Source organism: Bacillus sp. 3a, from assembly GCF_017161885.1.
Taxonomy (GTDB): Bacteria; Bacillota; Bacilli; order Bacillales; family Bacillaceae; genus Bacillus; species Bacillus safensis.
On sequence record NZ_CP067376.1, the window covers coordinates 1,151,414 to 1,266,756 of the forward strand.

Annotated in this window: 119 protein-coding genes and 2 riboswitches (2 of these 121 running past the window's edge); of the genes, 88 read left to right on the forward strand and 31 right to left on the reverse strand. The window is 42.1% G+C overall.

Features of this window, described 5'->3' with window-relative positions; genetic code table 11:
• Both JJ692_RS05610 and JJ692_RS05615 read left to right on the forward strand, forming a co-directional pair.
• On the forward strand, positions 1 to 170 hold the final stretch of the coding sequence (locus JJ692_RS05610; RefSeq protein ID WP_206534313.1) for an ATP-binding protein. It extends 1,147 nt beyond the left edge of the window; 170 of the gene's 1,317 nt are visible here — the last part of the coding sequence; the start codon falls outside the window, past its left edge; the stop codon is at positions 168 to 170.
• Positions 167 to 1,099, forward strand: a complete 933-nt coding sequence (locus JJ692_RS05615) for a response regulator (protein WP_034280916.1) — start codon at positions 167 to 169, stop codon at positions 1,097 to 1,099. The genes JJ692_RS05610 and JJ692_RS05615 overlap by 4 nt, the downstream gene beginning before the upstream one ends.
• A 19-nt stretch (positions 1,100 to 1,118) precedes the next feature.
• On the opposite strand, the gene JJ692_RS05620 is transcribed toward JJ692_RS05615, so the two are convergent.
• The gene (locus tag JJ692_RS05620; protein WP_044331364.1) at positions 1,119 to 1,724 is read right to left on the reverse strand and encodes a TetR/AcrR family transcriptional regulator; all 606 of its coding nucleotides are present in this window, start codon (positions 1,722 to 1,724) and stop codon (positions 1,119 to 1,121) included.
• Positions 1,725 to 1,812: 88 nt separating this feature from the next.
• Here JJ692_RS05620 and JJ692_RS05625 point away from each other — a divergent pair, with 88 nt between their 5' ends.
• Positions 1,813 to 2,361, forward strand: coding sequence for a hypothetical protein (locus JJ692_RS05625; protein WP_073207449.1), 549 nt, complete (start codon positions 1,813 to 1,815; stop codon positions 2,359 to 2,361).
• 37 nt (positions 2,362 to 2,398) lie between these two features.
• Here the strand turns inward: JJ692_RS05625 and JJ692_RS05630 are convergent, their stop codons facing one another.
• Genes JJ692_RS05630 through JJ692_RS05640 form a run of 3 tightly spaced genes read right to left on the reverse strand, consistent with a single transcriptional unit; the run spans position 2,399 to position 4,966 of the window.
• Positions 2,399 to 3,337 (reverse strand): metal ABC transporter substrate-binding protein, encoded by a 939-nt coding sequence (locus JJ692_RS05630; RefSeq protein ID WP_206534314.1) that lies wholly within the window; start codon positions 3,335 to 3,337, stop codon positions 2,399 to 2,401.
• 13 nt (positions 3,338 to 3,350) lie between these two features.
• On the reverse strand, positions 3,351 to 4,223 hold the full coding sequence (locus JJ692_RS05635; RefSeq protein ID WP_024423468.1) for a metal ABC transporter permease: 873 nt from the start codon (positions 4,221 to 4,223) through the stop codon (positions 3,351 to 3,353).
• Entirely contained in the window at positions 4,223 to 4,966 is a 744-nt protein-coding gene (locus JJ692_RS05640; RefSeq protein WP_206534315.1) for a metal ABC transporter ATP-binding protein, read from the reverse strand. The genes JJ692_RS05635 and JJ692_RS05640 overlap by 1 nt, the downstream gene beginning before the upstream one ends.
• 412 nt (positions 4,967 to 5,378) lie before the next feature.
• On the opposite strand from JJ692_RS05640, the gene JJ692_RS05645 reads away from it, so the two are divergent.
• The 7 genes from JJ692_RS05645 to JJ692_RS05675 all read left to right on the forward strand — a co-directional run bounded on the left by JJ692_RS05645 (position 5,379) and on the right by JJ692_RS05675 (position 13,655).
• A complete protein-coding gene (locus tag JJ692_RS05645) occupies positions 5,379 to 7,478 on the forward strand; it encodes a heavy metal translocating P-type ATPase (protein WP_025094106.1) in 2,100 nt (699 codons plus the stop codon).
• 141 nt (positions 7,479 to 7,619) lie between these two features.
• Positions 7,620 to 8,306, forward strand: coding sequence for a DsbA family protein (locus JJ692_RS05650; protein WP_024423465.1), 687 nt, complete (start codon positions 7,620 to 7,622; stop codon positions 8,304 to 8,306).
• Positions 8,303 to 8,716 carry a disulfide oxidoreductase gene (locus JJ692_RS05655; RefSeq protein ID WP_024423464.1) on the forward strand — a complete coding sequence of 138 codons (414 nt, stop codon included), beginning with the start codon at positions 8,303 to 8,305 and terminating at the stop codon, positions 8,714 to 8,716. The genes JJ692_RS05650 and JJ692_RS05655 overlap by 4 nt, the downstream gene beginning before the upstream one ends.
• Before the next feature lie 149 nt (positions 8,717 to 8,865).
• Positions 8,866 to 9,477: a trimeric intracellular cation channel family protein gene (locus JJ692_RS05660; protein ID WP_024423463.1), complete on the forward strand. Its 612-nt coding sequence runs from the start codon at positions 8,866 to 8,868 to the stop codon at positions 9,475 to 9,477.
• Between the two features lie 313 nt (positions 9,478 to 9,790).
• Positions 9,791 to 11,806, forward strand: coding sequence for a Na+/H+ antiporter (locus JJ692_RS05665; protein ID WP_133744570.1), 2,016 nt, complete (start codon positions 9,791 to 9,793; stop codon positions 11,804 to 11,806).
• Between the two features lie 64 nt (positions 11,807 to 11,870).
• A complete protein-coding gene (locus tag JJ692_RS05670; protein ID WP_073208404.1) occupies positions 11,871 to 12,740 on the forward strand; it encodes an ROK family protein in 870 nt (289 codons plus the stop codon).
• Positions 12,741 to 12,809: 69 nt separating this feature from the next.
• The gene (locus tag JJ692_RS05675; RefSeq protein WP_073207440.1) at positions 12,810 to 13,655 is read left to right on the forward strand and encodes an aldo/keto reductase; all 846 of its coding nucleotides are present in this window, start codon (positions 12,810 to 12,812) and stop codon (positions 13,653 to 13,655) included.
• A gap of 39 nt (positions 13,656 to 13,694) precedes the next feature.
• Here JJ692_RS05675 and modB read toward each other — a convergent pair whose 3' ends face one another.
• The 4 genes from modB to JJ692_RS05695 all read right to left on the reverse strand — a co-directional run bounded on the left by modB (position 13,695) and on the right by JJ692_RS05695 (position 17,711).
• On the reverse strand, positions 13,695 to 14,360 hold the full coding sequence (gene modB, locus JJ692_RS05680) for a molybdate ABC transporter permease subunit (RefSeq protein WP_073207437.1): 666 nt from the start codon (positions 14,358 to 14,360) through the stop codon (positions 13,695 to 13,697).
• Positions 14,360 to 15,136, reverse strand: coding sequence for a molybdate ABC transporter substrate-binding protein (modA, locus tag JJ692_RS05685; RefSeq protein ID WP_206534316.1), 777 nt, complete (start codon positions 15,134 to 15,136; stop codon positions 14,360 to 14,362). The genes modB and modA overlap by 1 nt, the downstream gene beginning before the upstream one ends.
• A 114-nt stretch (positions 15,137 to 15,250) precedes the next feature.
• The gene (locus JJ692_RS05690) at positions 15,251 to 17,101 is read right to left on the reverse strand and encodes an LTA synthase family protein (protein ID WP_024423457.1); all 1,851 of its coding nucleotides are present in this window, start codon (positions 17,099 to 17,101) and stop codon (positions 15,251 to 15,253) included.
• A gap of 124 nt (positions 17,102 to 17,225) precedes the next feature.
• Entirely contained in the window at positions 17,226 to 17,711 is a 486-nt protein-coding gene (locus JJ692_RS05695; protein ID WP_024423456.1) for a metal-dependent hydrolase, read from the reverse strand.
• A 171-nt stretch (positions 17,712 to 17,882) separates the two neighbouring features.
• On the opposite strand from JJ692_RS05695, the gene JJ692_RS05700 reads away from it, so the two are divergent.
• The 3 genes from JJ692_RS05700 to JJ692_RS05710 all read left to right on the forward strand — a co-directional run bounded on the left by JJ692_RS05700 (position 17,883) and on the right by JJ692_RS05710 (position 20,434).
• Complete coding sequence (locus JJ692_RS05700) at positions 17,883 to 18,311, forward strand: MarR family winged helix-turn-helix transcriptional regulator (RefSeq protein ID WP_024423455.1); 429 nt, start codon at positions 17,883 to 17,885, stop codon at positions 18,309 to 18,311.
• Positions 18,312 to 18,392: 81 nt separating this feature from the next.
• Positions 18,393 to 18,536 (forward strand): small acid-soluble spore protein SspJ, encoded by a 144-nt coding sequence (gene sspJ, locus JJ692_RS05705; RefSeq protein WP_024423454.1) that lies wholly within the window; start codon positions 18,393 to 18,395, stop codon positions 18,534 to 18,536.
• Positions 18,537 to 18,657: 121 nt separating this feature from the next.
• Positions 18,658 to 18,836, forward strand: a riboswitch (Lysine riboswitch).
• A gap of 191 nt (positions 18,837 to 19,027) precedes the next feature.
• The gene (locus JJ692_RS05710) at positions 19,028 to 20,434 is read left to right on the forward strand and encodes an amino acid permease (protein ID WP_041107769.1); all 1,407 of its coding nucleotides are present in this window, start codon (positions 19,028 to 19,030) and stop codon (positions 20,432 to 20,434) included.
• A 243-nt stretch (positions 20,435 to 20,677) separates the two neighbouring features.
• Here JJ692_RS05710 and JJ692_RS05715 read toward each other — a convergent pair whose 3' ends face one another.
• On the reverse strand, positions 20,678 to 21,616 hold the full coding sequence (locus JJ692_RS05715; RefSeq protein WP_133744575.1) for an iron-hydroxamate ABC transporter substrate-binding protein: 939 nt from the start codon (positions 21,614 to 21,616) through the stop codon (positions 20,678 to 20,680).
• A 259-nt stretch (positions 21,617 to 21,875) separates the two neighbouring features.
• On the opposite strand from JJ692_RS05715, the gene JJ692_RS05720 reads away from it, so the two are divergent.
• The 13 genes from JJ692_RS05720 (at position 21,876) to JJ692_RS05780 (ending at position 37,929) form a co-directional block, all read left to right on the forward strand.
• On the forward strand, positions 21,876 to 22,928 hold the full coding sequence (locus tag JJ692_RS05720) for a FecCD family ABC transporter permease (protein WP_149126290.1): 1,053 nt from the start codon (positions 21,876 to 21,878) through the stop codon (positions 22,926 to 22,928).
• Positions 22,929 to 23,951: a FecCD family ABC transporter permease gene (locus JJ692_RS05725; RefSeq protein ID WP_048237425.1), complete on the forward strand. Its 1,023-nt coding sequence runs from the start codon at positions 22,929 to 22,931 to the stop codon at positions 23,949 to 23,951.
• 20 nt (positions 23,952 to 23,971) lie between these two features.
• Positions 23,972 to 24,787, forward strand: a complete 816-nt coding sequence (locus JJ692_RS05730) for an ABC transporter ATP-binding protein (RefSeq protein ID WP_024423449.1) — start codon at positions 23,972 to 23,974, stop codon at positions 24,785 to 24,787.
• A 174-nt stretch (positions 24,788 to 24,961) separates the two neighbouring features.
• Entirely contained in the window at positions 24,962 to 25,684 is a 723-nt protein-coding gene (locus JJ692_RS05735) for a response regulator transcription factor (protein WP_206534317.1), read from the forward strand.
• A 3-nt stretch (positions 25,685 to 25,687) separates the two neighbouring features.
• The gene (locus JJ692_RS05740; protein ID WP_206534318.1) at positions 25,688 to 27,442 is read left to right on the forward strand and encodes a HAMP domain-containing sensor histidine kinase; all 1,755 of its coding nucleotides are present in this window, start codon (positions 25,688 to 25,690) and stop codon (positions 27,440 to 27,442) included.
• A 135-nt stretch (positions 27,443 to 27,577) separates the two neighbouring features.
• Positions 27,578 to 29,014, forward strand: a complete 1,437-nt coding sequence (gene uxaC / locus JJ692_RS05745) for a glucuronate isomerase (protein ID WP_206534319.1) — start codon at positions 27,578 to 27,580, stop codon at positions 29,012 to 29,014.
• A gap of 57 nt (positions 29,015 to 29,071) precedes the next feature.
• On the forward strand, positions 29,072 to 30,082 hold the full coding sequence (locus tag JJ692_RS05750; protein ID WP_073207414.1) for a LacI family DNA-binding transcriptional regulator: 1,011 nt from the start codon (positions 29,072 to 29,074) through the stop codon (positions 30,080 to 30,082).
• A gap of 58 nt (positions 30,083 to 30,140) precedes the next feature.
• On the forward strand, positions 30,141 to 31,598 hold the full coding sequence (locus tag JJ692_RS05755) for a tagaturonate reductase (RefSeq protein WP_206534320.1): 1,458 nt from the start codon (positions 30,141 to 30,143) through the stop codon (positions 31,596 to 31,598).
• Positions 31,595 to 33,088, forward strand: a complete 1,494-nt coding sequence (locus JJ692_RS05760; protein WP_206534321.1) for a UxaA family hydrolase — start codon at positions 31,595 to 31,597, stop codon at positions 33,086 to 33,088. The genes JJ692_RS05755 and JJ692_RS05760 overlap by 4 nt, the downstream gene beginning before the upstream one ends.
• Positions 33,089 to 33,108: 20 nt before the next feature.
• Positions 33,109 to 34,524: a glycoside hydrolase family 28 protein gene (locus JJ692_RS05765; protein WP_206534322.1), complete on the forward strand. Its 1,416-nt coding sequence runs from the start codon at positions 33,109 to 33,111 to the stop codon at positions 34,522 to 34,524.
• Positions 34,525 to 34,671: 147 nt separating this feature from the next.
• Entirely contained in the window at positions 34,672 to 35,622 is a 951-nt protein-coding gene (locus JJ692_RS05770; RefSeq protein ID WP_024426031.1) for an ABC transporter substrate-binding protein, read from the forward strand.
• Entirely contained in the window at positions 35,588 to 36,646 is a 1,059-nt protein-coding gene (locus JJ692_RS05775; protein WP_024423440.1) for a FecCD family ABC transporter permease, read from the forward strand. Before JJ692_RS05770 ends, JJ692_RS05775 begins: the two co-directional genes overlap by 35 nt.
• On the forward strand, positions 36,643 to 37,929 hold the full coding sequence (locus JJ692_RS05780; RefSeq protein ID WP_206534323.1) for a heme ABC transporter ATP-binding protein: 1,287 nt from the start codon (positions 36,643 to 36,645) through the stop codon (positions 37,927 to 37,929). The genes JJ692_RS05775 and JJ692_RS05780 overlap by 4 nt, the downstream gene beginning before the upstream one ends.
• A 166-nt stretch (positions 37,930 to 38,095) precedes the next feature.
• Here the strand turns inward: JJ692_RS05780 and JJ692_RS05785 are convergent, their stop codons facing one another.
• Entirely contained in the window at positions 38,096 to 38,410 is a 315-nt protein-coding gene (locus JJ692_RS05785) for a putative quinol monooxygenase (RefSeq protein WP_206534324.1), read from the reverse strand.
• Positions 38,411 to 38,703: 293 nt separating this feature from the next.
• On the opposite strand from JJ692_RS05785, the gene dapA reads away from it, so the two are divergent.
• From dapA to pdxA, 7 genes are all read left to right on the forward strand, one after another.
• Positions 38,704 to 39,603: a 4-hydroxy-tetrahydrodipicolinate synthase gene (gene dapA, locus JJ692_RS05790; RefSeq protein ID WP_206534325.1), complete on the forward strand. Its 900-nt coding sequence runs from the start codon at positions 38,704 to 38,706 to the stop codon at positions 39,601 to 39,603.
• A gap of 7 nt (positions 39,604 to 39,610) precedes the next feature.
• Positions 39,611 to 40,783 (forward strand): iron-containing alcohol dehydrogenase, encoded by a 1,173-nt coding sequence (locus JJ692_RS05795; protein WP_206534326.1) that lies wholly within the window; start codon positions 39,611 to 39,613, stop codon positions 40,781 to 40,783.
• Positions 40,784 to 40,847: 64 nt separating this feature from the next.
• On the forward strand, positions 40,848 to 42,254 hold the full coding sequence (locus JJ692_RS05800; RefSeq protein WP_024423435.1) for a sodium:solute symporter family protein: 1,407 nt from the start codon (positions 40,848 to 40,850) through the stop codon (positions 42,252 to 42,254).
• Positions 42,251 to 43,426 carry a sialidase family protein gene (locus JJ692_RS05805; protein WP_098677569.1) on the forward strand — a complete coding sequence of 392 codons (1,176 nt, stop codon included), beginning with the start codon at positions 42,251 to 42,253 and terminating at the stop codon, positions 43,424 to 43,426. Before JJ692_RS05800 ends, JJ692_RS05805 begins: the two co-directional genes overlap by 4 nt.
• A 147-nt stretch (positions 43,427 to 43,573) precedes the next feature.
• Positions 43,574 to 45,355, forward strand: a complete 1,782-nt coding sequence (locus JJ692_RS05810) for a sigma-54-dependent Fis family transcriptional regulator (protein ID WP_206534327.1) — start codon at positions 43,574 to 43,576, stop codon at positions 45,353 to 45,355.
• Positions 45,356 to 45,380: 25 nt separating this feature from the next.
• The gene (locus JJ692_RS05815; RefSeq protein ID WP_206534328.1) at positions 45,381 to 46,724 is read left to right on the forward strand and encodes a four-carbon acid sugar kinase family protein; all 1,344 of its coding nucleotides are present in this window, start codon (positions 45,381 to 45,383) and stop codon (positions 46,722 to 46,724) included.
• Positions 46,700 to 47,713 carry a 4-hydroxythreonine-4-phosphate dehydrogenase PdxA gene (gene pdxA, locus JJ692_RS05820; protein ID WP_206534329.1) on the forward strand — a complete coding sequence of 338 codons (1,014 nt, stop codon included), beginning with the start codon at positions 46,700 to 46,702 and terminating at the stop codon, positions 47,711 to 47,713. The genes JJ692_RS05815 and pdxA overlap by 25 nt, the downstream gene beginning before the upstream one ends.
• A gap of 28 nt (positions 47,714 to 47,741) precedes the next feature.
• On the opposite strand, the gene JJ692_RS05825 is transcribed toward pdxA, so the two are convergent.
• Positions 47,742 to 48,488 carry an SDR family NAD(P)-dependent oxidoreductase gene (locus JJ692_RS05825; protein ID WP_024423430.1) on the reverse strand — a complete coding sequence of 249 codons (747 nt, stop codon included), beginning with the start codon at positions 48,486 to 48,488 and terminating at the stop codon, positions 47,742 to 47,744.
• Positions 48,489 to 48,677: 189 nt separating this feature from the next.
• Here JJ692_RS05825 and JJ692_RS05830 point away from each other — a divergent pair, with 189 nt between their 5' ends.
• The 7 genes from JJ692_RS05830 to liaR all read left to right on the forward strand — a co-directional run bounded on the left by JJ692_RS05830 (position 48,678) and on the right by liaR (position 53,948).
• Positions 48,678 to 49,247, forward strand: coding sequence for a cob(I)yrinic acid a,c-diamide adenosyltransferase (locus JJ692_RS05830; RefSeq protein ID WP_024423429.1), 570 nt, complete (start codon positions 48,678 to 48,680; stop codon positions 49,245 to 49,247).
• 162 nt (positions 49,248 to 49,409) lie between these two features.
• On the forward strand, positions 49,410 to 49,802 hold the full coding sequence (locus tag JJ692_RS05835; RefSeq protein ID WP_024426019.1) for a membrane protein: 393 nt from the start codon (positions 49,410 to 49,412) through the stop codon (positions 49,800 to 49,802).
• 15 nt (positions 49,803 to 49,817) lie between these two features.
• On the forward strand, positions 49,818 to 50,486 hold the full coding sequence (gene liaH / locus JJ692_RS05840) for a stress responsive protein LiaH (protein WP_024423427.1): 669 nt from the start codon (positions 49,818 to 49,820) through the stop codon (positions 50,484 to 50,486).
• A gap of 104 nt (positions 50,487 to 50,590) precedes the next feature.
• Positions 50,591 to 51,460: a LiaG family protein gene (liaG, locus tag JJ692_RS05845; protein ID WP_044331294.1), complete on the forward strand. Its 870-nt coding sequence runs from the start codon at positions 50,591 to 50,593 to the stop codon at positions 51,458 to 51,460.
• Positions 51,461 to 51,463: 3 nt separating this feature from the next.
• The gene (gene liaF, locus JJ692_RS05850) at positions 51,464 to 52,255 is read left to right on the forward strand and encodes a cell wall-active antibiotics response protein LiaF (RefSeq protein WP_200891439.1); all 792 of its coding nucleotides are present in this window, start codon (positions 51,464 to 51,466) and stop codon (positions 52,253 to 52,255) included.
• The gene (gene liaS, locus JJ692_RS05855; protein WP_024426016.1) at positions 52,252 to 53,316 is read left to right on the forward strand and encodes a two-component system sensor histidine kinase LiaS; all 1,065 of its coding nucleotides are present in this window, start codon (positions 52,252 to 52,254) and stop codon (positions 53,314 to 53,316) included. Before liaF ends, liaS begins: the two co-directional genes overlap by 4 nt.
• On the forward strand, positions 53,313 to 53,948 hold the full coding sequence (liaR, locus tag JJ692_RS05860; protein WP_024426015.1) for a two-component system response regulator LiaR: 636 nt from the start codon (positions 53,313 to 53,315) through the stop codon (positions 53,946 to 53,948). Before liaS ends, liaR begins: the two co-directional genes overlap by 4 nt.
• Positions 53,949 to 53,990: 42 nt before the next feature.
• Here liaR and JJ692_RS05865 read toward each other — a convergent pair whose 3' ends face one another.
• The 4 genes from JJ692_RS05865 to JJ692_RS05880 are packed head-to-tail and all read right to left on the reverse strand — an operon-like array spanning position 53,991 to position 58,020.
• Positions 53,991 to 54,359, reverse strand: coding sequence for a hypothetical protein (locus tag JJ692_RS05865; RefSeq protein ID WP_041107739.1), 369 nt, complete (start codon positions 54,357 to 54,359; stop codon positions 53,991 to 53,993).
• A 37-nt stretch (positions 54,360 to 54,396) separates the two neighbouring features.
• Positions 54,397 to 55,518: a Ger(x)C family spore germination protein gene (locus JJ692_RS05870; RefSeq protein WP_044331292.1), complete on the reverse strand. Its 1,122-nt coding sequence runs from the start codon at positions 55,516 to 55,518 to the stop codon at positions 54,397 to 54,399.
• Positions 55,515 to 56,609 (reverse strand): GerAB/ArcD/ProY family transporter, encoded by a 1,095-nt coding sequence (locus JJ692_RS05875; RefSeq protein ID WP_044331290.1) that lies wholly within the window; start codon positions 56,607 to 56,609, stop codon positions 55,515 to 55,517. The genes JJ692_RS05870 and JJ692_RS05875 overlap by 4 nt, the downstream gene beginning before the upstream one ends.
• Positions 56,596 to 58,020: a spore germination protein gene (locus JJ692_RS05880; RefSeq protein ID WP_024423419.1), complete on the reverse strand. Its 1,425-nt coding sequence runs from the start codon at positions 58,018 to 58,020 to the stop codon at positions 56,596 to 56,598. Before JJ692_RS05880 ends, JJ692_RS05875 begins: the two co-directional genes overlap by 14 nt.
• Before the next feature lie 112 nt (positions 58,021 to 58,132).
• On the opposite strand from JJ692_RS05880, the gene JJ692_RS05885 reads away from it, so the two are divergent.
• The 3 genes from JJ692_RS05885 to JJ692_RS05895 all read left to right on the forward strand — a co-directional run bounded on the left by JJ692_RS05885 (position 58,133) and on the right by JJ692_RS05895 (position 60,244).
• Positions 58,133 to 58,300 (forward strand): YvzF family protein, encoded by a 168-nt coding sequence (locus JJ692_RS05885; RefSeq protein WP_122632046.1) that lies wholly within the window; start codon positions 58,133 to 58,135, stop codon positions 58,298 to 58,300.
• Between the two features lie 89 nt (positions 58,301 to 58,389).
• Complete coding sequence (gene fumC / locus JJ692_RS05890; protein WP_024423418.1) at positions 58,390 to 59,784, forward strand: class II fumarate hydratase; 1,395 nt, start codon at positions 58,390 to 58,392, stop codon at positions 59,782 to 59,784.
• Between the two features lie 154 nt (positions 59,785 to 59,938).
• Positions 59,939 to 60,244 (forward strand): hypothetical protein, encoded by a 306-nt coding sequence (locus JJ692_RS05895; protein WP_225315506.1) that lies wholly within the window; start codon positions 59,939 to 59,941, stop codon positions 60,242 to 60,244.
• Positions 60,245 to 60,265: 21 nt separating this feature from the next.
• Here JJ692_RS05895 and JJ692_RS05900 read toward each other — a convergent pair whose 3' ends face one another.
• On the reverse strand, positions 60,266 to 61,144 hold the full coding sequence (locus JJ692_RS05900; RefSeq protein WP_073207361.1) for a TetR/AcrR family transcriptional regulator: 879 nt from the start codon (positions 61,142 to 61,144) through the stop codon (positions 60,266 to 60,268).
• A 192-nt stretch (positions 61,145 to 61,336) separates the two neighbouring features.
• On the opposite strand from JJ692_RS05900, the gene spxO reads away from it, so the two are divergent.
• Entirely contained in the window at positions 61,337 to 61,501 is a 165-nt protein-coding gene (spxO, locus tag JJ692_RS05905; RefSeq protein WP_003212782.1) for an anti-adapter protein SpxO, read from the forward strand.
• A 20-nt stretch (positions 61,502 to 61,521) separates the two neighbouring features.
• Here the strand turns inward: spxO and JJ692_RS05910 are convergent, their stop codons facing one another.
• Positions 61,522 to 62,853, reverse strand: a complete 1,332-nt coding sequence (locus JJ692_RS05910) for a HAMP domain-containing sensor histidine kinase (protein WP_044331283.1) — start codon at positions 62,851 to 62,853, stop codon at positions 61,522 to 61,524.
• Complete coding sequence (locus JJ692_RS05915; RefSeq protein WP_044331281.1) at positions 62,850 to 63,527, reverse strand: response regulator transcription factor; 678 nt, start codon at positions 63,525 to 63,527, stop codon at positions 62,850 to 62,852. The genes JJ692_RS05910 and JJ692_RS05915 overlap by 4 nt, the downstream gene beginning before the upstream one ends.
• Positions 63,528 to 63,853: 326 nt before the next feature.
• On the opposite strand from JJ692_RS05915, the gene JJ692_RS05920 reads away from it, so the two are divergent.
• Entirely contained in the window at positions 63,854 to 65,254 is a 1,401-nt protein-coding gene (locus JJ692_RS05920; protein WP_044331279.1) for a S1C family serine protease, read from the forward strand.
• Positions 65,255 to 65,300: 46 nt separating this feature from the next.
• Here the strand turns inward: JJ692_RS05920 and JJ692_RS05925 are convergent, their stop codons facing one another.
• Entirely contained in the window at positions 65,301 to 66,140 is an 840-nt protein-coding gene (locus tag JJ692_RS05925) for an oxidoreductase (RefSeq protein ID WP_080780789.1), read from the reverse strand.
• Positions 66,141 to 66,253: 113 nt separating this feature from the next.
• Between JJ692_RS05925 and JJ692_RS05930 the strand changes: the two genes are divergently transcribed.
• The 3 genes from JJ692_RS05930 to JJ692_RS05940 all read left to right on the forward strand — a co-directional run bounded on the left by JJ692_RS05930 (position 66,254) and on the right by JJ692_RS05940 (position 68,000).
• Positions 66,254 to 66,700, forward strand: a complete 447-nt coding sequence (locus tag JJ692_RS05930) for a YusW family protein (RefSeq protein WP_171464862.1) — start codon at positions 66,254 to 66,256, stop codon at positions 66,698 to 66,700.
• A 146-nt stretch (positions 66,701 to 66,846) separates the two neighbouring features.
• Positions 66,847 to 67,677 carry an ABC transporter ATP-binding protein gene (locus tag JJ692_RS05935; RefSeq protein ID WP_008347057.1) on the forward strand — a complete coding sequence of 277 codons (831 nt, stop codon included), beginning with the start codon at positions 66,847 to 66,849 and terminating at the stop codon, positions 67,675 to 67,677.
• 71 nt (positions 67,678 to 67,748) lie between these two features.
• Positions 67,749 to 68,000 carry a YusU family protein gene (locus JJ692_RS05940; RefSeq protein ID WP_122632051.1) on the forward strand — a complete coding sequence of 84 codons (252 nt, stop codon included), beginning with the start codon at positions 67,749 to 67,751 and terminating at the stop codon, positions 67,998 to 68,000.
• A gap of 215 nt (positions 68,001 to 68,215) precedes the next feature.
• Here the strand turns inward: JJ692_RS05940 and JJ692_RS05945 are convergent, their stop codons facing one another.
• The 3 genes from JJ692_RS05945 to JJ692_RS05955 are packed head-to-tail and all read right to left on the reverse strand — an operon-like array spanning position 68,216 to position 68,990.
• Positions 68,216 to 68,563 carry a spore coat protein gene (locus tag JJ692_RS05945; RefSeq protein WP_024423410.1) on the reverse strand — a complete coding sequence of 116 codons (348 nt, stop codon included), beginning with the start codon at positions 68,561 to 68,563 and terminating at the stop codon, positions 68,216 to 68,218.
• An 11-nt stretch (positions 68,564 to 68,574) separates the two neighbouring features.
• The gene (locus JJ692_RS05950) at positions 68,575 to 68,808 is read right to left on the reverse strand and encodes a hypothetical protein (RefSeq protein ID WP_224426662.1); all 234 of its coding nucleotides are present in this window, start codon (positions 68,806 to 68,808) and stop codon (positions 68,575 to 68,577) included.
• A 44-nt stretch (positions 68,809 to 68,852) separates the two neighbouring features.
• Positions 68,853 to 68,990: a YuzL family protein gene (locus JJ692_RS05955; protein WP_003212904.1), complete on the reverse strand. Its 138-nt coding sequence runs from the start codon at positions 68,988 to 68,990 to the stop codon at positions 68,853 to 68,855.
• A gap of 199 nt (positions 68,991 to 69,189) precedes the next feature.
• On the opposite strand from JJ692_RS05955, the gene JJ692_RS05960 reads away from it, so the two are divergent.
• From JJ692_RS05960 to JJ692_RS06055, 21 genes are all read left to right on the forward strand, one after another.
• Positions 69,190 to 71,577, forward strand: a complete 2,388-nt coding sequence (locus JJ692_RS05960) for a 3-hydroxyacyl-CoA dehydrogenase/enoyl-CoA hydratase family protein (RefSeq protein ID WP_122632052.1) — start codon at positions 69,190 to 69,192, stop codon at positions 71,575 to 71,577.
• A 12-nt stretch (positions 71,578 to 71,589) separates the two neighbouring features.
• A complete protein-coding gene (locus tag JJ692_RS05965; protein WP_024426007.1) occupies positions 71,590 to 72,765 on the forward strand; it encodes an acetyl-CoA C-acetyltransferase in 1,176 nt (391 codons plus the stop codon).
• Between the two features lie 14 nt (positions 72,766 to 72,779).
• Positions 72,780 to 74,561 (forward strand): acyl-CoA dehydrogenase family protein, encoded by a 1,782-nt coding sequence (locus JJ692_RS05970; RefSeq protein WP_025094137.1) that lies wholly within the window; start codon positions 72,780 to 72,782, stop codon positions 74,559 to 74,561.
• 287 nt (positions 74,562 to 74,848) lie between these two features.
• The gene (locus JJ692_RS05975) at positions 74,849 to 75,205 is read left to right on the forward strand and encodes an arsenate reductase family protein (RefSeq protein ID WP_024423406.1); all 357 of its coding nucleotides are present in this window, start codon (positions 74,849 to 74,851) and stop codon (positions 75,203 to 75,205) included.
• Between the two features lie 66 nt (positions 75,206 to 75,271).
• Positions 75,272 to 75,655, forward strand: coding sequence for a glycine cleavage system protein GcvH (gcvH, locus tag JJ692_RS05980; protein ID WP_008347039.1), 384 nt, complete (start codon positions 75,272 to 75,274; stop codon positions 75,653 to 75,655).
• A gap of 44 nt (positions 75,656 to 75,699) precedes the next feature.
• Complete coding sequence (locus JJ692_RS05985) at positions 75,700 to 75,936, forward strand: YusG family protein (protein WP_024423405.1); 237 nt, start codon at positions 75,700 to 75,702, stop codon at positions 75,934 to 75,936.
• A gap of 131 nt (positions 75,937 to 76,067) precedes the next feature.
• On the forward strand, positions 76,068 to 76,412 hold the full coding sequence (locus JJ692_RS05990) for a toprim domain-containing protein (RefSeq protein ID WP_024423404.1): 345 nt from the start codon (positions 76,068 to 76,070) through the stop codon (positions 76,410 to 76,412).
• 12 nt (positions 76,413 to 76,424) lie between these two features.
• Positions 76,425 to 76,727, forward strand: coding sequence for a thioredoxin family protein (locus tag JJ692_RS05995; RefSeq protein ID WP_041088351.1), 303 nt, complete (start codon positions 76,425 to 76,427; stop codon positions 76,725 to 76,727).
• 120 nt (positions 76,728 to 76,847) lie between these two features.
• Positions 76,848 to 77,189 (forward strand): SCP2 sterol-binding domain-containing protein, encoded by a 342-nt coding sequence (locus JJ692_RS06000; RefSeq protein WP_024423403.1) that lies wholly within the window; start codon positions 76,848 to 76,850, stop codon positions 77,187 to 77,189.
• Positions 77,190 to 77,291: 102 nt separating this feature from the next.
• Positions 77,292 to 77,400: riboswitch (SAM riboswitch) on the forward strand.
• Between the two features lie 154 nt (positions 77,401 to 77,554).
• Positions 77,555 to 78,580 (forward strand): methionine ABC transporter ATP-binding protein, encoded by a 1,026-nt coding sequence (locus JJ692_RS06005; RefSeq protein WP_024423402.1) that lies wholly within the window; start codon positions 77,555 to 77,557, stop codon positions 78,578 to 78,580.
• A complete protein-coding gene (locus tag JJ692_RS06010; protein ID WP_142945142.1) occupies positions 78,573 to 79,241 on the forward strand; it encodes a methionine ABC transporter permease in 669 nt (222 codons plus the stop codon). The genes JJ692_RS06005 and JJ692_RS06010 overlap by 8 nt, the downstream gene beginning before the upstream one ends.
• Before the next feature lie 14 nt (positions 79,242 to 79,255).
• Positions 79,256 to 80,077, forward strand: a complete 822-nt coding sequence (metQ, locus tag JJ692_RS06015; RefSeq protein ID WP_024423400.1) for a methionine ABC transporter substrate-binding lipoprotein MetQ — start codon at positions 79,256 to 79,258, stop codon at positions 80,075 to 80,077.
• A 103-nt stretch (positions 80,078 to 80,180) separates the two neighbouring features.
• Positions 80,181 to 80,549: a carboxymuconolactone decarboxylase family protein gene (locus JJ692_RS06020; RefSeq protein ID WP_003212803.1), complete on the forward strand. Its 369-nt coding sequence runs from the start codon at positions 80,181 to 80,183 to the stop codon at positions 80,547 to 80,549.
• Between the two features lie 215 nt (positions 80,550 to 80,764).
• Complete coding sequence (locus JJ692_RS19115; RefSeq protein WP_254965641.1) at positions 80,765 to 80,899, forward strand: YuzK family famiily protein; 135 nt, start codon at positions 80,765 to 80,767, stop codon at positions 80,897 to 80,899.
• 213 nt (positions 80,900 to 81,112) lie between these two features.
• Positions 81,113 to 81,898, forward strand: coding sequence for a Fe-S cluster assembly ATPase SufC (gene sufC, locus JJ692_RS06025; protein ID WP_007500355.1), 786 nt, complete (start codon positions 81,113 to 81,115; stop codon positions 81,896 to 81,898).
• 18 nt (positions 81,899 to 81,916) lie between these two features.
• Positions 81,917 to 83,230, forward strand: a complete 1,314-nt coding sequence (sufD, locus tag JJ692_RS06030; RefSeq protein ID WP_024423399.1) for a Fe-S cluster assembly protein SufD — start codon at positions 81,917 to 81,919, stop codon at positions 83,228 to 83,230.
• Positions 83,230 to 84,450: a cysteine desulfurase gene (locus tag JJ692_RS06035; protein WP_025094139.1), complete on the forward strand. Its 1,221-nt coding sequence runs from the start codon at positions 83,230 to 83,232 to the stop codon at positions 84,448 to 84,450. The genes sufD and JJ692_RS06035 overlap by 1 nt, the downstream gene beginning before the upstream one ends.
• On the forward strand, positions 84,440 to 84,886 hold the full coding sequence (gene sufU / locus JJ692_RS06040) for a Fe-S cluster assembly sulfur transfer protein SufU (protein ID WP_039181277.1): 447 nt from the start codon (positions 84,440 to 84,442) through the stop codon (positions 84,884 to 84,886). The genes JJ692_RS06035 and sufU overlap by 11 nt, the downstream gene beginning before the upstream one ends.
• A 17-nt stretch (positions 84,887 to 84,903) precedes the next feature.
• Positions 84,904 to 86,301, forward strand: a complete 1,398-nt coding sequence (gene sufB / locus JJ692_RS06045) for a Fe-S cluster assembly protein SufB (RefSeq protein WP_007500362.1) — start codon at positions 84,904 to 84,906, stop codon at positions 86,299 to 86,301.
• Positions 86,302 to 86,646: 345 nt separating this feature from the next.
• Positions 86,647 to 87,213 carry a TetR/AcrR family transcriptional regulator gene (locus JJ692_RS06050; RefSeq protein WP_041115746.1) on the forward strand — a complete coding sequence of 189 codons (567 nt, stop codon included), beginning with the start codon at positions 86,647 to 86,649 and terminating at the stop codon, positions 87,211 to 87,213.
• Positions 87,214 to 87,270: 57 nt separating this feature from the next.
• Entirely contained in the window at positions 87,271 to 89,127 is a 1,857-nt protein-coding gene (locus JJ692_RS06055) for an alpha/beta fold hydrolase (protein ID WP_122632055.1), read from the forward strand.
• Positions 89,128 to 89,294: 167 nt separating this feature from the next.
• On the opposite strand, the gene JJ692_RS06060 is transcribed toward JJ692_RS06055, so the two are convergent.
• Entirely contained in the window at positions 89,295 to 89,939 is a 645-nt protein-coding gene (locus JJ692_RS06060) for an FMN-dependent NADH-azoreductase (RefSeq protein WP_206534330.1), read from the reverse strand.
• Between the two features lie 83 nt (positions 89,940 to 90,022).
• Between JJ692_RS06060 and JJ692_RS06065 the strand changes: the two genes are divergently transcribed.
• Positions 90,023 to 90,955, forward strand: coding sequence for a helix-turn-helix transcriptional regulator (locus JJ692_RS06065; RefSeq protein WP_206534331.1), 933 nt, complete (start codon positions 90,023 to 90,025; stop codon positions 90,953 to 90,955).
• Positions 90,956 to 91,037: 82 nt separating this feature from the next.
• On the opposite strand, the gene JJ692_RS06070 is transcribed toward JJ692_RS06065, so the two are convergent.
• Positions 91,038 to 92,243: a DUF418 domain-containing protein gene (locus tag JJ692_RS06070; protein ID WP_206534332.1), complete on the reverse strand. Its 1,206-nt coding sequence runs from the start codon at positions 92,241 to 92,243 to the stop codon at positions 91,038 to 91,040.
• Positions 92,244 to 92,492: 249 nt separating this feature from the next.
• On the opposite strand from JJ692_RS06070, the gene JJ692_RS06075 reads away from it, so the two are divergent.
• Genes JJ692_RS06075 through psiE form a run of 3 tightly spaced genes read left to right on the forward strand, consistent with a single transcriptional unit; the run spans position 92,493 to position 94,954 of the window.
• Complete coding sequence (locus JJ692_RS06075; RefSeq protein ID WP_025094146.1) at positions 92,493 to 93,194, forward strand: response regulator transcription factor; 702 nt, start codon at positions 92,493 to 92,495, stop codon at positions 93,192 to 93,194.
• Positions 93,175 to 94,488, forward strand: a complete 1,314-nt coding sequence (locus JJ692_RS06080) for a HAMP domain-containing sensor histidine kinase (RefSeq protein ID WP_206534333.1) — start codon at positions 93,175 to 93,177, stop codon at positions 94,486 to 94,488. Before JJ692_RS06075 ends, JJ692_RS06080 begins: the two co-directional genes overlap by 20 nt.
• 16 nt (positions 94,489 to 94,504) lie before the next feature.
• The gene (gene psiE, locus JJ692_RS06085; RefSeq protein WP_206534334.1) at positions 94,505 to 94,954 is read left to right on the forward strand and encodes a phosphate-starvation-inducible protein PsiE; all 450 of its coding nucleotides are present in this window, start codon (positions 94,505 to 94,507) and stop codon (positions 94,952 to 94,954) included.
• Between the two features lie 267 nt (positions 94,955 to 95,221).
• On the opposite strand, the gene JJ692_RS06090 is transcribed toward psiE, so the two are convergent.
• A complete protein-coding gene (locus JJ692_RS06090) occupies positions 95,222 to 95,524 on the reverse strand; it encodes an LCI fold-containing protein (RefSeq protein ID WP_206534335.1) in 303 nt (100 codons plus the stop codon).
• 243 nt (positions 95,525 to 95,767) lie between these two features.
• On the opposite strand from JJ692_RS06090, the gene JJ692_RS06095 reads away from it, so the two are divergent.
• From JJ692_RS06095 to JJ692_RS06110, 4 genes are all read left to right on the forward strand, one after another.
• Positions 95,768 to 96,721 (forward strand): ABC transporter substrate-binding protein, encoded by a 954-nt coding sequence (locus JJ692_RS06095; protein WP_024423382.1) that lies wholly within the window; start codon positions 95,768 to 95,770, stop codon positions 96,719 to 96,721.
• Positions 96,722 to 96,794: 73 nt separating this feature from the next.
• Positions 96,795 to 97,811 (forward strand): FecCD family ABC transporter permease, encoded by a 1,017-nt coding sequence (locus JJ692_RS06100; RefSeq protein ID WP_024423381.1) that lies wholly within the window; start codon positions 96,795 to 96,797, stop codon positions 97,809 to 97,811.
• Entirely contained in the window at positions 97,804 to 98,841 is a 1,038-nt protein-coding gene (locus tag JJ692_RS06105; protein ID WP_024425988.1) for a FecCD family ABC transporter permease, read from the forward strand. The genes JJ692_RS06100 and JJ692_RS06105 overlap by 8 nt, the downstream gene beginning before the upstream one ends.
• 21 nt (positions 98,842 to 98,862) lie before the next feature.
• Positions 98,863 to 99,606, forward strand: a complete 744-nt coding sequence (locus JJ692_RS06110; RefSeq protein WP_103131580.1) for an IucA/IucC family C-terminal-domain containing protein — start codon at positions 98,863 to 98,865, stop codon at positions 99,604 to 99,606.
• 13 nt (positions 99,607 to 99,619) lie between these two features.
• Here JJ692_RS06110 and JJ692_RS06115 read toward each other — a convergent pair whose 3' ends face one another.
• Entirely contained in the window at positions 99,620 to 100,498 is an 879-nt protein-coding gene (locus JJ692_RS06115) for an endonuclease I family protein (RefSeq protein ID WP_206534336.1), read from the reverse strand.
• Between the two features lie 171 nt (positions 100,499 to 100,669).
• Between JJ692_RS06115 and JJ692_RS06120 the strand changes: the two genes are divergently transcribed.
• Positions 100,670 to 101,905, forward strand: coding sequence for a pyridoxal-phosphate-dependent aminotransferase family protein (locus tag JJ692_RS06120; protein WP_206534337.1), 1,236 nt, complete (start codon positions 100,670 to 100,672; stop codon positions 101,903 to 101,905).
• 158 nt (positions 101,906 to 102,063) lie between these two features.
• The gene (locus tag JJ692_RS06125; protein WP_206534338.1) at positions 102,064 to 103,254 is read left to right on the forward strand and encodes an MFS transporter; all 1,191 of its coding nucleotides are present in this window, start codon (positions 102,064 to 102,066) and stop codon (positions 103,252 to 103,254) included.
• 55 nt (positions 103,255 to 103,309) lie between these two features.
• Here JJ692_RS06125 and JJ692_RS06130 read toward each other — a convergent pair whose 3' ends face one another.
• Both JJ692_RS06130 and JJ692_RS06135 read right to left on the reverse strand, forming a co-directional pair.
• Positions 103,310 to 104,467, reverse strand: coding sequence for an oxalate decarboxylase family bicupin (locus JJ692_RS06130; protein WP_206534339.1), 1,158 nt, complete (start codon positions 104,465 to 104,467; stop codon positions 103,310 to 103,312).
• A 64-nt stretch (positions 104,468 to 104,531) separates the two neighbouring features.
• Positions 104,532 to 105,701 carry a PucR family transcriptional regulator gene (locus JJ692_RS06135; protein ID WP_206534340.1) on the reverse strand — a complete coding sequence of 390 codons (1,170 nt, stop codon included), beginning with the start codon at positions 105,699 to 105,701 and terminating at the stop codon, positions 104,532 to 104,534.
• Positions 105,702 to 106,006: 305 nt separating this feature from the next.
• Between JJ692_RS06135 and JJ692_RS06140 the strand changes: the two genes are divergently transcribed.
• The 4 genes from JJ692_RS06140 to yunB all read left to right on the forward strand — a co-directional run bounded on the left by JJ692_RS06140 (position 106,007) and on the right by yunB (position 109,511).
• A complete protein-coding gene (locus tag JJ692_RS06140; RefSeq protein WP_044331225.1) occupies positions 106,007 to 106,858 on the forward strand; it encodes a DUF72 domain-containing protein in 852 nt (283 codons plus the stop codon).
• A 66-nt stretch (positions 106,859 to 106,924) separates the two neighbouring features.
• The gene (locus JJ692_RS06145; RefSeq protein ID WP_206534341.1) at positions 106,925 to 108,298 is read left to right on the forward strand and encodes a bifunctional metallophosphatase/5'-nucleotidase; all 1,374 of its coding nucleotides are present in this window, start codon (positions 106,925 to 106,927) and stop codon (positions 108,296 to 108,298) included.
• 67 nt (positions 108,299 to 108,365) lie between these two features.
• Positions 108,366 to 108,671 carry a YunC family protein gene (locus JJ692_RS06150; protein WP_024425980.1) on the forward strand — a complete coding sequence of 102 codons (306 nt, stop codon included), beginning with the start codon at positions 108,366 to 108,368 and terminating at the stop codon, positions 108,669 to 108,671.
• Between the two features lie 69 nt (positions 108,672 to 108,740).
• Positions 108,741 to 109,511 carry a sporulation protein YunB gene (yunB, locus tag JJ692_RS06155; protein ID WP_024423371.1) on the forward strand — a complete coding sequence of 257 codons (771 nt, stop codon included), beginning with the start codon at positions 108,741 to 108,743 and terminating at the stop codon, positions 109,509 to 109,511.
• A 26-nt stretch (positions 109,512 to 109,537) separates the two neighbouring features.
• On the opposite strand, the gene JJ692_RS06160 is transcribed toward yunB, so the two are convergent.
• Entirely contained in the window at positions 109,538 to 110,482 is a 945-nt protein-coding gene (locus tag JJ692_RS06160) for a M23 family metallopeptidase (protein WP_224426661.1), read from the reverse strand.
• Positions 110,483 to 110,808: 326 nt separating this feature from the next.
• Here JJ692_RS06160 and lipA point away from each other — a divergent pair, with 326 nt between their 5' ends.
• Positions 110,809 to 111,705, forward strand: coding sequence for a lipoyl synthase (lipA, locus tag JJ692_RS06165; protein ID WP_008360456.1), 897 nt, complete (start codon positions 110,809 to 110,811; stop codon positions 111,703 to 111,705).
• 39 nt (positions 111,706 to 111,744) lie between these two features.
• On the opposite strand, the gene JJ692_RS06170 is transcribed toward lipA, so the two are convergent.
• Complete coding sequence (locus tag JJ692_RS06170) at positions 111,745 to 112,380, reverse strand: YhcN/YlaJ family sporulation lipoprotein (RefSeq protein ID WP_206534342.1); 636 nt, start codon at positions 112,378 to 112,380, stop codon at positions 111,745 to 111,747.
• A gap of 120 nt (positions 112,381 to 112,500) precedes the next feature.
• Here JJ692_RS06170 and JJ692_RS06175 point away from each other — a divergent pair, with 120 nt between their 5' ends.
• The 3 genes from JJ692_RS06175 to JJ692_RS06185 are packed head-to-tail and all read left to right on the forward strand — an operon-like array spanning position 112,501 to position 114,022.
• Positions 112,501 to 112,776 (forward strand): YutD family protein, encoded by a 276-nt coding sequence (locus JJ692_RS06175; protein ID WP_024423368.1) that lies wholly within the window; start codon positions 112,501 to 112,503, stop codon positions 112,774 to 112,776.
• Between the two features lie 19 nt (positions 112,777 to 112,795).
• Entirely contained in the window at positions 112,796 to 113,230 is a 435-nt protein-coding gene (locus JJ692_RS06180; protein WP_073207287.1) for a DUF86 domain-containing protein, read from the forward strand.
• An 18-nt stretch (positions 113,231 to 113,248) separates the two neighbouring features.
• Positions 113,249 to 114,022 (forward strand): TIGR01457 family HAD-type hydrolase, encoded by a 774-nt coding sequence (locus JJ692_RS06185; RefSeq protein ID WP_095410049.1) that lies wholly within the window; start codon positions 113,249 to 113,251, stop codon positions 114,020 to 114,022.
• Between the two features lie 38 nt (positions 114,023 to 114,060).
• On the opposite strand, the gene JJ692_RS06190 is transcribed toward JJ692_RS06185, so the two are convergent.
• Positions 114,061 to 114,561: a phosphatidylglycerophosphatase A family protein gene (locus JJ692_RS06190; protein ID WP_024423365.1), complete on the reverse strand. Its 501-nt coding sequence runs from the start codon at positions 114,559 to 114,561 to the stop codon at positions 114,061 to 114,063.
• 131 nt (positions 114,562 to 114,692) lie between these two features.
• Between JJ692_RS06190 and yutH the strand changes: the two genes are divergently transcribed.
• A protein-coding gene (yutH, locus tag JJ692_RS06195) for a spore coat putative kinase YutH (protein ID WP_073207282.1) crosses the window boundary here: on the forward strand, positions 114,693 to 115,343 show its 5' portion. Its footprint extends 372 nt past the window's final position; only the first 651 of its 1,023 coding nucleotides appear in the window; it begins with the start codon at positions 114,693 to 114,695; its stop codon lies off the right edge, out of view.

Sequence of the window (115,343 nt, forward strand, 5' to 3'; positions counted from 1 at the left end):
ACGATCAGGCTGGGAATCCATCGAGCGGTATCGGGCTTGCCTATGTAAAGGATACAGCGGAGAAGCTTGGCGGAAGTGTTGAGATGAAGAGTATCCCAAATGAACAAACGATTTTCACATTAACGATACCAGTAGATCAAGTCAGTAGAAAAGAGGGGATTGGGAGATGAGATTTTTTATTGTTGATGATGATGAAGCCGTTCGTTCTTCACTGGCTCAGCTCATTGAAGATGAAGAGCTTGGCATTGTGGCCGGGGAAGCAGAGGATGGCGCAGAGTTAACAGCCAGCTACTTAAATGATTTGCACATTGATATCTTATGTATTGATCTATTGATGCCGGAAAGGGACGGGCTTGAAACGATTCGAGCGATCAAGGATGAGTTTCATGGGAAATACTTAATGCTGTCACAGGTTGAAACAAAGGAATTAATCGGACAGGCGTATACGCTTGGCGTCGAATATTATGTGACAAAGCCGATCAATCGTGTAGAGGTCTTAAGTGTCCTCCATCTCATGATTGAACGTCTTCATTTAGAGCATTCAATTGAAAATATTCAGCACTCACTCAAATCGGTCATGCAATTTCAGCAGCGCGGTCAGACGAAAACGAAGCAGCGGGGGAAAAGTCTTGCAGAGGCGGGGCAGTTTTTGCTGGCGGAGCTTGGTATTGTGGGGGAGAAGGGGTCTAAAGATTTATTAGATATGATTCTGTTTACAGACCAGTATTTAGCGCTGCATGCTGATCATCATGATTCCTTTCCTTCTTTAAAGATCATTTTCACTGGGATTACAGAGGATAAGTTAAGTGAGCCCTACACATCGGCAGACATCGCAAGAGAAGCAAAGGCAGCCGAACAACGGGTAAGACGTGCGATCAACCAATCATTAAAGCACATCGCATCACTTGGGCTAACCGATTTTTCTCATCCAACGTTTGAAAATTACGCATCTAAATTTTTCGATTTCACCATCGTACGAAAGAAAATGAGTGAATTGACAAAAGAGATGAGCGGAAGAGAAGAACACACCCGCATCAATGTGAAGAAATTTGTGCAGGTGCTTTACTACGAAGCGAAACGTATTTTTATGGAAGATTAAAAAAAGACATGCTCTCCAATTAAGGAGACATGTCTTTTTTTGTGATGGATTGCAGGTGCATCTGCAGTACGGAGCGTATGAGCTGAGGCGGTATACGTTCGGGCTGCACGATTCCATTCAATGCAAGCCCATTGATGACCGCATAAAGCCGCTCAGTTTCTAATAAAAGATCGATATCAGTTAGCAGAAGCCCATCCTCTTTCAATTTCATTAAACAATATTGCACCGTTTGGAAAAGCTCGTCATACATCTTTGCATTGAGCGGCTGTAGATCTGGTTCAGTCAGCGCCTTGACTGTAAAAGCCTGCCACACCTCCATTTCAAATTTTCGTTCTTCATCAAGTGGAAGAAGCTGCTCCAATAAAGTGAGGACATTTTCCTCCGTTGAACCGTTTAATGAAAGCCCTGTAATCCGCTCCTTGACTCTTTCCTGAATTAAATGCATAGAGAAGAGAAATAACTCTTGCTGTGTGGAAAAATAATGACGCATAGAGCCGGCTGAAATTCCAGCTTCGACTGCTATTTTTCGTACAGAAGCGTTTTCCAATCCCTCTTGTTTAATCACTCTCATTGCAGCTTGAGCGACCTTTTGTTTTTGTTTATGGTGATCGACGATTTTTGGCATACATTGATTTTAGCATAGCTGTTGTTTTTTTAACACAGTTGTGTTATTTTTTATTTAATACAATTGTGTTAAAAAGGATGTGGGGAAATTGGTCGGGTTATTGATTGTGGCATGTGAAATTGGTTTTTGGCTGTTTATTCTAATGGGCTTAACGCTTCGTTATGTGTTTAAACAGAAAAAGTGGGGTGCTTTTTTTCTTGTCTGTACGCCAGTTTTAGATCTCATCCTTCTTGCGGCTACTTATATAGATTTAAGGCAAGGGGCTGTGGCGAGTGTCATCCACGGGCTTGCGGCTGTTTATATCGGTGTAAGTCTGGCATTTGGACATCAAATGGTGAAATGGGCAGATGTCCGGTTTGCCTATCGATTTGCAGGAGGCCCGAAGCCAAAGGGAAAACCAAAGTATGGTAAGGAGCGGTCTATGTATGAAATGGTCGGCTGGGTGCGGCATGTCATTTCTTATGTCATCGGAGCGGGGCTGTTATATGGTTTGACCTATCTCATCCAAGCACCTGAACGGACGGAAGCGCTGATGCAGCTTGTCAATACATGGGGAATGATCCTAGCCATTGATTTTGTCATTAGCATCAGCTACGTCATTTGGCCGAAAAAACATCCAGAAAATATAACAGGCTGACAAAAAAGACAGGTAGATTCACTCCACCTGTCTTTTCTTATGATGACAGCCCTTTGTAAATGGTGTCTATATTCCATTTCATCATCTTATAGTAGCTGTCTCCATCTTCACCTTTTTTTCCAATAGAGTCCGTGAAGACTTTTCCTTTGATTGGAACCCCAGTTTCCTCAGAGAGGCTTTCAAGACTACGTTTATCAACACTTGTTTCAAGAAAGAGAGCAGGAACTTGATGATCTTTAACAAAATGAATGATGCGCTTCATTTGTCCAGGTGTTCCTTCACTTTCTGTGTTGATCTCCCAAATGTAACCGGCTTTCAGACCATACGCCTCTGCAAAATACTTGAATGCTCCTTCACTCGTCACTAGGAGCTTTTTGTCTTTTGGCAGCTGATCAAACTTGTCTTTTGCTTCATCGTGAAGCGCTTGAAGCTTTTTGATATAGGCTTCTGCATTTTTTTCGTAATCCTCTTTATGTTCAGGGTCCGCTTGAATAAGCGCATCTCGGGCATTTTGGGCATAAAGGATCCCATTCTCAACATTCAGCCATGCGTGAGGGTCCTGCTGGCTTTCAAGGCCTTTTGAGGACAAATGCTTCACTTTGACGCCTTTACTCAGCTCGGCTACAGGTGCATCATCCCCGTCCTTGCCGCTCGATTCAAGCAGCTTTTGAAACCAGCCGTTCCCTGTTTCAAGGTTCAAGCCATTATATAGAACAAGGTCTGCATCCGTCGTATACTGAACATCCTTTGGCAGTGGGTCAAATTCGTGTGGATCTGTACCAATGGGAACAATGCTGTGAATAGAAACATGCTGCCCGCCTACTTCCTTCACAATGTCATAAAGAATGGAGTAGGTCGTGACAACTTTTAATGTGCCGTCATCTTTACCGGAATTACTTTGCTTGGTCGAACAGCCTGCGATGATCATAAGGGCAATGAATACTGCGGTCAAACGGATAGCAAATACCTTCTTCATATATGTCCTCCTTTTACATAGACGCTTCCTTTTTTAAGTGCGTTCGTTTTCGTTTAGATTTTAATGATCTCCATAGAATGCCTTGCTTTGGTGAAAAGATAAAGGCACTGCCGAATAAAATGGTCGCGACCAGCACGATGGAAGCGCCAGATGACAAGTTATACGTAAAACTAAGCCCAAGACCTACGACAGCAGAAACAGCACCGAAAAAAGCAGATAAATAAATCATGATCCATAGCCGGTCCGTTAAGAGATAAGCGGTGGCTGCCGGCGTGATCAGCATGGCAACGACAAGAATAATCCCAACGGTTTGCAGTGATGCAACGGTCACAAGGGTCAATAAGGTCATGAGAAAATAATGAATCATACGATTCGGCAAACCGTAAACCGAAGAAATGACCGGATCAAATGAACTAATGAGCAGTTCCTTGTAGAAAACAATGACGGCTAGCAAAATAAAAATACCGATTCCCAGTGTAATCCACATATCAGATGATCGAACAGCTAGAACGTTTCCAAATAGAATATGATATAGATCACTTGAACTTTTCAAAAATGTGATCAAAATAATTCCGATTGAGAAAAAGGCTGTAAAGACAATGCCGATGGCAGAATCATTTTTTATGCGGCTGTTTTGACTCACATAACCGATCCCAATCGCTGTTAACACGCCAGTTAAAACGGCCCCGAAGAAAAAGTTAATTCCAAGCATATAAGAGATGGCGACCCCTGGCAGTACGGCGTGAGAAATGGCGTCTCCCATCAGGGCCATGCCGCGTAAAATGATAAAGCAGCCGATAACGCCGCAAATGATGCCTACCATGACGGATGTAAATAGCGCTTTTTGTAAAAAAGCATATTCAAAGAGTCCGGTTAAAAATTCCATTACACGTCTCCTCCTGCTGATTTTAAGAATGGCAGCTGTGTTTCATATGCTTCCAGCATGATCTCTGGGCGAAGGATGTCGTGTACAGGCCCTGCTTTGATGAGCTTTTTATTTAACAGAACAAGATGGCTGAAATAATCATCTGCCTTACTCAAATCATGATGGACAATCAAAATGGTTTTCCCTTCATCTCGTAATTCCTTCAAAATGCGAACCATTGTTTCTTCACTTGCCATATCAATCCCGACAAATGGTTCATCCAAACAGAAGAGCTGTGCGTTTTGAGCGAGTGCCCTTGCAAGGAAGACACGCTGCTGCTGTCCGCCGGATAACTCACCGATTTGTCTTTTGGCAAAGTCCTGCATCCCGACTTTTTCTAAACAGTGATACGCATATGCCCGGTCTTCTTTTTTTGGACGTTTGATTAGTCCGAGCTTCGGATATGTTCCAAGTAGTACAGTATCCAGTACATGAATCGGAAACGTCCAATCTAAATCATTTCTCTGCGGTACATAGGCGATCTGTTTTCTGACGTGTTTAAAGGGCTGTTCAAAAAAACGAATATCCCCTTGGTCTTTTTCAATGAGATCCAAACATGCCTTGAGTAACGTCGATTTACCAGCACCATTTGGACCGATGATTCCTGTCATTGTCCCTTCCTGTATGGAAAGAGAGACATTCTCTAATGCATCCTGTCCGTGATATGAGACATGAAGACGGTCGATTGTTAAAGCATTTGACATCTCTTGCGGCCCCTTTCAATCATCATTGCACTTCCTAAAGATATATGCATACATTAAATAATTTTGACTAAAGGATGAAATGATTCTCTAACGCTAATTTGTTTCCTTAAGGAAACTTTTATTTTATTCTAAGCGTCTGTCCTTCTTTTGTAAAGAGAAAAACTGCAAACGATCGTTTTTATGTTATGCGGGGGGTGGGGGACATGAGCTTGGTTTATTGAAAATCCGTGTGACAGAATTGAACACAAAAAACCAATGATTTCTTCAGAAATGATTGACAGAAGACAAGAACTCCTCATATAATAAAGGTAATCCAATATATGAATATATGCTCATATATAAAGTTTTTGATTTTTAATAGGTTTCATCGATCCAGGGAACGTTACTTATCATATAGAAAAAAGGTGAGAACATGAAAAAAATGAAGGATGAATACGTATTAAGCGGTCTTGATTGTGGAAACTGTGCACGTAAAATTGAAACAGGTGTCAGCAAAATGGATGGCGTTGAAGCTTGTTCCGTTAATTTTGCGACAGGGACATTAACTGTCACACATGCAGATAAGCAAGAAACGATGTCAAAACGTATTGAAAAAACGGTTCAGTCCATCGAACCTCATGTGAGTGTATCACCAAAAGAAGAAGGACATCACCACGATCATGATCATGGGACAAAAAATTTAAAAGCGATTGTGCTCAAATTAATTGGCGGTGCAGTCATTGGAACAGCAGCTTATTTTATACCAGAAGATGGCTTACTGAAATTTATTACGTTTTTCGCAGCGTATTTACTAGTCGGGGGCGATGTGGTTTTTAAAGCGCTGAAAAATATCGTGCGCGGCCAAGTATTTGATGAAAACTTCTTAATGACCATTGCAACAGCTGGCGCTTTTGTCATTCAGCAATATCCAGAGGCACTGGCAGTGATGCTGTTTTACCAAATTGGAGAGCTGTTCCAAGGAGCAGCAGTGAATCGTTCAAGACGATCCATTAGTGAACTAATGAATATTCGCCCTGAATATGCGAATCTCAAAGTAGGAAATGAAACGAAAAAAGTGAAGCCGGAAGAAGTAAAAGTCGGTGACCGTATCGTCGTAAAACCGGGCGAAAAAATTCCACTTGATGGTCTCGTCATTGAAGGCTTTTCACTCGTGGATACCTCTGCATTAACAGGTGAGTCTGTGCCGCGGGATGTAGAAGCAGGGAAAGAAGTTCTTGCAGGATTTGTGAATCAAAACGGTATTCTTGAAATTGAAGTGCAAAAAGGGCTAAGCGAATCGGCAGTGACGAAAATTTTAGATTTGGTTGAAAATGCGAGCAGCCGAAAAGCACAGACAGAAAACTTTATCACAAAGTTTGCAAAATACTATACACCGGCTGTCGTAGTATTGGCATTGCTGCTTGCCTTTGTGCCGCCGCTTCTCATTCCATCAGCTCAATTGTCTGACTGGGTTTACCGGGCACTCGTTTTCCTTGTGATTTCTTGTCCTTGTGCGCTTGTCGTGTCCATCCCATTAGGGTTCTTCGGGGGAATTGGGGCAGCTTCTAAACGAGGTATCCTTGTAAAAGGCAGTAACTATCTAGAAGCACTAAACTCTGTGAGCTATGCTGTATTTGATAAGACGGGCACACTCACAAAAGGAAACTTTACAGTGACCAATATCGTGACAACGAGCGACAAGTGGTCAGAAGAAGAGCTGCTTTCTTTTGCAGCTTTAGCAGAAGCCCACTCCTCACATCCGATTGCTGAATCAATTAAAGCGGCATATGGTTCGCCGCTTGATGAAAGCAAGATCGAAGCATATGAAGATATTGCGGGACATGGAATTAAAGCAACCATCAGTGGTTCCCAAGTGTTAGCGGGTAATCATCGCTTGATGGAACGAGAAGGCATTTCATATGAAAAAGAAAAACGAAGCGGAACGGTTGTGTACATGGCCATTAACGGTGAGTTTGCCGGATCGATCTTGATTGCAGATGAATTAAAGGATGATGCAATTGAAGCCGTCTCAGCTCTAAAAGCATCTGGCATTCAAACAGTCATGCTGACTGGTGATGCCAAGCAAGTTGGAACAGCGGTCGCCCAGCAAATTGGCATTGATGAAGTACATGCCGAATTATTACCGCAGGATAAAGTAACGAAATTAGAAGAAATTGATCAGAAAAAAGCGCCTCAAGAAAAATTATTATTTGTTGGGGACGGCATTAATGATACACCGGTATTAGCAAGAGCAGACATAGGAATTGCGATGGGCGGACTTGGTTCAGATGCAGCGGTAGAAGCGGCTGATATCGTCATTATGACAGACCAGCCGTCAAAAGTAGCAGAAGCCATCGCTGTCGCTAAACGAACAAGAAGAATTGTATGGCAGAATATTGCTTTTGCTCTTGGGGTTAAAGGGGTTTTCCTATTACTCGGAGCATTTGGAATTGCGACCATGTGGGAAGCCGTCTTCTCGGATGTCGGTGTGACTGTACTCGCTGTTTTAAATGCCATGAGGGTAATGAAATAAAATTGTTAGGAAAAATTCATGAATACCATCTTTCATAATGAATCCCCTCTTGTTAAAATAGAAGAAGTTGGATAATGGCATTATTCTAAGCTATTATCCTTTTTCTTTTGAAGGAATGAAAAAGATAAGGTAGGTGCTTATGTGAGTAAAAAAAATAATCAATCATCATCCATTAAATTTGCTGTCATTTTAACCATTATCGCAGCTCTTCTCATCGGAATATTCGTCGTCATTGGAAATAACAACAGCAAAGAAGCACAAACGGTTGACAGTAAGCCTTCTATTAAAGGACAGCCTGTCATGGGAGATAAAAACGCAGCCGTACAAATTGTCGAGTTTGGGGATTATAAATGTCCATCATGTAAATCATTTGAAACAGACATTTTCCCAAAGCTGAAAGCGGACTACATAGATAAAGGCGATGTATCATTTTCGTTTATTAACTTGCCACTTCCTGTTCATGGAGATGGCGCAGTGCTGGCAGCACTAGCTTCTGAAGAAGTGTGGAAAGAAGATCCGAAAAACTTTTGGGCATTTCATGAAGCTGTCTATCAAGCACAGCCAGATAGTGAAGCAGAATGGGTCACGCCTGCTAAGCTGACAGAGCTAGCGAAAAAGACAACAAAAATAGATACGGACAAGCTTAAAGATAACCTATCAAAGAAAACATATCAGCCGCAGCTGAACACAGACGATCAGCTTGTGAACCAATATAAAGTGAATGCAACACCAACTCTTTTCATTAACAATAAACAAGTTGAAAACTTTTATGACTATGATGAAATCAAAGAATTAATTGATCAAGAGCTCAAAGGGAAAAAATCATGAAGAATAAGCTTGTTTACTTATACAGTGCTTGGATCGTTTCTATCGTTGCGACGATGAGCAGCCTGTATTTAAGTGAAGTAAAGAAGTTTATCCCATGCGATATGTGCTGGTTTCAGCGCATTTTCATGTACCCGCTCGTGCTTTTACTTGGAATTGCGACATTCAGAGGCGATGTGAAAGTGAAATATTACGTTCTGCCTTTGGCTGTGATTGGCGCTTGTTTTTCTATCTATCATTATATGGAACAAAAGATACCTGGCTTTGCATCGATTCGCCCTTGCCTGAGCGGTATTCCTTGTTCCGTTGATTATTTGAACTGGTTTGGTTTTATCACCATTCCACTGCTAGCCCTTATTGCATTTATTCTCATCATCATTAGTATGCTGCTGTTAAATGCAAAAGAAGATTGAAAGAGATAGCCTGCTTATAAGCGGGTTATTTTTTATTTTTGCAAAAAGATAAAATTTAAAGAAAATTTGTATTGCTTTTCACCTGTGTCAGATATACATTAAGGGAGTAGTGTTAGATGATCAGATAAAGGTAAGGAGATAAGCGGAAAATGGCATGGGAAGTCTTAAGTATCATTGGCATTGTCGCATTCGCTATTAGTGGCGCGATTGTGGCAATGGAGGAAGAGTACGATATTCTTGGTGTGTACATTTTAGGGATTGTGACAGCATTTGGCGGTGGAGCGATTCGGAATCTATTAATTGGTCTGCCGGTGTCTGCTTTATGGTCACAGGGCAAAATGTTTACGATTGCCCTTGTATCCATTACGATTGTGTTTCTTTTTCCAAAGCTTTTGCTCAAGCATTGGAGCACATGGGGGAATTTCTCAGATGCGATCGGTTTAGCAGCGTTTGCGATTCAAGGCGCATTATTTGCTGTGCAAAGAGAACTCCCGCTCAGTGCAGTTATTGTGGCAGCCATTTTGACTGGAAGCGGCGGCGGAATTGTGCGTGATTTATTAGCAGGGCGGAAGCCGCTTGTGCTAAAAGCAGAGATTTACGCCGTATGGGCAGCCCTTGGCGGCTTATTCGTCGGACTCGGCTTAGCGCAAGGAGAGCTTGCTTTATATCTGCTGTTTGTCATCCTCGTCGTATGCAGGGTTTGTTCCTACTTATTCAAATGGCGTCTTCCCGCCAGATCTTATTTTTTAAATAAAGGGTAAAACGAAAAAAGGGCGATTCCGCTCTTTTTTTGTGTTTAATAAGAGCTGAATATCAGCAGATGATGGAGTTTTCGTGTAAAATAAAAGCAGGGTCTTTTGTTCATCATTTGAACAATACATATGATGAAAATTTTGTCAGCTGGCTGAATATCTAGATTCAGCCTTTTTTTGCCTAGATGGATTGTTATGTGTTGGTTTCACTTTTTGCGGAATACTAAAGAAGCACTTCTGAGCGGACGGATGGATGAAATGAACACATCTTTGCATGTAAGCAAAACTTGACGAAAAATATACATAGGAGGGACATGTACTAGTGGAGATTTTTTTGGCAGTGCTCGTACTACTGGCACTCATTGCAGTATCTAATATTATCAATCGTTTTGTCCCCTTTATTCCCGTTCCGTTAATTCAAGTGGGCTTAGGAATATTGGTGGCAGCTTTTCCTTCAGGTTTACATATTTCTTTAAATCCTGAACTTTTCTTCGTTCTATTTATTGCGCCGCTGTTATTTAATGACGGGAAGCGTACCCCAAGGGATGAGCTATGGAAATTAAGAGCACCGATTCTTCTTTTAGCGCTTGGGTTAGTGTTTGCGACCGTCATTGTAGCGGGATATACCATTCATTGGATGATTCCAAGCATACCGCTTCCAGCCGCATTTGCGCTTGCAGCAATTTTATCACCGACAGATGTGGTGGCAGTAAGTGCTTTATCCAGCCGTGTGAATATGCCAAAGGGCATCATGAGACTGCTGGAAGGCGAAGGGTTGATGAACGATGCATCAGGACTTGTCGCCTTTAAATTTGCCATTGCCGCAACGGTGACGGGAGCATTTTCAATTGCTCAGGCATCCTTTAGTTTTGTACTGATTGCAGCAGGCGGGTTATTGACTGGATTTATTCTATCCTTTTTTATCATTCGTTTTCGCTATTTTCTCCGCCGTTTAGGAATGGACGATGTCACAATGCATATCATCCTGCAAATCCTTACACCATTTGTGATTTATTTAGCAGCGGAAGAAATCGGTGTATCCGGAATTTTAGCCGTTGTGGCTGGCGGTGTGACACATGCTATTGAGCAAGACCGAATGGAAGCGAATTTAGCCAAACTGCAAATTGCTTCATCAAACACATGGAATATTATTTTATTTATTTTAAACGGACTTGTTTTCGTCATACTTGGATTGCAGATTCCAGATGTATCTACAGTTATTTTCCAAGATGAATCCTTTAACAACATGCAGGTCATTAGCTACATCTTAATTATTACGCTATGTCTCATGGTGCTGCGGTTCTTATGGGTATGGCTGTTCTGGGCAGGAAAATGGAGTGCAACTAAAAAGCAGAATGTGAAAAAGCCGAAGTTTCGCGCCTCGATGCTCATGACATTCTCTGGTGTCCGCGGGGCTGTGACATTAGCCGGTGCCTTCTCTATCCCATTTACGCTCGCGGACGGATCACCATTTCCAGAGCGGCATTTGATTATCTTCCTCGCAGCAGGCGTCATCTTATGTACACTCATTTTAGCCAGTGTGTTACTGCCTCTTTTATCTGAGAAAAAAGACAAACAAGTCGACGTGGACTTGGATACAAAGATTCAGCATGCGAAACGGAAGCTGCTGAGAAGCGCTATTAAAACGTTAAAAGAAGGGATGAATGAGGACAATAGGGAAGTATCCCTTGCACTCATCAATGATTACCGAATGAAGCTGAGAAATATCCAGCGTGAACCATACCAATTCGGGATGAGAAAACAAGAGCGAAAAATCAGACTGCACGGCATCAAAGCAGAACAGATGAAACTTCAACAATTAATTGATGAAGAGAAAATTGACAAGGAAGAAGCCTATGAGCTACAAGAGAGATTTCATGAGCTGGAAATGCTGTACTCAAACTCCTTCAAAATTCGTTTTTCAAAGGTGAAGTTTCTCCGCTTGCTTCAATGGCTACAATTATGGCGGCCGAATCAGCACATTTCAAGCGGTATTTTAGAAAAAGAGGACGCGTACAAACAAATCCGTAAGAAAACGGCTGAGGCTGCGGTAGACTCGATCAAACAGCATATGACAGATGAAAACCAGCAAACGTGCCACCAAGTGATTGGTTTTTACAATCAAGTGATTTACCGCTGTGAACACGGTCCAAGCTTCTTCCAGCAAAAAGACCGTTCATTTGATCGGAAGAAAAAAGAGCTTAACTTCCAAGCTGTACAGTCGATTCGAAATGAAATTCAAACCTTATATGAAGATGGTGAGATCAACCGTGATATTGCCCATCATTTAAGGGAGTATATCAATGACATGGAAGCTGTTCTGCTCACCAATACGTGATGTTGTCATCTTCTCCCTCGTGTTTTATGATGAAGAAAGAGAACGAACAGAGGGGAGATCAATGATGGCCTATTATGGAGCAATTGAAGCTGGAGGTACAAAATTTTGTTGTGCAATCGGCAATGAGCGTGGAGACATCTTAGAGGAAATGACGATTCCAACAGAGCACCCAGAGAAAACAATACAGCAGCTTATTCCATTTTTTAAGCAGCATGACATTTTAGCATTAGGGGTTGGCTCCTTTGGACCCATTTGTGTTCAAAAGGATGATCCTTCATACGGTTATATCATGAACACGCCGAAAGTGGAGTGGAAGCATTATCCGTTCATTCCTGAGCTTGAGAAGCAATTAGGTGTTCCAGTATCCTTTACAACAGATGTCAATGCCGCAGCACTAGGTGAATTAACAAAAGGGGCAGCCAAAGGGCTAAGCAGCTGTTTGTATATCACGGTCGGTACAGGCATTGGTGCGGGAGCTGTCGTGAAAAATGAGCTTCTACACGGCCATTCACATCCTGAGATGGGACATATCCTTATCAGACAGGATGAATCAGATCCGTTTGCAGGTGTCTGTCCGGCACATGGAAATTGCTTAGAAGGGCTGGCAGCTGGACCAGCGATTGAGAAAAGGTGGGGAAAACCCGCCAAAGAGCTTACGCAGGAAGAAGCGGTTTGGGCACTTGAAGCGGATTATTTAGCGCAGGCGCTTATGCAGTACTCACTCATTTTAAGCCCAGAGCGCATCATCATGGGCGGAGGCGTCATGAAGCAAAAGCAGCTATTCCCACTCATTCGAGAGAAGCTGGCTGCTTATGTCAATGATTATGTGGATCTGCCGCCGCTTGATACATACATTGTCTCCCCCGGGCTTGAGGACAAGGCTGGCATGACAGGTGCACTGCTCTTAGCCGTCGAAGCGAAGAGAAACGCCTGATAATAGAGTTTTGAAACACAACATGAGATAATGAAAGAGATGGAATCTATAAAAAAGGTGGTTGTTAAAATGGTCAAAAGCTTGAATGATACCGTAACATTGAATAACGGAGTCGAAATGCCTTGGTTTGGTTTAGGTGTATTCAAAGTGGAGGACGGCAATCAAGTGGTAGATGCCGTAAAAGCAGCCATACTAAACGGATATCGCAGCATTGATACGGCAGCTGTTTATAAAAATGAGACAGGCGTAGGAAAAGCGATTAAAGAATCTGGCGTGAAACGAGAAGACTTATTTATCACATCTAAAGTATGGAACACAGATCAAGGCTATGAAAAAGCGCTTGAAGCGTTTGACGCAAGCTTAAACCGATTAGGTCTTGATTACTTAGACCTCTATTTGATTCATTGGCCTGGACCAAATGCAGATACATTTAAAGACACATGGCGTGCACTTGAGAAGCTTTATAAAGATGGGAAAGTCAGAGCCATTGGAGTCAGCAACTTCTACATTCAGCATTTAGAAGAGCTGTTAAAAGATGCTGAGGTTGTTCCAGCTGTGAACCAAGTTGAATTTCATCCGAAACTGACACTTGTTGAACTGCGTCAATATGCAAAGGAAAAAGGCATTCAGATTGAGGCATGGTCTCCGCTGATGCAAGGGAAGCTATTAGATCATGACGTATTGAAAGACATTGCTGCACGCTACAACAAATCTGTTGCTCAAGTCATCTTGCGCTGGGATCTGCAAAGCGGTGTCGTGACAATTCCAAAATCAATCAATGAAGAACGCATTAAACAAAATGCAGACATCTTTGACTTCGAGCTTTCCAAAGAAGACATGGAAAAAATCGATGCATTAAACAATAACGAACGCGTCGGCTCAAATCCAGAGACGATGACGGTTGGGTTTGAATAAATAATAAAATCCTCTTTCTTATATGAGAAAGAGGATTTTTTACGTACTGCTTCGGCGCACAGCCAAGAGCATGATAAAAGATAGGATCACAATACAAATCGTCCAAGCCCAAGCAAGCTCCATTCGTCCAGAATCAATTGCCACATAGATAGCGGTTGGGAGTGTTTGCGTTTTTCCTGGGATGTTGCCGGCAAACATTAAGGTCGCCCCGAATTCTCCAAGGGCTCTAGCAAAGCTGAGGATGCTGCCTGACAAGAGGGAAGGCAGGGCAAGTGGTACAGTAATATAAGCAAAGACTTGGAATGAATGAGCACCATCTACTTTTGCAGCCCCTTCAATATCTGACTCAATGGTTGAAAATCCGGCTTTTGCTGATTGATACATAAGCGGGAATGCCACAACCGTTGATGCAATTACCGCCGCCCACCATGTAAAAATGACAGGTTGGTGGAAGATCCATTCAATCACGTCTCCTATCATGCTATGCCTTCCGAATATGACGAGCAATAAAAACCCTACAACCGTTGGCGGAAGGACAAGCGGCATCATCAAGAACGTTTCTACGATCATTTTCCCTTTAAATGATGTTCGCGCCATCCAATAACCAATCAATGTACCAAAAACAGTTGCCAGCAGTCCGCTCACAACGGCAACTTGCACAGACAGCCAAATGGGAGATAGGAATTCTTCAGTGAGCATGGGCATTATGTTACTTGAAAGCCGTATTTTTTAAAAATGGATTTGGCTGCTTTTGATTGAAGAAATTCAAAAAAGGACTTGGCTTCCTCTAAATGTTCTGTCCCTTTTATGATCCCTACTGGGTAAATGATCGGGGAGTGCATGTCCTGATTGGCTTCAGCTGCAATCTTTACTTTTTTGGAAACGAGGGCATCTGTCTTATACACAAGACCTGCTTCCACATTTCCTGTTTCTACGTAGCTTAAAACCTGCCGCACATCCTTGCCGTACACAGCATTCTTTTTCACTTGATCCCAGATGTTCAGCTTTGTGAAAATCTCTTTGCCGTATGTACCAGCAGGAACGGATTCAGGTGTGCCAAGAGCAACCTTTCCTTTTATGTGCTGGACGTCTTGAAAGCTTTTAATAGAGGAAGAGTGATCTTTTGGCACAATGAGTACAAGCTCATTTTGGATAGCATCCTTGATAAAATGTTGATCGATGTCTCCAGATTTCACAAGCTCATCAAAGGGCGCTTCAGCTGCTGAGAAAAAGAGATCCGCCTTTGCCCCTTGCGCAATTTGCTGCTTCAATGCGCCGGATGACCCGAAATTATTTGTTAATGTCACATTCGGATGCTCATCATTATAAGTGGATTCAATTTCCTTTAGTGCATCCTGAAGACTTGCCGCAGCTGAAATGACAAGCTCAGTTTTTTTTGTTGTATCCGATGACTTCATCTCTGTTTGACACCCGCTCAGGAGCAAACAGATGGCGATGAAGGCGAAGAACGCATACTTCATGTTCACACCTCTTATTATTCAATATCATCTGTATCCTTTATTATAAGCAAACTTATTTGACCATTCATAGGCTTTCAGTAAAAAGAGAAAAGAAAAGCCGCCAGAAGGCGACTTTTAATGCTGATAAAAACGGAGCAAATTCCCATTGATCACTTTGTCTGATAAGGAAAGCTCTTTATTGGCTTTTTCGATATAAGGCTGACACACCTCATCCTGTTCAACAGGCTCTTTTGTTTTTTGATCATAGCAGGTGTTCTTTGTATAGAGATAATCATTTGTAATAAAGTTTCCGTTTCTCAAAACAGCAAAAGGCGTCCGTTCGTTTGAAAATAAGTCATTGCCAAATTGAATGGCATCCTTCGTTTCAATACCGAGTAAGTGCAGGAGTGTCGGCTTCACGTCGATTTGCCCAGCTGTTTCAGAAATTGTCTGCGGTGCTTGGTCTGTGACTCCCGGAATGTAAATCAAAAAGGGAACCCGCTGCAATTTCACAGCATCAAACGGTGTGATTTCATCTTTATTGAGCAGCTCTGCCATTGCCTGATGATGTGCCTCGGAGATGCCATAGTGATCCCCCATGAGAACAAACATTGTATTGTCATACAGTCCTTCTTCTTTCATACGTTCAAAAAATGTCTTAATGGCTTCATCCTGATAGCGGACGGTCGTCACATAGCGGTTTAAAATGGCGCTGGACGAATCATATTCATCAATCAATTGATCGTTTGGATCGATTTCAAATGGAAAGTGATTGGTCAAGGTAATGAACGTGCTGTAATAAGGTGCCTTCAACTTTTTTAAATAATCAATGGATTGGTCAAAGAAGTCGATATCCTTTAAGCCCCAGCCAGTTGAATTCTGTTCATTGACTTGATACGAATCGACATCATAAAAGCGGTCAATCCCAAACGATTCATACATCACATCACGATTCCAAAACGTTTTATTATTCGCATGAAATTGGACGGATTGATAGTTCTTTTTTTTCAGCTGCTTGTATAACGTGTCGTATTCGTTGTCACTCGCTGTGAAAAAGACAGCGCCGCTGCTAGATGGATAGAGGGAATTTGCGACAATAAACTCTGAATCCGACGTCTTTCCTTGCTCAGTCTGCTGATAAAATTCATCAAAATAAAAACTCTTTTTAGCGAGTTGATTTAAAAAGGGGGTGATGTATTGTCCATTCACCTTTTGATCAACGACAAATTGCTGGGTTGATTCGAGTGAAATGAACACAACGTTCTTGCCTTTAGCAAGTCCAAAGTACTCTTCGTTTGGTGCACTGTAATCAGCCTTTGTGTAGTTAGCTACGGTTGAAAGTGTATCTTCATCTGCAAAGGCTTTTTGTCCAATTCGCGCTGTTTGGGCAGCACCGTCATACAGGTGGAACTGGAACAACCCAAGGTTTCGTACAATCACTTCTCGATCATAAGAGCTTGTCAGAAAACGAGGGTGATCCATCATGGCTGAACTGACATGAAACAATAGAAAGCTGCAGCACACGGCATAATATGTTTTGATCGTCTTGAAGGAGGCTTTTGGTGCTAAAGGTTTACGCTTTAACAGCCATGCCAGTACCACGAAATCAATGAGCATCAGTAAAAACAGCGGGTGGAACAATTCTGTCATACTGCTGCCCATATCCCCCATGTTTTTCGCTTGGAATAATACAGGGATCGTAATGAAATCAATATAAAATCCATAAAAGATCGTATTCGCTATGAGAATCGCCGTCAAAATAAAATTTGCGGTCAATAAAAAAATCTTTTGCTTCTTTTCATTTAAAAAAAGAGCAATCCCAAACAAAGGGAGCAAAAAGCTAAGTGGATTGATCAAAAGCAGCCATTCATGAAACAGATTGGCCGTTCTTATGTGAAATCCGAATTGATATATGATGTATGTTTTCATCCACATGAAGAGGATGGAATACACTAAAAACCAGTGATTTTTGAAGAACGCTTTCATTTATGTAGCTCCTCATCATTCTGTATTCAGCTGCAAGGCAAAAACACTTATCTTAAACCTACTAAAAAAATGAGGAATGATCAATTCATATCCTGTGTTTTTCGGAAAAACTCTTTTTAATTCATTAGAATGGGATGGATATGCCGCAGATGACGGCGATGTAATAGCAGGTAACGACGGTAAGAGCAGCTAGTACGACTTGTTCTCCTGTGCTGCCTGTTTTGACATAGAAGGGAAGACGCACTTTAATGGAAGCTGGAAATAAAAATTTAATCCCGTTCACTGTTCCTGCATCTAGGATGAGATGACTTGCCATCCCGACTAGTAAACCGATACTTAGGCTGTCATTTGGAATGTATGTTGTCGCTAGAAAATAAATGATCAGCAAAAATAATAAACTGTGTGTAAACGTGCGATGACCGAATACACTGCTGATCAGTGCCGAGAGCAGCGGGAATTTTCTGCCGATTTTACTTTTTGTATGGCAAAGATCAGGGATCAGGGCACCAACTGATCCAGCAGCAGCCATCGTCACTGGGTCTAATCCATAATAGTAGGCAACGGCTGTAGAGGCGGCAACTCCGCCCATGATGTGTGTTTTTCCTGTCATGATGCGTACTCCTGTTCTATCTTTAGTTCAAGTACTCACTATATCAAGGGTGGATTCATTCAGCAAGGCTTATTTCTAAAGAAAAAGAGGCCAAAATGGTTGGCTGAATGGAAAAACATTCTATAATAAGGGAGAAGTCATGTTGATACTAACGATAAGGATGCGATTCGGATGGGTAATGCAGACATTTTAAAAGAAATTGTTCTTGTACATTATGAAGTCAGCCGTAAATTAAACCGCAAGTTACTTGAGTTAGAGAAAGACATCACGCCCCCGCAGATATATGCTCTTTCTATTTTGATACAAGGCAAAGTATCACATGCCGAAGAGCTGAAGCAAAGACTTTCTTTAAACCCTGGTGCAGCCTCTATTGCACTCAATAAATTATGTGAGCAGGGTTATATTCAAAGAGAACGGGACAAGGACGATTCATCACTTGTTCGTTTAGAAGTCACGGAAAAAGGGATGGCGATTTATGAAAAGCATACACGTCTTTTCGGAAAAGTGATTCAGCATATGATGTCAGACTTCACAAAGGATGATTTAAAAACCTTTCTGTCGTACTTGCAAAAAATGAGACAGACCTTTCATGATGATTGAGCCTCTTCCCTTGTATAATGCTGAGTGCTGTAGCGCAAATTAAACAGGCAACCGCATTTTATGAAAAGGGAGGAAACAGCGATGTCATTTTTCCAAAAGGATAAAAAGGCGAAAAGTGAGAAAAACCATCAGCAGGTAGATCAGCTGTTAGAGGAAGCAAGTAAAGAGCTAGCAGGCGATCCGCTTCAGGAAGCTGTACAAAAGAAGAAAAACAACCAACAATAAGCAGGTAAAGGGCAGAGAAACCGTTCTCTGCCTTTTTTCTATGTTTTTCCCTTTGACAGATGTGAGAATGTTTGATAACCTTCGTGTAGTAAAAATGAATAGAAATCCTCACGCTATGTCTCAGTGAGGTAGAGGTTGCGCGGATGATGAGTCACTCATAGGAGAGATGGAATCGTAGATCATGAGAAAAAAGGCATCAGCGCCGAAGTGTAAAGAGAGCTCCAACTTTCTTTATGCTGGGTCTGCATTGAATAAATGCAGGACTGCCACGTCTTTGAAGCGTGGAGGGCTATCCGGAGATCAAGGTGTATGTTTTGAAAAGCATGGACTTTTGTTCAGGCTTTTTTTTATGTTCTGAGTAACAAAAATAAGGGTATGCTGTGAATAAGTAATCCATGATGAACATAAAGAATGCAAGTCATTGCTTCACAAATATATCAATGAAGATACTGCCGGGTCTGGTCCAAAGTGAATAAAACGGAGGTACGGAAATGGAACAGACAAAAAAATGGGGTTTTTGGTTATTGACGGCTTTTGTCGTCGGAAATATGGTAGGTTCAGGCATCTTTATGCTGCCAAGTACGCTTGCCCAGCACGCCAGTCCTTTAGGTGTGACGATGGCATGGCTTGTCACAGGCGGCGGTGTGCTGATGATTGCGCTTGTATTTGGGCATTTGTCCATTCATAAGCCGCAGCTGACGGCTGGACCACAGAGTTATGCAAGAGCGCTTTTTAAAGATCCGAAAAAAGGGAAAGCGGCCGGTTTTACAATGGTTTGGGGATATTGGGTGGCAAGCTGGATTAGTAATGTCGCAATTATTACAAGCCTTGCTGGTTATTTGACGACTTTTTTCCCTATTCTCACCGTGAAGACTGAAGTTTTTACCTTTGGAAAAGAAGCGGTCACACTTGGCCAGCTCATGACGTTTATCGTATGTACCCTTCTTCTATGGGGAACACATACCATTTTAATCACTAGCTTAAGTGCTGCAAGTAAATTGAATTTTATTACGACCTTTTCGAAGGTGCTTGGATTCGTCCTTTTTATTGTAGCGGGATTATTTGCATTTCAAACGGCATTATTTGAACATTATTACTTTCCGGTTGAAACAGGCGGAGAAGGAGTGCTCGGACTTGGTGGCCAAATTCATCATGCGGCTATTTCCACACTATGGGCATTTATTGGGATTGAATCAGCTGTCATTTTATCAGGAAGAGCATCCTCACAGCGTGATGTGAAACGTGCGACGATTACAGGTCTTTTAATCGCACTTTCGATCTACATGATTATCACATTGATTACAATGGGAGTTCTGCCGCATGATCAATTGCAAGGCTCTGACAAACCATTCGTGGATGTGCTTCAGCTTATTATTGGGCCAGCTGGCGGAATTGTCATGGCACTGCTGGCGATTATTTGTTTGTTTGGTTCGATGCTTGGCTGGATTTTACTTGGTTCAGAAGTACCGTATCAAGCAGCAAAGGCTGGTGATTTTCCGGCAGTATTTGCAAAAACAAACAAAAAAGGAAGCCCTGCTTTCGCTTTGACAGTTACAAATATTATGTCACAGCTGTTTATCTTCTCTGTGATGTCACGTACGATTAATGAAGCTTTTACCTTTTTAACCACATCAGCGACACTTGCGTATCTTATTCCGTATATTGTGTCTTCCATCTACAGCTTTAAGGTCATCATGCAAGGTGACACATATGAGCTTCAAAAAGGAAATCGAACAAGAGACGGTATTATTGCACTTGTTGCGATGGGATATTCAGCTTGGGTCATTATTTCAGGAACAGCCGACTTGAAAACTTTTGGTCTTGGAATCGGTCTATTCTTAGTGGGTATTTTGCTTTATCCACTTATGTCAAAAGGATTTGCCAAAGAAACGGTATAAGATAAGGAAGACGTTTCTCCATCTCTGGAGAAACGTTCAGCGTGTAGACAAACCCTCGCATTCGTTGTCAGGTCTGCGCTTCGGTGCTCACGAATGTTCAATTCGCTCCGCTCCGGTACTCGTCCTTCCTAGACTGCAAAGGTTTTCTATCACGCTGAAAAGAAGACAAAGGGATAAAATAAAGCTCATTTTATCCCTTTGTCAATAATTTGGACGTTTCTCCATCTCTGGAGAAACGTTTTTTTATGATGCAGATGTCAATCGGTCTACAATGAACTCTAGCTGACCTTCTAGTGACACTGGGTCATTAAAGAAGTAACCGACGGGATCTATTTCAAATACACGTTTATTTTTGACGGCAGGAAGTGATGTCCAAATGCTGCTTTGATACACTTGGTCACCATTACTTTTTGAGCCGCTCCATGGACCTGTGAAAATATAGTCGCCTGCGAATTCTGGCAGCTTCTCAAGAGAAATGTTTGCATAGCCGACACCGCTGTCGATCGCTTCTTTTTTGACGTCCTTCGGTGCTTTTAATTTCAGCTCGTCATAAATGATTTCGCCCCCGCGGCCGAAGGTGTTTCCAAAAATATAAATACCTTTATCAAATGGCGATACGATCGAAACCGTTTTGTTGCCGACCGCTTTTGTTACCTTTGGTTTCACCTCAGCAATTTTGGTATCCCATTTCGTGATCCATTCTGTTGCTCTTTTTGGTGTACCTGTCATTTTACCGAATTCTTTTAGCTGGTCTTTGAAGGAATATTGGTTGTATTTAACCGCTACAGTTGGGGCGATTTTTTTGTATTGATCAAACTTCTCGTCTTCTCCCCATGCAATAATCATATCTGGCTTCAAAGCGGCTACCTTTTCGACTGATGGGGTCCTTCCGAGATTTTCCACTCCATCTGTTTTCCCTTTATAAAAAGGGTTTTTAAAGATGGGGGATGTTGTAGCAACCGGCGTCTTGCCGAGCGTGACGAGGTCCCCGTAATAGCTTTCTGCAAGAAGCACTATTCGTTTCGGATTTTTCGGTAGCTTCACTTCACCTTTGGCATCCTGATAGGTGATCATGTCATTCTTTTTCTCTGCAGATTGTTTATTTGAAGTGCTGCCGCAAGCGGCTGTAAAGATCATAAGGATGGATAAAGAAATCAAAAGAAATCCAGTTCGTTTTTTCACAAAAGTTCTCTCCTATTCACTTTCCTTTGATAATGATTCTCATTTTCAATTTTATCGTAACATGGTAGGAACAAAAATGCATCGGCTAATTTAGAACCAAAAGAAAAATGATGAAATTCTCACAGTTTTTTGCCGAAAATAAAGAAATTTATCAGAACAGTGATTTCAAAAAGAAAAGAAAGTGATATACTAGACTTCGAGATTGATAATCATTATCACTAATAGAGAATAGACATGAACGGAAAGGAAGAGACTGGTTTTGGGCTCACAATCGAATAAACAGCTGCCAGCCAGCGATGATACGATCGATATTGTCACGAAGCCTTTTGGAACAGCAGCTGTTATCATCATAGGAATAATCGCTTTAGCATTTGGTCTTTTTTTATCAGTATCATTAGGAGCGGCAAACATTCATCTACAGACTGTATGGGAAGCCGTTTTTCATTTTGATCCACATCAAACTTCACATCAAATCATTCGGGAATTGAGGCTGCCGCGTACAGTTGGAGCTGCCCTCGTCGGTGCCTTTTTAGCCGTATCAGGTGCCATTATGCAAGGAATGACAAGAAACGCGCTTGCGTCACCTGAGATTATGGGTGTGACAAATGGCTCCGCATTTGCGATTGCCATTGCATTAGCATTTTTCCCTGGCCAATCTTCTTTTACATTAATTCTTTGGTCATTTGTTGGAGCCGCACTCGGTGCCTCTATTGTATTTGGTGTCGGTACTATGTCAAAAGGGGGGCTGACTCCTGTAAAGCTCGCACTAGCTGGTACAGCGGTTGGAGCACTTTTGAGCTCCATCTCCTCAGCCATTGCCATTCGTTTTGACGTCGCTCAAGATATGAGCTTTTGGTATGCTGGCGGAGTGGCAGGTGTGAATTGGAGTAACATTCATATCATCATTCCAGTTGCCATTGCAGGACTAATCATTGCAATGATCCTTGCCCGTTCGATCACGGTTTTGAGCTTAGGTGAAGAACTGGCGAAAGGACTTGGACAGTATACAAAAACGGTCAAGGTGCTTGGTATATTGGTTGTTATTCTTTTAACGGGTGCTGCCGTGTCGGTAGCAGGCTCTATTGGTTTTATTGGGCTTGTGATCCCTCATGTCACTCGATTCTTGGTTGGAGTGGACTACCGCTGGATTATCCCATGCTCCGCTATTTTAGGAGCCACTTTGTTAATTTATGCAGACATTGCTGCAAGGCTGGTCAACGCTCCGTTTGAAACGCCAGTCGGTGCCATTACTGCGATTATAGGCGTTCCTTTCTTCTTATACTTAGCTAGACGTGAAAGGAGCGGGATTTAAATGGAAATGGTGCAGCAAGCAAAGAAAAAGAAATATCAACGAACGATGCTCATGATCTTTTTCGCGATCGTAGCTGTGTTTCTCATTAGTTTAAATACCGGAGAAATTCGAATATCTCCGATGGATACATTGAAAACACTTTTTGGATTCGGAAGTGAAATGGATGAACTCGTATTATTCGAGTTCAGGCTTCCAAGAATGGTCATCGCTTTACTTGTCGGCGCTTCTATCGCTGTATCAGGAGCGATTTGGCAAGGTGTTTCTCAAAATGGTTTAGCTGACCCGGGTATTCTCGGTGTCAATGCCGGTGCTGGTTTTGCCGTTGTGCTATTTATCTTTGCATTTCAAGGCACGATGACAAATTTAGGTGATTTTACGATTTTTGTACTGCCGCTTTTCGCGTTCGTAGGTGCAGGCTTTGCTGCATTTCTCATCTATGTGTTAGCGTGGAAAAAAGGCATCACACCTGTTCGATTGATTTTAACTGGTATTGGTGTGAATGCTGCGTTTTCAGCAGCAATTGTGGTCATCCAGTTGAAAATGAGCCCAAATGATTTTAACCAAGCCATCGTGTGGTTATCTGGAAGCATTTATGGCTCGAGCTGGACGTACGTCTTATCTGTTCTGCCATGGATGCTGATTTTCCTAATATTAGCGCTTGTCAGATCACGCTACTTAAACATTATGAATTTAGGTGATCAGCTGTCCTATGGATTGGGCATTTCTGTTCATAAAGAAAGAAGCCTTCTCATGCTGATTGCCGTTGCATTAGCAGGTGCGAGTGTTGCTGTTGCAGGAAGTATCTCTTTCCTAGGATTAGCCGCACCGCACTTAGCTAGAAAGCTTGTTGGGCCAAAGCATCAAGGAATGATACCGGCCTCCGCGCTGATTGGCGCGCTGTTATTATTACTGGCAGATACAATTGGCCGCGTCATCCTTGCACCATCAGAAGTGCCAGTTGGCCTTGTCGTTTCTGCTTTAGGCGCACCTTACTTCATTTACTTATTGATGAAATCGAACTAATGAGGAAGGAGAGACAACATATGAAATCACTCGAAACAGAAAAGCTTTGTATCGGTTATCAAGACCGTTTGATTGTAGAAGATTTGAATGTCAGTATCCCAAAAGGCAAGGTGACAACACTGATTGGACCGAATGGCTGCGGGAAATCAACCATTTTAAAAACGATGTCTCGTATTATGAAATCCAATCGAGGAGCTGTTTACTTAAATGGCAAGGCTATCCATGAGACGCCGACAAAAGAAATTTCAAAACAAATGGCGATCTTACCGCAAACGCCCGAAGCACCAAGTGGATTGACAGTGTATGAGCTCGTGTCATATGGACGTTTCCCGCATCAAAATGGGTTTGGCCGCTTATCAAATGAAGATAAACGAATCATTAGGTGGGCACTTGAGGAAACGGGAATGATTGCTTTTCATGATCGGCCAATTGAAGCACTTTCCGGCGGACAGCGTCAGCGTGTATGGATTGCGATGGCACTTGCCCAAGAAACAGAGCTGCTCCTATTAGATGAACCTACGACGTATTTGGATCTTGCACATCAGCTCGAGATTCTTCAGCTGTTAGAACGCTTAAATAGGGAGCAGGGCCGAACTGTGTTGATGGTCATCCATGATTTGAATCATGCGGCGCGTTTTTCACATTACATGATTGCCCTCAATCAAGGGAAAGTCATAAAAGATGGTACGCCTCATGAGGTCATGACCAAAGATGTACTCAGTCGGGTATTCCATATTGATGCAGAAATTGTGCTTGATCCTAGAACGAATAAGCCGATCTGTTTAACATATGACTTAATGAATCATGAACGAAAGCTAGAAGCTGTGAATGGATAATAGATGTATAGGAACCCGGTGCAGCTGCCGGGTTTTTTTGCATGTTTAAAACTTCCTGGTCCTGCCATTTTCTCCAGTTGATATTTTTTCGCTTTTATGCAGAAAAGAGGTACTTTTTTACTTTAGACAATGGTAATATACGGTTAGAGATCATGCTAGAAAGGAAAGAGATGCGTGGAAACAGCAAAAATATTGATTGCAGATGACGAAGAAGCAATTGTGAAAATGGTTGAACGCGTATTAAAAAAAGAAGGATTCAAGCATATTTATAAAGCCTACCATGCAGATGAAGCATTAGATATTGTCAAAAACGAGGACATCCACCTCTTACTTCTAGATGTAATGATGCCCGGTAAGTCTGGTTTTGACGTTCTGCCTGAAATCAGAAAGTTAACGAAAGTGCCTATTTTCTATTTAACTGCAAGAACGTCTGATGTCGATAAACTGACGGGCTTTGCACAAGGGGCAGATGATTACATCACGAAGCCATTTAACCCGCTGGAGCTAGTGGCTAGAATTAAGGCTCACCTAAATCGAACATATATCTCCTTACACGAGGAACAAGAAGACACTCAAAGCCAATATCATTATGCCCATTTCTCCTATCATCCTCATGCAGCCGAATTGAAAGTAAGAGGAGAGGTGACGGCATGTTCTGCTCAGCTTCTTTCTTTGCTGAAGTACTTTTGTGACCATCCGAATGTGGTACTCTCAAAAGATCAAATCTATGAGAAAGTATGGGGCGTCCCATCATATGGTGATAACAACACTGTCATGGTTCATATTCGAAAGCTGAGAGAAAAGATTGAATTAGATCCGAGTCAGCCAGAATATATTGTGACGATCCGTGGTATGGGATATAAATTTATACCGCACCCTGCAAAGGTCCTTCAATAATTTATGAATTTACGAGCAAAACTTTTCTTTCACTTTGTCGGACAAATGTTTATTGTGATTGCCATTCTGACGATCGGCAATACGTTCTCTGAGAACTTATATTTAAATAAATACTATGAGAACATGACCGAAACTGGTTTAACAAAAGCTGATGGAGATACACTCATGAGCTGGCTTTATTTTAACGAGGATGGAAAAATGGAAGCCGACGATCAGCTCAAGCAAGCAGTGGAAAAAAGAGACGGCTGGCTGCAAGTGATTGATTCAAAGAAGAATACCGTTTATAGCTATCACCGCCCTAAATCAATTCCAACGTCTTATCAAAAGGATGAAATGATCAAGATCTTTGAAAAAAGACAATTTAAAGATTACAAGATGTACTTCTGGCCAATTGAGATTGATCAAGAAAGTTTTACTGTGTTATATGGGTTCAAAACGAACAGCACGAAGGTAGCCAATTATCTGAAACAGCACGAGAAAAATTTGGCTGCATTATCTCAATATTCGGTTGAAACGAAAGAATTCTTGAAGAGAATGAATGGATCAGTTCATTTGTTCAATGACGAAGGAAAATATTTAAAAGGCATTCGAGCCAACACCGATTTGAAACATAACGTAACAGATGTTGAACTGCTCAAGTATCAATCGAAGCCTTGGGAGTTTAGAAGTGATCTGTCTTATATGAAAGTGAATAAAAACCTGTATATTATTGTTTCGGTACCAAATAAAGTATACAGCCCGGACGAGCTTTACGATAAAGAGAGAGACGCTTTAAATCAATATACAACCATTTTAATTGCAGGTCTTGCACTCACTATTATTATTGTCATGACATTATGGTATTCGTATCGTTATGGGCTGCCAATTTATCACATTATTCGCTGGCTGATTTTCTTATCAAAAAATAAATTGCAGGAACCAACAAATAGAAAGGGAATTCCAGTCAGTAAAAATAAAAAAGGCCGTATTAAGCGGGAATACCGATTATTTGAGGATATCCTAAAAACAATGGAGCAGCTTACACTTACATTAAAAGAGAATGAAGCAAACCGAAGAAAAATTCAAACCACAAGGGAAGAATGGATTGCAGGATTGTCTCATGATTTGAAAACGCCTCTAAGTACGATTTATGGCTATGGACTCATGCTTGAATCCGATCAATATCAATGGTCCAAGGAAGAAGTCATGGAAATGGGACAGGTGATTCGTGAGAAATCAGAATACATGTCGACACTGATTGAGGATTTAAACCTCACGTACCGATTGAAGAATGGTGCCCTGCCTATTAATCGGAAACCGGTTGAACTCAGTGAATTTTTAGCTTCCATTATGGACGAGTTTTCAAGAAGCTCTTCATCTGAGGATTATCCATCCTCCTTTGAAGATCAAACAGATGGTGTCATATTTGAGATCGATAAAGCATGGTTCAGACGAGTGATTGAGAACCTGCTGGCGAATGCAGTGAAGCATAACGAAAAAGGCACACATATTACAGCTGTTTTATCTGAAACAAATGAAGAAGTTCGAATCGAAATGAAAGACAATGGCCGCGGAATGGCACAGGAAACGGTGGATCACCTATTTAACCGCTATTACAGAGGGACAAATACAAACGATCCAACGAACGGAACAGGTCTCGGGCTTGCGATAGCAAAAGAGCTTGTCTTGCTGCATGACGGTGATATTCAAGTTGAAAGTGAACTAGGCACTGGAACAACTATTGCGATTATCCTAAAAAAATCATCACCTGTAAAATAGCCAAAAAACGATTTTCTTTTCTAAAGGAGATCGTTTTTTCCTGTTTTAGGATTGAAATCAAATTTGTAAACGATTACAATAAAATTGTTAACGTGAACAAATTATTTTTATCTATAAGAGAGATGGGGGAGTTTGATGAAAGCCTTTTTAGATGAGCATTTTTTACTCAACAGTCAAACGGCGGAAAAGCTATACCATGAGTTTGCAAAGGACCTTCCAATTATAGATTACCATTGTCATTTAAGCCCCAAAGAAATATATGAGAATAAAACCTTTCATAATATCACCGAAGCATGGCTTTACGGAGATCATTACAAATGGCGTGCCATGAGAGCAAATGGCATACCCGAATCGCACGTCACAGGGGATGCCTCAGACTATGAGAAATTTCTGGCGTGGGCGAAGACCGTTCCCATGACCATTGGAAACCCGCTCTATCACTGGACTCATTTAGAGCTGAGACGATATTTTGGAGTTGAAGAACTTTTAAACGAAAAAACCGCACACATCATCTGGCAAAAAGTAAATGAAAAGCTGCAAGATGAGGGTTTTGGTGCAAGAGACTTTATTGTGAAATCGAACGTTGAAACAGTCGTGACAACAGATGATCCAGTCGATTCGCTTTGCTATCATCAAAAACTGCGGGAAGAAGGATTCATTGTGCAAGTACTGCCCGGATTTCGGCCTGACAAGGCACTCGATATAACGAATCACCTATTTACAGTGTATGTTCACGAACTGGCAGAGGCTTCATCTACTTCAATACAATCCTATCAAGATTTTTTGACAGCTCTCCTCGCAAGAATTGATTTTTTCCATGAACAAGGCTGCTTGATCTCAGATCATGCTATTAACGAAATGACGTTTGAAGAAACGACGGAAGAAGAAGTGGAAGCCATCTTTCATAAAAGAATGTCTGGGCGTTCATTGACGGAAAAAGAGAAGATCCAATTTAAAACACAAACATTCATTCAGCTAGGTCAGGCTTACTATGAGCGGGGCTGGGCGATGCAGCTTCATATCAATGCGTTTAGGAACAACAATACGAAAATGTTTGAGCGGCTTGGGCCAGATACAGGGTATGATGCGATGAATGATGAAGACATTGCCAAGCCGCTTTGCAGAATATTAGACCGTTTAGAACAAGAACAGGCACTGCCAAAAACCATTCTCTATTCCTTGAATCCTCGGGACAATGTTGTGATTTCCACATTGGCTGGAAGCTTTCAAGATGGGACGACACCTGGGAAGATCCAGCACGGCACAGCTTGGTGGTTTAATGATACGAAACAAGGGATGACAGAGCAGATGATGGCTCTATCCAGTATTGGACTGATCAGCCGTTTCATTGGGATGCTGACAGATTCACGAAGCTTTTTGTCATATACAAGGCATGAATATTTTCGAAGACTGCTTTGCGATATCATCGGAGATTGGGTAGAAAAAGGAGAAGCCCCTTATGATCTTGAACTGTTAGGGGGAATCGTGAAAGGAATCAGCTATGAAAATGCCAGACAGTATTTTCAATTTGACCGGGCAAAGCAGCTCAAGCATCCAAACAAAATGACATGAAGAAAATGAAAGCGGTTTTATGATAAGATGGTAAAAAATCATAAAAGGCGGAATAGCATGACAGTCACAATTAAAGACATAGCAAAATTGGCAAACGTCTCTCATACCACGGTATCAAGGGCTTTGAATAACAGTCCTTTTATTAAGGAGAAGACAAAACAAAAGATTTTGTCGATTGCAAAACAGCTGAATTATTCACCGAATGTCCATGCGAGAGGCCTTGTTTCACAAAAATCATTTACAATCGGTCTGTTTTTTACGAGTTTAACAGAAGGGACATCTTCAAGCTTCTTTGTGGATGCGTTAAAAGGTGTCAATAGCGTCATGACAGAGCATTATAATCTTTTTGTAAGAGGAATTGACGACTTTCACGATTACACAACCATTCATAAACAACGCTACGATGGCATTTTGCTTATGAGCCAAAGCGAGCACGATGAAGCGTTTATCCATCATGTAAAGAAACAGGGCATTCCCATCATTGTGCTGAATCGCCGTGTAGAAAGTCATGAAGTCATGAATATATTAGCAGATGATAGTCAAGGAGCTTACCAGGCTGCACACCATTTCATTCAGCAAGGTCATGAACAAATCGCCATCATTGAAGGGAAAGAAGGCTTTAAATCAACTCAAGAAAGAAAAGCTGGTTTCCTGCAAGCGTTAATTGATCACCAAATACCTATGAAGAAAGAATATATGATGAAAGGCGATTATCATATGAAAAGCGGCTATGAATCAATGGAGTCGCTGCTGGCCCTTGATGAACCGCCAACAGCGCTCTTTTGCTCAAACGATGACATGGCGATTGGTGCAATGAATGCATTATTTGCAAAAGGCAAAACGTGTCCAGGTGATATTTCTATTATTGGTTTTGATGATATTGCTTTTTCGTCCTATACTACACCTGCATTGACAACGGTGAAAAAACCGATTGAAAAAATGTGTGCACTTGGAGCAGAAGCTATCCTTTCAGTAATAAACGGTGAAGAGCAAGAAGAGGATCATATGGAAAAAGTGTATGTCCACACAGAGCTGATGATCAGAGATTCAGTTAAAAAGGTGCAGTAATCAGCACCTTCTTAGAAAAATGTTCACGTGTGCATATTTCTTGGAGAGGGGAATCCATTTGAAACGATTATCAAAAGCCATATACCCGGCGGCTGAGTATCCGGAAACGATTTTGCAGATTGGCGAAGGAAATTTTATGCGAGGATTTATCAATTGGCACATCCAGAAGCTGAACGACTGCACAGATTTTAAAGGAAGAGCGGTTGTTGTTCCTCCACGAAAAGGATCGGTAGCAGCCTTAAATGAACAAGATGGCTTGTACACATTATGTATTCAGGGATATCATGACCAGCAAGAAATGAATGAACGTACGATCATCCAATCGATTAGCAGAGGAATTAGTACGTATACGGATTACGAGAAGTTTTTACACGTAGCGGAAAACCCGAATCTTCGCTTTGTCTTCTCAAACACGACAGAGGCAGGACTTGTGTTTAGAAAAGAAGATCGTTTGGAGGATCGGCCGCAAGCCAGTTTTCCAGGAAAGCTGACATCGTTCTTGTATCACCGGTTTAAAGCATTTGCTGGAGATGAGCAGAAAGGACTGATCATTCTGCCTTGTGAATTGGTTGAACAAAATGGTGATCGATTGAAGGAATACGTGATCAGTATGGCAGCTGAGTGGGAACTGCCGCCTGCGTTTATTACATGGATTAAGGAAGCCAACACGTTTTGTAATACACTTGTGGACCGGATTGTCCCTGGATTCTCTAAGGAAGCGGCTGAAATTGTACAAAGGGAGGAAGGGTATATCGACGAATTGCTTGTCACGGCAGAATATTATCATCTTTTTGTCATTGAAGCGCCTCCCTTTGTGCAAAAGGAGCTCCCCTTTCAAGAAGCAGGATTAAATGTACTTTTTGTAGAGGATATTGCGCCTTATCGTATGAGCAAGGTACGAATTTTAAATGGTGCACATACAGCGATGGTGCCGATTGCTTACTCATGCGGTTTAGAAACTGTAAAAGAAGCTGTGGATGATGAGCATGTTGGTCCGTTCGTCCGGCGTATGCTGGAGGAGGAAGTACTTCCAGGGCTTGAACTCCCTGAAGATGAGCTTCTTCTTTATACACAATCCGTTTGGGATCGTTTTTGCAATCCATTTGTCAAGCATCAATTGCTGGATATTGCACTGAATGGGGTATCCAAATTCCGAACCCGTAATCTTCCGTCATTGCTTGATTATGTTGAACGAAAGAAACAGCTGCCAATGAAACTTGTGTTTTCACTTAGCAGTCTCATTTATTTCTACAGAGCACATGCAGGAAGGGTCAAGGATGATGAAACTGTGCTAACGCTCATGAAGGAAGCATGGGAAGAGGAAAACCATTCTAATGAAGGAGTTGCAGCGAAAATTCTTTCATGCGAGTCATTATGGGGCAGAGATTTAACAGATATAAATGGATTGAGTCAAGCTGTAGCTGATCAGCTTACCCTCATACAGACGCATGGGATGAGAGCAGCTGTTCATCGAATGATGCTTCATCAATATGAAAGTCAGGGGGAGAAAGCATGAAAGACTTTATTGTCATCCACCCTTCAGATAATGTCGGTATTGCTTTAAAAGAGCTTGAGCAAGGGGAGGAGCTGCAGCATCAAGGACATACGATTATCTTAAAAGAGGCCGTCGCCAAAGGTCATAAGTTTGCATTGGCTGAAATCAAGCAAAGAGAGAATATTATCAAATATGGCTATCCCATTGGTCATGCAGTGACTGCCATTTCTGCTGGAGAATGGGTGCATACGCATAATATCAAAACCAATCTATCTGGCAAGCTAGAATACGAATACCAGCCTTCATTATCAGAAAACCCCTATGAAAAAACGAATCTTACATTTAAAGGATATAAACGAAAAAATGGCGGAAGCGGAATCCGCAATGAGCTTTGGATTGTTCCTACCGTTGGATGCGTAAATGGTATCGCCGATCAAATGATCAAAATATTCACCGCTGAAATGGGTGGAAACATCCATCCTTTTGAAACAGCCCTCGTATTAAAGCACAATTATGGATGCTCACAGCTTGGGGACGATCATGAAAATACCAAAATCATTTTACAAAATGCGGTGAAGCACCCTAACGCTGGAGGAGTACTCGTTCTTGGACTTGGCTGTGAAAACAATGACATTGAGGATTTTCAGTCCACTTTAGGTGAATATGACCGTACGAGAGTGAAATTTTTAAGAAGCCAAGAAGTAGGAGATGAGATAGAAACGGGAGTCGCTTTACTCAAGGAAATTTATGATGCGGCGAAAGAAGATCATCGTGAAGACATTCCGTTATCTGAGCTGAAAATTGGCTTGAAGTGCGGAGGATCAGATGGATTCTCTGGTATTACCGCAAATCCGCTTTTAGGCAGACTGTCCGATTTTATTGTTGCTCAAGGCGGCACGACAGTGTTAACAGAAGTGCCCGAAATGTTTGGAGCAGAAACAATTTTAATGGAGAGAGCGGAATCAGAAGCGACTTTCGACAATATTGTGCAAATGATCAATGACTTTAAACAATACTTCATGGATCATCGACAGCCGGTATATGAAAATCCTTCCCCGGGAAATAAAGCAGGTGGAATTTCGACATTAGAGGATAAATCTCTTGGCTGTACACAAAAAGCAGGTACTTCTGATATTAAAGATGTATTGAAATATGGAGAGCTGCTGAAACAAAAGGGATTGAACCTATTAAGTGCACCTGGTAATGATTTGGTTGCTTCATCTGCACTGGCTGCTTCTGGTTGTCAAATGGTCTTATTTACAACAGGCCGGGGGACACCATTTGGTACGTTTGTGCCAACAATGAAGATCTCAACCAACACAGCCTTATATGAAACAAAAAAGCACTGGATTGACTTTAATGCTGGTGAACTGCTTGAAGATGTACCGGAAGATGTTGTATTAGAAAAATTCATTTCAACTGTCATTGATGTGGCGAGCGGGAAGCTGTTAAATCATGAAAAAAACAATTTTAGAGAGCTGGCTATTTTCAAAACAGGTGTCACACTTTAAGTCGACTGGGGGATGAGTACGTGTCTAAAAAACGGGATTTGATGTATATCACAGCAGGAACGGTACTAACTGGAGTCGGAATTGCTCGTTTAGCAAAGCAAGGGAAGAAAGATAAAAAAGTAAACGGAATTGATCAAGTGCTAAAGCAGATAAAAGCACCGCAGTTCCCAGATCGTGAATTGAATGTGGTGCATTATGGAGCAGATGCGGAAGGGCAAGAGCTTTCAACAAATGCTATTCAGTCTGCCATTGATGATGCGCACCGGTTGAAAGGGGGGCGGGTGCTGATCCCAGCAGGGACATTTATGACAGGTGCTTTAGAATTGAAAAGCAATGTAGAACTTCATCTGCATGAGAAAGCCTATGTGACATTCAGCCAAGACCCAAGGGATTACTTGCCTCTTGTACTGACAAGATATGAAGGGGTTGAACTTTATAATTATTCACCTCTCATTTATGCACACCATGCAGAAAACATCGCTATAACGGGAGCCGGAACGCTTGATGGCAGAGGGGATGAGCATCATTGGTGGCCTTGGAAGTATGGGACAAATGGCCAGCCCTCTCAGGATCGGGATCGCCAGCTTTTGTTTGAAATGGCGGAAAAGAGAATACCGGTAGAAGAAAGGGTATTTGGAGAAGGTCATTATTTAAGGTCGAGCTTTATTCAGCCATACCAATGTCAGCATGTGCTAATCGAAGGAGTGACAGTGAAGGATTCACCGATGTGGCAAATTCATCCTGTGTTAAGTGATAACGTCATCGTCCGCGGCGTTAAAATCATTGGGCATGGACCAAACACAGATGGTGTCAATCCGGAGTCTTGCCGGAATGTGCTCATTGAAGATTGTTATTTTGATAACGGAGATGATTGTATTGCCATCAAATCGGGCAGAAACGAGGATGGACGGAGAATCGGGATTCCATCTGAAAACATTGTCATTCGTAGAAATGAGATGCGGGATGGACACGGCGGTGTGACGATCGGGAGCGAGATCTCTGGCGGGGTAAAGTATGTTTATGCAGAAAATAATGTCATGGACAGTCCGAACCTTGACCGGGCACTGCGTATTAAAACCAACTCTGTCAGAGGCGGCACCATTGAACATATTTATTTTAAAAACAATACAGTCAAAAGTCTAAAGCATGAAGTGGTCTGTATCGACATGATGTATGAGGAAGGAGATGCTGGTCCGCATCGTCCTGTTGTACGTCATATTGAAGTGGAAGGACTCAAAAGCAGCGGCGGGCGATATGGTGTGAAAATAGCCGCATACGCACATTCTCCTGTGACACATTTTAAAATGAAAGATTGTGTCATAGATGATGTGGCGTATCCCTTATCTTTAGAGCATGCCGTTTCTCCTGCTTTTCAGAAAGTCGTCATCAATGGAGAACAAATCAATTCATTGAAGAGTGAAAAACAGTCTTTTTAGAGGCTGTTTTTTTGTTTTATGAACAGAAAAGACGCTTTTAGAAATCACATATACAACCTATCTGCACTGTAGTATAATATTCCCGAAATTAGAAAAGAATTGACGAAAGAGATTTCGTTAAGCAGTACATAAACAGGGGGTTCACTCATGAAAAAGTTAACAGCTATTTGGCTATCGTTATTGCTTGTGATGGGTGTTTTAGCAGGATGTGCAGGCGCTGAGACAGATCACAAAGCAAAAGGGTCACAAAATAAAGAAACGGCCACTGCGGCTTTTCCAGTATCAATAAAAGATGCAGCTGGCAAAACAGTTGAAATTAAAGAACAGCCTAAACGAATTGTTTCGTTAATTCCAAGTAATACGGAAGTTGCTTATGCACTCGGTCTTGGAGATAAAATGGTTGGACGATCAGACTTTGACAATTATCCAAAGGAAGTCGAAAAGGTAGAGAAGATTGGCGGACTTGAATTCAATGTCGAGAAGGTCATTTCCTTAAAGCCAGATCTTGTCTTAGCACATGCATCTCAGATGGGATCAAAAGATGGATTTAAACAGCTTGAAGATGCAGGGATCCAAGTGCTGACTGTAAATGATGCAACATCCTTTAAGGATGTGTACAAATCAATCAATATGATCGGTGAAGCAGCTGGCGTGAAAGAAGCATCAACAAAGCTTGTAGACGAAATGAAAACAAAGCTGAATGACATCAAGAAACAAGCAGAGGGGATTTCGAAAGACAAGCAAAAAACAGTCTTTGTCGAAGTGTCAGGTGCACCTGAAATCTATACAACTGGTAAAAATACATTTATGGATGAAATGCTTTCTGTTATTCATGCCAAAAATGCTGCAGGCGATCAAACTGGCTGGGTGCAAATGACAGAAGAATCGATCATCAAGCGAAATCCTGATGTTATCGTGACAATTGATGGTTCCAGCTTAGCTGACTTGAAAAAAAGAGACGGCTGGAATGCAATGAAAGCAGTGAAAGAAAAACAAGTCTTTCAATTGAATACGGATCTCGCATCAAGACCGGGACCGCGATTGGTTGAAGGAGTCGAGGCTCTTGCGAAAAACGTCTATCCTGATACGTTCAAATAAATTGACCATCGCATATACACTAAGTGTTTTACTTCTTGTGATGAGCATTGGAATGGGAATCTCCTTTGGAAGCTTAGGGATTCCCATTCCTTCTATTCTTCGAATATTTGTTCACGAACTATTCGGAGTGCAGTTTGGAACCATTGATTCCATCGATCGCAATATTATGATGAACATTCGGCTGCCAAGGGTCATATTAGCGGCATTAGTCGGAGCAGCACTTGCGTTATCTGGTGCAGCTTTTCAAGGTTTATTAAAAAATCCTCTTGCTGACCCTTATACGCTGGGGGTATCTCAAGGGGCATCAGTTGGAGCCGTAGCGACCCTGTTTTTCAGCTTGCAGCTCCCGCTTTTTGGTAGTTTCACACTGCCATTATTCAGTATGACAACAGCGCTTGTGACCCTCTGTCTCGTTCTCTTTTTTGCGCGTCTTGTTCATCGGGGGATGAGCATTTCTTCTTTAATTTTGACAGGAGTGATTTTCAGCTCTTTTTTGGGTGCGCTCATTTCATTGATGATTGCTTTAACAGGTGATGATCTAAAAGAGATCATTCATTGGCTGCTTGGCAGTGTGTCCATGAGGGGCTGGCGTTATATTGTGCTTTTTCTTCCTTTCTTTCTTATTGGAACCTTTGCGTTAATGTTAATGGGGCGGGATTTGAATGTGATGACGTATGGCGAGGAGAAGGCAAAGTTATTAGGTGTACATGTGAAAAGGAGCAAATATATTGTGCTGCTGGCGGGCTCGATCCTGACTGGAAGTGCAGTTGCGGTATCAGGGACGATCGGTTTTGTAGGACTTGTGATTCCGCATTTTATCCGCCTCTTAACTATCACGGACCATCGGCATCTGCTGCCTTTGTCTATGCTGAACGGTGCTTCCTTTCTTGTATTAGCAGATGTGTTATCCCGTACCATCATCGAGCCGACTGAATTACCGATTGGCATCATTACTGCGTTAATTGGTGCACCTGTATTTGGCATCATCCTCATTCGTAAATATAGAGGGGGGACGCACATATGATTCAAGTGAAAGAAATCAGAGGTGGATATGGAGAGAAAGAGGTCATTCGTGGCATTAATCTTGAAGTAAAGCAAGGAGAATTTCTCGGTATACTCGGTCCAAACGGAAGCGGTAAGACGACCCTTCTTAAAATGATGGCAGGGATTTTAGCACCTATGAGCGGTGAAGTACGTCTCGGCGGTCACCTTATTCAATCCTATCAGCCAAAGGCGCTTGCGCAAAAGATGGCAGTTCTGCCGCAGAAAACGGACCAAGCTTTTTCATTTACGGTGGAAGAAACCGTCCAATTTGGTCGTTATCCATATCAAAAAGGGTGGCTGCAATCTGTCACGCAAGAAGATGTGCAGGTCGTCAGCAAAGTCATGGAACAAACGGGTGTTGCACAGTTTAAGAATCAATCCATCCATGAGTTAAGCGGAGGAGAACAGCAGCGGGTGTATTTAGCACAGGCATTGGCGCAGCAGCCTGAATATTTATTGCTGGATGAACCAACGAGTTTCCTTGATTTAGCCTATCAAAAAGATTTGCTTGATTTAATTAAAGAAGAAACTGCTTCCTCTAGGTTAACGGTCATTGGCGTATTCCATGATGTGAACATCGCCAGTTTATATTGTGATCGGCTGCTGCTGCTTCATGAAGGAAAGACTGACATGTTAGGAATGCCGCATCACGTCTTGACCACTGAACGAATCAACCGTGTGTATGAAACAAATGTGACACCGCTCCAGCATCCATTTAGGGCAAACCCTCAGCTGATGGTTGAGCCTGCAGCCCCTTCTAAAGCATCAATTGTAAACATAGCGGATGGTTGGAGGACATATGGTTCAGAAGGAATGACGTTTTCCATTAATCAGCCTCTTCGCATCCTTTCCTCATATAAGAAAAACGGCGGGTTCTTTTGGAAAAGGTCTATTGGAACGGGGACGAAGACGCTTCATGAGCAGCTAGAGTCAGATGAAGATATGCTGTTTTTTGAGCAAGCAAACAGATTAGCACAATTTGCCGCAGAAGACGCTGAAGACGATATGATCCTTTACGGCATGCTTCAGCAGGAAGCGTTGACCATTTGGCTTATCCTAAAACGATCTTTAGCAGATGGCGCAGCTGTTCAGCTCATGGGGCAGCTTATGCACATCATGAAGCAAGAAACAAGTTATCCGATCCATCATCTGTGCATCGCTGCACCCAATACGCAAGAAACGGAAGATGCTGACCATTTACACGAAAGATTAGGACAAAAGGTGCAAGGGCTTCTTCAAACGTTGAATGTCATTCAAAAGTGAATGTACAATTATATTTAGGTTAGTTGAGTAAAACAGTTGAAATAAAAGGACTACACATATCTAAAATGTGTAGTCCTGACAATAGTTCTTAATCTTTGCTTTAAATAAGAAAAAAAGCTGTCACAATGACAGCCAGTTCTAATTTTATGTCTAAGACGGTCGAATTCTAATTAGATGAAATGCCCTTTCCGCCTCGTGTTATTAAAGTATTGATTCTTTCCATACCAGTAATAATTGGTTTCGCACGACTTATTAATGTTTGGGTAGCTTCGAGACCTAGAGACGCTTGATGGGCATCTTCATTTGCCCACACTTCATAAACATAAACAGAACTTGGTTCATTCTCGGAAATATTCACAAGATATATTTCACATTCATGCAAATTCTTCATTGATTCTGCTGCTTCTAACAGAATATCAACCATTTTTTCTTTTTTGCCTTCTTTTACCAAAAACTTGTTAAATAAACTAAATTTACTCATACCATCCTCCTTCATTTTGTCTTAATCATATTTTAGGCATTAAAAACTATATCTTCAATCGCTATTTTATAATGAAATAAAAAGGATGGTACGTTGAATGTCATTCAAAAGTGAACCAAAATGGTTCGCTTTTTTGTTGAAAACATCAACAGCTATATAAGAAAAGGACGGATTATAGTGAAAAATCAAAAAAGTGTTGCTAATTTAATCGAAATCCTTTTATAATAAATAACATGAAAGCGCTTAATTTATAATATGTTTAAAAATGCAACATATAAGAAAGGGAGGATCATTTGAACATTCAAGGAATTATACCAGCTATTTTGACACCGCTTACTGAGAAAGAACATTTTCATCCCGAAGTGGCAACGCAATTAGTGAATCATTTGATCGAGTCAGGTGTACACGGCATCTTTGCTTTAGGCACAAATGGAGAGTTTCACTTGTTTTCAGAGGAAGAAAAGCTTCAAATTGCTGAAACTGTCGTGAATGCTGTTGGCAGACGAGTGCCGGTATTTATTGGAGCAGGTGAAAATAGTACGAAGGCAACCATCAGGTTGTCAAATAAACTGGCAGATCTAGGGGTAGATGTTCTGTCTATCATTACACCTTATTTTGTTGCACCAACCCAAGAAGAGCTGTATGAGCACTTTCGCCACATATCTGAGAATGTGAATATTCCGATTCTGCTTTATAACATTCCATCTAGAACAGGAGTGTCGCTAGCACAAGAGACGGTTGCTCGGCTCAGTGCACTTCCGAATGTGCTAGGTATTAAAGATAGCAGTGGAAACATTGAAAATATCAAGGCATATCTGGATGTCACAAAAGATGAAGATTTTGTTGTTCTTGCAGGTACAGACTCACTCATTTTGGAGACATTGAAACTCGGCGGAGCAGGGGCGGTCGCAGCAACTGCAAATGTACTGCCTGAAACTGTCGTTGGACTCTATGAATCTTTTCAAAAAGGGAAGCTTGACGAAAGTGAGCACTTCCAGAAGCAGCTGCAGCCATTAAGAGCAACATTCGGTTTAGGGACATTACCAGCACCTTTGAAAAAGGCAGCAGAGCTTTATGGAATTCCGGTTGGCCCGCCCAGAAGCCCTGTAAAAGAGCTGTCAGGTGAGGCATTGGAAGCTGTGGCACAAATGGTTGAAGACTATCGCAAACAAGGAAAAGCGGCAAAGGAGTAGTGAAGAGATGACGATCACGCATTATCACTTTCAGACGGCATCACACATTGTATCTGGCGCAGGTTCTTTAGACCTTCTTGGGGAGAAATTAGATAGTTTAGGGCTTAGCGGACTCACATCCATTTTTATATTAACGCAGCCATCTATCGTATCACTTGGTTATGCAGATCACATCAAAAGAGAACTTGCGAAAAAGGGGATAGCAAGTGAGATAAGTACAGAAATCAAACCTGAACCAACAGAAGAAAATATCGAGGGCGTATTCCACACCTTTTTAAAAGGAGAGCATGACGCCATTATTGGCATTGGTGGCGGGAGTGTCCTTGATGCTGCAAAAATTCTAGCTGTTCTTAAGACAAACAATCAGCCGATTTCTGCTCTCGTTGGCACAAACCTTGTGGAAAAAAGGGGAGTGCCGACGATTCTAATTCCGACAACCTCTGGTACGGGATCTGAGGTGACACCAAATGCAATTGTGACTTTTCCAGAAAAGGAACTGAAAATTGGAATGGTTAGTCCGCATCTTTTGCCAGACCTTGTCATCTTAGATCCTGCACTTACACTCAACTTGCCGAAATCTATTACCGCAGCTACAGGTATGGATGCTTTTACGCATGCGCTTGAATCTTATATTTCAAATAAAGCCAATCCATTCAGTGACATGTTTGCCTTGGAATCGATGCGGCTGATTTCAGGAAGTATTCAGGAAGCGTATCATCACGGGGATCATATGAAGGCAAGAGAAAATATGCTTGTTGGTGCTATGTATGGGGGAATGGCGCTTACAAGTGCCGGAACTGCGGCTGTTCACGCCATGGCTTATCCATTAGGGGGGAAATACAAGATTTCTCATGGTGTTGCTAATTCCATGCTGCTTCCGCACGTCACTGCTTTTAATGCAGATCATATCATTGATCGGCTTGAACATGTGGCAAGAGCAATAGGACTAGCGGGAGCTCACACAAAGCAGGAGCTTGCAGAGCGTGTGATTCATCAAATTGAAGAATGGACAGCGGATTTACACATTCCACAGCAGCTCAAAGCTTTTGGCGTGTCGAAGGAGGATGTACCGGCTCTTGCTCAAGCAGCTTCAAAGGTGAAGAGATTAATGGACAACAATCCAAAGCCAATGTCTGTTTCCGAAATTGAACAGGTATACATGAAACTGCTTGACGCTTAATGCTTCATTGGGATGGGACATGAGAAGTTGCTTCACACGGCTTGCACACAAAGGGGGATTTTAAATGAATGTCTTAAGCAGTTCTGTCATCACATTTATTTTGATCGTCATTATTCTCTATATACTATTTACGACTTGGCTGACGATGCGTTTCCGCAGTAAATCCAATTCAGAATTTAACAATGCTGCTAAGTCACTTCCAGCCATTGTAGTCGGTATTTTGCTCATGAGTGAATTCATTGGAACGAAATCCACTGTTGGAACTGCAGAATCTGCCTTTACGCATGGGCTTTCTGCTTCATGGTCTATTGTGACCGTCGCTATCGCCTTTTTTATTTTTTCATTTTTCTTAGTAGGCAAGTTTTATCGAACAGGGCAGTACACCATTTCAGGTATTATCGATCAGAAGTTTGGGAAATCAACGAAGCTAGTTGTTTCTGTTATTATGATTGCTGCATTACTGCTTGTGAATCTAGGAAACTATTTAAGTGGGTCAGCTGCTATTGCATCCATTTTAGGGCTTCCTTTAATGACCTGTGCGATCATTACGGCCGTTGTGAGTACATTTTATTTTACATTCGGAGGAATGAAAGGGGTAGCATGGGTCACGATCCTTCATTCGATCGTGAAGTATGCGGGAATTTTAATTACACTAGGGGTAGCCCTTTATTTAACAAAAGGCTTTGAACCGATGAAACAAACGATGCCTGATCATTTCTTTACATGGGACGGGACAATTGGTTGGGGGACAATTGGAGCTTGGTTTATAGGAAACATGGGCGCCATCTTTGCTACGCAGTTTATTATTCAAGCAATCACCTCGTCGAAAAGTGAGCGTGAGGCAAAGAAATCGACACTTTATGCAGCTCTGCTTTGTTTGCCGCTCGCCGTTGCGATTGGTGTGATCGGTGTAGCTGCACATTATTTGTATCCAGACATTGATCCTATTTATGCCTTCCCTGTCTTTTTACAGCATATGAATCCAATTTTGAGTGCCATTGTGGCAACATCGCTTGTGGCATCCATTTTTGTCGGTGTGTCGACGGTCGCGCTTGCGACGACAACCTTAATTATCGATGATTTTTATGTGCCGAAAATGAATCCAACACCAGAGCAGAGAATGAAAATCACGAGGTATGTGGCTGTACTCGTTGGAATTGTGCCTCTTGTCGGAGTGGCACTTGCGCCGGAGCTGCTGTCCCTTTCCTTTTTTACAAGGGCGCTTCGAACATCGATCGCCGTTGTAGCAGCAATGGGCTTTTACTTGCCATACTTTAATTCAAATAGAGGGGCGACCATTGGCCTTGCTGCTTCAGGTGTTACCACGACGGTTTGGTATTTACTCGATAATCCGTTCGGAATCGATAATATGTATATTGCTATTATCATTCCTTTCCTTGTGCTGGTAATCGATCGACTTATCAGTCCGCCTGCTAAAAAGGATCAATCATTGAAAGGAGAATTGTCATGACAAATGAAGAGACTATGATGAAAATAGATGGAATTTTGCGACAAAATGAACAAGATACAGAGAGAAAAGAAGCCTTTCTGCCAACAGACTGTGTGCAAAATCATGCGGCCAATCTACTTGAGCTGGATAATGGAGATGTATTATGTGTTTGGTTTGGCGGAACGCAGGAGGGAATACCTGATATCTCAATCTATATGTCGAGACTCAAACGGGGAAGTAACAAGTGGACAGAGGCAGTGAAGTTATCTAACGATCCTGCACGCTCTGAACAAAATCCAGTTCTGTTTCAAGAGGGAAATGGCAGACTATGGCTGCTGTATACCGCGCAGCTATCTGGGAATCAAGATACCGCCATCGTGAGATACCGGCTATCAGAGGATAGAGGTGAGACATGGGGTGAGATTGATACTTTGTTTGAACAGCCGGGTACGTTTATACGGCAGCCGATTGTTGTACTGGATAATCAAGATTGGCTGCTGCCCGTCTTCTATTGTAAGACCATTCCAGGCGTCAAATGGACAGGGAACCGGGATGTCAGTGCTGTGAAAATTTCATCCGACCAAGGAAAGACATGGGATGAGGTCATTGTACCAAACAGCACGGGCTGTGTTCATATGAATATTGGAAAGTGTGCAGACGGGTCCCTCATAGCCCTCTTTAGAAGCCGGTTTGCTGATTCGATTTATATCAGCCGTTCCGTCGATCATGGACGGACATGGTCTGAGCCAAAGGCGACGGAGCTGCCCAATAATAATTCATCCATTCAATTTACAGTGCTCCAAAATGGGCATCTTGCCCTAGTCTATAATCATATCAATGCGGATGAGCAAACAGAAAGAAGAGCTTCTTTATACGATGAAATTGAGGATGAAGGCGATACGCGCACGGCGGTTGATACAGAAGCACGTCCAGCGTTTTGGGGAACACCGCGTGCACCAATGACTTTGGCGCTCTCTGAGGATAATGGTCATACATGGCCTATCAGACGTAACCTTGAAGTGGGTGATGGATATGCGATGACAAACAATTCAAAGGATAAACTAAATCGAGAGTATTCTTATCCATCCATCACGGAAGGAAAAGACGGGAAGCTGCATATTGCGTTTACGTATTATCGGCAGGCGATCAAATATGTGTGTGTGACAGAAGAATGGGTCAATCGCACTTCTTAACTGCAAGAGGGCCCTGCTTCTGGTGAATTGTAACCCTCATTTGCTTCATTTATAATTGATGTTTGGAGGGTTGTCCCCATTTTCTATCGGCTGGACTCCCTCAAGGTATGTCTCATGATGAAGAGATAAAAAATGGGGGTCCTTTTCATGAATATCAAAGTGTTAGGTGTTGCGCCGTATAAAGGGTTGGGAGATGTGTTAATCGACCTTGCCAAAGAAGAAAAAAATATCACATTCCAGCTTGTAGTCGGAGATCTTCGGTCTGGGGTTGCTCTCGCAGAACAAGCAGAAGCTCAAGGGATGGATATCATTATGAGCCGGGGCGGAACAGCTGCGCTCATTCAAAAACATGTGAACATCCCAGTAGTGGATATCCCTGTATCAGGGTACGACTTGCTTCGTGCCTTAACGCTGATAAAAGATTATCAAGGTAAAAAAGCGGTCGTGGGTTTTGAAAATATCACTCAAGGTGTCCGCACCATTGGGGAATTATACGGAATTAAAATTGATATTTACACAGTGCAGCAAGAGGAAGAGGTATGGGATCTCTTAAAACAATTACAAGATCAAGGGACACAGGTTGTGCTTGGAGATGTCATTACAGATAAAGCGGCTAAAGAGCTGGGAATGCAGAGTATGCTCATTACATCAGGTCGTGAATCGGTCAAAGAAGCATTTCATCAAGCAAAACAAATGTATCGTTTATATAAAGAGGCGACAGCTGAACAGCGTCTTTTTCGTGAAATGATTGATCAAGAGCCAAAAGGCATGCTGATCGTCGATCCACACAACAAGCTTCATTTTATGAATCAACAAATGAAACAATGGACAGAAAAAGGATTATTTGCACCGTCTGCTTCTCATGCCGATGTGATTACATGGTGTCCAGCACTTGAACCGGCACTAAAGGCGATTCGAGAAGGGAAACAAAATGGTTATTCTCAAATATCTCATCAGCAGCAAGTGTGGCATGTCAAAGGAAGCATGCTATCGAAAGGCGAGTTGCTTGTCACGATTGAAAGGCCTTCGGCTGTGATGAATCAAGAAGGTCATCGTATTTGGACGCTTGCGTCGCCTATTCATTCAGAACATCCATTTGCTCTTTTTACAGAACAGAGCCCGAAAATGAAAGATGTGATCAAAAGGGCAAAAACGTTTAGCCAAACGGAGCGCTCGATTTGCCTTTATGGTGAACAAGGAACTGGTAAATCAAGCCTTGCATTTGCCATCCATCAAATGAGCGAGAGGAAAGATGAGAGCTTTACGACGGTACATTGCAGACGTTTGATAGAACCGGAAGATTTAAAATCAATCCCTCTGCATCAAAAAGGGACGATGTTTCTAAAGGATATTGAGAGCGTTCCAATGGATATACAGCAGCTCATTGCCGAGCAGATGCATCAGCATCAGAATATTCGCTGGATGGCTGCGTCTCAAGTGGATTTGTTCAAATTGATGCAATCTGGAGCGTTTAGTGAGGAATTATATACAGGCTTACAGGAGCTCACGATTCATGTCCCTCCGTTATCTGAACGGCCAGAGGATATTGAGGACATGAGCAGGTTATTTATTGCGGAACTAAATTCTCTTTACGGGACGCAGGTGGTTGGGCTGTCATCAGATGTGATTGAAGCCTTTCAACACCAGAAATTCAGAGAAAATGTCAGGCAGTTCAAGCGGATCATTGAGGAGCTTGTGCTGACGACAAAAAGTGGATATATCACGTTGAATAAGGCAAAGGCAGCAATTGATCAGCTTGCTTTTGAAAATGAAGAAAAACAGCTGTCCAGCTATTTGAATGGAACGCTTGATGAAATTGAAAGACGGATTATCAAAACGGTGCTGGAAGAAGAAAATATGAATCAATCAAAGGCGGCAAAGCGGTTGAATATCAACCGTACGACGCTATGGAGAAAGCTAAAGGAATAATATGTAATGAGGCCGAGGTGTCTAAATGACAAACGATCTATTAAAAAAAGGAGCGAAATTAGAGCAAAAGGTAATCATTGTGGCGGATGATTTGACAGGTGCCAACGATACGGGTGTTCAATTTGTCAAAGCGGGCTTCACAGCCTCTGTCCTGTTTCAGACGTCATTTGAAGGCATTGACAGGTATAAAGAGGATGTGCTGATAGTGGATACCGATTCACGAAGTATGCCTTCAGAGAACGCCTACCATGAGGTCAGCCAAATGGTGCAGCCATTTCTCCAGGATGAATCGCACCTTTTCTTTAAAAAAATAGATTCAACGTTAAGAGGCAATATAGGAATTGAACTGCAAGCACTAATGGATATTGGCCCATTTGATGCGGCGGTTATCGCACCTGCCTACCCAGATGCACAAAGAGCAACCAATAATGGCATACATTATGTGGAAGGAATGCCTGTTCATCTGTCAGAGGCAGCAAAGGATCCGAAAACACCAGTTTTGACATCCAGCATATCAGATTTAATTGAGGAGCAGACGAACGTCAGACCAAAAAACCTTTCTCAACAAACAATCGGCGAAGAGCTAAAAGGAACGAGTGATGAGGTATCATCCTTATTGAAGCATGGTCACCAATGGTTTGTGTGTGATGCAGAAACAAGTGATGATTTAGGGCGGATTGTGGAAGTGTTTATGAAGATGGATAAAAGAATACTATGGGTCGGTTCAGCGGGACTAGCTGGTGCATTATCGGCATATGTCGCTAAACATAGAAATACTTCTCGCCTTAAAAAACAGAGACCTGTCCTCATCGTATCTGGAAGTGCCTCTCAAAAAACAAATGAGCAGTTTGCTTATTTAAGAGAAACTCACGATTGTTTTGAGATAAAAGTGAACCCGCTGAATGTATTAAACGGCCGTGAAGCATGGGAACGAAAATCAGTTCTCGATCAACTGCGTAAGCGTCAGAACGAAGATATTCTCCTTTACACAGATGCACGGCCAGAGATGGTTGAAAAGATGCTGGTTTACGGAGAAAAGAAAGGGCTGTCAAGACAAGAGGTTGGAAGTGCTTTGTCCGTCTTTCTTGGAATGATCACAAAAGACATTGTCACATTATCAGGAATGAGACGACTTTTCCTAACTGGTGGAGATACAGCGCGGGCGATTTGCCAAGAGCTTGGAGCAGGAGGTATTCGGCTGCTGAAAGAAATTGAACCTGGCATCCCGCTCGGTCAGCTCGTTGATACGAATTTATATGCGGTTACGAAAGCAGGAGCTTACGGTCAAAAAAATTCAGTACTCCACGCGGTAGAAGTGCTGAAAAAGATAGAGGGGGAAGTCGAATGTCAAAACCAATCATTGCTGTAACGATGGGAGATGCGGCTGGTGTTGGTCCTGAAATTATTTTAAAAGCTTTTCAGCAAACGCGTTTACATGAAGAAGCCGTTCTATTTGTGATCGGAGATACCAGTATATTAAATAGGGCAAAAGACTTTGTGAATACAGATGTGGAGATTGTAAGTATCAAAGAACCAGAGGAAGCGGAGCAGGTGAAAGCCGGAGCAGTTCCGTGCTTAGACCTTAAGCTCTTAACGAACGAGATTCCAATTGGGGACATATCAAAAGAAGCAGGAAATGCTGCTTTCCGATATCTTGAAAAAGCCATTAGTCTTGCAAATGACCGTAGAATTGACGGCATTTGCACAGCGCCGCTAAACAAAGAAGCACTTCATAAGGCAGGTCATATGTATCCAGGACATACAGAAATTTTAGCTGACCTGACAGGTACAGAAGATTATGCGATGATGCTGGCTGCCCCTAACTTAAAGGTAGTTCATGTCACCACACATATTGGATTAATGGATGCCATTTTAAAGATTAATTCTGAGCGTGTATACACGACGATTAAGCTGGCACATGATACACTCGTCCGTTCTGGGATCTCTGCTCCTAAAATCGCTGTATGCGGGATTAACCCGCATGCTGGGGAGAATGGATTGTTTGGGAACGGAGAAGAAGAGGAGAAGATCATCCCAGCGGTTGAACTAGCGCAGGAAGAAGGGATTCAAGTATTTGGGCCGCTGCCTGCTGATACCTTGTTCTTTAGGGCAGTAAGAGGTGACTTTGATATCGTTGTGGCGATGTATCATGATCAAGGGCACGGACCGATTAAGGTGCTTGGTTTAGAGTCGGGTGTAAACATTACAGTTGGGCTGCCGATTATCCGTACAAGTGTCGATCATGGGACGGCATTTGATATCGCAGGAACAGGAAAAGCTGATGCTGCGAGCATGGAAGAAGCTATTAGACAGGCCATCATGCTTTCTGGTACGAGAGAAAATCAATATGAAAAGTAAAAGAGCCTTTAAGAGAGGCTCTTTTTTTCTAGTTCATATACGTTCCGCCATTCATATTGATGGTTTCTCCTGTGATAAAATCCGACTGGTCAGAAGCTAAAAATGTCACAACATTTGCGACTTGTTCTGGTGTTCCAATCGTTTTCAAAGGAATTCTATCTAAAACCGAACGCCGATATTCATCGCTCCACTGTTTGCTCATGTCTGTTTCAATTGGACCAGGGCAGACAGCATTCACATGAATGTGGTGTTCTGCTAATTCTTTGGCAAGATGCATGGTTAAATAATTGATGCCTGCCTTTGATGCACCGTATGCAGGTGATGCATTGTGATGAGGGGTTTTGCCAGTTGTAGAACTCATATTGATAATCTTTCCGCCTTGTTGTTTGATCATGTCAGGAATGACCGCTTGGCACATGAGGAACGTGCCGGTCAAATTAATATCAATCAATCGTTTCCACTCATCAAGGGATGTCTCGACTGTGGATTTTCGTAAATTGATCCCAGCATTGTTGACCAGCAGATCAATCTGTCCAAAATGTGTTTTCGCTTGCTCCACGAGTGAAGAGGCTGTCTCTGGTAAACTAGCATCACCAGCAACATAAACGGCTCGTTTCTCTTTTTTATTCAGTGAGGAGCAAACCTCTTGCAGCAGCATGTCGTTCGTTCCATTGAGAACGACGCGCACTCCTTCGCAGGCAAGTGCCTCCGCAATGGCGCGGCCAATTCCTCTGCTTGCACCTGTAATGATTGCTACTTTATTTTGTAAACTCACGTACATCCCACCCCATCTCTCATAATTAAAAAGCGCTTTCATTCATTATAAAACGGGATGTTTCATCATTCAACATATATAAGAGGGTTGGAGTGATTTTCAGTAAAAGTGTTTCATAATAAAACAAATACATCTTTTTAACTTCAGGTTATACTAAAGAGACAAAGCAGTAGAAAAGGGGGCAAACCGTTGAAACTTTATACGAAAACCGGGGATCAGGGCCAAACAGGCTTGATTGGCGGAAGAGCCGATAAAGATGATGTGAGAGTAGAGGCGTATGGTACGTTAGATGAGGCGAATAGCTTTATTGGACTCGCGCATGCAAAATTACGGCAGCATGGCGAATTGTTTCCGGACCTTTTGTCAGAGCTGATCGTTATACAGCATGAGCTGTTTGACTGCGGTGGTGATTTGGCAGCAGTCAAACCACGTAAAGAAGGCAAATTAACAGAAGCCTCTGTGACAGTCCTTGAGGAAAGAATGGATGTCTATGTAGAAGAGGCTGAGCCGCTTACTAAGTTTATTTTACCGGGTGGTCAGGAAGGCGCTGCTCTCTTACATGTAGCGCGGACAGTCGTCAGAAGAGCCGAGAGGCATATTGTGACGCTTGCAAAACAGGAGGAGATTCCAGCCGTTGCGCTCACATACGTAAACCGTCTATCCGATTATTTATTTGCAGCCGCTCGAATCGTGAATTATCGGCTTGGTGAAGCTGATGTTGAATATGAACGAAGTGCCGATGTGTTTCGTTCTAAATAAGGAAAGCACTCTTCATAGAAGAGTGCTTTTTTATTAGGTTCTGCCGCTTAGTCTGAGCATTGTTACGACTCTAGTCGCAAACAAAGATCAATCTGTGACACGTTTTGCCGGCTTTCTTTTTTGACTATAGTTAAAGCAAGGAGCAAGAAAGGAGGCATGAAGATGAAAATAACAAGTAAAACCATTATCGGTTCAATTTTATTGTTTGTCGGTTTATCCATCTTCTTTGGTGGTTCATTTGGTGGTCTGATCCCGGTTTTGATTGGTGCAGGGCTCATCTATGTAGGTGTTAAAAAATACGAAAAAGGCAGTAAAACCTTAGGTGTCATTCTAGCAGTCATTGGTGTATTGATCGTCGTGCAATTTCTGCCGTTTATACTCGGCATCGCATTTGCAGGGGTACTTCTTTATTTTGGCTGGTCGATGATCAATGGTGAATCTACCGAAAAATCATCAAGCAGAGCCTATATGGAGCCAAACACGGCACCTAATACGGAAGAACCGATTCATACGTCTTTTGATCAAGAGTGGGAAGACTTTTTAAAGAAAAAATAAAGGGAGGAATATCAAATGGTATTAAGAAGAGTAAGAGATATGTTTGTTGCAACTGTCAATGAAGGTTTAGATAAATTGGAGAATCCGCGTGTCATGCTGAATCAATACGTTCGTGATATGGAGGATGATGTTGCGAAAGCGAAACATGCCATCATCAAACAGCAAACGATTCAGCAAGGCTTCCTGCGAAAAGCAGAAGAGACGGAAGCATTTGCTGAAAAGCGAAAGAAACAGGCCGAGCTGGCATATCATGCGGGAGAAGAGGAGCTTGCACGAAAAGCGCTCACAGAAATGAAGTATTTTGAAGAAAAGCACAACGAATACCAGGAAGCCTACCAGCAATCTGTGAAACAATTGAAAGAGCTGAAAGAGCAATTGCAGCACTTAGAAACAAAGCTGCGTGATATAAAAGACAAGAAGCAGGCCCTGATTGCAAGAGCCAATGCCGCACAGGCAAAGCAGCATATGAATGATTCCATCAATAAAGTAGACAGTGAAAGTGCATATAAAGAGTTTCTTCGAATGGAGAACCGTATTGAAGAAATGGAAACAAAAGCAGGCAGCTATGCACAATTTGCAGATCAAGGGGCATATGCTCATTTAGACTACGCCGATGAGGTTGAAAAAGAATGGCAGAAGCTGAAACTTGAGAAAAAGCCTGAACAGCAGCAAGCAAACGTATAGAGGTCAAATCGGAAGAAAAGCAGGCTTTTTCTTCCGATATTTGATTTCTTTCTGTTTCGCTTTTCCTTATAATGAAAAGGTCAGAAGATAAAGGGATGGTATAAATGAAGCGATTAATCGGTCTAATTTGTATACTTGTAGGTATCTTTTTAATGATTGGCATGCTTTTCAAAAATGAAAATCTCTTTCATTTAAGTTTTTCCCGTGAAAAACCAGTGACAACAGCTTCAGCGAAAAAAGAGGAGATTGATCAATTAGATATTTCTCTTTCTGGGTTTCGCGTGAAGGTAAAACCTGAAAATCGTTCCGATATCTCGGTGACTGCTGTCAATGGAAAAGGGAAAATGTATGCGGAGCAAACAGGCGGTACGTTCAAAATTCGTGCTGAAAATAAAAGCTTCTTGTTTTTTACTCAATTTGAAAAAGGAGAGCTTTTAGTTAAAATTCCAACAGATTATCATAAAAATGTGAAGATTACGGGTGGAAGCGGCGTCAGTGAGATTGACGGAGAAGGAAAGCTGTCCCTTCAAGATGTGATACTTAAATCAACGAGTGGAAATCTTACAGCTGAGAATTTCTCAGCAAAAAATGTAGAAATCAAAGCAACCTCTGGCAGACTGGCAGTGTCGCACATTGATGCGAAGGATAGTGATATTGGGGCAACTTCAGGGCGTGCCGATATTAATGATGTCAAAGGCGAGCTGCAATTGGGCATGACAAGCGGCCGATTGACAGCAAGTTTTGATACAATTGAGTCACCTGTCTCCTTTCATATGACATCAGGGAGCGCGAAATTTAATTTGCCAGATGACGGAGATTTCAACGTTCAGGTGAAAAAAACAAGTGGAAGCGTCGATCACTCGTATGACTTTGATCAAGTGGATAATGAAAGTCGTGGCTTTACAGGTACGCGGGGAAAAGGGACACATGTAGTCGATATTGAAATGACAAGTGGTAACCTCAAGCTGCGGTAATGAATGATAGAAAGGAAGGAGGCGAGTCAACTGCGTTTTACAAGGAATCAAATTTTAGGCATCATTGTTGTGATATTTGGTATTAATTTATTTCTCAAAATTATTGGGATCGGAGCAGATTTGTTTTGGCCTGTGTTTTTTGCGCTGGCGGGTTATTGGCTGCACTCACGATCCAAACGTTGGCTCGGTTCAGTTTCCTATATTTTTGCCGGCTTTCTCTTCTTAAAATTTCTGCTCAATATTACATTTAGTTTAACAGGTTACCTATTTGCGGCCTTTTTGATTTATGCCGGCTATCGCTTATTGAAAAATAAACCTGTTTTTGATGTCGATAAAAAGGAAACATCAGACGAAGGGAAGCCTTCACTGAAAGTCAATCTTGAAAAAAAGAGCGATCAGAAGAAAACAAAAAGCCAGACAAAGCCGCGCAAAGAGCATGACTTTTTTATTGGTGAAGTCAGGCTGATGAAAAAGCCGTTTCAATTAAGTGATTTGACGATTTCAGGTTTTATTGGCGATGTTAAAATCGATTTATCAAAGGCGATCATCGCAGAAGAAGAGAGTACGATCGTGATTAGCGGGCTGATCGGAGATGTGGATATTTACGTACCGCAGGATATTGAAGTATGTGTGAGTGCTTCCGCTGCGATTGGTGATATGAAAATCATAGATGAAAAAAGAAGCGGGTTTGGCAGTAAAGTGTACGTGATGACCAACGATTACGATGAGAGCAAACGAAAAGTGAAAATCTCCATCTCTCTGCTGATCGGAGATGTGGATGTGAGATACTTATGAGGAAATTGCATTTAGGTCTCCAGTGGCAATCTGTTCGTCTTGGCGTCGGTATCTCGCTCGGTGTTGTGACGATGACGACCCTGCCGATGTTTTTTTATTATCAGCTTGATCCAATGATCCTGCTTTCTACCCGCTGGTTTGGCATACCGTTTTTTTGTATTTTACTCATCGTTAGTCTTGCGATTGGGATTTCTGCCGGGAGTGTATTTGGCTATCAGCATAAGAAACGCCTCGATCAGCTTGTTGAGTCGATTTTGAAATTTGAAAATGGAAACTTTGCATACAGACTGCCGTCTCTTGGCGACGATGAAATTGGCTTAGCCGCCGATCAATTAAATGAAATGGCGAAGCGGGTCGAAGGGCAAGTAGCCTCTTTGCAAAAGCTTTCAAATGAACGGGCTGAATGGCAGGTTCAAATGAAGAAATCGGTCGTCTCAGAAGAGCGGCAGCGGCTTGCACGAGAGCTCCATGATGCGGTCAGTCAGCAGTTATTTGCGATTTCAATGATGACTTCAGCTATTCTTGAAGGCATGAAGGAAAAGGACGAAAAGATATTAAAGCAAATGCAGCTTGTCGAACGAATGGCTGGCGATGCACAAAATGAGATGCGTGCTCTTCTGCTTCACCTAAGACCGATCACGCTAGAAGGAAAAGACCTGAAAAAAGGCTTAATTGAGCTGCTAAATGAATTCCAAGCAAAGCAGCCGATTGATATTGATTGGGAAATCGAAGATGATGTTCCGTTATCTAAAGGAGTAGAGGACCACCTCTTCCGAATTGTGCAAGAAGCCCTGTCTAATGTATTTAGGCATGCAAAGGCGACAAAGGTAACTGTGCGCCTGCTCATAAGAAACCGGCAAGTGCAGCTAAAGATTATTGATAATGGTATCGGCTTTCAAACAGATCATGTGAAGACAGCCTCCTACGGACTTGAATCGATTCGAGAGAGAACAAGTGAAGTAGGCGGTGTCGCAGAGATTATGTCATTTGAGGGAAAAGGCACACAAATTGATGTGAAGGTTCCCATTTTTGATGAAGGAAAAGGAGAGAACGTTCGATGATTCGAGTGCTTTTAATCGACGATCACGAAATGGTGAGAATGGGTCTTGCGGCCTTTTTAGAGGCGCAGGCTGATATTGAAGTCATTGGTGAAGCGTCAGATGGACAAAAAGGTGTAGAGCTAGCCGTTGAATTAAGGCCAGATGTAATTTTAATGGATCTTGTCATGGAAGGGATGGATGGCATCGAAGCAACGAAAAGAATTTGTCAGGAAATTGAAGATGCCAAAATCATCGTTCTGACGAGCTTTATTGACGATGATAAAGTCTATCCAGTGATTGAGGCGGGTGCTTTAAGCTATTTATTAAAAACATCCAAGGCAGGAGAAATTGCTGATGCCATCAGATCAGCAAGTATCGGTGAACCAAGACTTGAATCAAAAGTGGCTGGAAAGGTTATGAATAAACTCCGTCATTCATCAAATGGGTCCATCCTTCACGATTCATTAACAGCAAGAGAAATGGAGATCTTGAAGCTGATTGCGGATGGGAAATCGAATAAGGTCATTGCCGAGGAATTATTTATTACAATTAAGACGGTGAAGACCCATATTACCAACATTCTTTCCAAACTTGATGTGGAAGATCGAACGCAAGCGGCTGTGTATGCGCACCGTCATAAGCTGATTCAATAAAAAAACAGCTTTCAAGTGAAAGCTGCTAGAACATGCGTAAAATTAGTCCTTCTGTCCTGTGATCGGACGTTCGGATAGTTGATGGAGCTCAGGAACTGGAAAAGCCTCCTGCTCCTTGGCCGATTTTTCTTCCAGGGTTTTCTTCATTTCGGATAAAAGCTTTACGCTCTCCTTTGCTGCTGCCGCTTTTTTTTCCTGCAAATCAATGATCTGTGAAAGTCCGACGAATAAACCGCCTCCCAACAGAAGGAGCGCAGGGGTTTGTCCATAATAAACCACGATCAAAAATGTGCTTGAAAAGCTGTCGGCTTCAATGAAGAAATCTTCTTTTGATTGCGTGAATACAACGATTAACAGAAGTATCCCTAGAATCAAAAATAGAATGCCGGCCGAAAGTAAAGCTCGTTTCATGATTGACACCCTTTTTTTCTTACCATTTTAACACACTCTATAAAGATTGTGTTGCGCCCTTAGTCCCGAAGTCACGGATTTTCACATTTACCTTGTAACGAATGTCCGATTCACTAAAAATTTCATCCCAATGCTTCGCTTCTTTTCGAAAGTCCTTCGGATACGCAATACTCGCTTTTTGAGAAAACCCGCAAATATCTGCTTTGATCTCATGCTGTAATTCTCCAATGAAATCTTTTACGTTTTTCTCTAATCGACGCTCCACGACACCTTCAATCTCTTGGAGATACTTTTCATTAAATGCATTTTCCCGCTCATTCCAATCCTCAGACAACCTTCCTTCAAGCGCCACTGACACATTAAATTGATATTTTCCGCTCGCTGTTTTATTCGTTTCAATGTTGTGTTTCAGTTTAAAAATCTCAAACGAATAGATGCTGTGATCATATTCAAATTCAATGACTCCGCCTTTTCCGTCCCCAGTCAACAAGTTGTATGACTGCACGGCTAACGGAGAGATGCTGGTGAGAAATCGTCTGTTCTTAATAATAGAGGCTCCATCGAGTATTAATTTCCCTTGATCCACACCGACTTTCGGAACAGCAAAAGATACGTTGTTTTGCATAGCAGAAGAAATATCTCCTAATGAAACGGGCTTGAACATACGTATGGTCGATTTTGTATTCCCAGAAATATCATATAATGTAGAAGAAGCTGGCTGCCCATCGTCATTGATTTTCAGCAAGTCCCCAGGCTTTTCTGAGGTCATAAAGACGAGGCTTCCTCTCCGCGTTTCATTGTCGCGAATAAATTGATTAATGACGAGGTCGAAATTATTCTCATTGATAAGTTCCTCAGAAAATAAATACACCCTCAGCTGCTGGGCGAAAATCCGGTGACTTTTGAGCGTCGTTGTTCGGAATATTTGATGTACGGAATCACCACTCGTTTCTATAATCTTTGTTGGGTCTTTTACGCTGGATTCTTGTTCAATTTTTTGAGGAACAAGGACTTGCATTGATATTTTAAGCTTATGACCGTCATCTCCTTTATCTAAGCCATAACCAATCGCCATGTTGAGTTCCTCAATATTGGTACTATCCCAGCATCCACTTAATAGAACAAGGGTCATTAATGCAAAAACCACTTTCTTTTTCATGCCGCTTTCCGCCTCCTTTTCAAAAATACGATGATAAATAAGAGAAACGGGAGAATGCCGAATAAAAGGAAAAATAAATTGTTCACATAGGTTAAATAATCACGCACTGTATCAACATCCTTTGGGAAAACGGCGGCAAAGTAGATGACAATTCCCATCAACGTGAGTACGACTTTTTTGGGTAATTTTGTTAGTTTGGATACCCCCATTGCAGCAAAAAACGTATATCCTACAAAGCTCGTATAAAGCTGAACAAGCCAAACGATAAGCAAAAAAGATTCAATCCGCTCAATAAAGATCCCCTGTATATCGAACGATTGAAATAAAGCAATCGTCGGCCAAGTCAACGTCGCAGTTTCTTTCACCGTGAACGCACCAACGACAAGAATATAGGTGAATATATAAATGATCGCAGGAATCAAAAAGCCGATTGCGCCATAAGCAAAGGTGTGTTTTTGCGTGTTCATATAGACAGGCATAAACAGCATCATTTCAATACCGACAAACGAAATGGCTGATGCATTAAAGGATTTGAAGACAGGGGAGAAGCCCTCGCCTAAAACAGGCCGGAGGTTATCTAACTTAAACTCTTGAACACTGAGTCCGTAAGCAATAAATAAGATAATCAGGGTGACAATGAGGAAAAAAGGGCACAGTCTGGCAAAATCACCAATCCCGCCGACGACAAGATAAAGACCGACCAAAATAAAGCTGATCATTGTCACCGCTACTGGAGTGTTTTGAAGCAAAAAAAACTTCACCATTTCCGACATAGCCCGCACTTCATAGCTGGCAACGCCGAGAAAATAAATAATAATGAGCAGGTTAGCAAGGGCACCGATCCACTTGCCAAGCCCCTCGTTCGTATAATCATAGTAAGAGGAGAAGGGGACTTTTTTCATCATAAGGACATTCGCAAAAATAAATACAATGTAAATGCCACTCATGAGTAAGAGCGCAATCCAGCCGTCAGGTGTAGCTGCAGCCTGAGCCATTGCTCTTGGCAGAATCATCATACTTGCACCTAATGTTGTATTGGCAATGATGGCACTTGCCTGATAGCTGGTGATCGACTCTTTATGATTGACCATATCGTTCTCCTTTCTTTTGATTTTTTAAAGGCAATCGAATGATGGAATTGTCTTCGTTTTTATAGCTGAACACAAAATCTGGTGAGAAATAAGGCGTCCCAAAACTTTTTTGCCGTGTTAAATGAGTAAGGAGAACGAGCATGAACAGCACAATCCCATATAAACCAAAGGTAGCTGCTGTAAACATGGACACAAACCGGAGCACGCGGAACGACATGCCCATCCCATATTGCGGGACAGTGAATGATGCGAGGGCAATCACACTGACGATAATCACCATGATCGAGCTCACAATATGAGCCTGAACGGCCGCCTGCCCGATGACAACTCCGCCTACAAGTCCAATCGTTTGCCCGAGCGGATTTGGCAGCCTTAAACCGGCTTCCCGCAGCAGCTCAATCGTTATCTCCATGATCAGTGCCTCCACAATAGGCGGAAAGGGGACATTTTCTCTAGTGCTTGAGATTGAAATAGCAAGAGTTGTTGGTAAAAGCCCTTGATGGAAGGACACAAGTGCAATATAAATGGCTGATAAAAATAATGTCAGAAAGATAGAGGTAAACCGCAGCATCCGAATGAGAGAGGCAGCGATCCATCTTTCATAATAATCATCAGGTGATTGCATAATCGTCGCGAGAGAAGCAGGTACAATTAACACAAAAGGAGAATGATCAACAAAAATGGCGACACGTCCATTATTTAAAGCAGAGGCCACTTTATCCGGCCGTTCTGTGTTTTGTATTTGCGGGAAAGGCGAGTACACATTGTCTTCAATCAGTTCCTCAAGAACACCGGAGTCTTGTATATCATCAATGGTGACTTGCTTGAGTCGTTTTTTCACTTCTTTTAAAACAGACGATTGAGCCATACCGTCAATGTACATGATGGTCACTTGGGTGTACTTTTTTTGACCAATCTTCATGTCGACGGTTTTAAGATCGGGGTTTTTCAAGCGCTGTCTTACAAGAGCTAAGTTCGTATCTAAATCTTCAATAAAGCCAATTTTCGGTCCTCTCACAACTGTTTCAGAGGTAGCATCCCCTATACTGCGTTTCTTTGTTCCGTGCGTTTCTAAAATATACGCATGCTGAAATCCGTTAATCAGAACAACACAATGCCCATCAAAAATCGCATCGACCAATTCCTCAGAGGTTTTCACCGAACGTGTGGTCATCATCGATAAATTGGATTCTAACTTCTCTTTTGTGAGAGACGTATGATCTTGGAGAAGCAGCTTTAAAAAGGTTTGAATCTCCATCTTTTCGTTCATTTCTTTTATGTATAAATAGTAAACCACCTGTCCGTGAGGCAGCGTTTTTTTCTCATGGACCAAATCGTCCATTTCCTTTAATTGCGGAAGAATGACGGAGAGATTATCGTATAAGTGCTCTTTTAATGGAGTCTGATTCATTCGGATCACCCGCCTCAAATCTTTTTCTTAGCATTACCTGCTTGAAAAAACAATATTCTGTGTTACATTATTTTGTGGTAAAAGAAAGAATGAGGGTTTTGGAGGAAACAAGATGGCACAGATTCGTTTAGCAGGAACAAAAGAGGAGATCGACCGTATTCTACAGTCGTTTGACAAGCATTATGAGGTGACATATACATCAAAGAATTACGGAAAAACGAACCCAAAATACAAATATTCGAAGGATGTTCGCGTTTATATTGAACTAAAATTAAAATAAAGATAAAATTTTAATTGAAAACGCTTAAAGGATTTTCGTTTTTTGTATAGAATAGAGTTGAGTGATGAGAAGCTATGGAGGGATACATAATGACAGAATTTAGAATCGAAAAAGATACAATGGGCGAAATCAAAGTGCCGAAGGACAAGTTCTGGGGTGCACAAACACAACGAAGCAAAGAAAATTTCAAAATCGGTTCTGAGAAAATGCCAAAGGAAGTTGTGAATGCGTTTGCAATTTTGAAACGTAGCACAGCGATTGCGAACGAGCGTCTTGGCAACCTTGAAAGCGAAAAAGCAGAAGCTATTGCTGCTGTATGTGATGACATCATCAGCGGAAAGTATGACGAGCATTTCCCGCTTGTTGTTTGGCAGACAGGCAGTGGAACACAAAGTAACATGAACATGAACGAAGTCGTTGCAAACAGAGCAACTGCTTATTTGAAAGATAAAAATAGCGAGTTCAGCATTCACCCGAATGATGACGTTAACCGCAGCCAAAGCTCAAATGATACATTCCCAACGGCTATGCACGTGGCAGCTGTTTTAGCTGTGTACAAAAAATTGCTGCCTGCTATTGACCAGTTAAGAACAACTCTTGATGAGAAAGCAAAAGCGTATCAAGAGATTGTGAAAATCGGCCGTACGCACTTGCAGGATGCAACACCGCTGACAGTTGGCCAAGAGATTAGCGGCTGGGTATACATGCTGGACCGTTCAAAAGAAATGATTCTAGAATCAACTGAAAAAATGAGAGAATTGGCCATTGGCGGAACGGCTGTTGGTACAGGCATTAACGCACATCCTGAGTTCGGTCAATATGTTGCTGAGGAAATCAGCCAGCTGACAGGTCAAACATTCAATTCTTCACCAAACAAATTCCATGCGCTGACAAGTCATGATGAAATTACGTATGCACACGGAGCCTTAAAAGCACTTGCAGCTGACTTAATGAAAATTGCCAATGATGTGAGATGGCTTGCAAGTGGTCCTCGCTGCGGAATTGGTGAATTGATCATTCCTGAAAATGAGCCGGGAAGCTCCATTATGCCAGGAAAAGTCAACCCAACCCAAAGTGAAGCTTTAACCATGATTGCAGCACAAATCATGGGGAATGATGCCACAATCGGTTTTGCAGCAAGCCAAGGAAACTTTGAGCTGAATGTATTTAAGCCAGTCATCATTTATAACTTCCTGCAATCAGTTGAACTACTTGCTGACGGCATGAACTCATTCCATGACAAGTGTGCAGTTGGAATCGAACCAAACCTTGAAACGATTGAGAAAAACTTGAACAATTCATTGATGCTTGTGACGGCACTAAACCCGCACATCGGATATGAAAATGCAGCGAAAATTGCGAAGCTTGCGCACAAAGAAGGATTAACACTAAAAGAAGCAGCACTTCAATTAGAGCTGTTAACAGAAGAGCAGTTCGAGCAATTTGTGAAACCAGAGGAAATGGTGACACCGAAAGCAAAATAAGAAACCAGGGGCGGCTGCCCCTGGTTTTTATGTGGGAAGATATTTGAGGTGAATAGTTGTGAGAACATTAAAGACAAGGTTTATTAGATGGTTGCGGACACGCGATGTTGAATTCTTTCAAGTAATGTCCCAAGATACGGAGGAGTCAGCTTTTTTGTTATATATTGATCAAAGACGGCCCGAGGGTGGGAATCATATTGATATATTTTTGATCTCTCATTTTGAGCTGTCAGAAGAGTCGTATGAAGATGTTCTAAGTTTCAATAACGATATGCTTGGCTTTAAACCAACCTGTTCGTATTGTATGGACACTCTGTCGATAGAGGAAGAATTTGAATTTGATTTTCCTTGTGACATGCTTGCTGTTCAAAGATATGTAGATGACTTACTAAATAGAGTTCAAGCCAGCAAACTTCCTGAACTGACACATAAGGATTTTGATTTTTTATCACAACAATAAACCCAGGGCATCCCCTGGGTTTTACAAATGATCCTCTTTCAAAATACGCAAAAGAGATTCGGAGTTGGTTTGAAGCGGTGCGTATAATTTCAATTGGTACAGCATGCCTTTCACGATGACTTGTCTTGGTTTTTGTTTGTTTAATTCATTTTCCAGAATGCCAAGCGCTTCAAATAATTCAGGCTCGTCTTTCACTTCATAGTGTGCTTCAGCCATCTCTCTTAATTCCTGTAAAAGAGATTCTGTGAGCGGATCGAATGACCGTTCATAAATCGGACCAAACCAATCGCTCGCTTGATCTACAGAAATGAGAGGAAGATCTTTTCGCTTCATCATACCGCCCATCAAATCATCGATACGGTGAATCATGGTTGTGGCAAGCTCTTCTGCTTCCAGCTGAAAATCATATAAAATCGCAAGCTCGAAATAAACGTGGCTCATGCCCTCAATCGTCAAACATAAATCAGCCATATAAGGAATGGCAGCGTCTCCATACACTTGTTTAATATTGTCGATATGAAGCTGAATCGTCGCAAGCCTAATTTGTTTTGCGAGCTGCTGCGTTTCTTGAGTCATAGGAAGCGCTCGATCGCTCAGCTGCATTTTAATAAAATCCTTTTGCTGCAAAATATTATCGTAATAGACAGTGAGCTGTTTGCGGTAGGCTTCTTTTGGTGTGCCGCCCTCTGTTTGAACCTCATGAATCCGGGTAAATACCTTATCGTAATAGTAATGAAGGATCGAAATGAGCAATGCTTCCTTTGATTTAAAATAAAGATAAAAAGCACCCTTTGACATGTGGCATTCATCCGCAATTTCCTGAACAGACGTTGTGTTGTAGCCTTTGCTGGCAAATAATTTCATGCCAGCCTCAATGATCATTTTTTCTTTCTTTTTCAATATGAATGTCATCCTTTCTTACCGAGAGACAAATGTCTTAGGAAACGTGCGCAAAGAGATGTGACTTATTGGTCATAAACGACGAAAGTTTTCAAAAATTAATCAGATTGTAACTTGTTTTTTACAGTGTAATTCTTTATATTATAAAGTAAGGTGACCAACTGGTCAAAATATGTGAAAGGATGATGTTCCATGAGAGAAATCGATGATATGATTAGACGCTTGCGAACAAAAGGGATTCAAGTAGAAAAAGTCAAAATGCCGAAAGAGACAACCATTGAAAAGAAATGGATGTATCAAGCTGGCAAAAAGATCAAAGCCACATACCGTGATTTCAATGGGTATTCATTCATTTAAAAAAGACTGCGGTCAAAAACCTACAGTCTCTTCTTTGGAACCATGATTGTATAACGTACACCTAGATCATCATTTTCAATAGATATGGACGCTTGATGCATTGAAAGGATTCTTTTGACAATGCTTAATCCAATACCGAATTCGCCCTTTTTTCCCTTACTAAAAGGTTCGTATAGGTTGGACAGCATATGTTCTTCAATTGGAGGACCGTCATTACGAATGACAATGCGGATTTGATCCTCTTCTTGTTTCATCTGAATATCAATCTTACTTTTTGCGTAGCGAAGTTGATTTTCTAGTACATTCTCAAATAATTTGCTCCATTGTTCTGGATCGCCTTCAAGAGCAGCCTCATCATCTAAGTCCACGTTCCACTGCAATTCATTTTTCGACCAGCGTATTCGGTCGACCACTTCCAGCATCGTATTACTGAGTAGGAAGGAAGAATGTGCGGGATGTTGTTTTGATAAATAATCAAGCTTTGTTAAGTACAGCAGATCCTTGATTTTCTTCTCAAGCTTTTCCGCTTCACCTTCAATGACTTCCACCGTTTGTTCAAGATCTCCCTTAGGAAAAATACCATCTTTAATGGACTGCGTGTAGCCGCGGATGACCATGACAGGTGTTTTTAAGTCATGTGAAATATTCTGCAAAAGTGTCCGTTCTGTTTCATCTTTTTGAATGAGTTTTTGTCTCATTTCTTCAATGGTATGACCAAGTTTGCCAATTTCATCTTGCCGGTCAACGATGACAGGATCGTCCCAGTCCTCTTGGGCAATCCGTTTGACGTGCTTTTCAAACGCAACGATTGGTCGGGATAGATAGCGGGCAAGCCAAATCGATGGAATCCAGCTTAGTAAAATAACAGTGCCTAAGATGAAGATCAGCTGTTTAAACAGCGTAAAGGACAGGTCGTCTCGATAAGAATCTGGTGCATAGGACAGAAGAATATAAGGTGTATTGCCTGATGATACTTTTTTGATGACAAAAAAGATATGCTGGCCGTTCACCTCTTCAGAATACCGTTTCGTTGCGGTTTTTTGTTTTTTCACAAACGATTGGATTTTCTCAATAAAAGCATGCGGAAAAAACTGCGCCATTTGATCTAATTCATCTGACGGGATCAAAATGTGCTGCACGGAGCGGTTTTCCGGTGTCGACTTTGGCGAGCCGTCTCGGTTCAATGGATATTCTGTCAGCACTTGCTGTTCATTTTCGATATTTTTATAAATTTCATTTGTGAAGAAGTCACGTAATGTATTAGAAAATAGAATGATCAGGACAATGGAAATGGTGAGCAAAATGCCAGAGATCACAGCCCAAATTTGAAAAGCGAGCGGTTTGTTCTTCATCCTTTCAGCATCCTATAGCCAAATCCATAGATGGTCTCGACCTTTAAGTCGGGCATTTTTTTGCGCAGCCGTCTAACAAGGTCATCGACTACACGATCTGTCCCAAAATAATCGTGTCCCCAAATCTTGACGAGGATATCTTCACGAGAAAAAGCATGTCCCTGGTGATGTGTAAATAAAAGCAGTAAGTCAAATTCCTTAGACGTTAAGTTAATGAGCTGCCCCTCTTCATAGACCTCTCTTACATCCTCATGAATGACATAAGAAGAAACTGAAGTGACGTTTTGCTGCTGCGGGGTATCGCTGTTTTTATACACAAGCTCCAGCAGCTTTTGAACCCGAATGATCAGCTCACGCGGAAGAAACGGCTTCGCAATATAATCACTGCTTCCCAGCTCTAAACCGAGGACACGGTCGATATCTGCATCACGTGCTGAAATGAAAATGACCGGTACGTCAGGTGATGCGGCTTTAATTTCTTTTATGAGGGTATAGCCGTCTGTATCAGGCAGCATGATATCTAAAATCCATAGATGCGGCGGCTTGTTTATGGCCTCGCGTGCCGCTTCTCCGGTTAAAAAAGAGGAGACATTCCAATCTTCACTCTCTAAATATTTGGTTAACAGTTCATTTAAATTTTGTTCATCTTCAACTAAATATATGGTGTACGACAAAGTCTTCCACATCCTCTCAACGTCATTATAACGGGATACGAAGGCGGCATGTCAACAATCACACGCTTTTTTCACAATTTCACATATTCTTCTCATCATTCTCCCATAATGTTTGATTATGATAAGGTCAAGGGAAAAAAGGGCATAGACAAAAGGCGGATGAATAGGTGCTTTTCATCAATGTGCGCACCTTGCTTTTTTTCTATGAATAAGTATTATATAATTTGACATATTGCCATAAAGTATTTTTCAATGATCTTTCCATTAAGAGGACCTGAGTCCTATCTAGACATATGAATGAAACATGATGTAAAGGAGTGCAAGCGATGGATTTCCGAAGAGAAGATGAAGAGAATAAGATGAATCATCCAGAAAATCAAGACAATGAAATGAATCATCAAAAAGATACCCATCAAGAGAATGAGAAACAAATAGACGCACCAGAAAAAGAGAAGGAACTCGTTTTTCACCAGCATGAAAACGAAGCATCTGCCGCGCAGGAGAGTATGACAAATCATTCTCCTCAAATGGTGGATGACCGTGCGTCAAAAAAGGAGAAAAAGCGGAAGGCGGCATGGCTCAGCCCGATTCTTGGAGGAATTATTGGCGGGGGTCTTGTACTTGGCATTACACCGCTTTTGCCGCAGTCACAGGATACAGCTGCCAACACGCAAACGCAAACCGCATCAAGCGAGCCGGCAGCCTCAGATAATTTCTCGACAAAACAAATCACCAATGCAACAAATGTGGCTGATATGGTAGAAGATTTAGAGCCCACTATTGTAGGGGTCTCAAACTATCAATCTACACAAAATTCGTTTGGCTTGAGCGGTGATCAAACAGAAGCTGAAGCTGGAACAGGCTCTGGTGTCATCTTCAAAAAAGATGGCAAAAAAGCGTACATTATTACAAATAACCACGTTGTCGAAGGGGCCAATAAAATCAAGGTCACCCTTTATGATGGAAAAACAAAAGACGCAAAGCTTGTCGGCAGTGATGTCATGACCGACTTAGCCGTTGTTGAAATGAACGCAGACGGCATTGATAAAGTGGCGAGCTTTGGTGATTCTTCTAAGCTTCGTGCTGGAGATAAAGTCATTGCCATTGGGAATCCGCTCGGTGCACAGTTCTCAGGTACTGTGACAGAAGGAATCATTAGTGGTCTTGATCGTACCGTAGAAGCAAATACGTCATCTGGTACGGTGGAGATGAATGTACTGCAAACAGATGCAGCCATTAACCCAGGAAACAGCGGGGGGCCACTGATCAATACAGATGGTCAAGTCATTGGCATTAACAGCTTGAAAATCAGCGAAAGCGGTGTGGAATCACTCGGATTTGCGATCCCAAGTAACGATGTCAAACCGATTGTAGATGAGCTGTTGAAAAATGGAAAAGTCGAACGTCCATACCTTGGCGTACAAATGATTGACCTTGAGCAAGTGCCTGAGACGTATCAGGAAAATACGCTCGGCTTATTTGATAAACAAATCGGCAAAGGCATTTACGTAAAGGATGTTTCAAAAGGTTCACCTGCTCAAAAAGCAGGCTTGAAATCTGGAGATGTCATCATTAAGTTCAAAGGAAAAGACGTAGTGAACAGCTCTCAGCTGAAAGAAATTCTTTACAAAGAAACAAAAGTCGGCGATAAAACCACAATGACTGTCATCCGTGAAGGAAAGAATAAAAATCTAGATATTACCCTTGGACAGTCAGATAGCGAATAAATGAAAAAACAGGTGGATGTCAACATGTCCACCTGTTTTTTTGTGCTTATTTTTTTGAAAGTGTACGTAGTATGATCTGTTCCCACATGTTCCACGGCAGAAGCTGCTTTGCTATGAATGAAAGTCGTACACCTTTTCCAACAAGATATCTCAGCCGTTTCAGCCGCCTCTTTTCTGCTAAACGTACAACAAGCTCTGCCACTTCACGAGGATCTCCATAGTTGGATTTCTGGGCATCAATATGGGCCATCATCTTTTGATAGAGTTTTGTGTATTTCGAACCTTCTGCTGGCTGAATCATTTGCTCGTTCATGGAAGTGTTCCAAATATTCGTCTGGAAAGAGCCTGGCTCGATCAAGGCCGCCTGTATACCGAACGAAGCCAGTTCAATCCGCAAGCTTTCTGTATAGCCTTCCAACGCAAACTTAGACGATACATATGGAGAAAGTGCAGGCATTCCCATTAATCCACTGATACTGCTCATATTGAAAATCTTTGTGCCACTCGTCATAAACGGCAGCACGGCTTGGGTCATTTCCATCACACCGAAGACATTCACTTCAAATTGTTGGCGGTATGTGTCGACAGGAACCTCCTCTGCAAAACCAGCAAAGGCTGTTCCCGCATTGTTCACAAGCAGGGTAATGGGTGCATAGGTATGAAGCTTCTTCTGAAATGCTTGAATCGACTGCGTATCGGTCACATCTAACGCTTCAATATGTATCATGCCAGATAAAGAGGCTTCCTCGATTTCTTCAGCGAGCTTTTTGGCATTGGTTTCCTGTCTGACGCCGGCAATCACTGTATAGCCCCGCTTTGCGAGACACATCGTGATGAGCTTGCCAAAGCCGCTATTGGCACCAGTTACAATGGCTGTTCTTTTCATCATCCGGTCCTCCTTTTTGTTTCAATTTATCATAGTGGGCTGTTTTATTGAATAACAAAAAGGAGCCTGGAGAAGAATAAAAAGCGATGCTGTGAAATAGGAGGAAACACATGATGTGTTGGAAGAAGGCGGGACGAATAGGAGTGCTGCTCTTTATGCTGTCCGGCTGTCAATCAGTTGAACCGTTACAACAAACACATGAAGCAGAAGCAGAAAGTCTGTCAGCTGTTCAAATGAAGGAATTGCCATTTCAGCATGTGCATCTGCTTGTCCAATATGGACAGAAAAACGAATTATACGAAGCGACCTACCGTCAGGCAAGAGGCAAAGAGGAAGCAATCATTCGTGATCATATGAATGGGGCCCGCTATGAAGGAGAAGAAGCCTTGCGCGAGATGAAGATGAAGCTGAATGATATGTCGATTCCTAGTGCAAAGATGAATGAAGCGTATGTAAATGAACTATTAACTGCTTTTAATTTAGATGATGATTATCAGCGGATTCAGATCGATTTAAAGCTCGAGGATGGGACCAAACGTACATTCCAAAGGAAGAAATAAACGAGACTTTCTCATTTTTTAATTGAAAATGATTTTCAAGATCACTTAAATCTGATACACTAAATTGAGATAAGTGATCTTTTACGTCTGTACATAGACGATATTTCATATAAAAATTTGGATGAGAAAAGGAGCGTTTGAGCGGAATGAGTGCCATTTCTACTGAAGGTTTAAGCTTAGGCTACGGAGAAACAATGATCATCGATGAACTAAATGTATCAATCCCTAAGGGTGAAATCACAGTATTTATTGGCAGTAATGGATGTGGTAAATCCACGCTACTGCGCTCTTTGGCCCGTCTCATGAAGCCAATGGGTGGTTCTGTCCTGCTTGAAGGTCATTCCATTGCAAAATTACCAACAAAAGAAGTAGCGAAACAGCTCGCCATTCTTCCACAAGGACCAGAAGCGCCAGAAGGATTAACCGTGCATCAGTTAGTGAAGCAAGGCAGATATCCTTATCAAAATTGGCTGAAGCAGTGGTCGAAGCAAGATGAAGAAGCTGTGAACCGCGCATTGAAGTCAACAAAGATGGAAGATCTTGCTGATCGGACCGTTGATTCATTATCAGGTGGACAAAGGCAGCGTGCATGGATTGCGATGACGCTGGCCCAAGAGACCGATATTATTTTGTTAGATGAGCCGACGACATATTTAGACATGACGCATCAAATCGAAATTTTGGACCTCCTGTTTGATTTAAATGAGAAAGAGCAGCGCACGATTGTGATGGTTCTTCATGACCTCAATCTTGCATGCAGATATGCTCATCATCTTGTCGCGATTAAAGACAAGTCAATCTATGCAGAAGGTAGACCAGAAACAGTGATTAATTGTGATCTCGTGAAAAATGTCTTTGATATGAATTGCCAAGTGACAACAGATCCTTTATTTGGAACACCATTATGTATTCCGCACGGTAGAGGACGCTGTATTGTGCAGCAAGCGCAAGCTGAAACGTTTCTTGCTGCAAGATAATCGTATGTCAAAAGCCTGACATCTGTGTCTCACAGAGTCAGGCTTTTTTCTGAAAAAGGAGCGGAATATCAATGGGAAATGAATTAGATGAAAAGCTGGAAGGCTTGCTTGATAAATATACAGAGCTGCTGCTCGGTGAATCAACAGACGAGCTGAAACAAGATGTGAAACAATGGGTGATCTACTCCCATATCGCAAAAAGCATGCCGCCGCTAGCAAAGCATTTCAATGAAATGTATCCAGAAGCAAAAGAAGAAATCAAACACACGATTCAACGAATCAAACAGTTGAACGAGGCTCATCGCGCCAATAAAGACCGTTAAAAAACTGCCAGCAGCGTGTAGACAAACCCTCGCATTCTTTGTCAGTCCTGTGCGCTGGTGCTCACGAATGTTCAATTCGCTCCGCGCCAGTGCTCGTCCTTCCTAGACTGCAAAGGTTTTCTATCACGCTGAAAAGAAGACAAAGGGCTAAAATAAAAATCATTTTAGCCCTTTATCAACAATTGACTGCCAGCACTAGACTGGCAGTTTTTTTCTTATGACATTTGTGATGAACCGTACGGGGATTGATCTGTCAGTGTTTGCTGGAATTTTTGGTGTGCCTGCTGGAGCTTTTGCTGATCAGCGGCTTCAACAGAATACCAGCCATATCGGAACATGACATCATATAAATGTCTTTGTGTTTTCTGTGTTTCCAGTGCAATTCGCTGAATATCCTGATAAAGAGATTCATGACTGAATTCATTGAGCGCTGTGTTGTATCCACTTGTCATATATTTTTCAGTCGACAAGAGGTCTGTGACAAAATCACGATCGTTCATGTTGGTTGTTGTGGGAACCGGAGTTTGTGGATTCCCGATTTTTTGTTGGTTTTGCTGTTCCATGTTTTTTCCTCCTATTGCATAAAGCCAGTAGACTGGCCTTGCCCTGAGCTGCCTAAATGCTGAAGAATTTGTGTGTAATGCTGATGATGCATTTGCCCAACTTGATTTAATTCTTGTTTCAATGTTTGGTCCTGGCAATGCTCGGCCATAAAATGAGCCTTTTTCATGGCGATCAAATTCCAGTTGAGCATATCCTCTAAGTACAAGGAATCCTTCACTGAAATGACTTCTGGGGGCATATTCATTTGCTGATTGTTCAACTTGTGTTCCTCCTTACGAATTTGTTTCCTTACTGATTCTTTTTATATTGCTGATTTTGACTGGTTTTTTTCCCGCCTAGGTCTGCTTCCTGTGATGGACCTGCGTTTCCTTTTACACTTGCAGCACTAACGCCTGCTTTCGATGGGTTTTTCTTCAAACGAGACATGTGGACATCACCTCCATTCTTACAATTCCCTCTCATCTTTAATTCATACGCCGCAAAATAAGGCACACGAGAATGTGTAAATTTTTGAAATCTGCTATTGAACTGTTTCGGAAAATCTTTTAAGATAAAGAAAGAGGCATTGCTTTTTTTTGGACAAAAAATGAATGACTGTTCATTCAAAACGTTTAGGGGGATATTTATGGGCAAACATATTCGCAAGGCGGCTGTCATTGGTTCAGGTGTCATGGGCTCAGGCATTGCTGCACATTTAGCCAATATTGGGATACCAGTTACACTGCTAGATATTGTGCCAAATGAACTGACAAAGGAAGAAATGGCGAAAAAGCGGACGCTTGATCACCCTAGTGTTCGGAATCGATTAAGTCAAGAAGCGATGAAAAAATTGTTAAAGCAAAAGCCAGCACCTCTTACTTCAGCAAAAAACCTATCATACATCACACCGGGAAATCTCACAGACCACCTTTCCTTATTACACGATGCTGACTGGATCATTGAAGTCGTCACTGAAAAGCTCAGCATCAAACAACACGTATTCTCTCTCATCGACGAACACCGCAAAGAAGGAAGCATCGTATCAAGCAATACATCCGGTATTTCAGTTGAAAAAATGGCAGAAGGCCGATCAGATGATTTTAAACGCCATTTTTTAGGCACACATTTTTTTAACCCAGCTCGTTATTTAAAGCTCTTAGAAATCATTCCTATTCAAGAAACCGATCCAGAAGTACTGTCATTTATGAAAACATTTGGCGAGGATGTACTCGGCAAAGGTGTGGTTGAAGCAAAGGACACACCGAACTTTATTGCAAACCGCATTGGCACTTATGGACTTCTTGTCACAGTGCGTGAAATGCTTGAGAACAAATACACCATCGGAGAAGTGGATTCTGTCACAGGACCTCTCATTGGAAGACCGAAAAGTGCGACCTTCCGTACACTGGATGTAGTGGGACTCGACACGTTTTCTCATGTGGCACGAAACGTATATGAACAGGTAGAAGGAAAGGAAAAAGAGATTTTTCAGCTGCCTGAGTTTATTGAAAGAATGCTCGAAAAAGGATGGATTGGCAGCAAGGCAGGCCAAGGTTTTTATCAAAAAAATGGGAAGGTCATTTTAGAGCTTGACCCAGTGACGCTCACATATGGAGAACGCACAAAGCTAAATGATCCAGGCATTGAAATGGCGAAACAGCAAAAGGGTGCAAAAGCAAAGTTGAAAGCGCTTATTTATCAGGATGGCCGTGCAGGGCAACTACTTTGGAATATGACAGCTCCCGTACTTCTTTATTCAGCTCATCTAAAAGGTGAAATTGCGGATGATATTCAGTCTATTGATAACGCCATGAAATGGGGATTCGGCTGGCAGCACGGCCCATTTGAGCTGTGGGATGCAATAGGTGTCAAAAAAGCCGCTGAACGCATGGAAGCAGAAGGCCACAGTATTCCAACATGGGTGCAAGACATGCTGTCAGAAGGACACGAGACATTCTATCAAGAGAATGCTGATGGAGAGCGTGCGTTTTATCATAATGGGGCTTATGAACAGGAAAAAGGGAACGACAAACATATATCTTTAGCTAGATTGAAAAAGAAGCACGACGTCATCTTCAAAAATTCTGGTGCGAGCCTGATCGATATTGGTGATGATGTCGCCTTGCTCGAATTTCATTCTAAAAGCAATGCCATTGGACTAGATGTCATTGATATGATCAATCGCGCTGTTGATGAGACGGAAAAGAATTATAAAGGGCTTGTCATCGGAAACCAAGGGAAGAACTTCTGTGTTGGCGCAAACCTTGCCCTGATTTTAATGGAGGCACAGGACGACAATTTCTTTGAAATTGACTTTGTGATCAGACGCTTCCAGCAGGCAATGATGAAGGTGAAATATAGCAATCGCCCAGTCGTAGCCGCACCATTTGGGATGACATTAGGAGGCGGAACAGAAGTTTGTCTGCCGGCAGCAGCTATTCAGGCGTCCAGCGAAACTTACATGGGACTTGTGGAAGCGGGAGTTGGACTGATTCCAGGAGGCGGCGGAAACAAAGAGTTATATCTTCGTCACCTGCAAGGATCAGCGAAGCCGTCGCAGACGGCTATACAGGATGCCACGCTGAAAACATTTGAAACAATTGCAATGGCAAAAGTATCAACTTCAGCTGAGGATGCGCGGGATATGAACATGCTCCGCGTGAGTGACCGGATCAGTATGAACGGGGATCACCTGATCTATGATGCAAAACAACTGGTGCTCTCTCTTGATGAAGCCGGTTATCGTGCGCCGCTCAAGCAAAAGGTGCCGGTCATGGGAGAAACAGGCTATGCAGCGATGATTTTGGCTGCTGAAAATATGAGACTGTCAGGATACATTTCAGAGCATGACATGACCATTGTAAAAAAATTAGCTCATGTCATTTCCGGCGGGAAACTGCCATTTGGAACAGAGGTAGAGGAGCAATACTTATTAGAGCTTGAAAGAGAAGCCTTTTTAAGTCTTGTAGGAGAAGTGAAATCACAGGCACGTATGCAGCACATGCTCGTCAAAGGAAAACCTTTACGTAACTAAGGGGGAGTCAAAATGAGAGAAGCAGTCATTGTCGCTGGCGCAAGAACACCAGTAGGGAAGGCGAAAAAAGGATCGTTAAAACATGTCCGGCCTGATGATATGGGCGCATTATGTGTAAAAGAAACGTTAAAGCGTGCCGGTGAATACGACGGTCAAATAGATGATTTGATCATTGGCTGTGCAACGCCAGAAGCAGAGCAGGGGTTAAATGTGGCCCGGAATATTGGGGCATTAGCAGGATTGCCTTATACGGTACCTGCCATCACCATAAACCGTTACTGCTCGTCTGGACTTCAATCTATAGCTTATGCGGGTGAACGTATTATGCTCGGGCAGGCAGACACGATTTTAGCCGGAGGAGTCGAATCGATGTCACAGGTGCCGATGATGGGGCATTCCATTCGTCCAAATGCTCTCTTGGCAGAGCAAGCACCTGAATACTACATGAGCATGGGGCACACGGCAGAGCAAGTGGCGCAAAAGTATCAGGTCACACGTCAAGATCAGGACGCCTTTGCGGTGAGGAGTCATCAAAAGGCAGCAAAGGCACTTCAAGAAGGAAAATTTTCAGATGAAATTGTGCCTGTTGATGTAACAGAGCGACGGGTAGGTGAGCAATATCAATTAGAAGAGCATCAATTCACGTTCTCACAGGATGAAGGTGTGAGAGCAGGCACAACGGAGGAGATTCTTTCCACTTTGCGTCCGGCTTTCTCAACAAAAGGCACGGTGACCGCAGGGAACTCGTCTCAAACAAGTGACGGGGCTGCGTGTGTGATGATGATGGACCGCGAGAAAGCATCCTCACTTTCTCTTCAGCCGCTCGCTAAATTCAGAGCATTTGCTGTTGGCGGTGTACCGCCTGAAGTGATGGGGATCGGTCCGGTTGAAGCCATTCCGCGTGCGCTGAAAATCGCTGGACTTGAACTGAAGGATATTGGCCTGTTTGAATTAAACGAAGCGTTTGCCTCTCAGGCAATTCAAGTCATTCGTCATTTAGGAATTGATGAAGAAAAGGTAAATGTCAATGGCGGGGCAATTGCGCTCGGACATCCGCTCGGCTGTACAGGAACGAAACTAACGCTGTCACTGATTCATGAAATGAAACGGCGAAACGAGCAATTTGGCATTGTCACAATGTGTATCGGCGGGGGCATGGGAGCAGCAGGCATTTTTGAATTGATCTAAAGGGGGAAATCAGGATGAAAGCATTGGAAGATGTAAAAAAGGGTGGAAGCTTTTTAATTGATGAGACGAATTATGAGCATATTTTTACACCGGAGGATTTCTCTGATGAACATCAAATGATTGGAAAAACAACAGAGGATTATATTTTACAAGATGTGGTTCCGCATATAGATCAAATTGAAAACCATGAGTTCGAGCATTCGGTTAGGCTTCTCAAAAAGGCTGGTGAGCTTGGACTTTTAGGAGCCGATGTGCCTGAGGAATTCGGCGGGCTTGGATTAGATAAAATCAGTTCAGCTATCATTACTGAAAAATTCGCTAGAGCAGGAAGCTTCTCACTTTCCTATGGTGCTCATGTCGGTATTGGTTCTCTGCCGATCGTGCTCTTCGGGAATCAAGCGCAAAAGGAAGCGTACCTGCCTGGACTCGCCTCTGGTGAAACCATTGCGGCGTACGCACTTACTGAGCCTGGATCAGGTTCTGACGCTCTTGGAGCAAAAACAACGGCAGTTCTGAATGAAGCAGGTACCCATTATGTCCTCAATGGAGAAAAGCAGTGGATCACAAACTCCGCATTTGCCGATGTCTTTGTTGTGTATGCGAAGATTGATGGTGAACACTTCTCTGCTTTTATCGTCGAAAAGGATTTTCCAGGTGTCAAAACGGGGCCTGAAGAGAAAAAGATGGGTATTAAAGGATCATCGACAAGAACGTTGATTCTTGAAGATGCCCAAGTACCGAAGGAGAATTTGCTCGGTGAAGCCGGCAGAGGTCATGTGATTGCGTTTAACATTTTGAATATTGGGCGCTATAAGCTGGCAGTCGGCACAATCGGTGCATCCAAGCGCGTCATTCAATTGTCGGCAGAATATGCGAACCAGCGTAAGCAGTTCAAAACACCAATTTCTCGATTCAGCTTAATTGGTGAAAAAGCAGCCAATATGTCAGCAAAGCTCTATGCGATGGAAAGTGCTGTTTACCGTACGGTTGGATTATTTGAACAACGGATGGGGCTCTTAAGTGATGAAGAGCAAAAAGACGGCAAACAAATTGCCCAATCCATTGCGGAATATGCGATTGAATGTTCTCTCTGTAAAGTGCTTGGCTCTGAAACGTTGGATTATATTGTGGATGAAGGCGTGCAGATTCACGGCGGATATGGATTCATGCAAGAATACGAGGTCGAAAGAGCCTATCGCGACTCGCGAATTAACCGGATTTTTGAAGGGACAAACGAAATCAACCGTTTGCTTGTACCAGGTACATTCTTGAAGAAAGCGATGAAAGGAGAGCTTCCGCTGCTTCAAAAAGCGCAAACCTTACAGGAAGAGCTAATGATGATGATGCCGGAAGAGCCAGGCGATCAGCCGCTCGATCAAGAAAAATATTTGCTCGCCCATGCGAAAAAGATCGCCTTAATGGTGGCTGGTATGGCAGCTATGAAATACGGGAAAGCCTTAGACAAAGAGCAAGAAATTCTTGTGAACATAGCCGATATCGTCAATGAAATTTTTGCTGCTGAATCAGCGATTCTGCGTACAGAAAAGGCAATCGCTGCAACAGGGGCAGAAAAGAATGAACAAAAGCTTGCTTACACACAAATTTTCACACAGGAGGCTTTCTTAAAGATTGAAGCCCATGCAAAAGAATCCTTGATTGCGATGGAGGAAGGAGATTCACTCCGCATGAGCCTGTCAGCCCTTCGCAAGCTGACAAGATTTACTCCGATCAATGTCATCGCCAAAAAGCGCGAAGTGGCAAAACGAATCTTTGAAGCAGAGAAATATATCGTATAAGGACGGCGTACCTCAGATTGTTGACAAAGGGCTAAAATGATTTTTATTTTAGCCCTTTGTCTTCTTTTCAGCGTGATAGAAAACCTTTGAATTCTAGGAAGGTTGAGCATCGGAGCGGAGCGAATTTGACATTCGTGAGCACCGAAGCGCAGACCTGACACCGAATGCGAGGGTTTGTCTACACGCTGAGGTGTGGATATCACTCCGCACCTTTTTGTAAGCATACATTTAGGTTTTTAAAATATTTTGTGATAAAATGTTGTCACAATTTGCAGGAGGTGAAAATGGTGGCTTTAGATTTTTACGAATACCCATCTTGCGGTACATGCCGAAAAGCAAAAAAGTGGCTGGAAGCACACAATAAAGACATCAACAGCATACATATCGTCGAAGAGACGCCTGATAAAGAAACATTAAAAGCCCTTTACGAAAAAAGCGGTTTAGAGCTGAAGAAATTCTTTAATACAAGCGGACAAAAATACCGGGAGCTGCAGCTGAAAGATCAACTTCCTGCAATGTCAGAGGACGAGCAGCTAGAATTACTCGCGTCTAACGGAATGCTGATTAAGCGCCCGATTACAACAGACGGAAAACGAGTCACGGTAGGATTTAACGAAGATACATTTAAAAGCGTCTGGAAATGATGTAACTTTCATTCAGATTGTGGTATCTTCAATATAGATTGTAAGAAAAGACTGGAGGGGTATTGAATGAGCACACCAAAAGATTTACGTTATTCAGAAGAACATGAATGGGTCAAAGTAGAAGGAGATAAGGTGCGTATCGGTATTACGCATTTTGCTCAATCTGAGCTGGGCGATATCGTGTTCGTTGAGCTTCCTGAAGTAGGAGACAAAATCACAGCGGACGAGCCTTTCGGAAGTGTAGAATCAGTGAAAACCGTTTCTGAACTTTATGCACCGATCAATGGCACAATCGTTGAAGTGAACGATGAGCTGGATGACAGCCCAGAATTCGTCAACGACTCTCCATACGAAAAAGCATGGATGATCGTGGTAGAACCAGCTGATGCTTCTGAAATTGAGAACTTAATGACGGCTGAGCAATATGAAGAAATGACAAAAGAAGACTAATTCATGAGAAATTGGACACTCTACCTTTATGGGGGGTGTCCAATTTGTCTTTTCAAAAAGAACACGTGGATATAACAGAGCATGTCACTGGACGATTCAAAGAAAGCGGCATGGTGCTTTATCATCAAAATGAAGAGATTGGTACGATGATTAGTGAAAACCAATATGAGCTGAAATCGGGATATTCCTATGATCAAAATCGTTTTTATCGTTTAACGGATACATTGACCGATGGGACAGAAAAATATGTTGACTGTGACGATGAAAATGGCTGGTGCTAATCACAGATGAGACTGCAGTGAACAGAAGCTGCAGTCTTTTTGATGACGAGGCGCTCAATCTTTACAACCTGAATGAAAGATTGTAATCTAAGGAAGAAGTGAATCAACGTCAAAAGGGCCGGGTGATCGTGATGAATGTCGAGATAGAAAAGGTCATCATTGTAGAAGGTAAAACAGACAAACAAAAGCTAAAAGAAGTCATAAGTGAACCTGTTACCATCATTTGCACCAATGGCACGATCAGTACATCGAAGCTGGATCAGCTTGTGGACGATTTAGTGGGGAAAGACGTTTACATATTAGCTGACAGTGACGATGCAGGCGACAAACTGCGGAAGCAATTTCGAAAAGAATTCCCTGAAGCACTTCATCTTTTTGTCGACAGAACGTACCGCGAAGTGGCCGCTTCACCGTCAGCCCACATTGCATCTATCCTATTAGCTGCAAACATTGATGTTCATTCGAAATATTTATGAGGGTGGACGTATATGAAAGAGATTGAAGAACACGAATTCAAGGAGATAGAGGACGATTTATTTCTTTTATACTTATATACACCGTTTTGCGGAACATGCCAGCTGGCAAAGAAAATGCTGGCAGTCGTAGACGCCATGCAGCCGGATGTACCATTTTACGAAAACAATTTAAACTATTCACCAGGCTTTGCGAAAGCATTTGAAATCGAGAGTGTTCCTTGCTTTCTCATGTTTAAAAAAGGTGAATTGGTGCAAAAAGGCTATGCCTTTCACTCAGTTCCATATCTTCATGAAATGATTGAAACCGCTAAATAAAGCGGTTTTTTGTCATATTTCAAGAAATTCATTTGAAAATTTGTCGAGTTATTTATAAAGGACAAGCCGATGTTTGTAGAGAAATGTTATGTATAACCAAATGACAGGGAGGTTATACATGTGGAAAATGTGAAAGCCCATGGTAACACAGGGCAGCGTTTATTATTAAAGCCGCTGCTCTCATCATCATCCTTGAAGATTACATTTGAGGCGGAAACTGACTCTTGTACATTGATTGTGGATGAACGTGGTGAAGTGAAGAAACTACCTGCAATTGAGTTATCGGATCTCATCTTTTATGGTGAGAGGAAAGAGATTCTTCAATTATTAGATGGAGATATGTCCTTACAGCAGTTAATCAGCAGGGGACAAGTCAAAGTGAAAGGGTCATTCCGTGCGCTCCTTAGACTAGAGGCAGTGCTTTGGCTGACGAACGGTTTTTTTCGAAAAATGATAACGTAGTTGTTTACTTGGAAATTAGCGATTTACAGCGTTGACATATCTCGGGTAGCATGATATCCTACGTTAGTAAAAACATGAACATCACATAAAACAACATATTTTCTCTTATTAAGAGAGGTGGAGGGACGTGCCCTATGAAACCCGGCAACCGTCAGCATAGCTGAAATTGGTGCCAATTCACTCAAAGCCGCAGCGCTTTGAAAGATGAGAGAAAGGCGTAATTGACATAAAAGGCCTTTCTGCTTGCGTTGCAGTTAGGTCTTTTTTACTGACCTGGCGCCAGGCTAGAGTCATGACAGAAAGAAGAATAAATAACGTATGTGATGGAAACCTATAGATTCAGCAAGAAAGCAGGTGATCAGACTGTGATCCATTTACAGAATGTATCAAAAACGTATCATTCAAAAAGCGGAAATGTTGATGCCGTGAAAGACGTCAACTTGGATATTGATAAAGGTGAAATATTCGGAATTATCGGGTATAGCGGTGCAGGGAAAAGCTCGCTTATTCGCCTATTAAACGGTCTGGAGCTGCCAACAGAAGGAATTGTTGAAGTGGCAGGCAACCGGATCAATGAAGTATCGAATGCGAAACTTCGGAAAGCAAGACAAGAAATCAGCATGATCTTCCAGCACTTTAATTTACTTTGGTCAAGAACGGTGAGACAAAACATTATGTTCCCGCTTGAGATCGCAGGTGTACCGACATCTAAACGGAGAGAGCGTGCGAATGAACTGATTAAATTGGTCGGTTTAGAAGGAAAAGAAAATGCATACCCGTCTCAGCTAAGTGGCGGGCAAAAACAGCGTGTCGGCATTGCGAGAGCATTAGCGAATGATCCAAAGGTTCTTCTATGTGACGAAGCGACATCTGCGCTAGATCCGCAAACGACTGATTCGATCCTTGAGCTTTTGGCGGATATCAATAAACGGTTAGGGCTCACGATTGTGCTCATTACACACGAAATGCACGTCATTCGCAAAATTTGTCATCGCGTTGCGGTCATGGAAAATGGACGCATTGTCGAAGAAGGCGAAGTATTACGCGTCTTCAGACAGCCAAAGGAAGAAATGACGAAACGATTTGTGAAACAGCTTGCAGAACCAGAGGAAGCGAAAGAAACAATCGAGCACGTCTTAGAACGAGTAAAAGAAGGTCAGGTCGTACGGTTGTCCTTTATTGGAGACTCTGCCGAGCAGCCGCTGATCACTGAAATCATTCGATCCTTTAATGTCGATGTGAACATTCTTCAAGGGAAGATTTCTCAAACGCAGGAAGGCGCGTTTGGAACACTCTTTATCCACATTAATGGAGAAGAGACTGAGGTAGAAAAAGCCATCGCCTATATCCAAAGCAAACAGGTTGAAATCGAGGTGATGACACATGTTTGAGAAATGGTTTCCGAACGTTGATTTAGACGTCATCTGGAGTGCAACAGGTGAAACGGTGTATATGACACTGATTTCATTGGCATTTGCCTTTGCAATCGGGATTATCTTAGGGCTCCTGCTCTTCCTTACAGGAAAAGGCGGTCTTTGGGAAAATAAACCGATTAACACCGTCATTGGGGCAGTCGTCAATATTTTCAGATCGATTCCTTTTATCATTCTAATCATTCTATTATTAGGATTTACAAAACTCATTATGGGCACGATTCTAGGCCCAAATGCAGCACTCCCTGCCCTTGTCATAGGGTCAGCTCCATTCTATGCACGTCTTGTCGAAATTGCACTGCGTGAGGTAGACAAAGGAGTCATTGAAGCAGCAAGATCAATGGGAGCAAAAACGTCGACAATCATTTTCAAAGTATTGCTGCCAGAATCATTGCCAGCCCTTATTTCAGGTATTACCGTAACAGCAATTGCTCTGATTGGCTCTACTGCGATTGCAGGTGCAATTGGAGCAGGCGGACTTGGTGACCTCGCCTATGTGGAAGGGTACCAATCTGGTAATACAGATGTCACACTTGTAGCTACTGTGTTTATTCTCATCATCGTCTTTATTATTCAAATAATCGGTGATTTGATTACAAATAAAATTGATAAACGTTAAGGGAGGATTTATTCATGAAGAAATTGATTTTAAGTGCACTATTTCTAGCATTTGCAGGTATTTTAGCTGCGTGCGGTTCATCTAATAACGCAAGTGAAAGCAAAACCATTACGGTTGCCGCTTCAAAAACGCCGCATGCCGAAATTCTTGAAGAAGCAAAACCACTTCTAAAAGAAAAAGGCTACGATTTAAAAGTGAAAGTGCTTAGTGATTATAAAATGTACAACAAAGCGTTAGCTGAAAAAGAAGTGGATGCAAACTTTTTCCAACATATCCCTTACTTAAACGAAGAAAATAAATCAAACAAAGATTATAACCTAGTGAGTGCTGGTGCGGTTCACCTTGAGCCTTTCGGTATCTACTCTAAGAAATACAAATCCGTAAAGGATATTCCAAACGGCGGCACAATCATCATGACAAACAACGTAGCTGAACAAGGCCGTATGCTTGCCCTACTGCAAAATGCTGGTGTCATCAAGCTTGATCCAAAGGTTGATACAATCAACGCAACAGTAAAGAACATTAAAGAAAACCCAAAGAACCTAAAATTCAAAAAAATCGCGCCTGAATTAACTGCGAAAGCTTATGAAAACAGTGAAGGCGATGCTGTATTTATCAACGTCAACTATGCGATCCAAAATAAATTGAATCCGAAAAAAGATTCAATCGAACTTGAGCAAACAAAGAACAACCCATATGCAAACATCGTTGCGGTTCGCAAAGGTGACGAAAAATCAGATAAGATCAAGGCATTAATGGAAGTTCTTCACTCTGATAAAATCAAAGAATTCATCGACAAAAAATATGACGGTGCAGTATTGCCTGTATCTGAATAACAACATTTCAACCTCGCTTTCCTCAAAGCGAGGTTTTTTGTGTATTTTTTCAAATCTCGCTCATAATAAAAACGTACAAATGACCTGAAGGGATGGAAATAAGATGAATGAACAGCATATGAGCGGATCCATGCAGCAATCACTGACTGATTATAAAACCGCAATGGGTGAATTCCAGAAGAAAATGCCGGTGTTTGGAAAGAAATTCAATGAATTTACGGAGCAGTGCTTCCAAAGCGATTCATTAACGCAAAAGGAAAAACAAATGATTGCCCTCGGTATCAGTATTCATGCGCAGGATGAATACTGCATGATTTATCATACAAAAGGAGCGCTCGATCAAGGGGCGACAGAAGAGAATTTGCTGGAGGTTGTCAGCGTGGCGGCAGCTTTTGGCGGCGGAGCAGCACTAAGCCAAGGAATCACTGTCGTTCAGCAATGTATTGATGAATTTGGAGGACAGACGCATTAAGGGAAGCAAAACACGGTATTTTTCCATCTCAGGGAGTTGAGCGCTTCTCATCCGTTTGTGTGAGAAAATATGCCAGCATAAGGTGTCATATCCCTTTTGAGTGAAGCCGCATACGTTTGCTACAATAAAGCTACACTCAAGGAAGGGAATGGTTTATTATTTCTTCGGACCATAGTACACTAGGATTGGATTATACCGCCGAGATGGAAAAGGCCATGCATCAAGCTCATGGCATGAGCTATGCAGAGTACGAAAGAGACCATGACTTAAGGATGAAAGTGGAATATAAACGAGAGCAGTCCTATCGAGATGAGAAAAGACAGCTCGCAAAAATGAATATACGAGGCTAATAATAGCTGAGGGGCGGGGAGAACAGTTTCCCGCCCTTTCTTTATGAAAACAGTCTTTTCGACATAAATCCTTTTATCTACCTGCTTTTTTTGTTAGAATTTTGAGAGCATCCTCTCACGCTTATCGTGAATGTGTTGTATTCAGTTTTAATTTGTTATAAAATTAGAATGAGAATAAATTGAGAATAATGATTATTTTGGAGGTATCGATATATGACTGCTTCGACATTAACAATTAAGGACTTGCACGTTGAGATTGAAGGGAAAGAAATCTTAAAGGGTGTAAACCTCGAGATAAAAGGTGGAGAATTCCACGCAGTAATGGGACCAAACGGAACAGGTAAATCTACTTTATCTGCTGCCATTATGGGTCACCCTAAATATGAAGTAACAAAAGGCAGCATCTTGCTTGATGGCGAAGATGTCCTTGAAATGGAAGTAGATGAGCGCGCTCAAGCTGGTCTTTTCCTTGCGATGCAATACCCATCTGAAATCAGCGGTGTTACAAATGCTGACTTCCTTCGTTCTGCAATTAACGCACGCAGAGAAGAAGGCGATGAAATCTCTCTTATGAAATTCATCCGCAAAATGGACGAAAACATGGAGTTCCTTGAAATGGACCCAGATATGGCACAGCGCTACTTAAACGAAGGTTTCTCAGGCGGGGAGAAAAAACGCAACGAAATTCTTCAATTAATGATGATTGAACCAAAGATCGCCATCCTTGACGAAATCGATTCTGGTCTTGATATCGATGCCTTGAAAGTTGTTTCTAAAGGAATTAACAAAATGCGCGGCGAAAGCTTCGGCTGCTTAATGATCACTCACTATCAGCGTCTACTGAACTACATCACACCAGATCACGTTCATGTCATGATGCAAGGCCGTATCGTGAAATCTGGCGGACCAGAACTCGCGCAGCGTCTAGAAGCAGAAGGCTATGATTGGATTAAAAAAGAGTTAGGAATTGAAGACGAAACTGTTGGTCAAGAAGCGTAAGCGTTAGGAGGATTATTGATGACATTAGAAACGAAATTATCAGTAGATCAAGATTATGTCAAAAGCTTCTCCGAGAAGCATCAGGAACCGGCATGGATGAGCTCCCTTCGCTTACAGGCTCTTGAAAAAGCAGAAGACCTCCCAATGCCAAAGCCTGACAAAACGAATATTTCAAAATGGAATTTAACGAATTTCAAACAGCATACAGTCGAAAGTGCGCCATTTGGATCATTAGAAGAGCTTCCAGAAGAAGTGAAATCTCTTATTGATTTAGAGGACACAGATAAGACAGTCTACATTCAGCGTGATCAAACGCCGGCCTATTTGTCTCTTTCAGCTGAAGCGAAAGACAAAGGTGTGATCTTTACTGATCTTCATACAGCGATCCGTGAGCATGGAGATTTAGTGAAACAATACTTCATGACAGATGCAGTGAAAGTGGATGAGCATAAACTTACAGCTTTACATGCTGCTTTAGTGAATGGCGGAGCTTTCCTCTATGTACCGAAAAACGTAGAGCTTGAAGCACCAATTCAAGCTGTTTATCTTCATGAAAATGACGAAACGACTTTGTTCAACCATGTCATCGTCGTAGCAGACGATCATAGTGCTGTGACATATGTAGAAAACTACATCAGTACAGCAAAACCGGAAGAAGCGATCTTCAATATCGTTTCTGAAGTGTTCACAGGCGCTAACGCCCGCGTCACATACGGTGCTGTAGATAACCTTGCAGAAGGAGTCACAGTATATGTAAACAGACGCGGTATGGCAAATGGTCGTGACAGTAAAATCGAATGGGCGCTTGGCCTGATGAATGATGGAGACGTCGTATCTGAAAACATCACAAAACTGATGGGCGACGGTACATTCGGTGATACGAAATCAGTTGTTGTCGGCCGAGGAAACCAAACAGAAAACTTCACAACAAGCATCATCCACTTCGGTAAAAACTCTGAAGGGTATATCTTGAAGCATGGTGTGATGAAGGATCAAGCATCTTCTATCTTTAACGGAATTGGTAAAATCGAGCATGGCGCAACAAAGTCAAATGCAGAACAGGAATCACGTGTCCTCATGCTGAGTGAGAAAGCACGCGGTGACGCAAACCCAATTCTTTTAATTGATGAAGATGATGTGACAGCAGGGCACGCCGCTTCTGTTGGACGTGTTGATCCAATTCAATTGTACTACCTCATGAGCCGCGGGATTTCCAAAGAAGATGCAGAAAGACTTGTGATTTATGGCTTCTTAAATCCAGTTGTGAAAGAACTGCCGATTGAAGGAGTTAAAAAGCAGCTGATTTCTGTGATTGAAAGGAAAGTAAAATAATGAATATCAAAGACGTTCGTGAGCAATTTCCAATCCTTCATCAGCAAGTGAACGGACATGATTTGGTGTATTTGGACAGTGCAGCGACTTCTCAAAAACCAAGAGTGGTCATTGATGCAATGAATGAGTATTACCGGTCTTACAACTCGAACGTCCACCGGGGTGTTCATACCCTTGGCACAAAAGCAACGGACGCATACGAGGGTGCGAGAGAGAAAGTTCGTGCATTCATCCGTGCTTCATCTGTCCAGGAGATTATTTTTACTAGAGGTACAACAACTGCACTAAACACAGTGGCGATCAGCTATGCTAGAGCAAACCTCAAAGAAGGCGATGAGATTGTCATTACGCATATGGAGCATCATGCGAATATCATCCCTTGGCAGCAAGCAGCAAAAGCAACTGGCGCCACATTGAAATACATTCCGTTACAGGAAGACGGCACGCTATCGCTTGAAGATGTGAAGCAAACGATCACACATCAAACGAAAATTGTCGCAGTCACACATGTCTCAAACGTATTAGGAACCATCAACCCGATTAAAGAGATCGCCAAAATTGCCCACGATCATGGGGCAATCATTGTCGTCGACGGTGCGCAAAGCACCCCACACATGCAAATTGATGTTCAGGATCTAGATTGTGACTTTTTCGCATTCTCTGGGCATAAAATGTGTGGACCGACTGGCATCGGTGTGCTTTACGGGAAGAAGGACCTTTTGAATAATATGGAGCCTGCTGAGTTTGGCGGTGAAATGATCGACTTTGTGGATCTATATGATTCTACATGGAAAGAGCTGCCGTGGAAATTTGAAGCGGGAACACCGATTATTGCTGGAGCAGTTGGACTAGGAAAAGCAATTGACTTCTTAAATGACATTGGTATGGAGGAAGTCAGCCGTTACGAGCATCAGCTTGCGACTTACGCGCTTGAGCGCTTTAAAGAGCTTGACGGTGCGACTGTTTATGGACCACAGCACCGAGCTGGGCTTGTGACGTTTAACTTAGACGACGTCCATCCGCATGATGCGTCAACTGTTCTGGATACGGAAGGTGTCGCCATTCGTGCTGGACACCACTGTGCACAGCCGCTCATGAAATGGCTTGGTGTATCAGCGACTGCAAGAGCAAGCTTCTATCTGTATAATACAGAAGAAGAGATTGATCTACTCATTGCAGCGCTCCGTAAGACAAAGGAGTATTTTACGAATGTCTTTTAATGTAAACTTAGATACACTGTACAGACAAGTGATTATGGATCATTATAAAAATCCGAGAAACAAAGGTGTACTAAACGACAGCATTGTCGTCGATATGAACAACCCAACGTGTGGTGACCGTATTCGTCTTACGATGAAAATCGAAGACGAAAAAGTCACGGATGCGAAATTTGAAGGAGAAGGATGCTCCATTTCGATGGCATCTGCCTCCATGATGACGCAGGCAATTAAAGGGAAAGATATTGAAACAGCTTTGAAAATGTCTCGGATTTTCTCCGATATGATGCAAGGAAAAGAATACGACGATTCCATTGATCTTGGTGACATTGAAGCGCTGCAGGGAGTTGCAAAATTCCCAGCCCGCATCAAATGTGCAACATTATCCTGGAAGGCGCTTGAAAAAGGCGCATCTGCCGAAGATAACGGCAAATCATAAGATTGGAGTGAAAATGGATGGCTAAAAAAATGCCAGATGTTGGTGAATATAAATACGGCTTTTCTGATAAAGACGTTTCCATTTTCCGTTCAGAGCGCGGACTGACAAAAGAGATCGTTGAAGAAATTTCTCGTATGAAAGAAGAGCCTCAGTGGATGCTCGACTTCCGTTTGAAATCTCTTGAGCACTTTTACAACATGCCGATGCCACAATGGGGCGGAGATTTAAATGCATTAAACTTTGATGAAATTACGTACTACGTAAAGCCATCTGAGCGCTCTGAGCGTTCTTGGGATGAAGTACCAGAAGAAATCAAACAAACCTTTGATAAACTTGGTATCCCAGAAGCAGAGCAAAAATATTTAGCTGGTGTATCTGCTCAGTATGAATCTGAAGTTGTGTATCACAACATGAAGCAAGACCTTGAAGATCTAGGAATTGTGTTTAAAGATACAGACAGCGCATTAAAAGAGAACGAAGACATCTTCCGTGAGCACTGGGCAAAAGTCATTCCTCCGACTGACAACAAATTTGCTGCGCTTAACTCGGCTGTATGGTCTGGTGGTTCATTTATCTACGTACCAAAAGGCGTAAAAGTAGATACTCCACTGCAAGCATACTTCCGTATCAACTCTGAAAACATGGGTCAGTTCGAACGTACACTGATCATCGTTGACGAAGGCGCACATGTGCATTACGTAGAAGGCTGTACAGCTCCAGTTTACACAACAAACTCACTTCACAGTGCGGTAGTTGAAATCATCGTCAAAAAAGGCGGCTACTGCCGTTATACAACGATTCAAAACTGGGCAAACAACGTCTTCAACCTTGTGACAAAACGTACAGTATGTGAAGAAAATGCAACAATGGAATGGATTGATGGAAACATCGGTTCTAAGCTGACAATGAAATATCCAGCGGTCATCCTAAAAGGTGAAGGCGCTCGTGGTATGACATTAAGTATTGCCCTAGCAGGTAAAGGTCAGCACCAAGATGCAGGTGCGAAAATGATTCACCTTGCACCAAACACATCTTCAACGATCGTATCGAAATCGATTTCCAAACAAGGCGGTAAAGTAACATACCGAGGAATCGTTCACTTCGGACGCAAAGCAGAAGGTGCACGCTCAAACATCGAGTGTGACACACTCATCATGGATAACAAATCAACATCTGATACAATCCCTTACAATGAAATCTTAAACGACAACATTTCATTAGAGCACGAAGCAAAAGTATCAAAAGTATCAGAAGAACAGCTATTCTACTTGATGAGCCGCGGAATTTCTGAAGAAGAAGCAACAGAAATGATCGTCATGGGCTTCATCGAGCCATTCACAAAAGAACTGCCAATGGAATACGCCGTTGAAATGAACCGCTTGATTAAGTTTGAGATGGAAGGCTCTATTGGTTAATAAAAAACATTGATACACAACGCTTTTTGAAGGCATTTAATTTCGAGTGATATCGTTATGATACCACTTGTTAATTAAATGCCTTTGTGGCGTTGTTTTTTAGTGAATGGAGAAAAGTATTCAGTGTGAATCCAACAAATGCCTCTTACTCACATGAATGAAGGAATTACAAAAATCTATCCCTCCAATAACATCATAATTATCATGAAAGTCATCTTATTTTTTTGGACTCATTTTCATTTGAGAGAGAATCCTTTAATCAAACTTTTTCTAAACGACGAACATAAATACTTGCAACATTCAAATTAGTACTGTATAGTTCTAATTATGACAAAGGTAAAATTAATGAATCAAAAACGTGTACTTGAAGTAGCTGCAACATTGTTTTTAGAAAAAGGGTTTGCTTATACAAGTATGGATGAATTGGTACGTGTAAGCAAAGTGTCAAAGTCTAATGTGTATTATCACTTTTCTAATAAGGAGGAATTATTAGAAGGGGTCGTTGATTATTGGATTGATATGTATCAAGCTGCAATAGACGACGTAATGTCTCAGACCCAATTTTCAGTTGAAGATCGTATCCAAATGTTTTTAAAGCAATTATCACAAGGCGTTCAGTCGAGAGAGTATCAGGGAGGCTGTCCATTTATTACTCTTTATATTCAAAGTCCTGCACAGGCCACGCAAATAAAAGAAAAAATAGGTTTATTTTTTACAGGATTACAAAAGAAAGTTTCTCTATTACTGAAACAAGGTGTAGAGAACGGGGAATTCAGAGATACGATTCAGATTGATGAGGTGGCATCACTTTTTATTACAAATCTTGAAGGAGCGTTATTTATTTCAGAAACATTGAAGGATGCCACTGTCATCACAAAAACAGCAGATCATTTATTTAACTTGCTTCGATAAAGAAGCATTTTTTTTACATCAAATTAGTACTGTTTAGTACTAAAAAGGAGATTTCATATGAAAACAGTATTTTTAACAGGTGGAACAGGCTTTATTGGAAAGCAATTAGTTGAAGAACTAGTGAAAGAGGATGTGAACATTCTTCTTTTAGTGAGGTCGAAAAGTAAAGCAGCACGTAAGTTTCAAGAAAGAGGCATCTTAAAACAGGAAGTGATGCACTTTGTTGAAGGTGATTTGACGAAAATAGATTTAGGTCTAAGTCCTGAAGATAAAGAGAGGGTATTGAAGACGGATGTGATGATTCACGCAGGAGGCCCTATGGATATTCAAGCGACAAGTAAAGAAGCAGCTTCCGTCTTTTTAAATGGCGCCAAATATATTGGTGAATTGGCTAAAAATATTCATCAATTGAAGGGCTTGCAGCAATTTATTCATGTTGTCGGTTATATGAGCCCCTTTGATGATGAAAATAGCAAGATTGCAATTGATGTGTTTAAAGAAGGAAACGATTATTTGAAAATCAAAAATCCATATGAGAGAACAAAATTTTTAGCAGATCTTTATATCCGTCAACAAGCATCAGCTGTAGGTTATCCGCTGTCTGTCATTAATCCGCCAACTGTGGTCGGCAGTAGTAAAACAGGGAGTACAGAGCAGATAGCAGGATTAGGATTGCTTGTGACAAGTATGCGAAGAGGGCTTATGCCAGTGATTCCTGGAGGTAAAGGATATAGGCTGCCACTGATTTCAAACGATGAGTTTGCGAAGTTTATTGTGCAGGTTTTCAGGATGGAGCAGCCGGCTATTCAAACATATACACTTGTTGAAGACAAAGAGCATGATCAGAACATTGCTGAATTATTAAGTGTGATGTCGGAAAGTATGAATATGAGGGCACCAAAAATCTCTGTCCCAATGCCGTTTATGAAAGCAATGATGAAAAGTGGAGTAAGTAAAATAACAAACATTCCTTCTGATGGACTCAATTTTATGACAAAACGAACATTTTCAAATGCTTCAGTGAAAAAAATGATGGGGGAAGATTGGTTTAAGAAGACGAGTGTCATGAACTTTTTCCCTGCTGTAGTAGCTGATCTGGATTATCGCATGATGGATCAACATGGTGAGCATTATCATGTATTTGAGCGAACATTATGCGATAACAACACCCTTTACCAATTACAAGGAGAAGGGAAACCGTTTATTTTATTACATGGTTTATTGAGTGATGGAGAGGATTTATTCCCTTTAGCACAAGAGCTTCATGAAAAAACGGGTCAGCCTGTATGGATCTTGGATCTTCCAGGTTTGGGGCGTTCCCCATTTAAACGAGAGAAACATCTTCTAGATATCTATTTGAATGTAGTGAAAAAGGTATTGGAGAAAGCGGCTCATGGTGCACATCTCATTGGCCATTCATTCGGTGCGTTTATTCTACTGGAAGCACTGGGACAAGGGTACATAGATAAGAAGTATTCAATCACTTTACTTCAGCCGCCTGTTGCCAAAAAAAATGCTAAATCGCTAAATGTTCCACAATGGATGAACAAATGGGCTTTAAAATTTGCAACTCCTAAAATGATAGAGCGTTATTTATTAAGTAATGGTTTGTTTGAAAGGACGGAGAACATCCCTGAACATTATATTGAAAAAATCAGAAACAGTTTTACGTCTCCTAGAATTTTAAATACGACGGTTCAGCTTAATCAGTTACTATTGAAAAACGATCAAGGGGAATTCAATGACGTAACAAAGAATAAGCTTCATATTATCTGGGGGGAGTATGACAGAGGCTATTCTGCTCCATCGCATCTAGGTAAAGTTGATGTTGTTCCATACGGCCATCATTATCCTCTTAGCCATCCGAGTGAAACGGCAGCTTTGGTTATAAAAAATAGTCTTACTAGCAGTTGAGAATGTGGGATAAATAAAGTATGTCGTAATTGAAATGAAATCGCAGTGCTTGTGATCCCGTCGATGCACACCAACTGAAAGATTTTATAGCACCCTAAAACGAAAAAGGTGATTTTTATTAAAAAAAGCACGATTTTTCGTTTTGGGTCTTTTTGATTAAATAGAAATTAATTAGGTGCATAAAACTCCTCTAAGGTTTTCGTCATATCATCAGATGCAGATTGTAAGATCGCATCTTGTTCTAAAATCGCTGTTCCTTGTGCTCTGACAATATGAAATTGATGAAATCCCATCAAGTTTTGAAATATTTCTTTTAGGTAATGATGTGAAAATTCTAGAGGTGTATATCGATCGTTATTTGTGAAAATTGAGCCGCTTGCTTGAAGTAAAAGTACACGATAATCGTCAGTCATCAGACCAACAGAACCATTTTCTGTATATTTGAACGTTTCTCTCGCAATAAAGATATTATCTATATAATCTTTCATTCGTGAAGTCACATTGAAGTTATGAACAGGTGACACGATCACAATTCGATGATGTGCTTTGAATTGAGCCAATAAAGCAGATGAAGCAGCGGCGATTTTTTCCTCGGCAGCCGTTAATGCTTGTTTGGATGCTTGCTTATCCCAAATCCCTAGCAGCTGTTCTTTTTCGATACGAGGAATTTCAGTTCCATATAAATGTAAAATGGTTGGTTCCTCATGAGGAAACCTTTCTTTAAATTGTGTTAAAAATAGTGTTTGCAGTTTGTTTGAATAACTTTCTCGATGAGTGAAATCTGCGTGCGCGTTAATGATTAATGTTTGCATATACATGCTCCTTTTCTTTTGATAAGCTGAGTATAAATGATAAAGGTGACAAAAGAAGTCACCTTTTTAAGAGGGAAAACAAAATGAAAAAATCAGAACGATTAAACCTAGAACTTATTTTTTTAAGCGATAAACACTCTTTTCAGTTAAAGGACTTACAATCTGAATTTGGCATTTCTAAAAGGACGGCTTTAAGAGATATAGAAGAGTTAGAGTCAATGGGCTTAGCTTTTTACGTTGAAAATGGCAGACACGGAGGATATCGACTGGTGAATCAATCTCCATTGGTTCCTATTTATTTCAATATAGAAGAAGTCCAAGCTATTTTTTTCGCTCTTAAAGCTCTTGACCTGGTGTCAGCCACACCATTTAAAAAATCCTACTCACAAATTCGGCAAAAGTTGTTTGCCACAATGTCCGATGAGAAAAAGCAAATGATTACGGAGACTTTGGATGTGATTCATTACTATAATGTCGCACCAGTTAGTGAACAAAATCATTTGGAATTGATTTTACAGGCAATGATGAAAGATCAAATCGTGAAGATGACGTACACTCAATATGAAAATAAATGGATCAGGCTGCAATTTCTTGAGTTATTTTATCGAAATGGCATTTGGTTTTCTCAAGCATATGATGTTCAAAATAAAAAGTGGGGCATCTACAGATGTGACTTTATGAAGGACATGGTGATTGAAGAAGAAATCAGAGACACATTTACAAAGGAAGAATTAAAAGAACTGCAGCTCGAATATGAAAAAACTTATCATGATATCTCATTTAAATGTCGATTAACGGAACAAGGAAAAGAAAAGTTTTTAAAGCATCATTACCCAAATATGAGATTGGAGATCATTGATCAGATCCCTTATATTGTCGGTGGATACAACCAAGAAGAATTATCGTATATGACTCATTATTTGATGTCATTTGGGAAACATGTGAAAATTGAATACCCAGATGAATTGAAAGAAAGTTATTTGAATCAATTGCGAGAAGTGATTAACAAGTATTGAATCAAAAAAATGAATATACTACAGAAAAGGCGAACCACTAAAGTTCGCCTTTTCCCACTCTTTTTAACTACTATTATTTCAGTTACTTCGCCACATCCATTGTATTTGTTTTCGGTTGATCATCAACCTTCCCATATGTCAGCTGACGCCAAATAAACTCCATCGGGCCATATTTGAACCGCTTTAACCATAATGTACTAAAGAGCACGAGGAAGACATAAACCCCGAGTCCAATCATAAACGTGCCAGCAGGCTGAAGATAATCAGCAAGTCCGGCTCCGTATTTCAGAAATAGCATTGTGCCAATGATGGAGTGAAGCAAATAACAGGTCAGTGACATGCGTCCGACTTTGGTAAAGACCATCAAAGCACCTCGCAGCTGAGGGACGTGAAGAAACAGCATCGCAAGTGTACTCATATAAAACATACTGCCTGTTAATCCGCCGTTTTGTTCAAGGGCAGAGGCTATGTTCATCCACAGTGTATTTTCAAAAGGATTGACCGCTGTTATGATCGTACTGCCTTGGGTGATGAGAAAAGCGATGGCAAAAATGACCCAAATGCGATTCCAAATCGCTTTTTTCGCCTCCATGTTTTTGAAAAACTCCATTTTCACAAAATACACACCGAGTAAAAACATGAAAAACATAGAATAGACAGTAGAAAAAGAGCCGGAAGCCATTGTCACCATATCTGTCCACCGGTCACTAATTGATGCTAAATAAGTCAGACTGTTGTGGCTGGTCAAATCAAAATCTGCAAAATCCGGCTTGCCTGATGATCCTGTACTGATAGTACTTAGCAGCATCGTGAAAAAAGGTGTGAGCAATTGAATCACAAAGAGTGTGATCAACCAGTATCCGATAGTTTTGGCTGTGCGTTTGTAAAAGAAAAGCAATAAAAAGCCAGCGACTGCATAATAGGCCAAAATGTCACCAATCCAAACAAAAGTTAAATGCAGAAGGCCAAATCCTAAGAGAATGGTTAATCTGCGGGCAAACAGCTTGTTCGGACTGTCCACTTTCTGAGCAGCTCGATCCATAAAAATCATAAAACCAACCCCGAATAGAAAGGAGAACAACGTAATGAATTTCCCTGAGGCGAACCAATTCACCACATTGTGAAAGACATCATTTGACAGCATGTCAAATCCCTTGGCCGAATCCACGATCAAAAAGTAATTGACTAGAATAATCCCCATTAAGGCGAACCCTCGTACAATGTCCAAGAAATGAACCCGTTCCCGCAGACTCATCGGTTGTCCGTGTGCTACTTTGTTTGCATTCATATCCATGCTCCTTTTCTTGTTATGATAATGTGATTCGGATCAATTCATCGATCCTTACAATGAATCAATATACGGTCCAATTCTTAACAATTTATGAAGATCCAATTTTTTGAAAATAAATGTGACAAATTGATGGCGTATGATCAAATTCATAAACTGTTAAGGTTTATGCTGTATCTTTTCACATAGCTAGATGATATATAGTAAAGACATAAAAGAAAGAGCAACACATTACATGAGGTGAGAGACATGACCCATCGAATATTAGTCGTAGAAGATGATCAGGATATTGGTGACCTTCTGCAGGAATCCCTTTCACGTGCAGGATATGAGGTGCTAAGAGCGATGAATGGCGAGCAAGCATTGAAGTTTGTGGACGATTCGCTCGATTTGGTGATTTTGGATGTGATGATGCCGGGGCTCTCAGGCATCGAAACGTGCCAGCAGATAAGAGCCTCTTCTAATGTCCCGATTCTATTTCTAACAGCCAAATCAAGTACATTCGATAAAACCGAAGGCTTACTTGCCGGCGGGGATGATTATATGACAAAACCTTTTTCACAAGAGGAGCTTCATGCTAGAGTGATTGCACAATTACGCAGGTATACTGTCTATCAGGAAAAGAAGGAACAGGAAGAGACCTTTCTTGTTGGGGGCAAACTGAAGGTAAGTGAAGAATTTAATGAAGTATGGAAAGAAAACCAGCAAATTAAGCTGTCTGATCTAGAATATCGGATGTTAAAACTGCTTATGAGCAGGCGAAACAAAATCTTTTCAGCCCAAAATATTTATGAAAGCGTGTGGGGACAGCCTTATTTCTATTGTTCCAACAATACGGTGATGGTGCATATTCGAAAGCTGCGTGCCAAAATTGAGGATGATCCTGCGCGTCCTGTATATATCAAAACTGAATGGGGAAGAGGATATCGATTTGGCACATCCACATCGTAAATATACACTGGCCAAAAAGCTTGCACTGCTGATTTTGGTGGCTGCAATTGTGAGTGGTATTGTCTTTTTGACGCTGCAAAAGATCACCAATGATTTGATCGATGGATATTTGAGTTCGGACGAGTATTACGATCAGGAATCAGCCAAGTACATTCAAAAATTCAGCCGCTATGTGTCTGAGAATGAGCTGTCTTCAACGGATCGAAAAGCGTTTGGCGAGTGGGTGAAAAAAGAGAATTACATTAATTTGACCATCTTCAAGGATCAAGTGCTGCAATATGACTCTATTTATTCCGCTGCCGATGAATCGGCGTACGGAAAAGAAAAGGTGACCCAGTACGCTGAGCAACATTCGTTTCCTGTTCAGTTTAGCGACGGTGAAGGTCGGGTCATGGTGGATGGTTTCTATTCGTCTCGTTACCACGATCTTGCGTTTACACTCGAGCTGCTCGGAGCAACGCTTATTTTTCTCCTCATGGTTCTTCTCGGTATTCGCAAAAGTCTGCGCTACCTGCAAACGATTCACCAAGAGATACATATTCTTGAAGGCGGAGAGCTGGACTATGAGATGACGGTGAAAGGGCATGACGAATTAGCGATGATTGCCAAAAGTATTGAGGACCTTCGTAAAGCTTTTTTGGACAAGCTTCAAGCCATTGATGAGCTGCAAGATGAGAGCCGCAGCTTGGTCACCGAAATGTCCCATGATATGAGGACACCGCTGACGTCGCTGATGATGAATTTGGAGTTTGCGAAAAAAGAGGAGGCTGGAGCGGATACCCGTAAGGATCAATATATAGCAAGTGCTTATGAAAAAGCACTGCAATTGAAAAATCTATCTGATAATCTGTTCGCCTATTTTCTACTTGATAAAGAACATGAACCTGAGCTTGAGACAGTTGCAGTCAAAGAGGTCATTTACGATCTCTTATCAGATCAGGTGGCGATTTTGCAGCAAGAGACATTTAAGGTTCATCTTTTAGGAGAGCTGCCAAACAGCTATATCAATGTGAATGTTGAGGAGCTTGGCCGAGTGTTTGATAATCTGATGTCGAACATACTGAAATACGCTGACCCGAAAAAAGATATCAATCTCACGTTTCTATCCGACCAAGTAATTTTTGAGATCCATATCAGCAATGCGATAAACGAGACAAATGACACGCAGGAAAGCACTGGACTTGGTGAACGAAGCATAAAACGAATGATGTCCCGCATGCACGGGCAGTTTGAAAGGATGGAAAAGAACGGCGTTTACTACATCGTGCTGCGTTTCTGGCACATCAAAATATAGGTGGCAAATGAATAACATGGAATGGAGAGACAATCTAATAAAACGATTCAACAATTTCCAAAAGATACCTGATCTCTTGCAAGGCCTTCTCAATATCTGTCTGTTCTTTTTGGCCATCGCTTTAAGCGTTCTCTTAATCAGTGAAACATGGTACATTGTCCAATTTGTTTATAAGACACTGTTCAACAAAGGAGAAAGCTATTATGGAATGCTTGGGGAACTGCTGATCTTCTTTATGTACTTTGAGTTTATTGCCTTAATTATTAAATACTTTAAATCCAACTTTCATTTTCCGCTTCGCTATTTTATTTATATAGGGATCACAGCGGTCATCCGTTTGATTATCATTGATCATGAAGAGGCGGTATCGACGTTCTGGTGGGCGCTGGCCATACTTGCTATGACTTGTGCACTCTTTATCGCGAGCAAAAGAGATGCTGCCCAAGAGCATGAGGAAGTGAAGTAAGGAAAGAGGGCGAACGATGGACGTTCGTCTTTTTCGTTAGATAATTGATCATGGTCTATTTGTATTTGATCAGTCCGATATATGGAGTGATCAAATCATGAATTCTTTCACCTACACACCTTTGTTTGCTAATTCAAAGAGATAGCAGACAAGCCAGGTTTTTGTGGGATATCAGTCACATAATAATTCCTGTAAAAAAACACCAATAAATGAAATGCTGCTAAAGAACACAACATTCACTTATCGGTGTTTTTACTTTATGGATTATTAATTACCCTCATAATAAGCATAGAGTCCAGAGCTTCCTTTAAAATACCAATTCATTCCGTATGCTGTGAAAGAGTTTGCAAAAATAGCTGTGTCGGAGTACATACATAAGTAAGGCTTGTTTGAGTTGCGAAATTTCCGTAAAATATCTGCGGGACAGGCCGTCTCGAAATTGCTTGTACGAGCAACGCCATCTGAACTTTTTGCTGGTGAAGATGAAGTAGCATTTGCTGCTGGAACATACGAAGAAAGAAGTAACCCAAAAGAAAGAGCGACGCCAGTCATTGTTTTTTTCCAATTCATTATGATCATTCCCCTTCCAAAAATTGTATTTGTTACAACTTCATTATAGGAAAATAGATAGCGTCAAAAAAGAGACGAAAGAATTATATTTTCCACAATATGTTATTTTGTGATTAGGAGATTATCATCTGTTATTTTTATATTTTACATTGACACCATCTTTTTCTATGATAAAATCAAATTGTGATAATGAGAATCGTTATCAAACGATATGACTACATATAGAATGGATAGGTGAGGTACATGTTCAAGAAATCTTTTTGGTCGCTATTAGTTGTGCTCTCCATCGTTTTACTTGCAGCTTGCGGCAGCAATAGCAGTAACGGCAAGTCAGATAGTAAAGAGAAAACAAGAACCGTTGAAAGCGCTATCGGTTCAACTGAAATTAAAGGATCGCCTAAACGTGTGGTGACACTGTACCAAGGAGCAACGGATGCAGCAGTCGCTATGGGCATTAAACCAGTAGGTGTTGTTGAATCATGGCTTGAAGCACCTACGTATAAATATTTAAGAAATGACTTAAAGGATGTTAAAATTGTTGGGCAGGAAACACAGCCAAACTTAGAGGAAATTGAAAAGCTCAAGCCTGATTTGATCATTGCATCGAAAATCCGTCACGAGCAAATTTTTGATCAGCTGAAAGAAATCGCTCCAACTGTTGCAACTGAAACTGTGTTCACATTTAAAGATACAGTGAAGTTGATGGGTGAAGCGTTAAACCAGGAAGACAAATCAAAAGAATTGCTGACAAAGTGGGATGACCGCGTCGCTGATTTCAAAGAAAAAGCGAAAAAAGACATCAAAAACTGGCCGATGAGTGTATCTGTGGTGAACTTCCGTGCAGATCATGCTAGAATCTATCAAACTGGTTTCGCAGGATCCATTTTAACAGAGCTAGGCTTTGAAGGACCTAAGAATGTCAAAGATAAAAAGCAAGACATCATTACACTGACAGACAAAGAGAGCATTCCGCAAATGGATGCAGATGTGATCTATTACTTTATGGATGAAAAGGATAAAGCAGTTGAAAAAGCATATAAAGAGTGGACGAGTCATCCTTTATGGAAGCAGCTTGACGCAGTGAAAGCGAAACAGGTGCATAAAGTAGATGAAATCACTTGGAACATGGGCGGCGGTATTATCGCTGCAAACATGATGCTTGATGATATTTACGATCGTTTAGGAATTGATAAATAAGTCGTAACAGAGGAGAAAATGTGAATATACCATTTTCTCCTTTTTTCCATAACAGATTGAAAGCGGGAATCAGATGAGAAGTTTAATAAAAAAGGATTCAAGCAAGGCACTGCTTTTTGCTGGATTCATTGTGTTGATGTTGGTCTTTTTTATGCTCAGTATTTCCCTTGGGCAAACCTCAATTTCCCTCAAAGCCACCATCCATGCTTTTCTTCAATTTGATGAATCGGATCCAAACAGTGTCATTGTCATGACATCCAGATTATCAAGAGCTTTAATTGCAACAGTCGTTGGCTCAAGCCTGGCGATTTCAGGTGCACTCATGCAGGCATTGACGAGAAATCCGCTTGCGGCGCCTGATTTATTAGGAATTAATGCAGGTGGACTATTTTTTATCGTGATTTCGATTGTTTTCTTTTCAACAGAGTCGTTAACAAGCTATATGTGGACAGCCTTTCTAGGCGCAGCGATTGCAGGGATGCTCGTTTTTCTATTAGGTTCTATTGGAAGAGATGGATTGACACCGGTCAAAATAGTCCTTGCAGGTGCGGCGATATCTGCACTGTTTGCGTCTTTTACACAAGGTCTTTTAATCGTGAATGAACAGTCGATTCAAAGCATTTTGTTCTGGATGGCTGGGTCAGTGTCTGGAAGAAGCATTGATATGTTAATCCCTGTTTTGCCTTATATTTTAGGTGCGACTGTAGTGGCGCTGCTTCTTGGACGTTCTATTAATGTTCTTTTGTCGGGAGATGATATTGCCAAAGGACTTGGCCAGCGTACACTGCTGCTGAAAATCACGATGGGTGTACTCGTTGTCTTTTTAGCAGGTGGTTCCGTCGCTGTTGCTGGTTCAATTGGTTTTGTTGGTTTTCTTGTGCCGCATATTGTGAAAAAGCTCGTTGGGCCTGACCACCGCTGGGTACTGCCGTATTGTGCCGTTGTGGGGGCGTCGCTTTTACTTGCTGCGGATCTGGCGGCTCGTTTTCTGATCATGCCGCAAGAAGTGCCGATTGGTGTCATGACGGCGGTAGCAGGAGCGCCTCTATTTGTTTATCTCGTGCGCAAGGGGTTGAAGACAGGTGGCTAAAACATATACAGTGCGTTCTAAAGGCGGGCGCATTTCATTTCAATTTTCAAAGCGGACGTTTTTGATTTTACTTTTATTGACGGCCATTGCCTTTGGCTTATTTATTCTCAGTCTCAGTATGGGAAGCCGGTTCATTCAGCCGGTCGATGTGCTGCTTCATTTAATCGGTCAGGGAGAGGGGAATTCCTTTGTGTTAAATACACTGAGGATTCCACGAACGCTGCTGGCTGTCTTAGTTGGATCCGCACTTGCGGTATCAGGGCTCATTTTGCAAGGGTTGATCCGCAACCCGCTGGCATCACCTGATATCATTGGAATTACAAGTGGTGCTTCGTTTGGTGCGATTATGTTCATCGTCTTTTGGATGGGCACTGTGCCTATTGCTTATCAATCCTTATGGGCGATTGCAGGTGCTTTTGCGGTATCGAGTCTGATCTATTTGCTTTCATGGAAAAAAGGGGTCAAGCCGATTACCCTTGTTCTAATGGGAATTGGGATTTCTGCCATTATGAAGGCATGTGTGACGTTTACGCTTGTTCTTAGTGATACGATGACAACGACAAAGTCTTACATCTGGCTGACGGGGAGCTTATATGGTTCGACGATGAAAGACGTCACTGCGATGCTTCCTTGGGTGATGATCATTTTACCGATTGTCATGGTGTTAGCAAGAACGATGAATGTAAAAGAACTTGGCGATGATCTTGCAACAGGTCTCGGGGTAAAAGTGCAGGCGAAACGATTATTCTTTCTCCTGATGAGTGTGACATTGGCTGGTGTTGCAGTCGCATTTGCAGGCGGCATTGAATTTGTTGGACTCATGGCGCCGCACGTTGCACGGATGATTATTGGACGTTCATTCATAGCGCTTGTTCCAGCATCTGCGCTAGTTGGAAGTATTCTCGTGATGCTGGCTGATCTTGTGGCTAGAACCGCATTTCTACCGTTAGATGTTCCAGCAGGTGTATTTACGGCAGCTATTGGTGCACCGTTCTTTATTTATTTGTTATATCAACAGCGCAATCGATAAACAGAAGATGGGGGTTTTGATATGAGGCCAGAGTGGGTTGAGAGAGAATTACTTGATTTTGGGGTACACATCACAAATGGACCTATGACATCTGATCGCACACTTGCTGCGCTTTTTTCAGAAGCAGCCGTCATACGTTTATTAGAAGCTGAAAAGGAAGCGATGCATGCACCGAATCTGGCGGTAGCAGCTTCTATGTTTTCAAAGCGGTACGCCTACTTAGCCGTCAGTTCCTATTTATACTTGATGACGCTGTATGACGGTGTCTATCAGTTTCCACCAGCAGCATGTGCATTTAGAGAGGATCGAAAAATTGAAATGGATGAGGCGGCGTGTTCGTTTGTTCCACTAGAAGGAGACAGGCATGAGTGGAGAGAGAAGGTCGTGCGTGCGCTGTTTACGGAGTGTGTCACGCCTCTTTTAGACGTGCTGAACCGCACATCAAAACTCTCTTATCGTATTTTATGGGAAAATGTAGCGGTTCGAATCAACTCTCTTTATCGAAGCATGATGCGGGAAGCGGAAGAGCCTGCGGTGAAGCAGCGCGTGCGGGAGGATTATCTGTATCTGAAGCAGGCGGCTGGAGATGTTTTTGGAGCTCAGCAAAATCCATTTCAGCACAGCCTAAACCTAGACGACAGTTTACTTGAAACATCCAACCGGAAGACCTGCTGTATGTATTATAAGCTAGAGAAAAAATCGGAGAGTCTCGATTATTGTCTTGTTTGTCCGCTTGAAAAAAAGAAAGGCACTGCTTGCTCGTAGCAGTGCCCTTTTTTTATTCCCAAATCTCACTTGCCCATTCAGGATGATCAATAAAAGGGTTGCGGTTGTGCTGATACGTTTGATATATGATCTCGTTGCGGTTCCGTTCGATTTGATCAACTGGATCTTGCTTGTGCCATTTGAGAAGTACAGACATTTTGCCGTGAAGAGGAGAGCTTCCATTATTTACTTTGTCATTCAATTCTAAATCTGGAAATCGGTCATCACCCTCGTAGCGAACCGCCATATAAAAGAGCATTCTCGCAACATCTCCTTTGACCCGGCTGTGCGGTTCGAATGAGTCGCTGTCGTAGAAGTTGCCCGGCGCTCCTTTGTATTCATTACCACCCGTGTCAAAATCTAAATTTCCACGTGTGCTGTTCGTTTGCACATCTGCCGCACGAAGGTGGTGGAGATCCGTCCCAGGCCCTTGGCTTGTCCCAAAATTGCCGTGAGACTTGGCCCAGACATGCTCCCGATTCCACTGGCCCACATTTCCGCCATTCGACTGCTTTGAACGGGAGGCACCACTATAAAGCAGTAGCACATTGTTTTGGTTATTGGGGTCTTCATCTGTTTTCTTTAAGGCATCCCAAACCTGGCTGTAGGATAACTGCGTATGGTCATCAATGATATCGTGTAAGGCTTTCTTAAGAGCGGGTCCTGATTTGCCAGCAGCAGATTGGTAATAGGAATCGATTTGACTTGTGGCGGCAGTTTGCGTTTGTTGTGCAGATGTTTCGTTTTGAAGCTGTAACGGGGAAAAGGTGATCGTTTGACTAGGTTCACTCAGATTGAAACCTTGAGCATTTGCAGCTGGAGGCAGCGGGGCGGCGAATGTGCCGAATATCATAATTCCGGCGGCCACAGTTCCAAATAAAGTTCTTTTCATTCGATTTCCTCCTTGAAAGGGAATGTATTCTCTTTATTTCTATCATATTGCCATGAAGAAATAAATGGATTTCTCGTAAATTTTATGTAATAAGTTTATAGGAAAAGAGATTGCTATTTTAGGCGTATTCCTGTATAAGTGGGCTTATAAGGATGGACAGCAAGGGAGAGGATGGATCACGTGAAAGAACTGCAAACACCTTCAAGAACGATTATGACACCGGGACCCGTTGAAGTAGACCCGAGAGTGCTCCGTGTGATGAGCACGCCAATTCTTGGTCAATTTGATCCAGCATTTACACACATTATGAATGAAACAATGACCTTATTGCGGTCACTTTTTCAAACAGAAAACAAATGGGCTTATCCAATTGACGGTACGTCCCGTTCAGGGCTTGAAGCTGTGCTCGCCAGTGTGATTGAGCCGGGAGATTCAATGCTTGTGCCTGTCTTTGGCCGCTTCGGTCACCTGCTCATTGAAATAGGGCAGCGCTACGGTGCTGAGGTACATACAATGGAATGTGAATGGGGGACGGTTTTTGACCCTGAAGACATCATTCAAGAAATAAAACAGGTCAAGCCTAAAATCGTTGCCATGGTTCATGGTGAAACATCCACCGGACGATTACAGCCGCTCAAGCAAATCGGGCAAGCATGCCGGGCTCTTGATGTGCTGTTTATTGTAGACGCTGTGGCGACCATTGGCGGTGTCGAGGTAAAAGTGGACGAATGGAAAATAGATGCGGCGATTGGCGGCACGCAGAAATGTTTATCTGTTCCATCAGGTATGTCACCTATTACGTATAATGACCGAGTCGCAGCTGTCATTGAATCGAGAAAGAAAGTAGAAAAAGGCATTGCGACACAGGATGAATTACAAAAACAAATGGACATTTCTCCAATCAAAAGCAATTATTTTGATTTAAGCCAGCTTCAGGATTATTGGAGCCCAAGACGATTAAATCATCATACAGAAGCGACAACGATGCTTTATGCACTGCGAGAAGGGGTTCGTCTTGTGCTGGAAGAAGGGCTGTCTGAACGTTTTCAAAGGCATGCATTTCATGAGAAAGCCTTGATGAAAGGTCTTGAAGCAATGGGGCTTGAATTGTTTGGTGATCCAGATTGTAAAATGCCGGTTGTGACCTGTATTGTCATTCCAAGTGGTATTGACGGAGAAGCGGTCCGTGCCGATCTGCTCCATCATTTTGGGGTTGAGATTGCAAGCTCCTTTGGACCGCTTGCCGGCCGTATATGGAGAATTGGGACAATGGGCTACAGCTGCCGAAAGGAAAATGTGCTGTTTGTGTTAGCAGGGCTGGAAGCGATTCTCATCAAACACGGTGCGTCTATCCATTGCGGAGCAGGGCTTCAGGCGGCTCTTTCTATCTATGAACAAGCTGAATAACGAGCTCCAACATACTCGCCATTGGCGGGTATTTTTTATTTGGAAAAGAACACTAATTTTTGAAAAACTAGACTTATAGATGAGGTTATCGCTATACTGGAGAAGTTCTTATCATTTTTGTCATCATTTTCATTTATTTGCAGAAAGAGGTTTTTTGTATGAAGAAGATGGGCAGATTATACATTTTGATGCTCAATATTTTTATTGCCATGCTTGGCTTTGGCCTCATTGTACCTGTTATGCCGAGTTACATCGAAGCCTTTGGTGCAACAGGAAAAACACTCGGTTTTCTTGTCGCTGCAACAGGTTTTACACAATTTGCGTTATCGCCGGTTGCCGGGGCACTGACCGATCGATTTGGACGAAGAAAATTGATCATTGCCGGGATTGCGGGTTTTACGATTGCTCAGTTTATTTTTGCTTTTGCTGATCAGCTTTGGATGCTGTTCGTGTCTCGATTTTTAGGCGGTGCTGCCGGGGCTTTGCTTATGCCGGCCATGTTTGCATACATCGCTGATATCACAAGTGAAAAGGACCGAGGGAAAGGAATGGGTCTATTCAGTGCAGCGATGACACTAGGTTTTGTCATTGGGCCGGGCGTAGGCGGCTATTTGGTTGAGTACGGGATCGCATTTCCATTTCTGATTGCCGGTTCCTTTGCTGCTCTTTCTACTTTGTTATCCATCCTCTTCTTACCTGAAACTTTAACAAAGGAAAAACAGGAAGAGGCGCGGCTTAACAAGGATATTCATTTCAATCCTTTTGTACAAATGATCGAGGCTCTAAGGACATCGTACGGCTTTTTGTTTATATTGGCCTTTGTCCTCAATTTCGGAATCATTCATTTTGAATCGATTTTCGGCTTATATGTAGACCAAAAACACGGATTTTCACCGAAGGATATTGCGTTTGTGATTACGGTTGCGGGTCTTGCCGGGGTGCTTGTTCAAGGGGTGTTAGTGAATGCCTGTGTGAAACGATTTGGAGAGATGAGAGTCGTCCGTTATGCGCTGTTAGGTGCGGCTTTCATGCTGATCGCCTGCCGTTTTGCGCCGTCCTTTTGGTTGATTTTTACGGGTTCGATTTTATTTTTATCGGCTACGTCATTTGTCCGACCAGCCCTCAATACATTGCTGTCCAAGATGGCAGGCAATCAGCAAGGGGTAGCAGGCGGTCTCAATACATCCTTTATGAGCCTTGCCAATATCGTCGGACCGAGTCTTGCGGGTATATTATTTGATGTGAATATTGAGTATCCTTTTATGTTTGGAACACTGGTGCTTTGCGTAAGCTTCGCTGCATCCATCGTGTGGGGGAAAAAAGTGCAGCATGCTTCGGCAGCTTCTTAAATTTTGCTGATAAAAAACCGATCAGGACGAATTGATCGGTTTTTTATGATGGGCATCATCTCTCATATTTCACGACAGGTGATTTTTCTTTATGAAGCGCACGAATCATCGCTTCATCTACGTGTAAATGCTCTTTCACTAATTGAGGCGGGGTTAAGGCCATCCACTGATTCAACGAAATATCTGCAAACCGGTCACTTTTAAAAATTTCTAAAAACCAAAGGCTCGTTTGGCCGATATTTTGGATGTAATGTCCCATACCAAAAGGAACATATCCAACATCACCTGCTCTGTAATTAAAGGTGCGGGCAGTACCTCCTGCTCCAAAGACCGTCATTTTAGCTGTACCTGTTAAATAGTATTGCCACTCATCGTTATTAGGGTGCCAGTGCATTTCTCTCATGCCGCCAGGTTTTACTTCAACAAGTGCAGCCGCAATCGTTTTTGAAATCGGGAAATTCCGTGAATCGACAATTCGGACGGTTCCGCCAGAGGTCGTTATCGGGTTTTGACGAAGGAGCTGGTACGTAAATGGCGGCTTAATGCTCCCGTATGGATCAGATACCATTTGGCTTTCTAAGGATGACGGCGGCGAGCCTTGAAACATATAGCGCTGCTTATTCGGAATATGGTCAAACAATTTCTTAGAAACACCAAAATTGGCGGAGAGAATCTCTTTCGGTGTATGGGCAAACCAGTCTGTGATCGTGAATGTATCAAATTCAGAAAAATCGCCATCATCAAATACAAGAAGAAACTCACAACCATCCTCAAGTCCTTGAATGGAGTGCGGGATACCAGGCGGGAAATACCACAAATCGCCTTCTTCTAGATCAGCAATCATATTTCGCCCTTCTGCATCTACAGATGTGATGCGGGCTTTGCCTAAAATCATATACGCCCATTCCGCCTGCTTATGCCAATGAAGCTCACGAACACCTCCGCGTGTGAGCCGCATGTTGACACCTGCAATCGTTGTTGAAACAGGCAGCTCCCGCTTTGTAATTTCCCTCGACCAGCCGCCGTGATTCAAATGCATGTGTGTATCAGAAAAGGAAAATTTTAAATTTGGGATTGTTCCGGCATCGGTTTTAGGCGGAACGAGCATATCTGGGTTCTCTATATCTCGAAGGACATCGCGCGGGCCTAAGTCGGTGGCACCTGCGCCATCCTTTCGAATGGGCTGCGGGATGTGACGGAGCTCATCATCCATTTATCATCCCTCCTTGAGTCTCATTTTTCTCCTCCAAACTATATGAAGCTTCAGTAGAAAAAATTCAATCAGAATGGGATGAGAGAAACATTTGAATACGGAAGGCTAAGCGCAGCCGCAATGTTGCGTCAGAATCTTTTAAGCTGATTCGAAGCAATTCTTCACACTTCTCGAGGCGATAAATGACCGTGTTGCGATGAATGGACAAGCGTTTGGCTGTTTCTGAAATGTGGCAATGGGTTTCTAAATAAACAGATAAGGTGTGAAGAAGGCTTGGATCGACTTGTGATGATTCAGATAACGGGTGAAGGTGCAGCTGGTGAAACGTGATCATATCCTTTCTTGGAATGAGCCTTAGTAAATCTGGCACATCCTTTGCTTGATAAAATTGAATATATTCAGTCCGCGATGAGAGATGTCCGGTTTGAAGAGCCTCTAATGCTTCATTGTAGCCTTCAGACAGATGGGAGATGTGGCAGCCCGTCAAGCTCACCCCAAAAGAAATAGTATGATTCACTTGCAGTTTAACAAGCATCTGCAACTGTCTTAAAAAAGAGCTGAGCCTGTCGCTAACCTCCGGCCAACTGCCAGTCTCCTCCATCAATACAACACCCATATCACCTTTTAAAAACAGAAAGGCAGGAAATGGGCAGCTTGGAAGTGCACTTTCGAGCAGATCAACCATTTGATCTAAAACCATTTGCTGCTTCATAAAACATGTGGTATCACTGCGCTCGTCAAGCTGACAGATCATACATAGATAGCGGCATTCGGCGTTTAATCCAAATGCCTGAGCGAAATGTAAGGGATCTTGCTGGGAAGAAGATGCCCTCTCTATCCATTTGCGAAAGCCCTCATTTCTAGCACGCTTGGCCGTTTGCAGGGCGGCATATTGTCTCATACGTGCAATCGACATTTCGTTTACTGATTTTGCAATGATCCCATGCAAAGTTTTATTCTGCGGGTGAATGAAAGAAAGGATGACCAGATAATCACATGTTTGTTCGTTTAGATCAATTGGAAAGATGGAAAAGGTTTGTTTTGCATGTATCATTGAAAAAGAATGAGTTGTCCTGCTTTGAAAAAAGGGGAGAATGTGCATCCATTCTGAGCTTGTGATCATGGGGTGCGAGGTATAGAGAATACGTCCATGCTGGTTAAACAAATAGATGGGCTTGTGAATCTTTTTGGCCATTTTTTGTAAAATTTCAAACTGGTTATCGTCTATGTTCATATCCACTCAATCTCCTTTATTGGTGAAGATGAATAAAAAAATGGACAATCACTGTCAGCATCTCTGATATGCATTTTATGTTATCAGCTAAAATCATTATAGATAGAAAGTTGTCAATTAATATAACAAACAAACAGAGCGTCAGGACAAAATCACGTGCCGCCAGTCATCTTCATTCAGAATTACGAGCAAATATGATATGTTGTAGACAGAAGAATTTCTTTCAGAAAATATGGGTATCACAAGAAACAAAGGCTTCGAATGAGGAAGCCGTCTATACATGAGAGTGGCAAGAGGTGAGAAACATGATTTATATCGGATTAACTGGCTGGGGAGATCATGACAGTCTTTATCCGCCGAGAATCGGCAGCGCGCAAAAGCTGTTTCACTACGCGTCAACGTTTCCGATTGTGGAACTGGATGCCAGCTTTTATGCGGTTCAGCCTGAGCGTAATCATGAAAAGTGGATAAAGGATACCCCAGATGACTTTCAATTTGTTGTGAAAGCCTACCAAGGAATGACTGGACATCAAAGGGGCGAGATTCCGTTTGCTTCGAAGGAAGACATGTTTGATGCATTTATTCTTTCGCTGACTCCCCTTATTCGTGAAGGGAAACTAGCCATGGTGCTCTTTCAATTTCCACCTTGGTTTGATTGCAAAAAAGAGCACGTCCACTATTTAAGATGGTGTAAGGAGAAGATGGGCGATATTCCATGTGCCCTCGAATTCCGAAACCGTACATGGTTTTCAGATGAATTTTATGAGCAGACTTTGTCCTTTATGGAAAAGGAAGGATGGATTCATTCCGTCTGTGATGAACCGCAAGTCGGAGAAGGCTCCATTCCGCCGGTCATACAAGCTACACACCGTGATAAAACATTGGTCCGATTTCATGGAAGGAATAAACAGGGCTGGCTTCACCCGGCAGACCATGAGAATTGGCGTGAAGTGAGATACTTATATTTATATAATGAAGCTGAATTAAAAGAGTGGAAAAAGAATCTCGACATCCTGCATCAGCAATCGAAAGATGTCTATGTCGTGTTTAATAATAACTCCGGCGGAGATGCAGCGGCAAATGGCCAGCAGATGATTGATTTGCTGGATATCACCTATTCAAACCTGTCTCCGAAGCAGTTAGATTTATTTAGTTAACCGAGAGCTGACTGAAGCTTTCAACCTGAATGAGACGGTCAGTGACAACTTGAGGGAGAGATCAACATGCTGCAGAAGCTATGGTTATATCATACAAACGACTTGCACAGCCACTTTGAGAACTGGCCAAAAATTGCAGCTTATATTGAAGAAAAGCGTCAAGTTCACGATCAGATGCTCTTGTTTGATATTGGCGACCATATGGATCGAGTGAACCTCGTATCCGAAGCGGATTATGGAAAGGTAAACGTCAAGCTCCTCAATCAGCTTGGCTATGATGGAGTCACGATCGGGAATAATGAAGGCATTACGCTTCCCCATGATCAGCTGGATCACTTGTATGAGAATGCACAATTTCCAGTGGTGCTGTCTAATTTATTTGAGAAAGGCAAAAGGCCATCATGGGCAAAGCCCTATCATATGATCACAATGGAAAACGGACTGAAGCTCTGTCTCTTAGGTGTGACCATTGCGTATACACCTGTATATGAAAAGCTGGGCTGGAACATTACTGATCCGTTTGACAGCATACGGGACATGCTGCAGGAAGTGAAGGGACAGGCAGATGTCATTGTGCTTTTATCTCATCTCGGTATCATCCATGATCGAGAGGTCGCCCGTGATTTCCCTGAAATCGACATCATCCTAGGTTCACACACGCATCATCTGTTAGAACAAGGTGAAATGGACAATGGTGTGCTGCTTGCATGCGCTGAAAAGTACGGGCATTATATTGGATGCGTTGAGCTGACGATCGATACAGCGCGCAAAGAGCTGATAGAGAAAAAAGCGACAGTACAGTCAGTGGATCAGCTCATCAGTGAATCAGATGAAGCCATCACCACCTTGCAGCAGGCAGAAAGAAGAGCGAAAGCACTCATGCAGGAAAAAGTGACAACGATTGAGTGGAAGCTAGAAACGAAGTGGTTCGACGATTCTCCGCTTCCGCAGCTCTTAACAGATGCCATTAAAGATTGGTGCGGAGCAGATATTGGCATGATGAATGCAGGTATGGTACTTGATTCATTAGAGGCAGGGATCGTCACAAGAGAAGAAATCCACCGGATATGTCCGCATCCCATTAATCCTATTCGGGTGACGCTTACCGGTCAACAGCTTATCGAAACGGTTCAGCGGGGCTGTGAAGAAAAAATGGAACAGCTGCGCATCAAGGGCTTCGGCTTTAGAGGTGAGCTGATGGGGAAAATGCTATATAGCGGCCTCAGCTATACATTAGAAGAAGGCGAGGCCAAACGGGTGAAGGATGTCTTTGTACATGGTCAATTGATCAAAAAAGACGCCTCCTATACTGTTGGCACAGTCGATATGTATACATTAGGCTCTCTTTTTCCTCATATCCGTGATCATGAACACATTGAATATTTTATGCCTGAATTTTTACGTGATGTTCTGACATGGCGCTTGAAGGAAGCAACATGAAATCCGCTTCAGCCTAACAACACGCGCCCTCTTTTCACATAGATTGTGATGAGAGGAGTGAAGGGATTTGGTGAATTTAACACCTATTACAATTGATGGCCATTCCTTTACAGCGGTCACCGTCAAGCTGCCGAAGACAAATTTCATGGCAGTAACAAATGAACACGGGTATATCATGTGCGGTGCACTTGATGTCGGGCTCTTGAATGAAAAGCTTGCAGATAGAGGAATTATTGCAGGAAGAGCAGTTGGTGTAAGAACCATTGAGCAATTGCTCGATGCTCCTTTAGAATCTGTGACATACGCCGCAGAAGCACTGGGTATCTCTGCTGGAACAATTGGAAGAGATGCATTATTAAAAATGGTGAAATAAAATAGAGAGATGATTCCTATCCCCCCGCCTGTCTGCATACACATGTAATGGAGAAGGGGGGATTTTTTATTGAGAATGAACCGCCGTTATCGCCCCTACAAGAAGGGCCCTTTGCCATTTCGTTACGTTATGCTGCTTGCCATTTTATTCTTTGTGCTCTCAACCGTAATTAGTTTATTTTTTATCAACCGATCCATTAAACCAACCCTTATTCACATTGCTGAACTAGAAACAGAGCGCATCGCCAATCACCTCATACAATATTCAGTTCAAGACTTTGCAGATGATCAGGAGAATATGAAGGATATGGTGGTCATGAATACAAGTGAGAACGGAAAAGTGACGACCATTGATTTTAATGCGCAAGCAACATCGAAAGCAATGGCTGACCTCTCGCGTCATCTTCAAAAAAATTTAGAGGACATTGAAAAGGGGAACTTTCAAAAAGAGGCAAAAGAAGCATTAAAGGATCAAACAGATGGACATGACGGCATTATATATAACATTCCGCTTGGGCAGGCATCCGGAAATGCACTCATTGCCAACCTCGGACCAAAAGTACCTGTACGCTTTAGTGTGATTGGTGATCCGCATACGGACGTTGAAAAAAATATTAAGCCTTATGGCATCAACAATGCCTTGATTGATATTAGTGTTCTGATCGAGGTCAAGGTAAGAGTCATTATTCCATTTGCCTCTGAAACAATCGTAGTGAAGAACTCTGTTCCTGTCTCCATACAAGCCGTTCAAGGAGACGTACCAGATTATTATAATGGCAGCGGAACAAACTCAGGTGCTCCATCAATTGTTCTTCCAGAAAAAAAGAAGAAAAAGGAATAACAGCCCAACAATGATTGGGCTGTTCTTTACTTTCGTTTCCGTTCAGCTCTTTCCCACGCCCTCAAATGAGGATATGGATCAAATGACCATTCCGTTCTGCCGTTGTCTTTGTACATGCCATAGTGAAGATGCGGCGGAAACTTTCCTGCAGTGCCTGGAGGACCGTAACCGGAGCTTCCGACAGATCCAATCACCTGGCCAGGTTCAACAATTTGACCTGTCTTGAGTCCTTTCGCAAAGCCATTTAAGTGAGCAAAGTAATGATAATGATTATGAATATCTCGAATGCCTATCCGCCAGCCGCCAAAGCGGTTCCAGCCTTTCATTTCAATCACGCCATACGATGTCGCACGAACGGGAAGTCCATAATGGGCAAATAAATCGGTTCCCTCATGAATTCTCCTTCCTCCAAACCCTCTCGCATCTCCCCATGTACTTCGGTAGCTGTAGTCAGCTCCAACCGGAAGAGGAAAAGCATGCTTTCCAAGATCAAGATGGCCGTAGTGCTTATATAGCTTCATAAAAGATGAAATGATTCCAACGGTTTGATCACGTCCATAATAGTCCCATAAGCCAATTTTTAATTGATCAATATTGCTGCCGTAGTGAAGCAAGTATTGTGCAAAAGTGAATAATACATCCTCATCGTCATCGCTGCTTGCTTTGCCATCCCCATTCCCATCAAGACCAATTCCATCAAACACTTTAATGCTTAAAGGAGAGGTATCCTGTTTATTCGGGTTTTCTGGTCCAATCCACATTTCCCGGGGAATGTAGATGCCAATGACGCCTTTTTGTTTCGGTAAATCTCTTCTGCTTTTTCGAATATTGTGTTCATACTGATCAACTGCAGCAAGTACATACCATGGAACCTGAGTTGTGATGGAAACTTTTTCATATAGGGCCATTCTTTGTTTCAATTCATCTGGCTGCTTGCCCGTCCCTTTTGCATGAACAGGTAAAGGGAGCATTGAAAGAGCAATCATGATGGCTAAAACCACTTTCACAAACGTCCATCTCCTTTCATCGAGCATCATCTTCTACCGTTTAGTGTGGTTAGAACACTCTATTTCATAAGAAGAAAATGTTAGTAATTTTCTTCTGTTTTTTTAGGAGGCTTTTGGGTATTTTTGCAGCTCATTCCCTTGTTGTTCAATCTGTACTATGTTAAAGTGTCTAAAGAAAAGGCTTTAGGCCGAAGATTCAATTTTTTGCAGCTTCTTGGCTGCATCCATCGTATATAGCAGGAAGATTTTTGTAGATGCACCTTTAACGAATTCATATGGAGATGATGGAATTGGCAAAGAAGGAAGAGCACGTAAGAAAACCGGACTGGCTTAAAATTAAGCTGAATACGAATGAAAACTATACCGGTTTGAAGAAAATGATGCGGGAAAACAACCTGCATACCGTTTGTGAGGAAGCAAAATGTCCGAATATTCATGAATGCTGGGCAGTGAGAAGAACCGCTACATTTATGATCCTTGGATCTGTTTGTACGCGCGCATGCCGTTTCTGTGCGGTGAAAACTGGACTTCCAACTGAGCTTGATCTGCAAGAGCCAGAACGCGTGGCAGATTCAGTAGCCTTAATGAACTTAAAGCACGCTGTTATAACAGCGGTTGCAAGGGATGATCAAAAGGATGGCGGCGCAGGTGTGTTCGCTGAAACCGTTCGTGCGATTAGAAGAAAAAGCCCATTCACGACCATTGAAGTTCTCCCTTCAGACATGGGCGGCAATTATGATAACTTGAAGACGTTAATGGACACGCGTCCTGACATTTTAAATCACAACATTGAAACAGTTCGCAGATTAACGCCAAGAGTTCGTGCGCGTGCTACATATGATCGTTCATTAGAATTCTTGCGTCGTGCAAAAGAAATGCAGCCCGATATTCCAACAAAATCAAGCATTATGATTGGACTTGGTGAAACGAAGGAAGAAATCATTGAAGTCATGGATGATCTTCTTGCCAATAACGTGGATATTATGGCGATTGGCCAGTACTTACAGCCTTCGAAAAAGCATTTGAAAGTTCAAAAATACTACCATCCGGATGAGTTTGCAGAGCTGAAGGAAATTGCGATGTCAAAAGGCTTTAGCCACTGTGAAGCTGGGCCGCTTGTGCGCTCTTCCTACCATGCAGATGAACAAGTAAACGAAGCGTCTAAAAAGCGTCAGGCGCAAGCGTAACAAAGAAAACGCCAGAGCTCTCTGGCGTTTTTTCTCGTATTAATTTTGGCCGTAAGGGGCGTTTCTTCTCATTGTACGGTCTGAATTCGTCATCCCATTTGCATCTTCTTGATTCGATATGTTCCCGCCTTGAGGGGAATACTTCATTTGCTGAATCGTTTTGGTTAAAATTTGGTCAAAATCACGTGAATTGGTTTGAAGACGTGAAAAATTGGCAATGGATTGAAAGTGCTCTGGATTATCAGAGACGTATACATGATAATAACGAGGGAGAACAGAAACCGCCGTTTTCTTTACTTGATCGGCAGATTCATCACGGTTTTTGTTTCCTGTTCGATACACGATGAGTGCATCCTCATCTGTCACAAGTGTGGCTGCTTCTTTGATGTTTGGCAGCTGCACCGTTAGACTTGTAATCACGTGGGCAAGATGCTCACGATTTAAAGCAGGGGTTCTTTCTTTCTGATCCGTTACTTGCTGGCGCTGATAACGAACATATCCTGCTTTGTTTGTATCTGCTTCTGGCATATTGGAATTATTTCCTTCATGACGATCCGACAGACGGATGGTTTTACTTGAAGAATCTTCCTCCACTTGCCGGTTCATACCTGATTGAAAGCCGCACCCGCCTAAAAGCATGCTGAGGAGAATCGCGGCAGTCAGTTGTTTCTTCATAAATGTGACCTCCTTTTTCCTTTAGCTTCGGCTAAATCGGAAAAAACATGCTTTAGCAATTGATGGAGTTCTTCCAATGAATTATCATTAAAGATGGATCGTTTAAAAAGAGGTGAGAAGATGATCGTCGTTCAGAATGCTACCTTTGATCTTGTAAGAGATATCAAAGACGGCTTTAATGAAGAAGCGTTTAAAGCAAGGTACTCAGATATTTTAAATAAGTATGATTATATTGTGGGGGACTGGGGCTATAATCAGCTCAGGCTGAAAGGGTTCTTTGATGACCAAAACCAAAAGGCCACATTTGATACTAAAATCAGCACACTCGATGAATACATTTATGAATACTGTAATTTTGGCTGTGCCTATTTTGTCTTAAAACGAATCAGAAAATAACGCAAAGGGGAGCGTCATGATGTATTTCGTAGACAGAAAAAAGATTGAAGAGACATTACGTTTTTTCGAGGAGCAATATGAGTTGTTGCAGAGTCATCAAACATGGACAAGTCCTCTAGAGAAAAAAGCGCTGGAACGAATTGTTCATTTGCTCGTCGAATGTATTCTTGATACCGGAAATGACATGATTGATGGCTTTATTATGCGTGACCCAGGAAGCTATGATGACATCATGGATATACTTGTTGATGAAAAGGTTGTACCAGAAGGAGAAGGAAGTCAGCTGAAAAAGCTTGTCTCATCCCGCAAAACACTTGTGCAGCAATATCAGGAAGTAAATCATCATGACTTATTGCAGGTGATCAGCGAAGTAGAGCAGGCACTAGAGGTCTTTCCAAGCCGCATCCGTACCTACTTGGAGCAGGAGCTTGGCCCAGTATCAGCGTTTAAATAAACCATTGGAGTTGTGAGCATCATGAAATACAAAGGCTATTTAATTGATTTAGACGGGACAATGTATAAAGGAACAGAAAAGATCGAGGAAGCAGGTCAATTTGTTCAAAAGTTAAATGAGTTGAGCATTCCTTACTTGTTTGTCACGAATAACTCATCACGCACGCCAAAGCAGGTAGCGGAAAAACTCGTTTCATTTGATATCCCAGCAACAGAAGAACAAGTTTTTACAACAAGTATGGCGACGGCTAATTATATTGCTGAGCAAAAGAAAGATGCATCAGTTTACGTGATTGGTGAAGAAGGAATCAAGCAGGCCATTGAAGAAAAAGGGCTGACATTTGGTCAGGAAGACGCTGATTTCGTTGTTGTTGGAATTGATCGCGGCATTACATATGAAAAATTAGCAGTAGGTGCGATTGCCATTCGTCAAGGCGCACAATTTGTCTCAACAAATGGAGATATTGCCATTCCAACAGAAAGAGGGCTTTTGCCAGGGAACGGCTCGTTAACATCAGTACTAACCGTGACGACAACGGTTCAGCCGACATTTATCGGAAAGCCAGAATCCATTATTATGGAACAAGCGATGCGTGTACTTGGGACAGATGTGTCTGAGACGCTCATGGTGGGGGATAACTACGATACGGATATTATGGCAGGAATGAATGCAGGAATGGACACATTACTCGTCCACACAGGTGTGACAACAAAAGAGCTGCTTCAGCAGTATGAAAAGCAGCCAACCTATGTCATTGAATCCTTATCCGAGTGGATTGAGCGATTATCATAGAAAAAGAGGACAAGCGTTCGCGCGCGTCCTCTTTTTCTTTATTCCGCATTTCTTGCACTATGTGCCAGCCTGCTTGATGCGGCGGCAGCAATAGCGCCGACAATGTCATCTAAAAAGGTGTGGCATTCGCCCGTGGATTTATCGTTGAGTTTCCCGAGAATTCCTGGTTTTTCTTTATCGATATATCCGTAATTCGTAAAGCCGATTGAACCATAAATATTGACGATAGCAAAGGATAAAATTTCATCAACGCCATACAGGCTCTCGTCCGTTTCAAGTATTGATTGAAGCGGCTCAGTCAGCTTCTTTTGCTCGGCGAGTACGTCTAATTCGATGCCCGTTAATATCGCATTTTGGACTTCACGTTTTGCGATGACACGCTCCACATTGTGGATGCACTCTGTCATGTCTAAGCCAGGATGATATTTTTCCTGTAAAAAGTAGACAAGGTCTGCTATATCTTGAATGGTTACGCCTCGTTCTTGTAAACGGCGTCTTGCTGTTTTTTCTACTTCGTTCATCTCATGATGATGCGGCATGTATTCCTCACCCAATCCTCGTATTTTGTCCACAACGTGTAAAAAGCTTCGGATAGTAAATAGTATTCATAAATCCCTCAACCTGCGACTACGATATGATAAGAGATTGATCAAGGAACGCAGGTGAAAACATGAAAGAAACTATCTATCACACATTTGGTATTGATGTTCGTCAATTTACGCCATATGGCAGTTATCAGAGCTTTCAAACGGCGGAGGCTCTCTTCCTCATTGTTCCTGTATCTCATTTGCGAGAAGAAGAACTCACAGAGTTGTATCATATCAGTCAGTATTTACTGAATGCTGGAGACCCATACGTTGCTGTGTTTGAATTAACAAATGAAGAAAAGCCCACCTTTACTCATGGGAAGGAGCAGTATGCTTTATTAAAAGCAGCGCCTCCGATCTCAAGCCGCTCGTTTCAGCAAGCGTCAGAGCTGGCAGCCTTTCATGTCAGGGGAAGAGGCTTTCCATATGAAGTATCCGAAACAAAACGTGTCGGTGCTTGGAAGGAATTATGGGCAAAACGATTAGATCAGCTTGAAGGCTTTTGGATGCAGCAAATGCATCAAAAACCGCTGCAACGGTTTGAACAAAAATTTATTGAATCGTTTCCGTATTATCTTGGATTAACGGAGAATGCCATTCAATATTTAGTCGATACTGAGCTTGATGATGAACCGAAAGAAGGTGACTCAGGCACTGTCTGTCATCAGCGCTTTTCACGTATGACATGGCCGCATGAGCAGCCGCTGCGTTTACCTGTGGATTGGGTCTTTGAT

Coding starts and splice junctions, on each gene's coding strand:
- JJ692_RS05935 (WP_008347057.1), top strand. CDS start 66,847: ATGAGTGCCATTTCTACTGAAGGTTTAAGCTTAGGCTACGGAGAAACA.
- fumC (WP_024423418.1), top strand. CDS start 58,390: ATGACAGAATTTAGAATCGAAAAAGATACAATGGGCGAAATCAAAGTG.
- JJ692_RS05690 (WP_024423457.1), bottom strand. CDS start 17,101: ATGAAAGCGTTCTTCAAAAATCACTGGTTTTTAGTGTATTCCATCCTC.
- sufB (WP_007500362.1), top strand. CDS start 84,904: ATGGCTAAAAAAATGCCAGATGTTGGTGAATATAAATACGGCTTTTCT.
- JJ692_RS06095 (WP_024423382.1), top strand. CDS start 95,768: ATGTTCAAGAAATCTTTTTGGTCGCTATTAGTTGTGCTCTCCATCGTT.
- JJ692_RS05700 (WP_024423455.1), top strand. CDS start 17,883: ATGGGTAATGCAGACATTTTAAAAGAAATTGTTCTTGTACATTATGAA.
- liaF (WP_200891439.1), top strand. CDS start 51,464: ATGATAGAAAGGAAGGAGGCGAGTCAACTGCGTTTTACAAGGAATCAA.
- JJ692_RS05970 (WP_025094137.1), top strand. CDS start 72,780: ATGAAAGCATTGGAAGATGTAAAAAAGGGTGGAAGCTTTTTAATTGAT.
- JJ692_RS05785 (WP_206534324.1), bottom strand. CDS start 38,410: ATGAGTAAATTTAGTTTATTTAACAAGTTTTTGGTAAAAGAAGGCAAA.
- JJ692_RS05710 (WP_041107769.1), top strand. CDS start 19,028: ATGGAACAGACAAAAAAATGGGGTTTTTGGTTATTGACGGCTTTTGTC.
- JJ692_RS05945 (WP_024423410.1), bottom strand. CDS start 68,563: ATGGAACAGCAAAACCAACAAAAAATCGGGAATCCACAAACTCCGGTT.
- JJ692_RS05920 (WP_044331279.1), top strand. CDS start 63,854: ATGGATTTCCGAAGAGAAGATGAAGAGAATAAGATGAATCATCCAGAA.
- JJ692_RS06060 (WP_206534330.1), bottom strand. CDS start 89,939: ATGCAAACATTAATCATTAACGCGCACGCAGATTTCACTCATCGAGAA.
- JJ692_RS05965 (WP_024426007.1), top strand. CDS start 71,590: ATGAGAGAAGCAGTCATTGTCGCTGGCGCAAGAACACCAGTAGGGAAG.
- JJ692_RS05870 (WP_044331292.1), bottom strand. CDS start 55,518: ATGAAAAAGAAAGTGGTTTTTGCATTAATGACCCTTGTTCTATTAAGT.
- JJ692_RS05675 (WP_073207440.1), top strand. CDS start 12,810: ATGGTCAAAAGCTTGAATGATACCGTAACATTGAATAACGGAGTCGAA.
- JJ692_RS05730 (WP_024423449.1), top strand. CDS start 23,972: ATGAAATCACTCGAAACAGAAAAGCTTTGTATCGGTTATCAAGACCGT.
- JJ692_RS05615 (WP_034280916.1), top strand. CDS start 167: ATGAGATTTTTTATTGTTGATGATGATGAAGCCGTTCGTTCTTCACTG.
- JJ692_RS06120 (WP_206534337.1), top strand. CDS start 100,670: ATGGATCACGTGAAAGAACTGCAAACACCTTCAAGAACGATTATGACA.
- liaS (WP_024426016.1), top strand. CDS start 52,252: ATGAGGAAATTGCATTTAGGTCTCCAGTGGCAATCTGTTCGTCTTGGC.
- JJ692_RS05875 (WP_044331290.1), bottom strand. CDS start 56,609: ATGGTCAATCATAAAGAGTCGATCACCAGCTATCAGGCAAGTGCCATC.
- JJ692_RS05810 (WP_206534327.1), top strand. CDS start 43,574: ATGAATATCAAAGTGTTAGGTGTTGCGCCGTATAAAGGGTTGGGAGAT.
- JJ692_RS05635 (WP_024423468.1), bottom strand. CDS start 4,223: ATGGAATTTTTAACCGGACTCTTTGAATATGCTTTTTTACAAAAAGCG.
- JJ692_RS05880 (WP_024423419.1), bottom strand. CDS start 58,020: ATGAATCAGACTCCATTAAAAGAGCACTTATACGATAATCTCTCCGTC.
- JJ692_RS05955 (WP_003212904.1), bottom strand. CDS start 68,990: ATGTCTCGTTTGAAGAAAAACCCATCGAAAGCAGGCGTTAGTGCTGCA.
- psiE (WP_206534334.1), top strand. CDS start 94,505: ATGGAATGGAGAGACAATCTAATAAAACGATTCAACAATTTCCAAAAG.
- spxO (WP_003212782.1), top strand. CDS start 61,337: ATGAGAGAAATCGATGATATGATTAGACGCTTGCGAACAAAAGGGATT.
- JJ692_RS06070 (WP_206534332.1), bottom strand. CDS start 92,243: ATGAATGCAAACAAAGTAGCACACGGACAACCGATGAGTCTGCGGGAA.
- JJ692_RS06050 (WP_041115746.1), top strand. CDS start 86,647: ATGAATCAAAAACGTGTACTTGAAGTAGCTGCAACATTGTTTTTAGAA.
- JJ692_RS05950 (WP_224426662.1), bottom strand. CDS start 68,808: ATGAATATGCCCCCAGAAGTCATTTCAGTGAAGGATTCCTTGTACTTA.
- JJ692_RS06055 (WP_122632055.1), top strand. CDS start 87,271: ATGAAAACAGTATTTTTAACAGGTGGAACAGGCTTTATTGGAAAGCAA.
- JJ692_RS19115 (WP_254965641.1), top strand. CDS start 80,765: ATGCATCAAGCTCATGGCATGAGCTATGCAGAGTACGAAAGAGACCAT.
- JJ692_RS06130 (WP_206534339.1), bottom strand. CDS start 104,467: ATGGATGATGAGCTCCGTCACATCCCGCAGCCCATTCGAAAGGATGGC.
- JJ692_RS05725 (WP_048237425.1), top strand. CDS start 22,929: ATGGAAATGGTGCAGCAAGCAAAGAAAAAGAAATATCAACGAACGATG.
- modB (WP_073207437.1), bottom strand. CDS start 14,360: ATGCCCATGCTCACTGAAGAATTCCTATCTCCCATTTGGCTGTCTGTG.
- JJ692_RS06170 (WP_206534342.1), bottom strand. CDS start 112,380: ATGAAGAAACAACTGACTGCCGCGATTCTCCTCAGCATGCTTTTAGGC.
- JJ692_RS05780 (WP_206534323.1), top strand. CDS start 36,643: ATGATTCAAGTGAAAGAAATCAGAGGTGGATATGGAGAGAAAGAGGTC.
- JJ692_RS05760 (WP_206534321.1), top strand. CDS start 31,595: ATGAAAGACTTTATTGTCATCCACCCTTCAGATAATGTCGGTATTGCT.
- JJ692_RS05990 (WP_024423404.1), top strand. CDS start 76,068: ATGAATGTCGAGATAGAAAAGGTCATCATTGTAGAAGGTAAAACAGAC.
- JJ692_RS06110 (WP_103131580.1), top strand. CDS start 98,863: ATGAGGCCAGAGTGGGTTGAGAGAGAATTACTTGATTTTGGGGTACAC.
- pdxA (WP_206534329.1), top strand. CDS start 46,700: ATGTCAAAACCAATCATTGCTGTAACGATGGGAGATGCGGCTGGTGTT.
- JJ692_RS06065 (WP_206534331.1), top strand. CDS start 90,023: ATGAAAAAATCAGAACGATTAAACCTAGAACTTATTTTTTTAAGCGAT.
- JJ692_RS05655 (WP_024423464.1), top strand. CDS start 8,303: ATGAAGAATAAGCTTGTTTACTTATACAGTGCTTGGATCGTTTCTATC.
- JJ692_RS05770 (WP_024426031.1), top strand. CDS start 34,672: ATGAAAAAGTTAACAGCTATTTGGCTATCGTTATTGCTTGTGATGGGT.
- sufC (WP_007500355.1), top strand. CDS start 81,113: ATGACTGCTTCGACATTAACAATTAAGGACTTGCACGTTGAGATTGAA.
- gcvH (WP_008347039.1), top strand. CDS start 75,272: ATGAGCACACCAAAAGATTTACGTTATTCAGAAGAACATGAATGGGTC.
- JJ692_RS06075 (WP_025094146.1), top strand. CDS start 92,493: ATGACCCATCGAATATTAGTCGTAGAAGATGATCAGGATATTGGTGAC.
- JJ692_RS05670 (WP_073208404.1), top strand. CDS start 11,871: ATGGCCTATTATGGAGCAATTGAAGCTGGAGGTACAAAATTTTGTTGT.
- JJ692_RS05695 (WP_024423456.1), bottom strand. CDS start 17,711: ATGACAGGAAAAACACACATCATGGGCGGAGTTGCCGCCTCTACAGCC.
- JJ692_RS05660 (WP_024423463.1), top strand. CDS start 8,866: ATGGCATGGGAAGTCTTAAGTATCATTGGCATTGTCGCATTCGCTATT.
- metQ (WP_024423400.1), top strand. CDS start 79,256: ATGAAGAAATTGATTTTAAGTGCACTATTTCTAGCATTTGCAGGTATT.
- JJ692_RS06035 (WP_025094139.1), top strand. CDS start 83,230: ATGAATATCAAAGACGTTCGTGAGCAATTTCCAATCCTTCATCAGCAA.
- JJ692_RS05800 (WP_024423435.1), top strand. CDS start 40,848: ATGAATGTCTTAAGCAGTTCTGTCATCACATTTATTTTGATCGTCATT.
- JJ692_RS06115 (WP_206534336.1), bottom strand. CDS start 100,498: ATGAAAAGAACTTTATTTGGAACTGTGGCCGCCGGAATTATGATATTC.
- sufU (WP_039181277.1), top strand. CDS start 84,440: ATGTCTTTTAATGTAAACTTAGATACACTGTACAGACAAGTGATTATG.
- uxaC (WP_206534319.1), top strand. CDS start 27,578: ATGAAAGCCTTTTTAGATGAGCATTTTTTACTCAACAGTCAAACGGCG.
- JJ692_RS05865 (WP_041107739.1), bottom strand. CDS start 54,359: ATGAAACGAGCTTTACTTTCGGCCGGCATTCTATTTTTGATTCTAGGG.
- JJ692_RS05925 (WP_080780789.1), bottom strand. CDS start 66,140: ATGAAAAGAACAGCCATTGTAACTGGTGCCAATAGCGGCTTTGGCAAG.
- JJ692_RS05835 (WP_024426019.1), top strand. CDS start 49,410: ATGAAAATAACAAGTAAAACCATTATCGGTTCAATTTTATTGTTTGTC.
- JJ692_RS06020 (WP_003212803.1), top strand. CDS start 80,181: ATGAATGAACAGCATATGAGCGGATCCATGCAGCAATCACTGACTGAT.
- JJ692_RS05795 (WP_206534326.1), top strand. CDS start 39,611: ATGACGATCACGCATTATCACTTTCAGACGGCATCACACATTGTATCT.
- JJ692_RS06090 (WP_206534335.1), bottom strand. CDS start 95,524: ATGAATTGGAAAAAAACAATGACTGGCGTCGCTCTTTCTTTTGGGTTA.
- JJ692_RS05940 (WP_122632051.1), top strand. CDS start 67,749: ATGGGAAATGAATTAGATGAAAAGCTGGAAGGCTTGCTTGATAAATAT.
- liaH (WP_024423427.1), top strand. CDS start 49,818: ATGGTATTAAGAAGAGTAAGAGATATGTTTGTTGCAACTGTCAATGAA.
- JJ692_RS06010 (WP_142945142.1), top strand. CDS start 78,573: ATGTTTGAGAAATGGTTTCCGAACGTTGATTTAGACGTCATCTGGAGT.
- modA (WP_206534316.1), bottom strand. CDS start 15,136: ATGAAGTATGCGTTCTTCGCCTTCATCGCCATCTGTTTGCTCCTGAGC.
- JJ692_RS06190 (WP_024423365.1), bottom strand. CDS start 114,561: ATGCCGCATCATCATGAGATGAACGAAGTAGAAAAAACAGCAAGACGC.
- JJ692_RS06100 (WP_024423381.1), top strand. CDS start 96,795: ATGAGAAGTTTAATAAAAAAGGATTCAAGCAAGGCACTGCTTTTTGCT.
- liaR (WP_024426015.1), top strand. CDS start 53,313: ATGATTCGAGTGCTTTTAATCGACGATCACGAAATGGTGAGAATGGGT.
- sspJ (WP_024423454.1), top strand. CDS start 18,393: ATGTCATTTTTCCAAAAGGATAAAAAGGCGAAAAGTGAGAAAAACCAT.
- JJ692_RS06135 (WP_206534340.1), bottom strand. CDS start 105,701: ATGAACATAGACGATAACCAGTTTGAAATTTTACAAAAAATGGCCAAA.
- JJ692_RS05740 (WP_206534318.1), top strand. CDS start 25,688: ATGAATTTACGAGCAAAACTTTTCTTTCACTTTGTCGGACAAATGTTT.
- JJ692_RS06125 (WP_206534338.1), top strand. CDS start 102,064: ATGAAGAAGATGGGCAGATTATACATTTTGATGCTCAATATTTTTATT.
- sufD (WP_024423399.1), top strand. CDS start 81,917: ATGACATTAGAAACGAAATTATCAGTAGATCAAGATTATGTCAAAAGC.
- JJ692_RS06140 (WP_044331225.1), top strand. CDS start 106,007: ATGATTTATATCGGATTAACTGGCTGGGGAGATCATGACAGTCTTTAT.
- JJ692_RS06175 (WP_024423368.1), top strand. CDS start 112,501: ATGATCGTCGTTCAGAATGCTACCTTTGATCTTGTAAGAGATATCAAA.
- JJ692_RS05960 (WP_122632052.1), top strand. CDS start 69,190: ATGGGCAAACATATTCGCAAGGCGGCTGTCATTGGTTCAGGTGTCATG.
- JJ692_RS05620 (WP_044331364.1), bottom strand. CDS start 1,724: ATGCCAAAAATCGTCGATCACCATAAACAAAAACAAAAGGTCGCTCAA.
- JJ692_RS05630 (WP_206534314.1), bottom strand. CDS start 3,337: ATGAAGAAGGTATTTGCTATCCGTTTGACCGCAGTATTCATTGCCCTT.
- JJ692_RS06180 (WP_073207287.1), top strand. CDS start 112,796: ATGTATTTCGTAGACAGAAAAAAGATTGAAGAGACATTACGTTTTTTC.
- JJ692_RS05995 (WP_041088351.1), top strand. CDS start 76,425: ATGAAAGAGATTGAAGAACACGAATTCAAGGAGATAGAGGACGATTTA.
- JJ692_RS05910 (WP_044331283.1), bottom strand. CDS start 62,853: ATGAAGAACAAACCGCTCGCTTTTCAAATTTGGGCTGTGATCTCTGGC.
- JJ692_RS05885 (WP_122632046.1), top strand. CDS start 58,133: ATGGCACAGATTCGTTTAGCAGGAACAAAAGAGGAGATCGACCGTATT.
- liaG (WP_044331294.1), top strand. CDS start 50,591: ATGAAGCGATTAATCGGTCTAATTTGTATACTTGTAGGTATCTTTTTA.
- JJ692_RS06145 (WP_206534341.1), top strand. CDS start 106,925: ATGCTGCAGAAGCTATGGTTATATCATACAAACGACTTGCACAGCCAC.
- JJ692_RS05930 (WP_171464862.1), top strand. CDS start 66,254: ATGTGTTGGAAGAAGGCGGGACGAATAGGAGTGCTGCTCTTTATGCTG.
- JJ692_RS05645 (WP_025094106.1), top strand. CDS start 5,379: ATGAAAAAAATGAAGGATGAATACGTATTAAGCGGTCTTGATTGTGGA.
- JJ692_RS06160 (WP_224426661.1), bottom strand. CDS start 110,482: ATGCTCCCTTTACCTGTTCATGCAAAAGGGACGGGCAAGCAGCCAGAT.
- JJ692_RS05640 (WP_206534315.1), bottom strand. CDS start 4,966: ATGTCAAATGCTTTAACAATCGACCGTCTTCATGTCTCATATCACGGA.
- JJ692_RS05815 (WP_206534328.1), top strand. CDS start 45,381: ATGACAAACGATCTATTAAAAAAAGGAGCGAAATTAGAGCAAAAGGTA.
- JJ692_RS05750 (WP_073207414.1), top strand. CDS start 29,072: ATGACAGTCACAATTAAAGACATAGCAAAATTGGCAAACGTCTCTCAT.
- JJ692_RS05805 (WP_098677569.1), top strand. CDS start 42,251: ATGACAAATGAAGAGACTATGATGAAAATAGATGGAATTTTGCGACAA.